At 63.2% G+C, this 109,350-nt stretch carries 123 protein-coding genes, 2 tRNA genes and 1 pseudogene (2 of these 126 running past the window's edge); 68 read left to right on the top strand and 58 right to left on the bottom strand.

All coding sequences use genetic code 11. The features are described from left to right. Together OEW28_RS15290 and OEW28_RS15285 are read right to left on the bottom strand one after the other, a co-directional pair. Positions 1-148: the 5' portion of an ABC transporter substrate-binding protein gene (locus OEW28_RS15290; protein ID WP_263735662.1), read on the bottom strand. The gene continues 1,106 nt to the left of window position 1, outside the view; only the first 148 of its 1,254 coding nucleotides appear in the window; the start codon lies at positions 146-148; its stop codon lies beyond the left edge, outside the window. Next, the gene (locus OEW28_RS15285; protein WP_263735661.1) at positions 148-1,080 is read right to left on the bottom strand and encodes an N-acetylmuramic acid 6-phosphate etherase; all 933 of its coding nucleotides are present in this window, start codon (positions 1,078-1,080) and stop codon (positions 148-150) included. Before OEW28_RS15285 ends, OEW28_RS15290 begins: the two co-directional genes overlap by 1 nt. Positions 1,081-1,236: 156 nt before the next feature. Between OEW28_RS15285 and OEW28_RS15280 the strand changes: the two genes are divergently transcribed. The 9 genes from OEW28_RS15280 (at position 1,237) to OEW28_RS15240 (ending at position 9,006) form a co-directional block, all read left to right on the top strand. Next, entirely contained in the window at positions 1,237-2,109 is an 873-nt protein-coding gene (locus tag OEW28_RS15280; protein WP_263735660.1) for a glucosamine kinase nucleotide-binding domain-containing protein, read from the top strand. Further along, the gene (locus OEW28_RS15275; protein ID WP_263735659.1) at positions 2,106-2,870 is read left to right on the top strand and encodes a GntR family transcriptional regulator; all 765 of its coding nucleotides are present in this window, start codon (positions 2,106-2,108) and stop codon (positions 2,868-2,870) included. The genes OEW28_RS15280 and OEW28_RS15275 overlap by 4 nt, the downstream gene beginning before the upstream one ends. After that, positions 2,867-3,892, top strand: a complete 1,026-nt coding sequence (locus OEW28_RS15270) for an SIS domain-containing protein (protein ID WP_263735658.1) — start codon at positions 2,867-2,869, stop codon at positions 3,890-3,892. Before OEW28_RS15275 ends, OEW28_RS15270 begins: the two co-directional genes overlap by 4 nt. Next, positions 3,889-5,058, top strand: a complete 1,170-nt coding sequence (gene nagA, locus OEW28_RS15265; protein ID WP_263735657.1) for an N-acetylglucosamine-6-phosphate deacetylase — start codon at positions 3,889-3,891, stop codon at positions 5,056-5,058. Before OEW28_RS15270 ends, nagA begins: the two co-directional genes overlap by 4 nt. Positions 5,059-5,195: 137 nt before the next feature. Further along, the gene (rpe, locus tag OEW28_RS15260; protein WP_263735656.1) at positions 5,196-5,888 is read left to right on the top strand and encodes a ribulose-phosphate 3-epimerase; all 693 of its coding nucleotides are present in this window, start codon (positions 5,196-5,198) and stop codon (positions 5,886-5,888) included. 10 nt (positions 5,889-5,898) lie between these two features. Next, the gene (locus tag OEW28_RS15255) at positions 5,899-6,450 is read left to right on the top strand and encodes a thioredoxin family protein (RefSeq protein ID WP_263735655.1); all 552 of its coding nucleotides are present in this window, start codon (positions 5,899-5,901) and stop codon (positions 6,448-6,450) included. A 5-nt stretch (positions 6,451-6,455) separates the two neighbouring features. After that, complete coding sequence (gene gph, locus OEW28_RS15250) at positions 6,456-7,109, top strand: phosphoglycolate phosphatase (protein ID WP_412174809.1); 654 nt, start codon at positions 6,456-6,458, stop codon at positions 7,107-7,109. Positions 7,110-7,171: 62 nt separating this feature from the next. Beyond that, the gene (locus tag OEW28_RS15245) at positions 7,172-8,059 is read left to right on the top strand and encodes an MBL fold metallo-hydrolase (RefSeq protein ID WP_263735653.1); all 888 of its coding nucleotides are present in this window, start codon (positions 7,172-7,174) and stop codon (positions 8,057-8,059) included. Between the two features lie 191 nt (positions 8,060-8,250). After that, entirely contained in the window at positions 8,251-9,006 is a 756-nt protein-coding gene (locus OEW28_RS15240; RefSeq protein ID WP_263735652.1) for a LuxR family transcriptional regulator, read from the top strand. Positions 9,007-9,102: 96 nt separating this feature from the next. Here OEW28_RS15240 and tsf read toward each other — a convergent pair whose 3' ends face one another. Then, positions 9,103-10,011, bottom strand: coding sequence for a translation elongation factor Ts (gene tsf / locus OEW28_RS15235; protein WP_263735651.1), 909 nt, complete (start codon positions 10,009-10,011; stop codon positions 9,103-9,105). Between the two features lie 95 nt (positions 10,012-10,106). Further along, a complete protein-coding gene (rpsB, locus tag OEW28_RS15230) occupies positions 10,107-10,871 on the bottom strand; it encodes a 30S ribosomal protein S2 (protein ID WP_263735650.1) in 765 nt (254 codons plus the stop codon). Positions 10,872-11,079: 208 nt separating this feature from the next. Here rpsB and OEW28_RS15225 point away from each other — a divergent pair, with 208 nt between their 5' ends. The 3 genes from OEW28_RS15225 to OEW28_RS15215 are packed head-to-tail and all read left to right on the top strand — an operon-like array spanning position 11,080 to position 13,745. Beyond that, positions 11,080-11,973: a PfkB family carbohydrate kinase gene (locus tag OEW28_RS15225; protein ID WP_263735649.1), complete on the top strand. Its 894-nt coding sequence runs from the start codon at positions 11,080-11,082 to the stop codon at positions 11,971-11,973. Then, positions 11,970-12,887, top strand: coding sequence for a pseudouridine-5'-phosphate glycosidase (locus OEW28_RS15220; RefSeq protein ID WP_263735648.1), 918 nt, complete (start codon positions 11,970-11,972; stop codon positions 12,885-12,887). The genes OEW28_RS15225 and OEW28_RS15220 overlap by 4 nt, the downstream gene beginning before the upstream one ends. 57 nt (positions 12,888-12,944) lie before the next feature. Further along, positions 12,945-13,745: a DUF502 domain-containing protein gene (locus OEW28_RS15215; RefSeq protein ID WP_263735646.1), complete on the top strand. Its 801-nt coding sequence runs from the start codon at positions 12,945-12,947 to the stop codon at positions 13,743-13,745. On the opposite strand, the gene OEW28_RS15210 is transcribed toward OEW28_RS15215, so the two are convergent. Next, a complete protein-coding gene (locus tag OEW28_RS15210) occupies positions 13,746-14,519 on the bottom strand; it encodes a 3-hydroxybutyrate dehydrogenase (protein ID WP_263735645.1) in 774 nt (257 codons plus the stop codon). It lies immediately after the preceding gene. 284 nt (positions 14,520-14,803) lie between these two features. Between OEW28_RS15210 and OEW28_RS15205 the strand changes: the two genes are divergently transcribed. The 3 genes from OEW28_RS15205 (at position 14,804) to OEW28_RS15195 (ending at position 17,270) form a co-directional block, all read left to right on the top strand. Further along, positions 14,804-16,618: an extracellular solute-binding protein gene (locus tag OEW28_RS15205; protein WP_412174805.1), complete on the top strand. Its 1,815-nt coding sequence runs from the start codon at positions 14,804-14,806 to the stop codon at positions 16,616-16,618. Between the two features lie 4 nt (positions 16,619-16,622). Further along, on the top strand, positions 16,623-16,736 hold the full coding sequence (locus OEW28_RS15200) for an entericidin EcnA/B family protein (RefSeq protein ID WP_263735643.1): 114 nt from the start codon (positions 16,623-16,625) through the stop codon (positions 16,734-16,736). 219 nt (positions 16,737-16,955) lie between these two features. Continuing rightward, entirely contained in the window at positions 16,956-17,270 is a 315-nt protein-coding gene (locus OEW28_RS15195) for a hypothetical protein (RefSeq protein ID WP_263735642.1), read from the top strand. On the opposite strand, the gene OEW28_RS15190 is transcribed toward OEW28_RS15195, so the two are convergent. Continuing rightward, on the bottom strand, positions 17,267-17,896 hold the full coding sequence (locus OEW28_RS15190) for a helix-turn-helix domain-containing protein (protein ID WP_263735641.1): 630 nt from the start codon (positions 17,894-17,896) through the stop codon (positions 17,267-17,269). The genes OEW28_RS15195 and OEW28_RS15190 overlap by 4 nt on opposite strands. A gap of 98 nt (positions 17,897-17,994) precedes the next feature. Here OEW28_RS15190 and OEW28_RS15185 point away from each other — a divergent pair, with 98 nt between their 5' ends. The 3 genes from OEW28_RS15185 to OEW28_RS15175 are packed head-to-tail and all read left to right on the top strand — an operon-like array spanning position 17,995 to position 21,367. Beyond that, positions 17,995-19,506 carry a class I adenylate-forming enzyme family protein gene (locus tag OEW28_RS15185; RefSeq protein WP_263735640.1) on the top strand — a complete coding sequence of 504 codons (1,512 nt, stop codon included), beginning with the start codon at positions 17,995-17,997 and terminating at the stop codon, positions 19,504-19,506. Further along, positions 19,503-20,150 (top strand): DsbA family oxidoreductase, encoded by a 648-nt coding sequence (locus tag OEW28_RS15180; RefSeq protein WP_263735639.1) that lies wholly within the window; start codon positions 19,503-19,505, stop codon positions 20,148-20,150. The genes OEW28_RS15185 and OEW28_RS15180 overlap by 4 nt, the downstream gene beginning before the upstream one ends. After that, the gene (locus tag OEW28_RS15175) at positions 20,147-21,367 is read left to right on the top strand and encodes a multidrug effflux MFS transporter (RefSeq protein WP_412174804.1); all 1,221 of its coding nucleotides are present in this window, start codon (positions 20,147-20,149) and stop codon (positions 21,365-21,367) included. The genes OEW28_RS15180 and OEW28_RS15175 overlap by 4 nt, the downstream gene beginning before the upstream one ends. Here the strand turns inward: OEW28_RS15175 and mfd are convergent. Both mfd and OEW28_RS15165 read right to left on the bottom strand, forming a co-directional pair. Then, on the bottom strand, positions 21,364-24,840 hold the full coding sequence (mfd, locus tag OEW28_RS15170; RefSeq protein WP_263735638.1) for a transcription-repair coupling factor: 3,477 nt from the start codon (positions 24,838-24,840) through the stop codon (positions 21,364-21,366). The genes OEW28_RS15175 and mfd overlap by 4 nt on opposite strands. Positions 24,841-24,882: 42 nt before the next feature. Then, complete coding sequence (locus OEW28_RS15165; protein WP_263735637.1) at positions 24,883-25,410, bottom strand: component of SufBCD complex; 528 nt, start codon at positions 25,408-25,410, stop codon at positions 24,883-24,885. A 118-nt stretch (positions 25,411-25,528) separates the two neighbouring features. Here OEW28_RS15165 and hemB point away from each other — a divergent pair, with 118 nt between their 5' ends. Both hemB and OEW28_RS15155 read left to right on the top strand, forming a co-directional pair. Then, positions 25,529-26,521: a porphobilinogen synthase gene (gene hemB, locus OEW28_RS15160; protein ID WP_263735636.1), complete on the top strand. Its 993-nt coding sequence runs from the start codon at positions 25,529-25,531 to the stop codon at positions 26,519-26,521. A gap of 170 nt (positions 26,522-26,691) precedes the next feature. Further along, complete coding sequence (locus OEW28_RS15155; RefSeq protein WP_263735635.1) at positions 26,692-27,252, top strand: lipid-binding SYLF domain-containing protein; 561 nt, start codon at positions 26,692-26,694, stop codon at positions 27,250-27,252. Positions 27,253-27,309: 57 nt separating this feature from the next. On the opposite strand, the gene OEW28_RS15150 is transcribed toward OEW28_RS15155, so the two are convergent. After that, positions 27,310-28,182, bottom strand: a complete 873-nt coding sequence (locus OEW28_RS15150) for an NAD(P)-dependent oxidoreductase (protein WP_263735634.1) — start codon at positions 28,180-28,182, stop codon at positions 27,310-27,312. Positions 28,183-28,272: 90 nt separating this feature from the next. Here OEW28_RS15150 and OEW28_RS15145 point away from each other — a divergent pair, with 90 nt between their 5' ends. After that, positions 28,273-30,735: a penicillin acylase family protein gene (locus OEW28_RS15145; RefSeq protein WP_263735633.1), complete on the top strand. Its 2,463-nt coding sequence runs from the start codon at positions 28,273-28,275 to the stop codon at positions 30,733-30,735. 128 nt (positions 30,736-30,863) lie between these two features. Beyond that, positions 30,864-31,145 (top strand): putative quinol monooxygenase, encoded by a 282-nt coding sequence (locus OEW28_RS15140; RefSeq protein ID WP_263735632.1) that lies wholly within the window; start codon positions 30,864-30,866, stop codon positions 31,143-31,145. A gap of 49 nt (positions 31,146-31,194) precedes the next feature. Here OEW28_RS15140 and OEW28_RS15135 read toward each other — a convergent pair whose 3' ends face one another. The 4 genes from OEW28_RS15135 to OEW28_RS15120 form a co-directional block, all read right to left on the bottom strand. Then, positions 31,195-31,794 (bottom strand): lytic transglycosylase domain-containing protein, encoded by a 600-nt coding sequence (locus OEW28_RS15135; RefSeq protein WP_263735631.1) that lies wholly within the window; start codon positions 31,792-31,794, stop codon positions 31,195-31,197. Between the two features lie 40 nt (positions 31,795-31,834). After that, complete coding sequence (locus tag OEW28_RS15130) at positions 31,835-32,371, bottom strand: helix-turn-helix transcriptional regulator (RefSeq protein WP_263735630.1); 537 nt, start codon at positions 32,369-32,371, stop codon at positions 31,835-31,837. 51 nt (positions 32,372-32,422) lie between these two features. After that, complete coding sequence (locus OEW28_RS15125) at positions 32,423-32,941, bottom strand: cytochrome b/b6 domain-containing protein (RefSeq protein ID WP_263735629.1); 519 nt, start codon at positions 32,939-32,941, stop codon at positions 32,423-32,425. Positions 32,942-33,070: 129 nt separating this feature from the next. Beyond that, a complete protein-coding gene (locus tag OEW28_RS15120; protein WP_263735628.1) occupies positions 33,071-33,319 on the bottom strand; it encodes a PepSY domain-containing protein in 249 nt (82 codons plus the stop codon). 227 nt (positions 33,320-33,546) lie between these two features. Between OEW28_RS15120 and ssb the strand changes: the two genes are divergently transcribed. Then, positions 33,547-34,050, top strand: coding sequence for a single-stranded DNA-binding protein (gene ssb / locus OEW28_RS15115; protein ID WP_263735627.1), 504 nt, complete (start codon positions 33,547-33,549; stop codon positions 34,048-34,050). Between the two features lie 117 nt (positions 34,051-34,167). Beyond that, positions 34,168-34,497, top strand: a complete 330-nt coding sequence (locus OEW28_RS15110; protein WP_263735626.1) for a phasin family protein — start codon at positions 34,168-34,170, stop codon at positions 34,495-34,497. 3 nt (positions 34,498-34,500) lie between these two features. Here OEW28_RS15110 and aroB read toward each other — a convergent pair whose 3' ends face one another. Together aroB and OEW28_RS15100 are read right to left on the bottom strand one after the other, a co-directional pair. Then, positions 34,501-35,610: a 3-dehydroquinate synthase gene (gene aroB / locus OEW28_RS15105; RefSeq protein WP_263735625.1), complete on the bottom strand. Its 1,110-nt coding sequence runs from the start codon at positions 35,608-35,610 to the stop codon at positions 34,501-34,503. A gap of 3 nt (positions 35,611-35,613) precedes the next feature. Beyond that, positions 35,614-36,159, bottom strand: a complete 546-nt coding sequence (locus OEW28_RS15100) for a shikimate kinase (protein WP_263735624.1) — start codon at positions 36,157-36,159, stop codon at positions 35,614-35,616. A 153-nt stretch (positions 36,160-36,312) separates the two neighbouring features. Between OEW28_RS15100 and OEW28_RS15095 the strand changes: the two genes are divergently transcribed. The 4 genes from OEW28_RS15095 to OEW28_RS15080 are packed head-to-tail and all read left to right on the top strand — an operon-like array spanning position 36,313 to position 40,268. After that, positions 36,313-36,450: a hypothetical protein gene (locus OEW28_RS15095; protein WP_263735623.1), complete on the top strand. Its 138-nt coding sequence runs from the start codon at positions 36,313-36,315 to the stop codon at positions 36,448-36,450. Continuing rightward, positions 36,437-37,984 carry a hypothetical protein gene (locus tag OEW28_RS15090; RefSeq protein ID WP_263735622.1) on the top strand — a complete coding sequence of 516 codons (1,548 nt, stop codon included), beginning with the start codon at positions 36,437-36,439 and terminating at the stop codon, positions 37,982-37,984. Before OEW28_RS15095 ends, OEW28_RS15090 begins: the two co-directional genes overlap by 14 nt. Before the next feature lie 4 nt (positions 37,985-37,988). Then, entirely contained in the window at positions 37,989-38,915 is a 927-nt protein-coding gene (locus OEW28_RS15085; RefSeq protein ID WP_263735621.1) for a site-specific tyrosine recombinase XerD, read from the top strand. Between the two features lie 48 nt (positions 38,916-38,963). After that, positions 38,964-40,268 carry an HlyC/CorC family transporter gene (locus tag OEW28_RS15080; protein WP_263735620.1) on the top strand — a complete coding sequence of 435 codons (1,305 nt, stop codon included), beginning with the start codon at positions 38,964-38,966 and terminating at the stop codon, positions 40,266-40,268. Here the strand turns inward: OEW28_RS15080 and OEW28_RS15075 are convergent. Then, entirely contained in the window at positions 40,240-40,617 is a 378-nt protein-coding gene (locus OEW28_RS15075; protein WP_263735619.1) for a nuclear transport factor 2 family protein, read from the bottom strand. The two genes, OEW28_RS15080 and OEW28_RS15075, sit on opposite strands and share 29 nt — an antisense overlap. 50 nt (positions 40,618-40,667) lie before the next feature. Further along, positions 40,668-42,218 carry a DUF853 domain-containing protein gene (locus tag OEW28_RS15070; protein WP_263735618.1) on the bottom strand — a complete coding sequence of 517 codons (1,551 nt, stop codon included), beginning with the start codon at positions 42,216-42,218 and terminating at the stop codon, positions 40,668-40,670. 432 nt (positions 42,219-42,650) lie between these two features. On the opposite strand from OEW28_RS15070, the gene OEW28_RS15065 reads away from it, so the two are divergent. Further along, the gene (locus OEW28_RS15065) at positions 42,651-43,283 is read left to right on the top strand and encodes an invasion associated locus B family protein (protein ID WP_263735617.1); all 633 of its coding nucleotides are present in this window, start codon (positions 42,651-42,653) and stop codon (positions 43,281-43,283) included. Positions 43,284-43,338: 55 nt separating this feature from the next. Here OEW28_RS15065 and OEW28_RS15060 read toward each other — a convergent pair whose 3' ends face one another. Genes OEW28_RS15060 through OEW28_RS15045 form a run of 4 tightly spaced genes read right to left on the bottom strand, consistent with a single transcriptional unit; the run spans position 43,339 to position 47,571 of the window. Further along, positions 43,339-44,538, bottom strand: coding sequence for a beta-ketoacyl-[acyl-carrier-protein] synthase family protein (locus OEW28_RS15060; protein WP_263735616.1), 1,200 nt, complete (start codon positions 44,536-44,538; stop codon positions 43,339-43,341). Next, complete coding sequence (locus OEW28_RS15055) at positions 44,535-44,798, bottom strand: acyl carrier protein (protein ID WP_318527557.1); 264 nt, start codon at positions 44,796-44,798, stop codon at positions 44,535-44,537. Before OEW28_RS15055 ends, OEW28_RS15060 begins: the two co-directional genes overlap by 4 nt. Beyond that, positions 44,785-45,918, bottom strand: a complete 1,134-nt coding sequence (lpxD, locus tag OEW28_RS15050) for a UDP-3-O-(3-hydroxymyristoyl)glucosamine N-acyltransferase (protein ID WP_263735614.1) — start codon at positions 45,916-45,918, stop codon at positions 44,785-44,787. The genes OEW28_RS15055 and lpxD overlap by 14 nt, the downstream gene beginning before the upstream one ends. Before the next feature lie 36 nt (positions 45,919-45,954). Beyond that, positions 45,955-47,571, bottom strand: coding sequence for a L,D-transpeptidase family protein (locus OEW28_RS15045; RefSeq protein WP_263735613.1), 1,617 nt, complete (start codon positions 47,569-47,571; stop codon positions 45,955-45,957). A gap of 310 nt (positions 47,572-47,881) precedes the next feature. Here OEW28_RS15045 and OEW28_RS15040 point away from each other — a divergent pair, with 310 nt between their 5' ends. Further along, on the top strand, positions 47,882-48,451 hold the full coding sequence (locus tag OEW28_RS15040; RefSeq protein ID WP_263735612.1) for a YcbK family protein: 570 nt from the start codon (positions 47,882-47,884) through the stop codon (positions 48,449-48,451). A gap of 180 nt (positions 48,452-48,631) precedes the next feature. Here the strand turns inward: OEW28_RS15040 and OEW28_RS15035 are convergent. After that, positions 48,632-48,708, bottom strand: a tRNA-Arg gene (locus OEW28_RS15035). Positions 48,709-48,931: 223 nt separating this feature from the next. Here OEW28_RS15035 and OEW28_RS15030 point away from each other — a divergent pair. After that, positions 48,932-51,121 carry a S8 family peptidase gene (locus tag OEW28_RS15030; RefSeq protein WP_263735611.1) on the top strand — a complete coding sequence of 730 codons (2,190 nt, stop codon included), beginning with the start codon at positions 48,932-48,934 and terminating at the stop codon, positions 51,119-51,121. A gap of 32 nt (positions 51,122-51,153) precedes the next feature. Here the strand turns inward: OEW28_RS15030 and OEW28_RS15025 are convergent, their stop codons facing one another. The 11 genes from OEW28_RS15025 to iscR all read right to left on the bottom strand — a co-directional run bounded on the left by OEW28_RS15025 (position 51,154) and on the right by iscR (position 60,107). Next, complete coding sequence (locus OEW28_RS15025) at positions 51,154-52,374, bottom strand: cysteine desulfurase (RefSeq protein WP_263735610.1); 1,221 nt, start codon at positions 52,372-52,374, stop codon at positions 51,154-51,156. A gap of 3 nt (positions 52,375-52,377) precedes the next feature. Next, on the bottom strand, positions 52,378-52,971 hold the full coding sequence (locus tag OEW28_RS15020) for a Yip1 family protein (RefSeq protein ID WP_263735609.1): 594 nt from the start codon (positions 52,969-52,971) through the stop codon (positions 52,378-52,380). Then, entirely contained in the window at positions 52,968-53,456 is a 489-nt protein-coding gene (locus OEW28_RS15015; protein ID WP_263735608.1) for a YIP1 family protein, read from the bottom strand. The genes OEW28_RS15020 and OEW28_RS15015 overlap by 4 nt, the downstream gene beginning before the upstream one ends. Beyond that, the gene (locus tag OEW28_RS15010) at positions 53,456-54,760 is read right to left on the bottom strand and encodes a SufB/SufD family protein (RefSeq protein WP_263735607.1); all 1,305 of its coding nucleotides are present in this window, start codon (positions 54,758-54,760) and stop codon (positions 53,456-53,458) included. The genes OEW28_RS15015 and OEW28_RS15010 overlap by 1 nt, the downstream gene beginning before the upstream one ends. Beyond that, positions 54,760-55,515, bottom strand: a complete 756-nt coding sequence (gene sufC, locus OEW28_RS15005; RefSeq protein ID WP_263735606.1) for a Fe-S cluster assembly ATPase SufC — start codon at positions 55,513-55,515, stop codon at positions 54,760-54,762. The genes OEW28_RS15010 and sufC overlap by 1 nt, the downstream gene beginning before the upstream one ends. 77 nt (positions 55,516-55,592) lie before the next feature. After that, on the bottom strand, positions 55,593-56,096 hold the full coding sequence (locus tag OEW28_RS15000; RefSeq protein ID WP_263735605.1) for a hypothetical protein: 504 nt from the start codon (positions 56,094-56,096) through the stop codon (positions 55,593-55,595). A 213-nt stretch (positions 56,097-56,309) separates the two neighbouring features. Further along, positions 56,310-56,624, bottom strand: a complete 315-nt coding sequence (locus OEW28_RS14995; RefSeq protein WP_263735604.1) for a heavy metal-binding domain-containing protein — start codon at positions 56,622-56,624, stop codon at positions 56,310-56,312. A gap of 10 nt (positions 56,625-56,634) precedes the next feature. Next, on the bottom strand, positions 56,635-56,955 hold the full coding sequence (locus tag OEW28_RS14990) for a hypothetical protein (protein WP_263735603.1): 321 nt from the start codon (positions 56,953-56,955) through the stop codon (positions 56,635-56,637). Next, positions 56,952-58,484, bottom strand: coding sequence for a Fe-S cluster assembly protein SufB (sufB, locus tag OEW28_RS14985; protein WP_263735602.1), 1,533 nt, complete (start codon positions 58,482-58,484; stop codon positions 56,952-56,954). Before sufB ends, OEW28_RS14990 begins: the two co-directional genes overlap by 4 nt. Before the next feature lie 41 nt (positions 58,485-58,525). Beyond that, entirely contained in the window at positions 58,526-59,596 is a 1,071-nt protein-coding gene (locus OEW28_RS14980) for a cysteine desulfurase family protein (protein WP_263735601.1), read from the bottom strand. A 52-nt stretch (positions 59,597-59,648) separates the two neighbouring features. Further along, complete coding sequence (iscR, locus tag OEW28_RS14975) at positions 59,649-60,107, bottom strand: Fe-S cluster assembly transcriptional regulator IscR (protein ID WP_263735600.1); 459 nt, start codon at positions 60,105-60,107, stop codon at positions 59,649-59,651. 191 nt (positions 60,108-60,298) lie between these two features. Between iscR and OEW28_RS14970 the strand changes: the two genes are divergently transcribed. Next, on the top strand, positions 60,299-60,958 hold the full coding sequence (locus OEW28_RS14970) for an alpha/beta hydrolase (protein WP_263735599.1): 660 nt from the start codon (positions 60,299-60,301) through the stop codon (positions 60,956-60,958). 2 nt (positions 60,959-60,960) lie between these two features. After that, positions 60,961-61,182, top strand: coding sequence for a hypothetical protein (locus tag OEW28_RS14965; protein ID WP_263735598.1), 222 nt, complete (start codon positions 60,961-60,963; stop codon positions 61,180-61,182). Here the strand turns inward: OEW28_RS14965 and OEW28_RS14960 are convergent. Further along, positions 61,179-61,934: a winged helix-turn-helix transcriptional regulator gene (locus OEW28_RS14960; RefSeq protein WP_263735597.1), complete on the bottom strand. Its 756-nt coding sequence runs from the start codon at positions 61,932-61,934 to the stop codon at positions 61,179-61,181. The two genes, OEW28_RS14965 and OEW28_RS14960, sit on opposite strands and share 4 nt — an antisense overlap. A gap of 122 nt (positions 61,935-62,056) precedes the next feature. Here OEW28_RS14960 and OEW28_RS14955 point away from each other — a divergent pair, with 122 nt between their 5' ends. After that, a complete protein-coding gene (locus tag OEW28_RS14955; protein ID WP_263735596.1) occupies positions 62,057-62,272 on the top strand; it encodes a tautomerase family protein in 216 nt (71 codons plus the stop codon). Between the two features lie 81 nt (positions 62,273-62,353). Then, entirely contained in the window at positions 62,354-62,968 is a 615-nt protein-coding gene (locus OEW28_RS14950) for an HD domain-containing protein (protein WP_263735595.1), read from the top strand. Positions 62,969-63,082: 114 nt separating this feature from the next. Here the strand turns inward: OEW28_RS14950 and OEW28_RS14945 are convergent, their stop codons facing one another. Further along, the gene (locus OEW28_RS14945; protein WP_263735594.1) at positions 63,083-64,267 is read right to left on the bottom strand and encodes a M24 family metallopeptidase; all 1,185 of its coding nucleotides are present in this window, start codon (positions 64,265-64,267) and stop codon (positions 63,083-63,085) included. A 367-nt stretch (positions 64,268-64,634) separates the two neighbouring features. Here OEW28_RS14945 and OEW28_RS14940 point away from each other — a divergent pair, with 367 nt between their 5' ends. From OEW28_RS14940 to OEW28_RS14920, 5 genes are all read left to right on the top strand, one after another. After that, positions 64,635-65,099, top strand: a complete 465-nt coding sequence (locus OEW28_RS14940; protein WP_263735774.1) for an SspB family protein — start codon at positions 64,635-64,637, stop codon at positions 65,097-65,099. Positions 65,100-65,166: 67 nt separating this feature from the next. Then, positions 65,167-65,745: a class I SAM-dependent methyltransferase gene (locus OEW28_RS14935; protein ID WP_263735593.1), complete on the top strand. Its 579-nt coding sequence runs from the start codon at positions 65,167-65,169 to the stop codon at positions 65,743-65,745. A gap of 76 nt (positions 65,746-65,821) precedes the next feature. After that, positions 65,822-67,216 carry a class II fumarate hydratase gene (gene fumC, locus OEW28_RS14930; RefSeq protein ID WP_263735592.1) on the top strand — a complete coding sequence of 465 codons (1,395 nt, stop codon included), beginning with the start codon at positions 65,822-65,824 and terminating at the stop codon, positions 67,214-67,216. Continuing rightward, positions 67,216-67,401 (top strand): DUF4169 family protein, encoded by a 186-nt coding sequence (locus OEW28_RS14925; protein ID WP_263735591.1) that lies wholly within the window; start codon positions 67,216-67,218, stop codon positions 67,399-67,401. Before fumC ends, OEW28_RS14925 begins: the two co-directional genes overlap by 1 nt. A gap of 41 nt (positions 67,402-67,442) precedes the next feature. Beyond that, positions 67,443-67,673, top strand: coding sequence for a ribbon-helix-helix domain-containing protein (locus tag OEW28_RS14920; RefSeq protein ID WP_263735590.1), 231 nt, complete (start codon positions 67,443-67,445; stop codon positions 67,671-67,673). On the opposite strand, the gene OEW28_RS14915 is transcribed toward OEW28_RS14920, so the two are convergent. The 4 genes from OEW28_RS14915 to OEW28_RS14900 form a co-directional block, all read right to left on the bottom strand. Beyond that, positions 67,670-67,879, bottom strand: a complete 210-nt coding sequence (locus OEW28_RS14915) for a hypothetical protein (RefSeq protein WP_263735589.1) — start codon at positions 67,877-67,879, stop codon at positions 67,670-67,672. The genes OEW28_RS14920 and OEW28_RS14915 overlap by 4 nt on opposite strands. Positions 67,880-67,960: 81 nt before the next feature. Then, positions 67,961-69,313 carry a cytochrome P450 gene (locus tag OEW28_RS14910; protein WP_263735588.1) on the bottom strand — a complete coding sequence of 451 codons (1,353 nt, stop codon included), beginning with the start codon at positions 69,311-69,313 and terminating at the stop codon, positions 67,961-67,963. Further along, positions 69,310-70,542, bottom strand: coding sequence for a hypothetical protein (locus tag OEW28_RS14905; protein WP_263735587.1), 1,233 nt, complete (start codon positions 70,540-70,542; stop codon positions 69,310-69,312). The genes OEW28_RS14910 and OEW28_RS14905 overlap by 4 nt, the downstream gene beginning before the upstream one ends. Positions 70,543-70,612: 70 nt before the next feature. Beyond that, positions 70,613-71,437: a hypothetical protein gene (locus OEW28_RS14900; RefSeq protein ID WP_263735586.1), complete on the bottom strand. Its 825-nt coding sequence runs from the start codon at positions 71,435-71,437 to the stop codon at positions 70,613-70,615. 244 nt (positions 71,438-71,681) lie between these two features. Here OEW28_RS14900 and OEW28_RS14895 point away from each other — a divergent pair. Further along, positions 71,682-71,771, top strand: a tRNA-Ser gene (locus tag OEW28_RS14895). An 862-nt stretch (positions 71,772-72,633) separates the two neighbouring features. Next, positions 72,634-72,888, top strand: a complete 255-nt coding sequence (gene acpP, locus OEW28_RS14890; protein ID WP_263735585.1) for an acyl carrier protein — start codon at positions 72,634-72,636, stop codon at positions 72,886-72,888. A 159-nt stretch (positions 72,889-73,047) separates the two neighbouring features. Here the strand turns inward: acpP and OEW28_RS14885 are convergent, their stop codons facing one another. Beyond that, positions 73,048-73,350, bottom strand: coding sequence for a hypothetical protein (locus tag OEW28_RS14885; RefSeq protein ID WP_263735584.1), 303 nt, complete (start codon positions 73,348-73,350; stop codon positions 73,048-73,050). Between the two features lie 365 nt (positions 73,351-73,715). On the opposite strand from OEW28_RS14885, the gene OEW28_RS14880 reads away from it, so the two are divergent. Genes OEW28_RS14880 through OEW28_RS14870 form a run of 3 tightly spaced genes read left to right on the top strand, consistent with a single transcriptional unit; the run spans position 73,716 to position 75,696 of the window. Continuing rightward, positions 73,716-75,002 (top strand): site-specific DNA-methyltransferase, encoded by a 1,287-nt coding sequence (locus OEW28_RS14880; protein ID WP_263735583.1) that lies wholly within the window; start codon positions 73,716-73,718, stop codon positions 75,000-75,002. Continuing rightward, entirely contained in the window at positions 74,999-75,157 is a 159-nt protein-coding gene (locus tag OEW28_RS14875; protein WP_263735582.1) for a hypothetical protein, read from the top strand. The genes OEW28_RS14880 and OEW28_RS14875 overlap by 4 nt, the downstream gene beginning before the upstream one ends. Next, positions 75,154-75,696 carry a phage terminase small subunit P27 family gene (locus OEW28_RS14870; protein ID WP_263735581.1) on the top strand — a complete coding sequence of 181 codons (543 nt, stop codon included), beginning with the start codon at positions 75,154-75,156 and terminating at the stop codon, positions 75,694-75,696. Before OEW28_RS14875 ends, OEW28_RS14870 begins: the two co-directional genes overlap by 4 nt. Before the next feature lie 215 nt (positions 75,697-75,911). Here OEW28_RS14870 and OEW28_RS14865 read toward each other — a convergent pair whose 3' ends face one another. After that, positions 75,912-76,181 carry a hypothetical protein gene (locus tag OEW28_RS14865; protein WP_263735580.1) on the bottom strand — a complete coding sequence of 90 codons (270 nt, stop codon included), beginning with the start codon at positions 76,179-76,181 and terminating at the stop codon, positions 75,912-75,914. Between the two features lie 276 nt (positions 76,182-76,457). On the opposite strand from OEW28_RS14865, the gene OEW28_RS14860 reads away from it, so the two are divergent. The 5 genes from OEW28_RS14860 to OEW28_RS14835 all read left to right on the top strand — a co-directional run bounded on the left by OEW28_RS14860 (position 76,458) and on the right by OEW28_RS14835 (position 79,120). After that, positions 76,458-77,147, top strand: coding sequence for a recombinase family protein (locus OEW28_RS14860; RefSeq protein ID WP_263735579.1), 690 nt, complete (start codon positions 76,458-76,460; stop codon positions 77,145-77,147). Further along, the gene (locus OEW28_RS14855; protein ID WP_263735578.1) at positions 77,128-77,652 is read left to right on the top strand and encodes a hypothetical protein; all 525 of its coding nucleotides are present in this window, start codon (positions 77,128-77,130) and stop codon (positions 77,650-77,652) included. The genes OEW28_RS14860 and OEW28_RS14855 overlap by 20 nt, the downstream gene beginning before the upstream one ends. A 19-nt stretch (positions 77,653-77,671) precedes the next feature. Then, positions 77,672-77,884, top strand: coding sequence for a DUF6127 family protein (locus OEW28_RS14850; protein WP_263735577.1), 213 nt, complete (start codon positions 77,672-77,674; stop codon positions 77,882-77,884). 147 nt (positions 77,885-78,031) lie between these two features. Then, positions 78,032-78,706, top strand: coding sequence for a YcbK family protein (locus tag OEW28_RS14845; RefSeq protein WP_263735576.1), 675 nt, complete (start codon positions 78,032-78,034; stop codon positions 78,704-78,706). 186 nt (positions 78,707-78,892) lie between these two features. Continuing rightward, complete coding sequence (locus tag OEW28_RS14835; protein WP_263735575.1) at positions 78,893-79,120, top strand: hypothetical protein; 228 nt, start codon at positions 78,893-78,895, stop codon at positions 79,118-79,120. Positions 79,121-79,365: 245 nt separating this feature from the next. Here OEW28_RS14835 and OEW28_RS14830 read toward each other — a convergent pair whose 3' ends face one another. The 3 genes from OEW28_RS14830 to OEW28_RS14820 all read right to left on the bottom strand — a co-directional run bounded on the left by OEW28_RS14830 (position 79,366) and on the right by OEW28_RS14820 (position 81,400). Further along, complete coding sequence (locus OEW28_RS14830) at positions 79,366-79,914, bottom strand: carboxymuconolactone decarboxylase family protein (protein WP_263735574.1); 549 nt, start codon at positions 79,912-79,914, stop codon at positions 79,366-79,368. 29 nt (positions 79,915-79,943) lie between these two features. Further along, the gene (locus OEW28_RS14825; protein WP_263735573.1) at positions 79,944-80,306 is read right to left on the bottom strand and encodes a hypothetical protein; all 363 of its coding nucleotides are present in this window, start codon (positions 80,304-80,306) and stop codon (positions 79,944-79,946) included. Between the two features lie 137 nt (positions 80,307-80,443). Beyond that, complete coding sequence (locus OEW28_RS14820) at positions 80,444-81,400, bottom strand: AraC family transcriptional regulator (RefSeq protein ID WP_263735572.1); 957 nt, start codon at positions 81,398-81,400, stop codon at positions 80,444-80,446. A 140-nt stretch (positions 81,401-81,540) separates the two neighbouring features. Between OEW28_RS14820 and OEW28_RS14815 the strand changes: the two genes are divergently transcribed. The 5 genes from OEW28_RS14815 to OEW28_RS14795 all read left to right on the top strand — a co-directional run bounded on the left by OEW28_RS14815 (position 81,541) and on the right by OEW28_RS14795 (position 84,554). Further along, a complete protein-coding gene (locus tag OEW28_RS14815; RefSeq protein ID WP_263735571.1) occupies positions 81,541-82,068 on the top strand; it encodes a DUF4142 domain-containing protein in 528 nt (175 codons plus the stop codon). Next, entirely contained in the window at positions 82,056-82,424 is a 369-nt protein-coding gene (locus OEW28_RS14810) for a cupredoxin domain-containing protein (RefSeq protein WP_263735570.1), read from the top strand. Before OEW28_RS14815 ends, OEW28_RS14810 begins: the two co-directional genes overlap by 13 nt. Positions 82,425-82,496: 72 nt before the next feature. Beyond that, entirely contained in the window at positions 82,497-83,189 is a 693-nt protein-coding gene (locus tag OEW28_RS14805; protein ID WP_263735569.1) for a glutathione S-transferase family protein, read from the top strand. Continuing rightward, positions 83,186-83,713, top strand: coding sequence for a GNAT family N-acetyltransferase (locus OEW28_RS14800; RefSeq protein WP_263735568.1), 528 nt, complete (start codon positions 83,186-83,188; stop codon positions 83,711-83,713). Before OEW28_RS14805 ends, OEW28_RS14800 begins: the two co-directional genes overlap by 4 nt. Before the next feature lie 136 nt (positions 83,714-83,849). Further along, positions 83,850-84,554: an IS6 family transposase gene (locus tag OEW28_RS14795; RefSeq protein WP_263735773.1), complete on the top strand. Its 705-nt coding sequence runs from the start codon at positions 83,850-83,852 to the stop codon at positions 84,552-84,554. A 135-nt stretch (positions 84,555-84,689) separates the two neighbouring features. On the opposite strand, the gene OEW28_RS14790 is transcribed toward OEW28_RS14795, so the two are convergent. From OEW28_RS14790 to OEW28_RS14780, 3 genes are all read right to left on the bottom strand, one after another. Continuing rightward, positions 84,690-85,139 carry an ester cyclase gene (locus OEW28_RS14790; RefSeq protein ID WP_263735567.1) on the bottom strand — a complete coding sequence of 150 codons (450 nt, stop codon included), beginning with the start codon at positions 85,137-85,139 and terminating at the stop codon, positions 84,690-84,692. A gap of 85 nt (positions 85,140-85,224) precedes the next feature. Then, positions 85,225-85,458, bottom strand: coding sequence for a DUF1127 domain-containing protein (locus OEW28_RS14785; protein ID WP_263735566.1), 234 nt, complete (start codon positions 85,456-85,458; stop codon positions 85,225-85,227). Positions 85,459-85,484: 26 nt separating this feature from the next. Continuing rightward, positions 85,485-86,291, bottom strand: coding sequence for an MBL fold metallo-hydrolase (locus OEW28_RS14780; RefSeq protein ID WP_263735565.1), 807 nt, complete (start codon positions 86,289-86,291; stop codon positions 85,485-85,487). Here OEW28_RS14780 and OEW28_RS14775 point away from each other — a divergent pair. Further along, positions 86,265-87,008, top strand: a complete 744-nt coding sequence (locus OEW28_RS14775) for a TetR/AcrR family transcriptional regulator (RefSeq protein WP_263735564.1) — start codon at positions 86,265-86,267, stop codon at positions 87,006-87,008. The genes OEW28_RS14780 and OEW28_RS14775 overlap by 27 nt on opposite strands. Here the strand turns inward: OEW28_RS14775 and OEW28_RS14770 are convergent. Both OEW28_RS14770 and OEW28_RS14765 read right to left on the bottom strand, forming a co-directional pair. Next, positions 86,960-87,937: a PhzF family phenazine biosynthesis protein gene (locus OEW28_RS14770; protein ID WP_263735563.1), complete on the bottom strand. Its 978-nt coding sequence runs from the start codon at positions 87,935-87,937 to the stop codon at positions 86,960-86,962. The two genes, OEW28_RS14775 and OEW28_RS14770, sit on opposite strands and share 49 nt — an antisense overlap. A gap of 50 nt (positions 87,938-87,987) precedes the next feature. Further along, a complete protein-coding gene (locus tag OEW28_RS14765; protein ID WP_263735562.1) occupies positions 87,988-88,203 on the bottom strand; it encodes a hypothetical protein in 216 nt (71 codons plus the stop codon). A 324-nt stretch (positions 88,204-88,527) separates the two neighbouring features. On the opposite strand from OEW28_RS14765, the gene OEW28_RS14760 reads away from it, so the two are divergent. Beyond that, positions 88,528-89,457, top strand: coding sequence for a LysR substrate-binding domain-containing protein (locus OEW28_RS14760; RefSeq protein WP_318527555.1), 930 nt, complete (start codon positions 88,528-88,530; stop codon positions 89,455-89,457). A 112-nt stretch (positions 89,458-89,569) separates the two neighbouring features. Further along, entirely contained in the window at positions 89,570-90,058 is a 489-nt protein-coding gene (locus OEW28_RS18910) for a cupin domain-containing protein (RefSeq protein WP_412174803.1), read from the top strand. Here the strand turns inward: OEW28_RS18910 and OEW28_RS14755 are convergent. Further along, positions 90,006-90,209 (bottom strand): annotated as a pseudogene (locus OEW28_RS14755) (transposase); the annotation flags it as partial. The gene OEW28_RS18910 and the pseudogene OEW28_RS14755 overlap by 53 nt on opposite strands. A 295-nt stretch (positions 90,210-90,504) precedes the next feature. Then, entirely contained in the window at positions 90,505-90,627 is a 123-nt protein-coding gene (locus tag OEW28_RS14750) for a hypothetical protein (RefSeq protein ID WP_263735561.1), read from the bottom strand. A 406-nt stretch (positions 90,628-91,033) separates the two neighbouring features. Between OEW28_RS14750 and OEW28_RS14745 the strand changes: the two genes are divergently transcribed. Continuing rightward, entirely contained in the window at positions 91,034-92,944 is a 1,911-nt protein-coding gene (locus OEW28_RS14745) for a BTAD domain-containing putative transcriptional regulator (protein WP_263735560.1), read from the top strand. A gap of 872 nt (positions 92,945-93,816) precedes the next feature. On the opposite strand, the gene OEW28_RS14740 is transcribed toward OEW28_RS14745, so the two are convergent. From OEW28_RS14740 to OEW28_RS14730, 3 genes are all read right to left on the bottom strand, one after another. Continuing rightward, positions 93,817-94,152: a chaperone modulator CbpM gene (locus tag OEW28_RS14740; RefSeq protein ID WP_263735559.1), complete on the bottom strand. Its 336-nt coding sequence runs from the start codon at positions 94,150-94,152 to the stop codon at positions 93,817-93,819. Further along, positions 94,149-95,081 (bottom strand): DnaJ C-terminal domain-containing protein, encoded by a 933-nt coding sequence (locus tag OEW28_RS14735; protein ID WP_263735558.1) that lies wholly within the window; start codon positions 95,079-95,081, stop codon positions 94,149-94,151. The genes OEW28_RS14740 and OEW28_RS14735 overlap by 4 nt, the downstream gene beginning before the upstream one ends. 113 nt (positions 95,082-95,194) lie before the next feature. Further along, the gene (locus OEW28_RS14730) at positions 95,195-95,545 is read right to left on the bottom strand and encodes a hypothetical protein (protein WP_263735557.1); all 351 of its coding nucleotides are present in this window, start codon (positions 95,543-95,545) and stop codon (positions 95,195-95,197) included. Positions 95,546-95,668: 123 nt separating this feature from the next. Here OEW28_RS14730 and ppsA point away from each other — a divergent pair, with 123 nt between their 5' ends. The 7 genes from ppsA to OEW28_RS14695 all read left to right on the top strand — a co-directional run bounded on the left by ppsA (position 95,669) and on the right by OEW28_RS14695 (position 103,588). Next, positions 95,669-98,053 carry a phosphoenolpyruvate synthase gene (gene ppsA / locus OEW28_RS14725; protein ID WP_263735556.1) on the top strand — a complete coding sequence of 795 codons (2,385 nt, stop codon included), beginning with the start codon at positions 95,669-95,671 and terminating at the stop codon, positions 98,051-98,053. A 334-nt stretch (positions 98,054-98,387) separates the two neighbouring features. Then, positions 98,388-98,678: a hypothetical protein gene (locus OEW28_RS14720; protein WP_263735555.1), complete on the top strand. Its 291-nt coding sequence runs from the start codon at positions 98,388-98,390 to the stop codon at positions 98,676-98,678. 146 nt (positions 98,679-98,824) lie between these two features. Further along, positions 98,825-99,316 (top strand): Lrp/AsnC family transcriptional regulator, encoded by a 492-nt coding sequence (locus tag OEW28_RS14715; protein ID WP_263735554.1) that lies wholly within the window; start codon positions 98,825-98,827, stop codon positions 99,314-99,316. 183 nt (positions 99,317-99,499) lie between these two features. After that, a complete protein-coding gene (locus tag OEW28_RS14710) occupies positions 99,500-100,642 on the top strand; it encodes a glycine cleavage T C-terminal barrel domain-containing protein (protein WP_263735553.1) in 1,143 nt (380 codons plus the stop codon). 30 nt (positions 100,643-100,672) lie between these two features. Next, on the top strand, positions 100,673-101,122 hold the full coding sequence (locus tag OEW28_RS14705; protein ID WP_263735552.1) for an OsmC family protein: 450 nt from the start codon (positions 100,673-100,675) through the stop codon (positions 101,120-101,122). Positions 101,123-101,144: 22 nt separating this feature from the next. Continuing rightward, positions 101,145-101,945 carry an enoyl-CoA hydratase gene (locus tag OEW28_RS14700; protein ID WP_263735551.1) on the top strand — a complete coding sequence of 267 codons (801 nt, stop codon included), beginning with the start codon at positions 101,145-101,147 and terminating at the stop codon, positions 101,943-101,945. Between the two features lie 5 nt (positions 101,946-101,950). Next, positions 101,951-103,588 (top strand): acyl-CoA synthetase, encoded by a 1,638-nt coding sequence (locus OEW28_RS14695; protein WP_263735771.1) that lies wholly within the window; start codon positions 101,951-101,953, stop codon positions 103,586-103,588. 160 nt (positions 103,589-103,748) lie between these two features. Here OEW28_RS14695 and OEW28_RS14690 read toward each other — a convergent pair whose 3' ends face one another. From OEW28_RS14690 to OEW28_RS14675, 4 genes are read right to left on the bottom strand one after another with little or no spacing between them, the layout of a single operon-like run. Further along, entirely contained in the window at positions 103,749-104,720 is a 972-nt protein-coding gene (locus OEW28_RS14690; RefSeq protein WP_263735550.1) for a 2-hydroxyacid dehydrogenase, read from the bottom strand. A gap of 13 nt (positions 104,721-104,733) precedes the next feature. Next, the gene (gene sucD / locus OEW28_RS14685) at positions 104,734-105,627 is read right to left on the bottom strand and encodes a succinate--CoA ligase subunit alpha (protein WP_263735549.1); all 894 of its coding nucleotides are present in this window, start codon (positions 105,625-105,627) and stop codon (positions 104,734-104,736) included. Further along, entirely contained in the window at positions 105,627-106,823 is a 1,197-nt protein-coding gene (locus OEW28_RS14680; protein ID WP_263735548.1) for a malate--CoA ligase subunit beta, read from the bottom strand. The genes sucD and OEW28_RS14680 overlap by 1 nt, the downstream gene beginning before the upstream one ends. 19 nt (positions 106,824-106,842) lie before the next feature. Next, the gene (locus OEW28_RS14675; RefSeq protein WP_263735547.1) at positions 106,843-108,090 is read right to left on the bottom strand and encodes an aminotransferase class V-fold PLP-dependent enzyme; all 1,248 of its coding nucleotides are present in this window, start codon (positions 108,088-108,090) and stop codon (positions 106,843-106,845) included. Positions 108,091-108,383: 293 nt separating this feature from the next. Between OEW28_RS14675 and OEW28_RS14670 the strand changes: the two genes are divergently transcribed. Both OEW28_RS14670 and OEW28_RS14665 read left to right on the top strand, forming a co-directional pair. Beyond that, a complete protein-coding gene (locus OEW28_RS14670) occupies positions 108,384-108,962 on the top strand; it encodes a response regulator transcription factor (RefSeq protein ID WP_263735546.1) in 579 nt (192 codons plus the stop codon). Positions 108,963-109,085: 123 nt separating this feature from the next. Next, positions 109,086-109,350, top strand: the 5' end (the start) of a protein-coding gene (locus OEW28_RS14665) for an HpcH/HpaI aldolase/citrate lyase family protein (RefSeq protein WP_263735770.1). It continues 713 nt past the right edge of the window; 265 of the gene's 978 nt are visible here — the first part of the coding sequence; its start codon is at positions 109,086-109,088; its stop codon lies off the right edge, out of view.

The raw sequence follows: 109,350 nt of genomic DNA, 5'->3' as shown, positions 1-109,350 counted from the left end.
CCTCGAAGGCGGGAATGATCTGGTCCTGCCAGATCGACAGGTCGTCGTTGCGCCAGCTCTCGATCGTCAGCGTCACGTCCTGGGCCGCGGCGCCGGTCCCCAGCAAGGCTGTTGTCAGCATCAGGCCGGCAAGTGTTCTTCTGGTCATCATCCTCTCCCTTTGTTGGTCGTGTCAGGTCGGGTGTTCCGGCCGGGGCTGTTGATGTGCGCAAGCGCGGCGCGGAGGTTCTGGTTGCTTTCGCGAAGGGCATGCGCCGCTGCATCGGGGGACATTCCGCGGGCGATCAGGACGGCGGGCTTCGCGGCACCATCCGCGGCGGCAAGCGCCATCTCGGCCGCGTCTGCGCCGCATCCCGCGATCCGCGCCACGATGCCGCGTGCCCGTCCGCGCAGTTTTGCGTTGTCGGCGACAAGGCCAACCATCATGCCGTCGTAAATCTGCCCCAGGCGGATGCCCATCAGAGTCGACATCAAGTTCAGCGCCACCTTCTGCGCCGTACCCGCACCCATGCGGGTGGATCCGGCGATCACCTCGGGCGGCGTCGCGAGGCAGATGGAAACGTCTGCCAGATCGAAGATCGGAGCGTTTTCGTTGTTCGCGATCGCGATGACGCTGGCGCCCCCCGCGCGGGCGGCTTTCGCGACCGCCAGCGCGTAGGGCGTGCTACCCGACGCAGCGACCGCAACCACGACATCACCGCGTCGGATCAAGCCTGCTTCGCGCTCGGCAGAGGCGGCATCATCTTCAGAACTGCCGGGCATTCTGGAGTCACGGGGCAGGCCGCCCGCCATCAGGATCTCGATCCTGTCTGGGTCGATGCCAAAGGTTGCAGGCAACTCAAGAGCATCCGCCATCGCCATCAGTCCGGACGACCCCGCGCCGGCATACACGATGCGCCCGTCGCCACGCAGCGCGTCCGCCATCAACCCAGCACCAACTTCAATCGCGGGGAACGCGTGCGCGACCACAGAAAGGGCCTCTGATTGCCCCGAAAGCAGGCGCGTCAGCGCCTCGACCCCGGAACAGGTGTCGAGGCCCGTCGCGTCCGGATGCAGGTCCTCGGTGCGTGGCAGCGCCATTCGAATCCTCCTGTCACGAATACGATACCTATATAATACCTTTTGTCCAGAATTTTTGTCGTACGCAGAGAAATCACGACAGATTTAGGGATTTCCGCAATCCGGAAGCCCGTTTTTCACTTTCATAAACTCAATAGGTATTATATAGGTATCTTCATGACTATGAGCCCCAACCTGTACATCGGCATCGATGGCGGCGGCACATCAAGCCGCGCCGTGCTGGTTGATGGCGACCGGCGGATCGAGGTGCGCGGTGGACCGGCGAACGCCATGCGCTTCGACGCCGCCATGCGCGCCGTCAATGCGCTGATTGCCGATCTGGCGGGGCGTGCGGGGCTTGATCCTGGCGAACTGGTCCACGCCCTGGCGCATGTCGGGTTGGCCGGAGTGATGACGCCAGAGATGTCAGCGCGCGTGGCTGCGGCATTGCCCCTGCGCGACGCGGTGGTCACCGATGATCAGCCCACCGCCATAGCCGGTGCGCTTGGGTCGCGCTGGGGGGCGGTCGCGGCGATCGGCACAGGATCCTTCGTGGGGCGTCAGTCCGGCGCAGGGATCCGCGTTCTGGGCGGTTGGGGCCTGCCCATCGGAGACCAGGCTTCAGGCGCCCGTCTTGGCCGGCGACTGCTTGAGGAGTTGATGCTGGCGGTCGACGGGCTTCGCCCGCATTCCGACCTGACGCGGGATCTTCTTTCCGAGCACGAGAACAGCGCAGCCAATGTCGTGCTGTTTTCGACCGGGGCAAGCGCTGCGGACTTTGCGACCCTCGCACCGCGCATCGTCGCCTCGGCCTTGGCGGGTGATACGGTGGGCGCGTCCTTGATGCGGGAAGGCGCGGACTATATCCGCGCATGCCTGACCACCCTTGACCATCGCCACGACGAACCGCTTTGCCTGATGGGCGGCCTTGGCCCCGCCTATGCGGATTGGCTTGGGGCCGATCTCTCGGCCAGGGTAAAGGCGCCTTTGGGAACATCGCTTGACGGCGCGCTGGCGCTTGCCAGGCGGCGAGGGGAGGGCGGGGCATGACCATCGCCGAATACCTGGACCCCAAGCGCTGGCTAAGCCCCACGGGCGGACCGCTTTACGTTCAGTTGCGCAAAAGGATCGAAGCCGGCGTAACCGAAGGTATCCTGCCGCCGGACACGCCATTGCCGCCGGAAAGGGAAATCGCGGCGCTGACGGAACTGTCGCGTGTCACCGTCCGCAAGGCGATCGCAGAGCTTGTGGACAAGGGCCTTGTCGTGCAACGGCAAGGGTCGGGGTCCTCGATCGCGCCGGGCCGACCGCGTGTCCAACAGTCACTGTCCCGCCTGACATCCTTTACCGAGGACATGGCCCGGCGCGGGCTTGGATCGGCCTCTCACTGGCTTGAGCGGGGCCTTTTCCTGCCGTCGCCCGATGAGGTGCTGACACTGGGACTGGGATCTGACGACCAGGTCGCGCGGCTGGCGCGTCTGCGGTTGGCGGACGGTCGACCGATGGCGGTTGAGCGCGCCTCGCTTCCCCCTGACATCCTGCCGAACCCGCTGGCTGTCAGTCATTCACTTTACGAAGTGCTGGCGCAGGCGGGGGTTCGACCCGTTCGCGCCATCCAGAAGATCTCCGCCGTTAACCTGACCGAAGCCGACGCCGCCCTTCTGGGCCTGCCGGCCGGCGCCGCCGGTCTGCGGATCGAGCGGATATCCTATCTGCCGGAGGGCCGGGTGGCAGAGTTCACCCGTTCGCTATATCGCGGCGACGCCTACGATTTTGTCGCCGAACTTCGCATCCCGGAGCAAGGCGCATGACCACAAGCCAGATGCAGCGCGAGCTGTTGGAGATCCCCGAAGCGGTGGCGCGGCTCTTGGACAAGGGCGGTCCCGCGATCCGTGCCACGGCCAAATCCGCGCGCGACCTTGATCCGGCCTATATCGCGACGATTGCGCGCGGGTCCTCGGATCACGCCTGCACCTACCTTAAATATGCTGCCGAACTGACGCTTGGGCTTCCCGTCGCCTCGCTTGGTCCTTCGATCGCCTCGATCTATGGCGCGCGCCTGAAGCTTGGGGGGGCGCTATGCCTGTCGGTTTCGCAATCCGGGAAAAGCCCCGACATCGTGCAGCTGACCAGCGCCGCGCGCCAGGCGGGGGCGCTTACGGTGGCGGTGACGAACAACCTCAGTTCCCCCCTGTGCGAGGCCGCGGAGGCGATACTGGACATTCACGCAGGAGCCGAGCTTTCCGTCGCGGCGACGAAGACCTTCGTCACTTCGGCCGTCGCGGGTCTGGCGATGATCGCTGAATGGGCCGGCGACGCGCGTCTGCGCGCCGCGATTGCCAACCTTCCCGCGCAGCTTGACGCTGCGGCGCGCACCGACTGGTCGCCGCTGGCCGAGGTGATGCGCGAAGCCGGCTCACTTTACACGATCGGGCGCGGGCCATCCTTCGCGATTTCCGGCGAGGCGGCGCTTAAATTCAAGGAAACCTGCCAGATCCACGCCGAAAGCTATTCATCGGCCGAAGTTCTGCATGGTCCGGTGTCGATCGTGGGTGCGGACTTCCCTGTGCTGGCCCTGACCGCCGCCGACGCGGCGCAAGAAAGCGTGGTAGAGGTCGCGGACGCGTTGGCGGGGAAGGGCGCACGCGTCTTCGCAACTTCGGACCGCGCACGAAAGGCGACGCCGCTTCCGTTTGTTCGTACCGATCACCCGCTGACAGACCCGATCGCGCTGATCGTCAGCTTCTACGCCATGGTTGAACAGGTGGCACGTTCGCGTGGCGTCAATCCGGACACGCCACGCCATCTGAACAAGGTGACCCAGACGCTATGACGACGATCGCATACACGGCCGCGCGCATCTTCGACGGAGAGCATCTTGGCCCCGGCGCCTTGATCGTCCAGGACGGCCACGTCGTCGGGATCGCACCGGCCGCCCCCTGCGATGCCAAACACGTCGACCTGGGGCAGGGCACGATCGCCCCCGGCTTCGTCGATCTTCAACTGAATGGCGGTGACGGCGTGATGCTGAACGATGCGCCGACGGTTGAAACCCTTGAGCGCATGGGCAAGGCGCATGGCGGTCTTGGCGCCACCACGATCTTCCCGACACTGATCACGGACACGCCCGAGAAGACCCGAGCCGCTGTCAAGGCGACCGAGGCCGCGGTGGCGGCGGCTGTGCCAGGGATCGCTGGACTTCATCTGGAAGGGCCGCACCTTTCGATTGCGCGCAAGGGTGCGCACGACCCACGCCTGATCCGCCCGATGGAGGGCGCAGATGTAGGCTTCCTTGCCGATGCCGCGCGTCGATTGCCGCGTCTTATGGTGACGGTCGCACCCGAGTCCGTGAAACCGGAACAGATCAGGGCGCTTTGCGCGGCGGGCATCATCGTGTCTTTGGGCCACACGGACGCGGACTATGACACCTGTCTGGTGGCGGTCGGGGCAGGGGCTAGGGTGGCAACGCACCTGTTCAACGCCATGAGCCAGCTTGGCAGCCGCAATCCGGGCCTTGTCGGAGCCGCACTGGATTGCGGCGGGCTAAGCGCGGGATTGATCGCTGATGGCATTCATGCGCATCCGGCAGTCATCCGTGCGGCATTGGCGGCCAAGCGAGGTCCGGGGCAGATCTTCCTGGTCTCGGACGCGATGGCGACCGCAGGATCCGGGATCGTTCGATTCACGCTCAACGGTCGGCAGATCCTGCGCAATGACGGCCGGCTGACGCTTGAGGACGGAACGCTTGCCGGTGCCGACCTGGATCTCGCCGGCGCGCTCAGGGTCATGACACGCGATGTCGGTTTGCCGCTGGATCGCGCACTGGCGATGGCGACCTCGGTTCCGGCGGGCGTTGCCGGACTGCATGACCGATGCGGGCATCTGTCGCCGGGACGCTCAGCGGATTTCGTGTTCCTTGATCAGGGCCTGCATCTTGCCGGAGTATGGCGCAGAGGAGTTCGGCTGGACCTTGCGCCAGCGGCAGGGGCAACTGCTTGACAGCCAGATGTGTGCATCCGGTTATCCGATAATCGGTATTATGTAAACCAAGGGAAGCCAGACGAACTAAACATCGCTGGACCGTTGCGGTCTACACGGTTACACGTCTTGCGCCCACCCTCAGCCTCGGAGATCGCATGCCCTTCGACCGCACCATAAAGATCGCTCCATCGATCCTGTCCGCAGATTTCGCGAACTTCGGCCAGGAAATCCGCGCCATCGAAGCCCAAGGCGCCGACTGGGTTCATGTGGATGTCATGGATGGACATTTCGTGCCGAACCTGACGTTCGGGCCCGCCATGTGCAAGGCGATCCGGCCGCATATCAAGACTGTCATGGACGTGCACCTGATGATCGCGCCAGTCGACCCCTACATAAATGCCTTTGCCGAGGCCGGTGCGGACGTGATCACAGCGCATGTCGAGGCTGGGCCCCACATTCACCGCACGCTACAAGCCATTCGCGCAACAGGAAAAAAATCGGGCCTTGCTCTGAACCCTGGTACGCCGGCAGCAGCGGCGGCTGACCTGCTGGATATGGTGGACGTGATCTGCGTGATGACGGTGAACCCCGGATTCGGCGGACAAAAATTCATTCATTCTCAATTGGATAAGATCCGTTCCTTTCGCAAGATGATCGGCGATCGCCCCATCCACATCGAGATCGACGGTGGTATCACATCCGAAACCGCGCCGCTGGTCACCGCCGCGGGCGCGGACGTGCTTGTCGCGGGTTCGGGCGTGTTTTCGGGCGGTTCGGTCGACAAACCGGAAGTCTACGGCCAGAATATAGCCGCCATCCGCGCCGCGGCGACCGCCGCGCAAGCCTGAGGAGAAGATCATGGCCGTCAGCCCTCCCGTCTGCAATTTCGGCTGGAAAGCACCGGACTTCACCCTGCCCGGAACCGACGGGCGGAATTGGTCGCTGAAGGACATAGCCGGCCCGAAGGGTGCGCTGATCATGTTCATCTGCAACCATTGCCCCTATGTCCGTTCCGTTCTTGACCGGATCCTGCGCGACGCTCGTGAGCTTCAGTCACTTGGCATCGGCGTGGCAGCGATATGCGCGAACGACGCGACCGCCTACCCCGACGACAGTTTCGCAAACATGCGCGCGCTGGCGGACTCCGAAGGATTTACGTTTCCCTATCTTCACGACGAAACGCAGGACGTGGCGCGGGCCTATGACGCCGCCTGCACGCCTGATTTCTTTGGCTTCAACGCGGCCGGTGAACTGCAGTATCGCGGCCGGCTTGATGCCTCGGGCCGGCAGGCCGCGTCCCCGGATGCCCGGCGTGAACTGTTCGAAGCCATGAAGCTTGTGGCAGAAACCGGCGAGGGGCCGCGGGAACAGGTCGCCTCGATGGGGTGCTCTATCAAATGGCGGACCTGACCGCCCTGCCCTCGGTCATTTTCGATCTGGATGGCACGCTGCTGGACTCCGTGCCGGACATCCAGGCGGCTGTGAACCGGATGTTGGCCGAAGAAGGGCTGGCGCCACTTTCGCGGTCAACGGTTCAAGGGTTCGTCGGGAACGGCCTGCCGGTTCTGGTTGCGCGTGTGATGAAGGAATGCGGCATCGACGAAAGTCGCCACGCCGAGCTGGCCGCGCGTGTCAGCGCCGATTATTCAGCCCACGCCGCGGTCGAAACCGTCGTCTTTCCCGGCGTGATCGAGGCCCTTGAAACTCTTCGGAACAAGGGGCATCGGCTGGGAATCTGCACGAACAAGCCCAACGGCGCCACAAATGCCGTTCTTAGGTCGCTTGACCTGCTTGACCGGTTTGATGCCATCATAGCTGGCGACAGCCTGCCCCAGAAGAAGCCTGCGCCGGAGCCTTTGCTTGCCGCCCGCGACGCCCTGGGCACCAAAGCGATATTTGTCGGCGACAGCGAGGTTGACGCGGCAACGGCCCAGGCAGCCGGCATGGCATTCGTGCTCTACACCGAAGGCTATCTGCGCGTTCCGAAGGATGAAATCAGCTTTGCCGCAGAGTTTTTCCATTTCGACGAACTGCCGGCTATCATTCAGGATCTGTCGGCCGGGCGTTAACATATTCGATTGTTGAAATATAAAGGCCCGATACCTACCTTGCGTCAAAAGGAGCTATCCAGATGAGCGCAGACGCGACCCCCCGCAAGACGTGCGATGTAACCGCCTTCTTCGACGAGGCCACAAACACGGTGTCCCTGGTGGTGCGTGATCCCGGCAGCAAGACCTGTGCGATCATAGATTCCGTCCTGGACTTTGATTACGCCGCGGGACGGACGGACACGACTTCGGCGGACCGGATCATCGACCATGTCCGTTCGTCAGGGCTGGAAGCAAGTTGGATTCTTGAAACCCACGTCCATGCCGATCACCTTTCGGCCGCGCCCTACATTCAGGAAAGGCTGGGCGGCAAGATCGGCATCGGGGCGAACATCACCGTCGTGCAGGATACCTTTGGCAAGATATTCAACGAAGGGACCGAATTCCAACGTGACGGCAGCCAGTTCGACCGGCTGTTCGAGGACGGAGACACCTTTGAAATCGGATCGCTGAAGGCGCGCGTCATGCACACGCCGGGGCATACGCCCGCCTGCCTGACCTATGTGATCGAGGATTGCGCCTTTGTCGGCGACACGCTGTTCATGCCAGACTTCGGCACGGCCCGCTGTGACTTTCCAGGCGGGTCGGCAAGCGATCTTTACAACTCAATCCAGCGCATTCTGGCCTTGCCGGACGATACCCGGCTTTTCGTCGGTCATGACTACAAGGCACCCGATCGGGACGACTATGCCTGGGAAACCACTGTAGGAGAGCAGAAGGCCCTGAACGTCCATGTCGGTGCGGGAAAGCCGATCGAGGACTTCGTGGCCATGCGGACCGCGCGGGACAAGACGCTTGGCATGCCGCGTCTGATCATTCCGTCTTTGCAGGTAAACATGCGCGCTGGACAGATGCCCAAACCCGAGGACAACCAGACGGTTTATCTGAAGGTTCCGATTAACAAGCTGTAACCAAAAATGCGCCAATTTTTCTCTTGTTAAAGGATTGATCTTATTTCGGAAATATTATTAGCGTAACCGGGCGTGCCGCGCCGACCGGGACGCATTTTGCCGAGTTCGAAGCAGGATCTTTGCGCGTTGGACAGTATCGATCTCTCGATCTTCGTTTTGGCTACATCCGAGCCGGGCGTCTGAGCATTCTAATGGTCCAGTTCATCGAGCACGCGACAACCATATTGAACGCCCGGACCATCGACGAAACCTGGGCGACACTTGTCAAAAGCATGTCCAATTTCGGCGTGGACGGTTTGCTGTACGGCATCACCCGCGCCCGCACCGCCAATTCGCTGGGATTGGAGGACGAATTCCTGGTCCTGTCCAATCACCCCAAGGACTATCTGGACGCGTTCGTGCATTCCGGCCTGTTCGTTCACGGCCCCATGGTGCAATGGGCACTGGCGAACGAAGGCGTGGCATCCTGGCGCCTGATCGGAGAGCGGGTGCAAGCGGGTGGCCTTAGTGAAGCCGAGGCCAAGGTGCTTGAGCTGAACCGAAGATACGGGCTGCTGGCGGGCTACTCGATCAGCTTCCGCGATGCGTCGATCAAGACAAAAGGGGCCATCGGCCTGTGCGCACGCCACCGCGACCAGGACCACATGGACGGGATCTGGTCCAAACACGGCCAGAAGATCGAGTTCCTGTGCCGGCTTGCCCATTTGAAGCTCAATGCCCTGCCCTTCAAGTCGCCACGTCAGCCCCTGACACCCCGCCAGCGGGAGGTTCTGGAGTGGGTCGGCGATGGCAAGAGCATTCAGGACATATCGGTCCTGCTTGGCGTCACGCCCGCCACCGTCGACAAGCACTTGCGACTGGCAAGAGAGGCGCTTTCCGCGCAGACAACCGCGCAAGCGCTGCTTAAGGCGTCGTTGCTGAACCAGATATTCATGTATCGCGGCTAGCAGGAAGCACTCTGCTTCGCGACTGCCAGCCATTGGCTTGCAGCACGAAAAAAACGGCCGGACAAGCCGGCCGCCTTTGAGGATCAGATGCGCGGATCAGGCGCCGCGGGTCTTGGCGACCTCGGCCGCGAAATCCTCTTCCTTCTTCTCGATGCCCTCGCCGACGGCGACACGGGCGAAGCCGGTGATCTCGACCCCGGCCTCTTTCGCGGCCTGTTCGACCGTGACGTCGGGGTTGATCACGAACTGCTGACCCAGCAGCGTGTTCTCGGCCATGAATTTCTTCATGCGGCCCGGGATGATGTTGTTGTGGATCACGGCATCCGGCTTCGGCTTGGACGAAGAAGCGTTTTCTTCCAGAGCCTTGGCGGTCTGCACCTGCAGTTCACGCTCGACCAGATCGGCGTCCAGCGTCGCTTCGGACAGCGACAGCGGCGAGGTCGCGGCAATGTGCATTGCGAACTGCTTGCCGATTTCCCGCGCCTTTTCCGACGGGCCCTTCACGGCGACCAGAACGCCGATCTTGCCCATGCCCTCGGCCGCTGCCGAGTGGACATAAGACACCACGTTGTCGCCTTCGAGCAGGTGCATCCGGCGCAGCGTCATGTTTTCACCGATGCGGGCGATCGCGTCGGTGATGACGTCCTCGACCGGCTTGCCATTCAGATGCGTGGCCTTCAGCACTTCAAGAGTGTCGCCGGTCTGCAGCGCCAGTTCGGTGATGTCGCGCACCATCTGCTGGAAGTCGGCGTTCTTAGCGACGAAGTCGGTCTCCGAGTTGATCTCGATCGCGACACCGCGGCCATCCTTGACGGCGACACCGATCAGGCCCTCGGCCGCGACGCGGTCGGCTTTCTTGGCGGCTTTGGCAAGGCCCTTGGTGCGCAGCCAGTCAACGGCGGCTTCCATGTCACCGTTGGTTTCGGTCAGTGCCTTCTTGGCATCCATCATGCCTGCGCCGGTCGATTCGCGCAGTTCCTTCACCATCTGAGCGGTGATCGCCATGGTGGCTCTCCTTCGTGTTTATCCAATGGGTCAGGCGGGGAATATCCCCGCCCGATGAAAGAGGTGTGACAGGGGCCCAACGCCCCTGCCCCGGCTCAGGCTTCGGCGTCTTCGGCCGCTTCCTCGGCGGGCGCTTCGGAAAGCGCGCCAAGGTCGATGCCTGCCGCGCCCATTTGGGCGGACATGCCGTCAAGCGCCGCGCGGCTGACGAGATCGCAGTAAAGTGCGATCGCGCGCGATGCGTCGTCGTTGCCCGGGATCACGTAATCAACGCCCTTGGGCGAGCAGTTGGTGTCGACGATCGCGACAACCGGAATGCCCAGCTTCTGCGCCTCGAGGATGGCCAGGTCTTCCTTGTTCACGTCGATGACGAACAGCAGGTCCGGCAGGCCGCCCATTTCACGGATGCCGCCAAGCGAGGCTTGCAGTTTGGCCTGCTCGCGCTCCATGCCAAGGCGCTCTTTCTTGGTCAGGCCTTCGGCGCCCGAAACCATGACTTCGTCGATGTGCTTGAGGCGGGCGATCGACTGGGAAACGGTTTTCCAGTTGGTCAGCGTGCCACCGAGCCAGCGGTGGTTCATGTAGTACTGCGCGCACTTTTCAGCGGCCTCGGCCACGGCCTTGGAGGCCTGGCGCTTGGTGCCGACGAACAGGATGCGACCGCCCTTCGCGACGGTTTCGCGGATGACGTTCAGCGCGGCGTCAAGCATCGGAACCGTCTGCGTCAGGTCGATGATGTGGATGCCGTTGCGGTCGCCATAGATATACTCGGCCATGCGCGGGTTCCAGCGCTGCGTCTGGTGGCCGTAGTGAACGCCAGCTTCAAGAAGCTGACGCATGGAAAATTCGGGAAGCGCCATGCCTTTTTCCTTTCCGGTTTGCGCCTGAGCGAGGTGATTTCAGGGTTTCCCCCAACCGGTGGACCTTTGGGAATGTCTCCCCCATCGGCCCGCACCTCGCCTGTGAAGTGGCGCGCGTATAGGCCGAAACGAACATGCGTGCAAGGGGTGACCGCCCAAAGCGCGCACAGAGCTTGCCCCGGCTCCGGTTTCCCGTCAAATCAACGGAATGACAAGTGCGCCCGACATCCTGTGCATCGGATCGGTCCTTTGGGACATCATCGGCCGGACGCCCGTGCACATGGCGGCGGGCGCCGACGTGCCGGGCCGCATCACGCGGCTTCCGGGGGGTGTGGCGATGAACATTGCCATGACACTGGCCCGCTTCGGCCTGCGCCCCGCCCTCCTTACCGCGATCGGCCGCGACGCGGAGGGTGATGCCCTGATCGCCGAGGCGGCGCGGCTGGGGCTGGACTGCGGCCATGTCTATCGGTCCGATGACTTGCCGACCGATCGCTACATGGCGATCGAGGGGGCGAACGGGCTGATCGCGGCGATCGCCGATGCCCATTCGCTTGAGGCGGCGGGGGACAAGATCCTGCGCCCGCTTCTGGACGGCGCGCTTGGCCGTCCCGGCGCCTACTGGCGGGGACCCGTCGCGCTGGATGGCAACCTGACGCTTTCGCTGCTGGCCGACATCGCGGCGTCCACGGCCTTTCACGAGGCCGATCTGCGGATCGCGCCGGCTTCGCCGGGCAAGGCCGAGCGTCTTGTGCCGCTTCTGCCCCTGACAAACGCGACGATCTACGTGAACCTGGAAGAGGCCGGGATTATCTGCCAGCGAAGGTTCGCTTCCGCCGCCGAGGCGGCAAACGGGCTGATCGACCGCGGCGCGCGGCGTGTCCTGGTGACGGACGGCGCGCGCCGGGCTGCCGATGGGGCCCCGAATGGCATCGTTCAGGCAGATCCGCCGCCGGTGCTTGTGACCCGCGTCACCGGCGCGGGCGACACCTTCATGGCGGCCCATATCGCCGCGGAACGCCGCGGACGGAACCGCGAACAGGCGCTGGCGGAAGCGCTCGACGCCGCAGCGCTTCATGTATCAGGAGACATCGGATCGTGACCAACCTGCCGCTCAGCCTTTCGCCCGAAGTCGCCAAGGCGCGCGAGGACGGCGCCCCCATCGTGGCGCTGGAATCCACCATCATCACGCACGGAATGCCCTATCCGCGGAACCTGGAAACCGCGCGCCGGGTCGAAGCCGAGGTCCGCGCGGCGGGCGCCGTGCCCGCGACCATCGCCGTGATGGGCGGGCAAATCCATATCGGCCTGAGCGAAGCGAGGCTGGAAAACCTGGCACAGGCGAAAGACGTGATGAAGCTCAGCCGTGCAGACATCGCGGCCTGCCTCGCCATCGGTCGGACGGGGGCGACGACGGTGGCCGCAACGATGATCGCCGCGCATCTGGCCGGGATCGCCGTCTTCGCCACCGGCGGCATCGGCGGCGTCCATCGTGGCGCCGAAAGCTCCTTCGATATATCGGCGGATCTTACGGAGCTTGCGAATACGCCCGTGACCGTGGTCGCGGCGGGCGCGAAGGCGATCCTGGATCTGCCCAAGACGCTCGAGGTTCTTGAGACGCTGGGCGTGCCCGTCATCGCCTACGGGCAGAACGAGTTCCCTGCCTTCTGGTCACGCAGCTCCGGCCTTGCCGCACCACTCAGGATGGACAGCGCAGCCCAGATCGCAACCGCCCACCGGATGCGCGCGCGCCTTGGCCTTGCCGGCGGTCAGCTCGTAGCGAATCCGATCCCTGAAACCGCCGAGATTCCACGCGAACAGATCATGCCCGTGATCGATGCGGCCCTTGCCGAGGCCGAGGCCCAAAGGGTCGGGGCAAAGGCCGTGACCCCTTTCCTGCTTGCCCGGATATTCGAGCTGACTGAAGGACGCTCGCTTGACGCCAACATTGCCCTGGTTCTGAACAATGCTCGCCTTGCCGCCGCGATCGCGGCCGAATTGAAACGCGGCGAGTGACCCATTGGCATTGGCTTGCCAAGTGCATACATTCCGGCGGCGAACAGGGGGCGCTGAATGGAAACCGGACAGACGGATGACGACCATCCGACACATCATGCGCACCGCCGCCGCGGGCTGATCGCGCGCTTTCGCGCGAACTTCCTGACCGGCCTGGTCGTCATAGCCCCCGTCGGCCTGACATTCTGGCTGATCTGGAAGATCACCGGCTGGATCGACAGCTGGGTGCTTCCCTTCATCCCGCAGCGCTACCAGCCCACGGAACTGGTGCGCGACCTATTCTGCGGCGCTCCCAGGCCGGGCCAGTCACCGGACGACCTGCCGTTCTGGTGCGTGGAAGGCGCGCTGGACCTGCGCGGCATCGGGGTCATCATATTCCTGATCTTCACCGTCTTCGTCGGCTGGATCGCAAAGGGCATCCTTGGCCGGTCGCTGATCGCCTGGGGCGAAAGCATGGTCGATCGCATGCCGGTCGTGCGGTCGATCTATAATGGCGTGAAGCAGGTCGCCGAAACCGTTTTCAACCAGACAGAGTCCAAGTTCGACAAGGCATGCCTGATCGAGTACCCGCGCCAGGGCGTATGGGCGATCGGCTTCGTCTCTACCTCAGCGAAGGGCGAGATCCTGCGGCGCCTGCCCGAGGATGAGGTCATGACGGTGTTCCTGCCGACCACCCCGAACCCGACCTCAGGCTTCCTGCTTTACGTGCCAAAGCGCGACGTCACCTTCCTGGACATGTCGGTCGAGGACGCGGCCAAGCTGGTAATCTCTGCGGGGCTTGTCTATCCCTCGCCAAAGACGCCCAAGCAGCCGGCGGCGACACCCGCCCCCGCCGGACCCGCCAAACCCGCCGGCTGATCAAAGCGCCGTCCAGCCTCCGTCGACCGAAATCGTCGTGCCGGTGATCTGGGCGGCGGCGGATGAACACAGAAAGACCGTCGTGCCGCCGATTTCCTCGACCGTGGCGAACTGGCGCGAAGGCTGGCGCAGCAACATCACGTCCCGGATCACGGTTTCGCGGTCCATGTTGTGAACCTTCATCTGATCGGGGATCTGCGCCTCGACCAGCGGTGTCAGCACATAACCCGGGCAGATCGCGTTGCAGGTGATCCCCTGCCCCGCCGTTTCCAACGCCACCGTCTTCGTCAGGCCGACAACCCCGTGCTTGGCCGCGATGTAGGCCGACTTGAAGGGCGACGCGGTCAACCCGTGCGCAGAGGCGATGTTCACGATCCTGCCCCAGCCGCGGTCCCGCATCCCCGGCAGCGCGGCGGCGGTCGTGTGGAAAGCGGACGAAAGGTTGATCGCAATGATCGCATTCCACTTTTCGACCGGAAACGACTCGATCGGGGACACATGCTGGATACCGGCATTGTTCACCAGTATGTCGCAGCCACCAGCCTTGTGGACCAGGGCTCGGCAATCGTCGCCCAAGGACATGTCCGCCTTGATGTAGCGCGCCTTGACGCCGTGTTCGGCACCGATGCTTTCCGCAAGCTCGTGATCTTCGGAACGATCGGTGAACGAGTTCAGCACGATGTCTGCGCCCTGCCTGGCCAGTTCGATGGCCACACCCAGCCCGATCCCGGAGTTCGAGCCGGTGACAATGGCGGTCTTGCCCGAAAGGTTCATGGTAATCCCCAAATTCGTTGCGCTGCGGCGAGAATAGGTTCTGCACGCGCAAAGAACAGGAAAAAGTTGCCGAAGGCCCGCACCCGTTCGGGCCAAAAAAAAACGCCCGCGCGAAGCGGGCGTTAAGTTATTGAGGCAGGTTTCATACAGGCAAGAAACCTATCGAGCAGTGCGCCCTTTATACGCGGTTCACTGCCACTGTCCAAGCTAAAAGTTTGAAAAGGCTGGAAAGCCAAGTTAGCTTTGGTGCCAATGAAAACGGGCAGTCGAGGATTGTTGCCGAAATGAGATCGGATTTTTTCGCCAGCCTCGCGCGGGCCGTTTTGTCTTTTGCGATTCTGGTCTCGGCGCCCCCCGCGTTCGCTGAGCCCAGCCATGGCATAGCTATGTATGGAAAGCCGGCGCTCCCACCTGATTTTGTGTCGCTCCCCTATGCGAATGCCGATGCGCCCAAGGGCGGAAGGATCGTGTTCGGTGAAGCGGGCGGTTTCGATTCCCTCAATCCCTACATCCTGAAGGGTTCCGCGCCCTGGGGGCTTGGTTTGCACACGATCGAGACCCTTATGGCCCGTTCGATCGACGAACCCTTCACGCTCTACGGCCTCTTGGCCGAATCGGTTGAGACAGATGAATCCCGAAGCTGGGTCGAGTTCACGCTTCGCCCGCATGCGCGCTTCTCGGATGGCAGCCCGGTCACCGTCGAAGACGTGATGTGGAGCTACGAAACCCTTGGCACCGTCGGGCACCCGCGCTACCGCAACGTCTGGGACAAGGTTGCAAGAATGGAGCAGACGGGTGACCGAAAGGTCCGCTTCACCTTCAACACCCAGGACCGAGAGCTGGCGCTTCTGATGGGGATGCGCCCGATCCTTCAAAAGGCACAGTGGGAAGGCAAGGATTTTGCCGAAAGCTCGCTTGAGATTCCGACCGGGTCCGGCCCCTACGTCGTGGCCGACTTCGAGCCCGGCCGCTTCGTCACGTTCCGGCGCAATCCCGACTACTGGGGGGCGGATCTTGGATTCAACCGCGGCCTGAACAACTTCGACGAGATCCGATATGACTACTATGGCGACGGAGACGTGACGTTCCAGGCCTTCACGGCAGGGGAAAGTTCGTCCTTCCGCGAATCCAGCGCTTCCAAGTGGTTGACGTCCTACGATTTTCCGGCGGTGCAGTCCGGTGAGGTGATCAAGGCCGAGATTCCAAATCAGCGGCCTTCCGGGATCACCGGTCTGGTCATGAACACCCGCAATTCCGTCTTTGCCGATTGGCGCGTTCGCGAGGCGATGATCCAGGCGTTCAACTTCGACTTCGTCAACCAGACCATCAACGGCGGCTCGGAGCCGCGCATCACCTCCTACTTCTCGAACTCGCCCCTGGGCATGGATCAGGGTCCCGCCGAGGGCAAGGTCGCCGAGCTGCTGGCCCCCTTCGCAGCCGCCCTGCCACCCGGCACCATCGAAGGATATGCCCTGCCTGAGGGCAACAGGGACCGCGCCGTGGATCGCAAGTCGCTGCGCAAGGCGACGGCACTTTTCGCCGAGGCGGGTTGGACAGTACAGGACGGCGTGATGAAGAATGCCGCCGGCACCCCCTTCACCTTCGAAATCCTTCTTCAATCCGGCGCCACGCAAACAGAGCAGGTCGTGGACATTTATGTTCAGGCCCTGAAGAATCTGGGAATCGTGCCGACCGTGACCTCGGTGGACAGTGCGCAGTACAAGGAACGCACGAACACCTACGCCTTCGACATGGCGTGGTACACGCGGGCCCTATCCCTGAGCCCCGGCAACGAACAGATGCTTTACTGGGGCTCGGCGGGCGTGACTGAACCCGGAACACGCAACTGGATGGGAATGAATTCGCCCGCGGCCGAAGCGATGATCACGTCAATCGTGGAATCCCGCAGCCAAGAGGACTTCGTGGCCGCAACCAAGGCCTTGGACCGCGTCCTGACGGCTGGCCGCTATGTCATCCCTGTCTGGTTCAGCCGCGTTTCGCGCCTGGCCCATGACAGGCATCTTCACTACCCGGAGCGGATACCGCTATATGGCGACTGGCCGGGCTTCCAGCCGGAAACCTGGTGGTATGAGGACTGAGAGCATGAAGAAGCTAATCCTGTTGGCACTCCTGGGCGCACTGGCCGCCTGCAACACGGTCGCGGGCGTCGGCGAAGACGTCTCGTCCGGCGCACGCACGGTTCAGGGCTGGTTCTGACGGCCTTGAGCTTGGTGCGGCCTGGTTGCCGCCGACCCCGCTGATCGGCGTTGCGGATCGGCCACGTATTTTTGTCGATTGGTCTTCGGCGCGGTCTCATGGACTGGGCATTAGACGCACGCGACCTTTGGCCGCTCTTGGCGCCAACCTTCCTGAAACGCTTTTCCCCTTAGGCGTTTGCGTGCAAAATGGTCAGCGAGTAAATGCCGGAGAAGCACAATGAAATGGCACCATGTTCAGGAAAACTGGTTCGCGTTCTTCGATGCGATTCTGGACAAGTGGCCAGATGCGGACGAGGCAGAGCTTGAAGCGATCGACGGTGATCAGCGCGCCTTCATCTCTTACATCGCCGAGCTTACGGAACAAGAGTTTTCCGAGACGCGCGAAGAGGTTCGCGACTGGCTTGTGGGCGAATTGCCGTCCGATGTGGTCATGGACCCGCGCCACGACGACCACTCCATCAAACTGTCGGGAAAGTACCTGCCCGAGGGTGAGGACGAATCGGACGACGATGCGCGCTACGGCGATGATTAGGCCAGGCTTGTGACCCAAAGCACCGTGGCGTCTTCGGGGCTGACCGACACCACATTGTGACCCATGGCCGCGTCGTAATAGGCGCTGTCGCCGCGGCGCAGTTCGACCGGTTCGTAGAATTCGGTGTAAAGCTTCACGATGCCGGTCAGGACGTAGAGGAATTCCTCCCCCTCGTGGCGGACCCAGCCATCGAACTCTTCCAGCTTGCGCGCCCGTATGCGCGCACGGTAGGGCAGCATCTGTTTGCGTGTCAGCGCCCCTGCCAGCAGTTCGTGTTCATAGGTCGTGGTCAGGTGCGCCTGCCCCTCGCCCGACTTGGTCACGGCCATGCGGCCGTTCACCTGCGTTTGCGCCGAAGGCGTAAAAAGCTGCGGGACAGAGATCGCCAATCCTTCGGCCAGCTTCTTCAGCGCCTCGTAGGTGGGCGACATCTGACCGTTCTCGATCTTCGACAGTGTCGACCGTGCAAGGCCGGCCTGGCCCGCGGCCTGTTCCAGCGTCCAGCCGCGCGCCTTGCGCAGGTCGCGCACGCGCTTTCCCAGATCGATGGGCTCAGCGGCGTCCGCTTCCGCCCCGCTTGCGCGTGCGATGCGGATCAGGCGCGTATTGTCGGTCGTTTTCGTCATGGGGCTCTTGATGCTCTGTTCAGCAAGGGTCCGAACTGTGCATTAGCGCGTTTCCGTTGTGCCTTGCAACGCCTCGGCAACGGGCGTAGCGAAGACGCATGCTTTCCCTTGGTGACAGTTCCGGCGGTTTCGCCCTGCCCGCAAGTTTCAACTTGGCCGCGCATGTGCTGTCGCGCGCCGAGCCCCTGGGTGACAAGATAGCGTTGCAGATCCTGCGCCCGGCCGGCGCTGAACGGTGGAGCTACACCCGCCTTGCCGCGGCCGTTCGCGGGGTTGCCACCGGGCTTCTGGACGAGGGCATGGAGCCTGGGGACCGTGTCCTGTTGCGTTTGGGCAATGGGGTCGAGTTTCCGCTGGCCTTTCTTGGCGCCATCGCGGCAGGCATCATTCCCGTCGTCTGCTCAAGTCAGTTGACCCAGCCGGAAATCGAACGGATCGCCGCCAGCATCAAGCCGGGCCTGGCCATCGCGGGCGAAGGCGTAACCCGCCCTTCCGGCCTTCGAACGATCGACGCACGGGCACTGGCGCGGATGGAGGCCCTGCCCTCGTCAGGTTTCGCGATGGCGGACCCGAACCGTCCGGCCTACATCATTTACACCTCCGGCACATCGGGCGTGCCAAGGGCCGTGCTGCACGCCCATCGCGCCATCCTTGCCAGAAAGATGATGTTCCAGGGCTGGTATGGGCTGACCGACGGCGACCGCATCCTTCATGCGGGCGCGATGAACTGGACCTACACGCTTGGAACCGGATTGATGGATCCGTGGACGGCCGGCGCAACCGCGCTTGTTCCCGCGGCAGGCGTGATGCTTGATCAGATCCCTTTGCTCCTCAAGCGGTTCGATGCAACAATTTTCGCTGCAGCTCCGGGTGTTTACCGGCAAATACTGAAGTCTGGCGCGACACTTTCCCTGCCGCGCCTCCGGCATGGCCTGTCCGCCGGGGAGAAACTGCCCGAGACAACACGAACCGCATGGTTGGCCGCGACCGGGACGCCAATCCACGAAGCCTTCGGCATGTCCGAATGTTCGACATTCCTGTCGGGTTCGCCGGATCGGCCCGCGCCCGAGGGGTCCTTGGGCTATCCACAGGCGGGACGCTCCATCGCGATACTGGACGACGCCGGCAATCCGGTCGCGCGCGGAACCGAGGGCACCATCGCCATCCACCGCTCCGATCCGGGCTTGTTCCTGACCTACGCCGACGCCCCGGACGAGGCTTCGTCCCGGTTTCAGGGCGACTGGTTCCTGACGGGCGACCGCGCCGTGATGGGCGGCGATGGCGCGGTGACCTACCTGGGACGTGCCGACGACATGATGAATGCCGGCGGCTTTCGCGTGGCCCCGTCTGAGGTCGAGGCCGTGATGGCCCGTGTTCCCGGTCTGGATGCCTGCGCCGCGATCGAGGCCAGGATAAAGGCCGACGCGACTGTCATCGCGTTGGTACATTCCGGCACCGCTGCCGAAGCGGACCTGGCCGCTGCGGCGGAAAGCGGACTGGCTCGCTACAAGCAACCCCGGCTTTACATCCACAGGGACACCCTGCCGCGCACCAGCACAGGCAAGATAAACCGCCGCGCGCTGCGCGAAGAGTGGGAGGCATCGCATTGATCAAGTTGGATATTCTTTCTGATCCGGTTTGCCCTTGGTGCTATATAGGCAAGGCTCGGCTTGACCGCGCGCTTGAGGCGCGTCCGAGCCATCCCTTCGCCATCGAATGGCATCCCTTCCAGCTGAACCCGGACATGCCGCCGGAGGGCATGGATCGCCGGAAGTACCTTGAGTGGAAGTTCGGCGGGAAGGAAGGCGCGGTGAGCGCCCACGTTCCGATCATGGAGCACGCCGCCGACGCGGGTGTCGAACTGAATCTTGAGAAGATCACGCGCAGCCCCAACACGCTTGACGCCCATCGGCTGATCCACTGGGCCGGCCTTGAGGGCCGACAGACGCCGATGGTGTCGGCCCTGTTCCGCGCCTACTTCCGCGAAGGGCGTGACGTCGGGGATGCAGACACACTTGCGGCCATTGCCGAGAGTGTCGGGCTTGATCGCGCGATGATCGAACGCCTGCTGGCAAGTGACGCCGACCGGGAAGAGATCATGGCGCGCGACGCACACGCCCGCGAAAGGGGAGTCAACGCCGTGCCGACCTTCCTGATCGCCAACACCTATGTCCTCAGCGGCGCGCAGCCCGCCGAAACCTGGATGCAGATCATCGACGAACTTGTCGAGAAGACGAAAGACACCCAGTCATGAGCATTCCCGCAGAAACGCCCTTGATCCGGCGGCGCCTTCCGCTTGCCGAGTTCACCGCGATGATCGCGATGCTGTTCGCAACGATCGCCTTTTCGATCGACGCAATGCTCCCCGCCCTGCCCCAGATCGCGTCCGAGCTTACGCCGGACGCGGTGAACCATGCGCAGCTTATCCTGACGGCTTTCGTTCTGGGCATGGGGATAGGCACAGCCTTCGCCGGTCCGATTTCGGATGCGACAGGGCGCAAGCCCGCGATCATCGGGGGCTTCGCGATCTACATCGGCGGTGCGGTGTTGGCCCACTACGCACCCACGATCGAGCTGTTGCTTGCCGCCCGCGTGATCCAGGGCCTGGGGGCTGCGGGTCCGCGCATCGTCGGGCTTGCACTGGTCCGTGACCTTTACGAAGGGCGCGAGATGGCGCGGGTGACCTCTTTCGCGATGACCATCTTCATGATCGTGCCCGCCGTCGCGCCTTCGATCGGCGCACTGATCATCGGCCTGGCCGGTTGGCGTGCGGTGTTCCTGGCCTTCATCCTGTTCGGCCTGATCGCGGTCAGCTGGGTCGGGACGCGACAGCCCGAGACCCTGCCGCCGGATCACCGCAGGCGGCTGTCCGGGCACAACATCCTGCTGGCCGCGCGCGAGGTTCTGTCAAACCGGGATGTGCGCATCTACACCGTCGTGATGACGCTGGGCTTCGGCCAGATGTTTGCGCTCCTGTCCACCGCGCAGCAGCTTTTCGACGTGACCTACGGACAAGGCGACAACTTTCCGAAATGGTTCGCGCTGATGGCCGGGATCGCGGCGACTGCGTCGGTGCTGAACGCGAAGCTCGTCATGCATGTCGGGATGCGCCGTTTGGCGACAGACGCCTACCTGTGGCAGGCCATTTCCTCGGCCGTCGTGCTTGCGCTGGTGCTGGGCGGGGTCGGAACCGGCAACCTTGGCTTCGCCGTCTTCTTCATCTGGGGATCCAGCGTGTTTTTCATGGCCGGGCTGACGTTCGGAAACCTGAATGCCCTGGCGCTTCAGCGGATGGGTCACATCGCCGGCATGGCCGCTTCGGTCATCTCGGCGATTTCCACGATCTTTGCCGTCGTCATCGCCGGACCGGTCGGCCAGACCTTTGACGGCACCGCCGTTCCCGTCATCACGGGGGTGGTCATCTGTTCCGGCCTTGCCTGGCTTCTGATGCGCCGGACCTTGCCGCACTAGGCGGACGCCGTTGCCCGCTTGGCCTTCGCGGCCTTTTCGGCTGCGACGGCCTTTTCGGCGAGGTCGCGGGCGACGGCAAACGCGCCCTTCACCTTGTCGGCCTCGGACGCCCAGGTTCTGGACAGGATCACCTTGTTGTCCTTGACCTTGGCCTGCCCCTTTTCGGCCTGAAGGAATTCGACCAGTCCGGCGGGATCGGCGAACCTGTCGTTGTGGAATTGCACGGTGATGCCCTTCGGCCCCGCGTCCAGCTTGCCGATGCCAGCCCGCTTGCACATGGCCTTGATGCGGACGACGACAAGCAAGGTGTTCACCTCTTTCGGCAAGTCCCCGAAGCGGTCGATCAGCTCGGCGGCGAAGCCTTCAAGCTCGACCTTGGTGGTCAGGCCCGAAAGACGGCGATAAAGCCCAAGCCGAACATCCAGATCGGGGACGTAGTCCTCCGGGATCAGGACGGGCACGCCAAGGTTGATCTGCGGCGCCCACTGGCCGTCGTCGTCGGGGCCCTGAAGATCGCCCGATTTCAGCTTGGCGATGGTTTCCTCGAGCATCGCCTGGTAGAGTTCGTAGCCGACCTCGCGGATGTGGCCCGACTGTTCCTCGCCCAGAAGATTGCCCGCCCCGCGAAGGTCCAGGTCCTGGCTGGCAAGCGAAAAGCCTGCGCCAAGGCTGTCCAGCGATCCAAGCAGACGCAGCCGTTTTTCGGCGGCGGGGGTCAGCGGCGCGCGCGGCTTCGTGGTGAGATAGGCATAGGCGCGCGTCTTGGACCGCCCCACGCGACCACGGATCTGGTATAGCTGCGACAGGCCGAACATGTCGGCACGATGGACGATCATGGTGTTGGCCGTCGGGATGTCCAGGCCGCTTTCCACGATCGTCGTGGCAAGCAGGACGTCGTACTTGCCGTCGTAGAAGGCGTTCATGCGATCGTCCAGGTCGCCCGCGGCAAGCTGCCCGTGCGCGACGATGTAGCTGACCTCGGGCACATGCGTCTTCAGGAAGTCCTCCACCTCGGGAAGATCCGCGATGCGCGGCACGACGTAGAAGGACTGTCCGCCGCGGAAATGTTCGCGCAGAAGCGCCTCGCGGATCGTGACGGTGTCGAACTCGGACACGTAGGTGCGGATCGCCAGGCGGTCGACGGGCGGCGTGCCGATGATGCTCAGGTCGCGTACACCGGTCAGCGACAGCTGAAGTGTCCTGGGGATCGGCGTTGCGGTCAGCGTCAGCACATGAATTTCGCTGCGCATCTCCTTCAGCCGCTCCTTGTGGCCGACGCCGAAGTGCTGTTCCTCATCGATGACCAGAAGTCCGAGATGGCGGAACTTCACCGACTTTGCCAGCACGGCGTGGGTGCCGATGACGATGTCCACCGTGCCTTCGGCAAGCCCCTGCCGCGTCAGGGCGGCGTCCTTGGCGGACACGAAGCGCGACAGCGGGCGCACGGTGATCGCGGTGCCGCGGAAGCGTTCGGCGAAGGTCTTGTAGTGCTGTCGCGCCAGAAGCGTGGTCGGCGCAATAACCGCGACCTGCACGCCGGACATGGCGGCCGCAAAGGCCGCGCGCATGGCCACCTCGGTCTTGCCGAAACCCACGTCACCGACGATCAGGCGGTCCATCGGGCTTCCCTCGGACAGGTCGCCGACCACCTCTTCGATGGCCGTCAACTGGTCATCGGTTTCCTGGTAGGGGAAGCGCGCGCAGAAGGCATCCCAGTCGTGGTGCGGCGCCTCGAGAATGGGGGCGGTGCGCAGCGCCCGCTCGGCCGCGACCCGCATCAGCCGGTCGGCGATCTGGCGGATGCGTTCTTTCAGCCGGGCCTTCTTGGCCTGCCACGCGCCGCCGCCCAGACGGTCCAGAAGCCCCTCTTCGTGGCCGTAGCGGCTGAGCAGTTCGATATTCTCGACCGGCAGGTAAAGCCGGTCGCCGCCCGCGTATTCAAGCGACACGCATTCATGCGGCGCGCCGAGGGCGGTGATGGTTTCCAGCCCCTTGTAGCGTCCCACGCCGTGTTCGACATGGACGACAAGATCGCCCGGCGACAGCGACTGCGCCTCGGTCAGGAAGTTTTCGGCCCGACGGCGCTTCTTTGCTCCGCGGATCAGCCGGTCGCCTAGGACGTCCTGTTCGGAAATGACCGTCAGACCCTGCGCCTCGAACCCATGTTCCAGCGCCCAGACCGACAGCCATAGGCCGCCCTTGCCCTCGCCCACATCGCGGATGTCGCGGGCGAAGCCGACGCCCGTCACCTGTTCGTCTTCCAGAAGCCCTTTCAGACGCTCACGCGCGCCTTCGGAGTATGAGGAGACGACAACCTGACCCTCCTTCAAACGCGCCTTCAGATGATCCGCCAGCGCCGCGAACAGGCTGACATTCTCAAGCTGGCGCTCGGGGGCGAAATTGCGACCGATGCGACCGCCCATGTCCAGGACACCGGGTCCCGTGGGTTGCGGCAACGCGACCAGCTGCAGCGTCCGATGACCTTCCAGCGCGGATTCCCAGGCGGCATCGTCAAGGTAAAGCAGCTCGGGCGCGCAGGGCTTGTAGACCGAATCCAGCCGGTCGCGCCGCTTCATCGCCTCGACCCGCGTGTCGTATTGATCGGCGATACCTTCCCAGCGGGAAAGCCGCGCGGGCGTCAGCTGATCATCCAGCATGACCGAGGCCTCGGGCAGGTAATCGAACAGCGTTTCCAGCTTTTCGTGAAAGAAAGGAAGCCAGTGTTCCATCCCGGCGTGCTTGCGTCCGGCGCTGACCGCTTCGTAAAGCGGATCATCATTGCCAGCAGCGCCGAATTCGATCCGGTAATTCTGGCGGAACCGCGTGATCGACGGCTCGTCCATTATGACTTCGGACACTGGAGCCAGTTCGACGGTCGAAAGCTTCTCGGTCGTGCGCTGTGTTGCGGCGTCGAAACTGCGCGCGCCGTCAAGGACGTCTCCGAACAGGTCCAGCCTCACGGGACCACCCGCGCCGGGCGGGAAGATGTCGATGATGCCACCCCTGATCGCGTAGTCGCCGGGTTCTGAAACCGTCGGGGTCTGGGAAAATCCCATGCGGACCAGGTAGTCGCGCAACCCTGCCTCGTTAACGCGGGCGCCGACCTTTGCCGTAAAGCAGGCGGACTTTACGATCTCACGCGCCGGAACCCGCTGGGTCGCTGCGTTGAGCGTGGTGAGAAGGATGAACGGTCCGGATAGACCCGCCGCCAGGGTCGCCAGCGTCGCCATGCGCTGCGCCGAAATGTCCGGGTTCGGGGATACCCGATCAAACGGCAGGCAGTCCCAGGCAGGAAAGGTCAGCACCGGCGCTTCCGGCGCGAAGAAGGCAAGCGCCGCGCGCATTGCCTCCATCCGCTTGTCGTCGCGGGCGACATGGACGACCGCCGCGCCCTTCAAAAGCTCGCGCGCGAGAATTCTTGCGTCGTAACCTTCGGGCGCACCCGACAGCGTGATGTGATTTTGCCTGTTCATTCCGCTCACCTATCCCGCTGCGACGCGAAGTCAACCCGCGCGTCAGTAGGGAAGGACCGAGACGTTGACGTTCTGGATCATCCCCCACATCACGGTGACAAAGATCGAAACGACCCCGATCGCCTGAACCGCCATCCGGTGACGGCGCAGCCGCTTTTGCAGCGCCTCTCCGCTGTCGCCTTCTTCAGCGATCAATCGCGCGGTGCGGGTGGTCAGCAGCGCCACGATACCAAGCGGAAAAAGAATCAGGAACAGCGCCTGACAGATCTCTACCGCGTAACCGAAGCCCAGCATTGCCAGGGTCGTGTAGATGGCAGAACCGAACACCAAAAGGACAAGGCCCGCATCCTGGGCGATGTAAAGCACGCGGTTCACGCAATGACGGGTGAATTCCTCAAGCTCGATCTCGGCCCGGCCGCCCAACCGGCGTGCCCGCAGCACCATGTCGAAGGGAATCCCGATGACCCAGTGGCTGGCTTGCGACCAAGTGACGGCCAGCGCGATCCAGTACCAGAGGTTGGAAAAGGAACGAAGGTCGATCACCTCTGAGATCAGTACGGTCCACTGCACGCGCCAAACCCTTGTTCCATGGCCCGGTTCCGATGCTAGCCGCGGACTGCGGCGCTTTCCACCCTTGAGATGCGCGGCGATCCGTGTAACCCGATAAGGCAACAGGAAAGGCACGATCATGATCCCGACCCAAGGCCCCTTCCCCTCCACCCGTTTCCGCCGCCTGCGCCGGACGGGCGCGCTGCGCGATCTGGCTCAGGAAAACCACCTGTCCGCGAAGGATCTGATCTGGCCGATATTCGTGACCGACGTACCTGGCGCCGATGCCCCGGTGGCCTCAATGCCGGGTGTCGAGCGCGTGACGATCGAAGGCGCCGTGCGCGCCGCAGAAGAGGCCACGAGCCTCGGAATCCCCGCGATCTGCCTGTTTCCCTACACGGACGGAAGCCTTCGGACCGACGCCTGCGAAGAAGCGTGGAACCCCGAGAACATCACCAACCGGGCCATCCGCGCGATCAAGGCAGCGGTGCCTGACCTGGCGGTGATGACGGACATCGCGCTCGATCCCTACAACGCGAACGGCCACGACGGGCTGGTGCGAGACGGGATCATCCTGAACGACGAAACCGTCGAGGCGCTAGTCAAGATGGCGCTGGCGCAGGCCGAGGCAGGGGCCGACATCCTGGGACCGTCCGACATGATGGACGGGCGGATCGGAGCGCTGAGGACGGCCCTGGAAGGCGCCGGACATCCGGACGTCGCCATTCTGAGCTATGCGGCAAAATATGCTTCGGCGTTCTACGGACCGTTCCGCGACGCTGTGGGTGCGGGCGGGCGGTTGGTGGGCGACAAGAAGACCTACCAGATGAACCCCGCCAACACCGACGAGGCGGTTCGGCTGGTCGCCCGCGACCTTTCCGAAGGGGCCGACATGGTCATGGTAAAACCGGGAATGCCCTATCTGGATATCTGCCGCCGCGTGAAGGACGCGTTCGGCGCGCCGACCTACGCCTATCAGGTGTCGGGCGAATACGCGATGCTGATGGGGGCGATCGAACGCGGCTGGCTGAAGGACGACGTGATTCTGGAAAGCCTGATGGCCTTCCGGCGCGCCGGATGCGACGGTGTCCTGACCTATTTCGCCCCGCGCGTGGCTCGAATGCTGGGTTGAACAGGCAAGTTTCCGCCGCGACCGGTGCGGGAGGCATGACTTGCAGTCACGAACCCCAACACTTGATGACAAAAGAACAAAAGCACACTATAGCTGGTAGCAGAACGGCCCCAAAGGCCGCCCGGCGCGGGTCAGCCGCGCCCGACGAGGCAACAGAGCGGAGTATGGACATGAGCGGTTTGACGCGACGGAGCGTGGTTCTGTCAGGGGGTGCGGCCTTTGGCCTTGCGGCCTGCGGCAATGGTCTTGGCGCCGACGGGGCAGCGAAACTCGATGCCCGGGTCGACGCGGCTCGCGACTACCTGATGACGACCTATCCAGGGACACGCGACCTGATGGCCAAGGCGGTCGGCGTTCTTTACGTCCCTCTTGTCACCGAGGCTGGCGTGATCACCTTCGGCGGCTCCTACGGTCAGGGCGCGCTGCGGATCAACGGGGCGACGGTCGACTACTATTCCGCCACGCAAGCCAGCGTGGGGCTGCAGATCGGCGCACAGCAGTACGCCCACGCGCTGTTCTTCATGACGCCCGAGGCGCTGAGTGAATTCCGCACCTCACCGGGCTGGGTCGCGGGTGCCAACATGGCTTACGCACTGCCCGATCAGGGTGGATCTCTCGGGGTGGACACCACGACGTCGCTCGCGCCGGTCATAGCTTTGGTCTACGGGCAGTCCGGGTTCATCGCAGGCGCGAAGGTCACGGGCACCAAGTACAACCGCATCATCCCCTGACCAGGACGCGCGGGGCACTGGCCCCGCGCTTTTGCATTCACGGCCGTTGATAAGGGGTCAGCCCAGCTTCCTGAGCCGGGCAATCAGGCTTGACGTGTCCCAGCGGCCGCCACCCATGCCTTGAACGTCCTTGTAGAATTGATCCACAAGCGCCGTGACGGGAAGGGTCGCCCCGATCTCGTCCCCCGTGCGCAGGCAGATGCCAAGGTCCTTGCGCATCCAGTCCACGGCGAAACCGTAGTCGAATTTGCCCTCGTCCATGGTCTTGTGACGGTTGACCATCTGCCAGCTACCAGCGGCACCCTGGCTGATGACATCCACGAGGTCGGGAATATCGAGCCCGGCCTTTTCCGCAAAGTGAAGCCCTTCGGACAGCCCCTGCACGAGCCCGGCGATGCAAATCTGGTTGACCATCTTGGCCAGCTGGCCCGCGCCCGTTTCGCCAAGCCTGCGGCAGACGCGCGAATAGGCGGCGATGACAGGCTCGGCACGGGCATAGTCATCCTCGCGCCCGCCACACATGACCGACAGAACGCCGTTTTCAGCGCCGGCCTGCCCACCCGAAACGGGTGCGTCAACGTAGCCCAGCCCCGCTTCGGCCGCGATGGCGGCAAGCTCGCGCGTGACGGCGGCGGAAACCGTGGTGTGATCGACGAAGATCGCGCCCTTGGCCATGCCAGCGAACGCCCCGTCATCACCAAGACACACCGAGCGAAGGTCATCGTCGTTACCGACGCAGGCCATCACGAAGTCCGCGACCTTGGCCGCCTCGGCCGGGGTTTCGGCCGCGGCTCCGCCGTGCCGCTCGACCCATGCGGCCGCCTTGGCGGGCGTCCTGTTGTAGACGGTCACCGAGTGGCCTTTGGCCTGAAGATGCCCCGCCATGGGAAAACCCATCACTCCAAGGCCAAGAAATGCCACCTTCGCCATGTCTGTCTCCTCTGGTCATTGCGGTCGGGCCGGTTCTGTCCTAGTTAACCGCCCTGCCATGTTCGTCAACCGCCCGCGTCGCAGGTCCGGATGTTCACTGCCTTCAGATGGCTCTTGCGTATCGTCGTCCTGGTCGTTGCCCTGGTGGTGGCGGGCCTGTCGCTGGCCTATTACTTCGCCAGCCGCTCACTGCCCGACTATAACGAGGACTTCGCCCTGGCGGGGCTGGACGGGACGGTCGAAATCGTCCGCGACACCGCCGACGTTCCCCATGTCTTCGCGACGACCGACAGGGACACGTTCTTCGCCTTGGGCTTTGCCCACGCGCAGGACCGGCTTTGGCAAATGACTTTGATGCGGCGCACCGTTCAGGGGCGGCTGTCGGAACTGTTCGGAGAGCGCACGTTAGCGGTGGACACGCTGATGCGGCGGCTGGATCTCTACGGGATCGCGACGCAGTCGGTCGCGGCGCAGGATGAACAGACGCTGTCGGCGCTAAAAGCCTATGCGGACGGCGTCAACGCATGGATCGGCGTCGTGAACGCCGAAGCGAAGGGTCGCGGTGCACCAGAGTTCTTTCTTTTTTCCAACGAGATCGCCTACTGGCAACCCGCAGACTCGATCGCGATCCTCAAGCTGATGGCGCTGCAGGTTTCGAGCCATCTCGAGCGAGAGATTCTGACCGCGCGCCTGTCGCTTTTGTCCGAGGATTGGGTCAGGGACCTGCTGCCCGAGGTGCCGGGTCAGGGGACGGCTGCCCTTCCCCCCTTCGCAAGCCTCTTTCCCACCGTTCCGCGATCCTATGCCGCGCTGGACATTCCCCCGGCCGACCCGTTGTCCCCCTTCCGGCGTGGCGCGTTCGCCGGTGCGTCGAATGCCTGGGCCGCAGCCGCGGCGCGGTCTGCGGCAGGCGCGCCGCTTCTGGCGAATGATCCTCATCTGCCTTTCTCGGCGCCGACCGTCTGGTATCTTGCGCACCTTGAGCTTGGATCCCGCGGCGTCATCGGCGGCACCATTCCCGGCATCCCCGCTATCCTTACAGGGCGAAACGATGTCCTGGGCTGGGGGATAACCTCGTCCTATCTCGATGATCAGGACATACACATCGAGGAACTGAACCCCGGCGACCCGGAGCGTTATCGCACGGCCGAGGGCTGGAAGCCGTTTGTGACGAAGAAGGCGATCATCACGATCAAGGATGCCGCGCCGGTTACCGTGACATTGCGCTGGACGGACAATGGCCCGGTGCTTCCCGCGTCGCACTACGACCTTGGCTCGGTAACGCCGCAGGGCTATGTCGCATCCCTGTCCTGGAGCGCGCTTGATCCGGCAGACCGTTCGATCGGCGCGGCAATCCGCATCATGCGGGCGACCAACGTGGCCGAGGCCATCGAGGCGGGCAGTGATTATGTGGCGCCGTCCCAGAACCTTACGCTTGCGGGTCCGGACGGCGTAGGGATCGTGCTGATCGGCAGGATGCCCAAGCGTGATCCCGCGCATCAGACGCAGGGGCGCATGCCCTCGCCCGCCTGGATCGCAGAGAACCGATGGCAGGGATTTTTCCCCTATTCCGAAAACCCGCGCTTCGTTAATCCCGAGGGCGGGATCGTCGGCAACACGAACAACAAGATCGTGGATCGCCCGTTTCCGCAGAATGTCAGCCACTACTGGGGCGACAGTCAACGCGTTCAGCGCTGGATGCGGCTCATGCAGGAACGGGAAGTGCACAGCCGCGAAAGCTTCATGGCGGCCCAGCTTGACACGACTTCCCCGGCGGCACGCTCGTTGTTGCCGCTGGTCGCGGCGAACCTTTGGTTCACGGGCGACGCCGCGCCAGAGGGTACGCCCGAACGAATGCGGCAAAGGGCGCTGGACCTGCTGGCCAACTGGGATGGCGAGATGAACGAGCATCTGCCAGAGCCATTGATCTATGCCGCCTGGATGCGCGCACTTCAGTTCCGCCTGATCCGCGATGAACTTGGCCCGCTGGCCGATGAATTCAATCACCTTGAGCCGCTTTTCATCGAGCGCGTCTTCCGCGACGTCGATGGCGCCGGGCGTTGGTGCGACGTGCTGCGTTCGGCGCCCGTCGAAACCTGCGATGAAATCGCGCGCCAGGCGTTGGATGACGCCTTGGTGGAACTTTCGGCGCGCTTCGGCTCCAGTGTCGAAAGCTGGCGCTGGGGTGAGGCGCATCAGGCGACACACGACCACTCGGTGCTGGGCAAGCTCCCGATCCTGAAGTGGTTTGTCAACATTCGCCAGTCGACATCGGGCGGGGACAACACGCTGCTGCGCGGCAGGACCGCTGGTACGGAACCGGAGCCCTATCTGAACGTGCATGGCGCAGGCTATCGGGGGGTCTACGATTTCGCCGATCCCGACAGTTCGGTCTTCATCCTGTCGACGGGGCAATCGGGCCATCCTCTCAGCCGTCACTACGATGACCTGTCTGAACTTTGGCGGCGCGGGGAATATATACCGATGTCCCTTGACCCGGAACTCGCGCGCGCGGCTGCGACGGGCATCACGAGGCTTACGCCCGAACCCTAGCGCAATTGGCCGGAAAGTGCCCCTTCAGTGGCAGTTTTTCGTGGAAATGGTGCGAAATCTTTCGCAATAAGGTCGCAGGCAGTGATCGCGCTGGCTGCAGGACCCGACCCTTTGCAAAGGCCCCCACCGTGTCCAATGTCATCCTGACCGGGTTCCTGGTCTGTCGATCGCTGGAAGAGGCCGACCGCGTGTCGCATCTTTTGCCTGACCACATCCGGCTGACGCGGGCCGAGCCCGGATGCCTGAGCTTCGAGGTCTTCCGATCGATGGCCGATCCCTTGCGCTTTGCCGTGCGGGAGGTCTTTCGCGACCGCGCGGCCTTCAAGGCGCATCAGGTCAGGGTGCAGTGTTCGATCTGGGGCCGCGCCACACGGTGCATCCCCCGCGATTACAGGATCGAGGGCGCCTGAGCGGCGCCAAGCCAAAATGTCGGATGCCGGCAACCCGCAGCGACAAATCTCAGCTGCCCAGGATACCTTTCACATAGCCTTGCGTTTCCGCATAGGGTGGGACGCCGCCGTGTTTGGCCACCGCCTCGGGCCCGGCGTTGTAGGCGGCTAGCGCCAGGCGCCAATCCCCGAACCGATCGTACATCATCCGAAGATAGCGTGCGCCGCCTTCCAGGTTCTGATCAGGGTTCGACGCATCCACACCCAGGTTCCGGGCCGTGTCCGGCATCAACTGCGCAAGCCCCCGCGCTCCCTTGTGTGAAACGGCCGACGGGTTCCATCCGGACTCACGCTGCACGAGCCGCAGGAAAAGATCGACCGGCACACCGTGCCTTTGCGCGGCGGCCTTGGCCGTTTCCAGATAAAGCCCCCGGTAGCGTCCGGAGTAGCCCGGTATGGTCACCGCGTTTGGCGCCACGGCCGCGGGAAGAACCTTGGCAGAGGCAGAATATTGCGTGGCAAGACGCGTATCCAGCAGCATCGCCTGCTGTTTGAAAAGCGCGGTCCGAGAGCTTTTCTTGGTGTTCGAGAATGTCAGACCTTCCGCCAAGCCAGCGGCCGGCAAGGCAATCACGACAACAGCCGAAGCAACAGCCATCAATCGACGCATTGGTCCCTCATCCCTGCATCCGGCGGCGACTATACAGATTTTAACCGTTCATTCCAGATTTTTGCACGCCGCTCGTTGCGGCATCTACGCGCGGGGATTGCTGTGTATGCAGGGTTCCGCGCATCAGGTCCTCGATCAAAAGGCTGACAAGCTGCGACCTGCCTGCCACGCCGGCCTTCCGATAGATCGCGTTGAGATGTGTCTTGACCGTCGCCTCGGCCGAACCACGCATCTGCGCAACCTCGGCGATCGAAAACCCCTTGATGGTAAAGGCCGCTACATCCGCCTCGGATGCCGTCAGTCCCCAGTCGCGAAAGTAGCTTTCCATCAGATCGTGCAGCGCACCAGAGGCTGCGGACAAAGCGCGCTCGGCATGCGCCTGGCGCCGCAGGAGACCGGCAAGAAACACCCCCTCCACCGCCGCGCCTGCCAGCAGGGCCAGGTTCGCGATCAGCTCCAGAGAGGTGTGCACCAGGCTGAAACCAGGCTGCTGATACTCCATGATATCGTCGGCGATATCCGTGAGGAAGAATATCCCGCAGAACCCCTGAAGCACGATCAGCGCGATCAAAGCCACGCTGATCGTTCTGGTCCTTGCCGGCAAGATTGACATTCCGTCCCCCAGCCCTCAGGGCATTTCCTTGTAACCGGTCACCATGGACTTCGGTAGGTTGATCCCCAGCCTGCGGCTTTCATAGATCGCGCCAGCAATATGCAAAATTACGGAAATCTCTGCCCAGGTCACCAGAATCTCGTGCAGTTCCTCAACCCATCCAACCCCGAAAAAGGCGTCGGTCGTCATCATGTATCCGCTGACGCAGATCGCGATAAGCGACAAGAGGAGATTGTAGATCATCCAGGCACCAAGCGGAGAGTGGCCGACATGGGCATGATTGCGCCCCGCAGCCATGTCGGAAAGCTGGCCAACCGCCGCACCTACCGATGGCGGGAAGTCCGCAAATCTTGCATGCCTGCTTCCAACCAGCCCCCAGATCAGACGCAAACAGACCAGCGCAAGAATCGCGTATCCGGTCCATTCATGCAGCTTGCCTTCGGCGTCGTCGAAAAGGGCGTTCGCGGCAAAGCCGCCTGCGATCGACCAATGAAAGACCCTGACGACAGGATCCCAAACCCGTACCTTGCTCATTTCCCCGCTCTCCCGAGGTGATGTTACGCCGAGGACAAACGCGTCATCGGATCCATTGGCGCGTGTTCCCACGCGCGGATTTCACATGGCAAGCGGGGCACCGCGGATGCGGCGCCCCTGCCCCGCCGATCAGCTGTCGCTTTTCGATTTGACGACTTCAAAGGCGTCGTTGAGATAAAGTTCGTACTTCTTGCCGTCCTTGAGTGCGTAGACTTCGAAGTATCCGTCCTCGGTGTCGATCCGGCGCACTTCGTATCCCTCGGCGGTCAGCTGCTCGGTGATCTTGGCTTGCGTCGCCTCGTCGATCTCGCCCGATGCGTGTGCGGGCAACGAAAGGGCGGTGGCGGCGAGGAAGGTCGCTACGACAAGTTTCTTCATGATCTTCTCCTGTAAGCGGGCCGGCATCGCGCCGTGCCCTGCCGCCCAGATGCCCGGCTTTACGTCCATCGGGAATTGAACCAGAGTTGGAAGTGGCAGCCAAAACCACCTCTGCAACCGAAGTTTGACGGCGGGAATGCGCCGACGCCCTGCAGGTTTTTGCTCTTTTGAAACGGAATCCGGGTGCCTATACCGTCTGGTAACCAGAATCTTTCGGAGGACGTTTCATGGCAGGCTCGGTCAACAAGGTCATTCTTATCGGGAACCTCGGGCGCGACCCCGAAGTGCGGTCCTTCCCGAATGGCGGCAAGGTCTGCAACCTGCGCATCGCGACTTCGGAAAACTGGCGTGATCGCAACACGGGCGAACGCAAGGAGCGGACCGAATGGCATTCGGTCGCGATCTTTTCCGAGCCCCTGGCAAAGATCGCCGAGCAGTATCTGCGCAAGGGGTCCAAGGTCTATATCGAGGGCCAGCTTGAAACCCGCAAATGGCAGGATCAGTCCGGCCAGGACCGCTACACGACCGAGATCGTACTGCGCCCCTACCGTGGTGAACTGACCCTGCTGGATGGTCGCGATGGCGGCGGCGGAAGCCAGGGCGGCAACGACGACGGCTATGGCAGCTCTGATCGTGGTTACGGCGGCGGTTCCGGCGGCAGCTATGGCGGCGGCAGCAGTGGCGGTGGCGGCGGCAGCCGTTCCGATCTGGACGATGAAATCCCGTTCTGATCAGCTTCCTCGGCGCGGATTTCGCCGAGCGATACCCCGGTTCTGACTAGAATCAAGGCGCGCCCTTCCCGGGCGCGCTATTCTTTTCAGATCAAAGGGTAGAAACAGGGGCATCAGATGACATCGAAGCCAAAGACACCCGGGGCCAAGGGGGCTGCGGGGCTCGGGGCGTTTCCGACAATCCCGGGAGCGTGGTTTTCCAACGAGGCCGTGGAACGCTGGGGCGATATCGGGGCCGAGTTCATGGAATTTCTGTCGGCGCGCATCCATGAGGACGTGAAGACGCAGCAGGCCATCTTGCACTGCAAGGACCCGGCTGAGTTGCGCAAGATCCAGGAAGATTTCCTGCAAACCGCAGTCGATCAGTATGCGGCGCAGGCCGGTCGGATGACCGAGCTCACCAACGCCTTCCTGGCGTCCATGATGCTGCCACCCGTCGACGATTAGGGCCTAGCGCCGCGACAGCGCGTCCTCTAGCAGGCCCCGCACCGTGTCGGTGTCGACGTCGCTTGCGACGAAGGCGTCTCCGACTCCGCGCGCCAGGATGAAGCGCAGCTTGCCGTCCACGACTTTCTTGTCCTGCGCCATGAGGGCAAGCAGCCCGTCGGCACCCGGCAGATCGCCCGGAATGTCCGACAGGTCGCATTTCATGCCCATCGCCTTCAGATGCGCGCACACCCGGCTGGGCGCTTCTTGCGAACACAGGCCAAGGCGCTGCGACAACTCGAACGCCAGCGCACAGCCGATCGCCACGCCCTCTCCGTGAAGGAGGCGGCCGGTATAACCGGTCGCGGACTCAAGAGCGTGGCAGAAAGTGTGCCCAAGGTTCAGGAGCGCGCGATCACCTTCCTCGGTCTCGTCACGCTCGACGATGCGGGCCTTCATCTCGACAGATCGGCGAACGGCATATTGGCGCGCGCCCGCGTCGCCGGCGGCCATCGCGGGCGCGTTGGTCTCCAGCCAGTCAAAGAATGCGGCATCGCCCAGAAGGCCGTATTTGACGACCTCGCCATAGCCCGCAAGGAAATCACGGGCAGGTAGTGTATTCAGTACATCGATATCGGCAAGCACAAGAGATGGCTGATGGAAAGCGCCGATCAGGTTCTTGCCGTGAACCGAGTTGATGCCGGTCTTGCCGCCGACCGAACTGTCGACCTGCGACAGCAGTGTGGTCGGGATCTGGACGAAGCGGACGCCGCGCCGCAGAACAGCCGCAGCGAACCCTGCAAGGTCGCCGATCACCCCACCGCCAAGCGCGATCACGATGTCGCGCCGCTCGACCTTTTCGGCCAGCAGCCAGTCGACGGCGCGCGAAAACTGGGGCCAGCCTTTGGTCGACTCGCCCGCGGGAAGCGCAAGTGCCGTCATCTCGATATCGCCAAGCCCTTGCCGCAGCCCCTCCAGATGACGGCCGGCCACGGTTTCGTCGGTCAGCACCGCGACACGTCTGCGCTTGAGCAGCGGCGCGATTTCTTGTCCCGCCCGCGACAGAAGCCCCGGTCCGATCCTCACGTCATAGGCGCGCGCGCCCAGATCCACCCTCACGGTGTCGATCGTCATGTCTCAGGTCCTTTCCAGGATGTCGCCGTGTTCGAGAAGCGCCTGAACGACCTTCTGCGTCATCTCTTCAACCGAATAGTTGGTCCTGGCCTCGACCGTCACTTCGGCTTGCGAATAGGCGGGCGTGCGCGTCTCAAGCAAGCCCCGCAGGGTTTCCCTCGGGTTCTCGGTCCGCAAGAGCGGCCGCGTGTTCTTGTGCCGGACCCTTTGCCACAGAAGGTCAAGGTCAGCCTTGAGCCAGACCGCCACACCAGACCGTGCGATCGCCGCCCGGTTGTCGGGCGACAGAAACGCCCCGCCGCCGGTGGACAGCACGCAGGGCGCGCCCGTCAGCAGCCGCTCAAGCACCTGCGCTTCCTTCTGGCGAAAGAAGGGTTCGCCGTCACGAGCGAAGATTTCCGCCACGGTCATGTTGGCGGCCTTTTCGATCTCGTCGTCCGAATCGACGAAGGGAACACCCAAGGCCCGCGCCAGCGCGGTGCCGATCGCCGTCTTGCCCGCACCCATCATCCCCACGAGCACCACGGTTTTCTTCAGTCTTGTCGTCACTCTTCCGCCCGTCCTTCCGCTGCAGGCGGCAAACCGCCGCCCGTTCAGCGAACTTTGTGCCTTCAATGGCGTGAACTCGCCGGAAAAGCCATATATAATCGCGCGACAAGATCCCGGACACGGGGCGTCAGAGGCAGAACAAAGGCAGGTCGGATGATACGGATACTGAAATTCCTGGCGACGCTCGTGGTGCTCGGATTCGTCGGCATCGTGGGGTATGCCTATCTGGGCGACATGTCCCCGGACCGAGTTGAAGTGCAAGAGCCGGTCGAACTGAATGTCGACGGATAGGGCGTTCATCGGGGCTGCGCTGGCCTTGATCCTTCCGGTTTCCGCCATGGCGGAGGAACCGCTTTCCGCAATAGACTGGTTGTCACGAACCGTTCAGACGCCGCAGCAGAACCCGCGCGCGACGCCCCCGGCCGACGAAAAACCGGTGGCAACCGGGGCTGCGCCCGCCGAGATTATCACGACCACCATCGGCGGACCCAATCCCGATGCGATCGGCATCCTTCCGATCGAAACGACGGGTTTGCCGCGCAACTTGTGGGGCACCAGCGCCAGCGAGGATCTGGCGCGGCTGATCAGGGCGGAACGCATCGACACCCTGCCCGCGATTCAGGCGCTTCTCTATTCGATTCTGCTGGCAGAACTTGACCCACCCGCCGATTCCGACGGGCGAGGTCTTGTCTATCTTGCGCGGATCGACAGGCTTCTGGATCTGGGCGCGCTTGAACCCGCTCTGTCGATGCTCGAAGGCCCCGCGCTGCAGGCGCCAGAGCCGTTTCGGCGCTGGTTCGACGTCGCGCTGCTCACGGGACAAGAGGACCGCGCCTGTGAGGCCATGCGCGAAACGCCCGAGATCGCCCCGACCTTTCCCGCACGCGTGTTCTGCCTTGCGCGTGGCGGCGATTGGAACGCGGCCGCGCTGTCGCTTCGGACGGGTGAGGCCCTGGGCTACGTCACGCCCGAAATGGCAGAGCTTCTGGCGCGGTTCCTGGACCCTGAACTGTTCGAGGGCGAGCCGCCGCTGCCGATCCCCTCTCGCCCCTCGCCGCTGGTCCTGCGGTTGATGGAGGCAATCGGGGAACCGATGTCGACGACCACGCTTCCCGTGGCCTTTGCGCAATCCGACCTTCGCAACAACGCGGGTTGGAAGACACGGCTTGAAGCGGGCGAGCGGCTGGCCCGAACCGGCGCCATCGATCCGAACCGGCTTCTGGGGCTTTACACCGAGCGTCAGGCAGCGGCCTCGGGCGGGGTCTGGGACCGTGTTGAGGCGATCCAGCGCTTTGACACGGCCATGTCCACTGGTGACCCGAACGCCGTTGCCCTGTCCCTTCCCGAGGTCTGGCGGCAGATGGAGCGGACCGAACTGGAGGTGCCCTTCGCAACCATCTACGGCGCCGCGCTACAGGACCTGTCCCTCAGCGGAGCGGCCAGCGCCCTGGCCTTCCGCATCGGGCTGTTGTCACCCGATTATGAAAGCGTGGCCCGCGAACGCGATTCTCTGGGTGGGATCGAGCCTTTCCTGATCGGGACTGCGCGCGGCAACCTTGATGGCATCGCGCCGCCCGATCCGATCGCGGGCGCGATCAAGGCTGCCTTTCTATCCAGCGCGCGTCTGACGGAAAGCTACGCCTCACTTGTGTCCGAGAACCGTGTGGGTGAGGCGATCCTGACGGCCATCGGCGATATCACCGACGGGGCGCGGGGCGATCTGCGTGACGTGACGGCCGGGCTTTATCTGTTGCGACACCTCGGGCTTGAGGCAATCGCGCGCAGGGCGTCGCTTGAACTCATGCTGCTGGAACGCCGGGGCTGATCGGATGGAACGCCGCATCTCGGCCTTTCTCGAGGCGCAGGCAGCCGAAAACGGCGCTGCCAGGAACACGCTTCTGGCCTATGGGCGCGACCTGATGGATTTCGCGGACTGGCTGGCGCATCGCAAGCAAGACTTTGATACCGCGCAGCAGGCAGACATCGAAGCCTACCTGGTGTCTTGCGACGCACAGGGGCTTTCACGGGCCACGCGTGCGCGGCGGCTGTCGGCGATCCGGCAGCTTTTCCGCTTCGGCTACGAAGAGAGTTGGAGATCCGACAATCCGGCGATCCGCATTTCCGGCCCAGGCCGCGCCAATCGCCTTCCAGGCACGCTGAGCACCGACGAGGTCGAAGCGCTGCTGAAAGCCGCGCCTGACCACGGGCGGACCGAGGCCGACCGGCTTCGCAATCTCTGCCTGATCGAAATTCTTTACGCCACCGGAATGCGCGTGACCGAACTCGTGTCGCTTCCGGTCGCGGCGGCGCGCGGCGATCCACGCATGCTGCTTGTTCGCGGCAAGGGCGGAAAGGAACGCATGGTGCCGCTTTCCGCGCCGGCCCGCGCCGCGCTGACTGCCTGGCTGGCGCAACGGGATGCCGACGAGGAAGAGGCCCGCACGTCAAGGCGCACGCCTCCATCCCGTTTTCTGTTTCCTTCCGACAGCGCCGAAGGTCACCTGACCCGACAGGCCTTTCACGCGCTGCTGAAAGACATCGCGGTGCGCGCGGGCGTGTCGCCTGCGCGGGTGTCGCCTCACAAACTGCGCCATGCCTTCGCAACCCATCTTCTGGCCGGGGGCGCGGACCTGCGCGTGATCCAAACCCTGCTGGGTCACGCCGACGTGTCGACGACCGAAATCTATACCCACGTCCTTGACGAGCGTCTGAAGGCTTTGGTGCTGGAACACCATCCTCTGGCGCGTGACGCTTGAACGCCACAGGCACGCACCCCATAAAGGTCGGGCCACACAGGATAAACCATGGACACCGCAACCGCTTTCGATACCGCCTTCTGGCTGACCACCGGCGCCATTGCCGTGCTGCTCATGCTGTCGGCCTTCTTTTCAGGCTCGGAAACCGCACTGACGGCGGCCTCGCGCGGTAAACTGCGCGCGCAGGTCGACCGGGGCAGCAAGGGCGCCGAGGTCGCGCTTCAGTTGACCGAGGACAGCGAACGGCTGATCGGCGCGGTTCTTCTGGGGAACAACGTGGTCAACATCCTGTCGGCCTCGCTTGCCACCGCGCTTCTTACGCGGCTGTTCGGAGACAGCGGCGTGGCGTTGGCCACGCTGGTCATGACCGCCCTGGTTCTGATCTTCGCGGAAGTGCTACCCAAGACCTGGGCAATCACGACCCCGGAATCCGCTGCCTCGCTTGTCGCGCGCCCGATCCGGCTGGTGGTGATCGTCCTGTCGCCGATCGTCACCTTGGTCCGTCTGATCGTGCGGCTGTTCCTGATGATCTTCGGCGTTCGGACGGATCCCGACAGCCACATCTTGTCCCTGCGCGAGGAAATCGCAGGTGCGCTTGCACTTGGCCACTCGGAAGGCGCCGTTCTGAAAGAGGACAGGGACCGGCTTCTTGGCGCGCTTGATCTGTCTGACCGCACGGTCGAAGAAGTCATGCGCCACCGCTCCAAGATCGAGATGATCGACCTCGACGCGGCGCCCGATGCGATCCTGTCGACGGTCCTTGCCTCGCCGCATTCGCGCCTTCCGCTTTACCGAGGCGAACGCGACAACGTGGTTGGCGTCATCCACGCCAAGGACCTGCTGCGCGCAGTTGACAAGGCCCTGCGCAGCAGCGACGGAATGCTTAGCGCCCTTCGCGATCTGGACATCCTTTCGGTTGCGATGAAGCCCTATTTCGTGCCCGAGACGACCCCCCTGGACGAACAGATGCGTGAGTTCCTGAAACGGCGAAGCCATTTCGCGCTTGTGGTCGACGAATATGGCGACTTGCGCGGGTTGATCACGCTTGAGGACATCCTTGAGGAAATCGTGGGTCAGATCGCGGACGAATTCGACATCGACGCCGAACACCCGATCAAGCAAGCCGAGAACGGAGAGATCGTGGTCGACGGAGCAATGACGATCCGCGACCTGAACCGCGCAACCGACTGGTCTCTGCCCGACGAGGAAGCCAACACCATCGCCGGCCTCGTGATCCACGAGGCGCAGATGATCCCGACCGAGGGACAAGTGTTTTCCTTCCATGGCTTCCGCTTCGAGGTCATCAGCCGCAAGGAGAACCGGATCACCCGTCTGAAGATCCGGCCGCTGTAGACGCGTCGACGGGTGTCTGCTGGTGCGACATGAGGCGCCAGCCGCCCTCTTCGCGGATATAGGTTGAGGCGCACAGCATTTCGCGAAGCGGTTCGCTTTCGCGTTCGGCTTCAGCACGGTACGCCAGAACGGCGACATTGCCCCTGATGCTTGCGGTTCGGTCCCTCATCAGCACGGACCGCCAGCGCGGGGCCGAGCCTATGCCATCTGTGATCCTGTCCCCCTGCAAGATCCCCGCGGGATAGGGAAAGACCATGATCGCACCGTCCGCCATCGAGCTGCGAAACGTCTGTGCCCCGCCAAGCCAGAAGGACTCCTCAAGCCGCCAAAGTTCACCTTCCTCGTCCATCGCATCCATCCTCCTGATCGGGAAAACGTCGGACGCGGCGCGGAGTTCCCCTATCGCGACTTGAACAGCGATCCCAGTATCCCGCGCACAAGGGCCCGGCCGGTCCTGGTGCCAAGCTGTCGCGCGACGCTTTTGCCGAACGCCTCAAGCATGGTATCCGACCGCCTGGACGACCTGCTACGCGACGTTGACCGCCCAGTCGTGCGGTCGTCGTAGCGGCGGCGTTCGCGCGCGCGACGCTCTTCTTCCTGCATCCGGGCTTCTTCCTCCTCGGCTTCCGCCGCGGCCTTGGCGGCGGCCTCGGCCCTGGCCGCAAGCCGCTCGAAGGCCGAGTCCCGGTCGATTTCCCGATCGTACTTCGCAGACAGGCCCGACGAGGCAATGACGCCGCGACGCTCGTTCATGGTGATCGGACCAAGCTGGCTGGAGGGTGGCCGGACCAGGGTGCGTTCGACCATGCCAGGCACGCCCTTGGCTTGCAGGAAGGAAGTCACCGCCTCGCCCACGCCGACCTCCTTGATCGCGGTTTCCGTGTCGAAGGCCGGATTGGGCCGATAGTTCTGCGCGGCCCGCCGCAGGTCCTGCTGATCCTTCGCGGTAAAGGCGCGCAGCGCGTGCTGTACGCGATTGCCAAGCTGACCCAACACGTCGTCGGGCACGTCGGCGGGGTTCTGCGTGATGAAGTAGACGCCGACGCCCTTGGACCTGATCAGCCTTGCGACCTGTTCGACCTTGTCGACAAGGGCCTTTGGCGCATCGTCGAACAACAGGTGCGCTTCGTCGAAGAAGAAGACGAACCTGGGCTTGTCCGGATCGCCGACCTCGGGCAGTTCCTCGAACAGTTCGGAAAGCAGCCACAACAGGAATGTCGCGTAAAGCCGCGGCGACGCCATCAGCTTGTCTGCCGCCAGAACGTTGACCTGACCGCGACCATCGAAGTGGACACGCATCATGTCGGCCAGCTCCAGCGCGGGTTCACCGAAGAACCTGGCCGCCCCCTGATTTTCCAGGACCAGCAGCGCACGCTGAATGGCGCCGACCGTCGCGGTGGCAACGTTGCCATACCGCAGCGCCAGATCCCCGGAGTTCTGGCCGATCCAGACAAGCATCGCCCGAAGATCCTTCAGATCCAGCAGCGGCAGACCCTCTTCGTCCGCCACGCGGAAGGCGACATTCAGCACGCCTTCCTGCGCCTCGGTCAGGTCCAGAAGCCGCGCAAGCAGCAGCGGTCCCATTTCGGACACGGTGGTGCGGACGGGGTGGCCCTGTTCGCCGAACAGATCCCAGAAGACGGTCGGATAGGCTTGGTACCGAAGATCGAAACCGATCGTGTCGGAACGTTTCTGGAACGCATCATGCAACTTGTGCGCGGGCGATCCCGATACGGCGAGCCCCGCCAGATCCCCCTTCACGTCGGCCATGAAGACCGGCACGCCCGCCTGCGAAAAACCCTCTGCCAGAATTTGAAGCGTGACGGTCTTGCCGGTGCCAGTAGCGCCGGCGATCAGGCCGTGGCGGTTGGCATAGCGCAACAACAGGTCCTGGGGCGTTCCATAACCTTCGCCTCCACCGCCGACAAAAATCGCTCCCTCGCTTGTCACCTAGTCGCTCCCTTCGCTGCCGCCTGCCGGTTTGACAATACCCGGTTAGACATTCGGTGCCAGTCTGAAACCGCAGCCTGAGACAGAGGTTCGGGGTGACAGGCTTCCCACGTCAAAAGGCTTGCCGCGCCGTCCGCGCGCGGCCTTTTCGATATGCACGAAAGATTTGATCAGACAAGAAGATTAGCTGTTGACGGAGCAAGGGGAAGTTACTAGCGTTCCGGCCAATGACAAGTCGGCCAGTCCGACGGGGAGCAACGAATACGAAAAGGGCCTGCAAGCAGGCCCTTTTCTTATGTCCGGATCACCGCCGAAACAGGTGCCTGAGCGGAAAGCCGCTGGTTTTTTCAAGGGGGCTCGGACCTGCCCCCCTGACACTGCGGAACTTACATGGTAATCCGCCCCAAACCCGTGACCAAACAGGGAAACATCATGACCCAACTGAGCAGAACACTCGCCCTTATTGCGGCCGTCGGCCTTGCCGCACCGCTGTGGGCGCAGACCGATACCACCACGGAAGGCGCCACCACGGAAAGCTCTGCCGCCGAAGGCACGGCCACCGAGGCCACTTCCGGCGTGTCGGTCAGCGAGCGCCCGGCAGTGACCGAGGATGGGGCGGACGGATACCTGGCGTCTGAACACGGCGCATGGCAGATCCGCTGCCTGCACGCCGCCGATGGCTCAGACCCCTGCCAGATGTACCAACTGGTGAAGGACGAAAAGGGCAACAGCGTTGCCGACATGCTGGTCCTGCTTCCCCAAGCCGGAGAAGAGGCCGCAGCGTTCATCCAGATCTCTGCTCCGCTTGCCTCGCTTCTGCCAGCAGGCGTCGCGGTCTCGATCGATGGCGCGGCCACCAAGCGGCTTCCCTACCTCTGGTGCACGCAGCGCGGTTGCGTCACGCGTGCCCAGTTGACCGCGGAAGAGCTTGAGTCGTTCAAGAAGGGCAAGACACTGAGCGCAGTGATGGTGCCCGCCGTTGCCGCCGACAAGCAGGTGACCGCGTCCTTCTCGCTTTCCGGATTCACGGCTGCGTTTGACGCGCTGGCGGAAACCGACAAGTAAGACCTCAGGCATCCAGACGAAGAGAGAACGCCGCCCTATCAGGCGGCGTTTTCCATTAAGCAGCCTTCAACGCAAGTACCGCGTTCAGCCCGCCAAAGGCGAATGCGTTCGAGAGTGCGGCCCCGACGGAAGCCGCGCGCGCCTGGTGGGTGACGATGTCCAGTGCACATTCCGGATCATCGGTCCGATGCCCAGCCGTCGGCGCGATGACACCCTCGCCAAGGGCCAGCAGGACCGCAATCAATTCGACCGCGCCGGCAGCCCCGATCAAGTGGCCATGCAGCGATTTGGTCGAAGAGATCGCGATCCGTTCGGCACCAGATCCGAAGACCTTTCGGATCGCGGAACATTCGCTGCGATCATTGACCATGGTTCCGGTGCCATGGGCGTTGATGTAACCGATATCCGAGCCATTCAGCCCGCCGTCGTCAAGCGCCGCCTGCATCGCGGCCTCGGCCCCGGCCGGGTCGGGCACGACGATGTCGCCCGCATCGGCCGTCATCCCGAAGCCGACCACCTCGGCCAGAACGCGTGCGCCTCGGGCAAGGGCGCGGTCACGCTCTTCCAGCACGAAGACGCCGGCGCCCTCGCCCATCACAAGTCCGTCGCGCGTCGCACAGAACGGGCGGCAGCCGGTGCTGGACAACACGCGCAGCCCTTCCCAAGCCTTTATCCCGCCGAAACTCAGCATCGCCTCGGAACCGCCGGCCAGCATGACGGGCACGGCTCCCGAGCGGACCATATGGAAGGCAAGCCCGATCGCATGGTTCGATGCCGCACATGCAGTCGAGACGGTGAAGGATGGCCCCCGAAGCTCGAAGGCCATCGACAGGTGCGACGTCGCGGCGTTGGCCATCAGACGCGGAACGGTGAACGGATGCACACGCGCGGAACCATCAGCGAATACGGCGCGATAGGCAGCTTCCGACGACGCCACCCCCCCACCTGCGGTTCCCAGAACCACGCCCGCGCCCGGTGCCAAAGCCCCTTCGCCCGCTTGCGCCACGGCTTCCTGTGCGGCGACGAGGGCGAACTGCGCAAAGCGATCGCACAGCGATATCTGCCGGGGCGACAGCCGCGTTTCCGGATCGAAGCCGCGAACCTGGGCGCCGATCCGGACGGACAGGCGTTCAAGGTCGGGAATATCAAGGGCGCCGATCGCGGTGTTGCCGGCGCGCAGCGCCGCAAAGGTTTGGTTCACGGAGAGGCCAAGCGGATTGACCGTCCCCGCGCCCGTAATGACAACTCGCCTCATGCCGCGGCTGGCCGAGCGATCAGCGTCTCGATCCCGGACACGATCCCCGCAACCGTCGACAGATCAAAGGCGCTGTCATCCTGGGGCGTGTTGGCATTGAAGGGGATTGTCACCCCGAAGCGCTCTTCCAGCGCGAAGATCGTCTCTACAAGTCCCAAGCTGTCCAATCCAAGATCGGAAATCAGGGTTTCCGCAGTCATGGAAGCGGCGGGCACCCCGGACTGGGCGGACAGGATCGCGATTACCTCAGCCTTCGTCATCATCGGAATAACTCTCATCGTTCTTGGCAGCGGCACCTTGACGCGATTCCGAAACAATTTCACGAAGCTCGGCAAGCTGATCGTTCATGCGGCCCAGCCGGCGGATGTGCTTCCAATTGGCGATCTGCGATTCCATCTTGATCGCGGGGTATCCCAGCAAGACACGCCCTTTGGGGGCGTTCGACATGATCTTGGTGCCGGCCCCTGCGATCACGTCATCGCCGACAAAGACGTTATCGACGACTCCGGTTTGACCGCCCATGACGACACGATCGCCGATGCGCGCGGACCCGGCAATCCCGGTCTGGCCACACAGCAGGCAGTCACGCCCGACTTCCACGTTGTGGCCAAGGTGCACCTGGTTGTCGAGCTTGGTGCCCGATCCGATTTTCGTTGCGCGGATCGTGCCGCGGTCGATGGTTGCCGTTGCGCCGATCTCGACGTCGTCGCCTATTTCGACATTGCCGATGGAATGAATTCGGGTCCACGATTGCGGTCGGATTTCCCCGCGCTGGCCCAGCGTTTCACGGATCTCTTCGGCGCCTGACTTTTCCGGGGTGACAAAGGAAAATCCGTCGGAGCCTATGACCGCGTTGGGATGGCAGATGAAGCGGTCGCCGATGACCACGCGCGGGCCGATCCACACACCGGACAGTATCAGCGCATCCACCCCGATCACGGTTTCCGCCTCGATCGATACGCGGGCGGCAATGCGGGCGCCACGGCCGATCCTGACGGCGCGCCCGATGGTCACAAAGGGGCCGATTGCCGCGCCCTCGCCGATCCGGGCGCTCGGGTCCACGACCGCCAGCGGGTGGATGCCAGGCGCGATTTCGGGTCCGGGATCGAGGGCCCGCGTGATGCCGGCCATCGCGTAGCGCGGGCGCGCGACGAAGATCGCCGCCTGCAGACCCATTCCAGCCCAGTCCGCACCTTCCCAAAGAACCGCGGCGCGGGCCTTTCCCTTGGACAATCCGGCTGCGTATTTCGGGTCCATCGCCAGCGCCAGATGCTCTGGCCCGGCCATTGCGGGTTCGGCCGCCCCCGCAACAAGCAGCGTTCCATCGCCTTCCAGCCGCGCACCAAGCGCCGCCGCGATTTCAGCAAGAGTCTGGCTCATCCGTCTGGCCTTGTTCCGGAGCGTCTCTCCCCGGATTTAGCCACGAAGGCCCGGCAACTCCACCCCGGCGGCCTCCATTGCGTCGAAAATCTTTGCATCGCGACCATAGATGTCACGACGGTACTCGATCCCGCCCTTTGCCGTCGGCCATGCCGTGAAATAGACCAGGTGCACCGGGACCGGTCGGTCCAGCGGAAGCGTCGATTCACGGCCGGTCTGCAGATAGGACTTGAACAGCCCGACCGGATCCTCGCTTTGCAGCGCCAGCAACGCATAGGCGAAATCGAAGGGGCTACCCAACCGAATGCAGCCATGACTGAAGGCCCGCACCTCGCGCTTGAATAGCGACTTGGAGGGCGTATCGTGCAGGTAGATGTTGTAGGGATTGGGGAACATGAACTTCACGAGCCCAAGCGCATTGTCCCCGGAAGGCGCCTGCGACATTGCAAACGGGAAGTTGGAGGCCGTGAACTGCGTGAAGTCCACCGCTTCGCGATCGACGGCGCGGCCGCGGCGGTCGGTGATGCGCAGATGGCGAACCGCGTTGGGGTCTTTCTGCAGCATCGGCAGGTATTCCTTCGTCGCGATCGATCGCGGCACGTTCCAGGTCGGGTTTACGACCATGAACTCCATCAGGTCAGAGAACTCGGGGCTGCGGCGATCGTACTGGTTCATCCCGACGACCGTAACGGTCTCGAACGTCACCTTGCCGTCATCGACGATCTTTGCCGTGAAATCGGGCAGGTTGACCCAGATGTGGCGCTGACCCAGCGGTATGCCGTTCATCCAGCGCAGACGCTCCATCGCGACCAGAACGGATTCAAGACGCTCTTCTGGCGTGCGGTTCAACTCGGCAACGGTCCCCTCGCCCACGACGCCGTCGGCCTGCAGCCCATTGTCCAGTTGAAACCGCTGCACCGCTTTCTGGAGCGCGCCATCATAGGACTGCGAAGCAGATGCCTGCATGTAGCCCAGGGCAACCAGCTTGTCCCTCAGGGCAGCAACGGACGGACCGGATGCGCCGGGTTCAAGCTTGCCGATACGCAGCTGCCCCCCCCAGCCGCCCTCTGCCATCTCGCGTTCCAGATCCAGTTTTACCTTCATGAGTTGGGCGTACTGCGGAACCTGCGGTGGCAGGGAACGCAGGAAACCGTGGGGTTCGGAAGCCGCGAACTGCTCCAGCATGGCACGAAGGTCGCGCTCGGGCACCGCGCGGACCATGCCCGCATCGACGGATGCCGGCTTGATGAAACCGGTCTGCACCTCATGTGCGTAGGCGAGGAACGCGCGCGACATCGCGACCTCAAGCCTGCCCCGCTGACGCTCTGAACTCAGCCGCTCAAACGACTGGCGCAGATCGTCCACGCCGTAGTTCCGGGCTGGCAAGCCATGATCGGCTGCATGGTCAAGCGCGATGAAAAGAGCCGCGCGCCGCGCCGCATCGGCGCCGGTCGTCCAAAGCGGGGAATAGTCGTGGTCGCGATAGAAGCCGGACAGCACGTCATCGCCGGCCGCCGCTTCGGCCACCGCGTTCTTGAACGGGGTGATCTCTGCCCCTGCGCGGCCGGAATATGCCACGGCGGACATTGCCAGCGCCATCACGGCAAGAACGCGACAAAAGCCCGACATCTGCCAACGAATACTGGAGGTCATGAAATCCCCTAACCCCTTCCAAAGCAACGATACCCAGTTTCCCTGATTTCCCTCGCCAAGTCCATTCCAGCCCTCGATTCCCTGTGCCAAGTTGTCGCGCAATTGCAACGCTTTGGGACAAGCTGAGTTCCGCCTCGCGCGAACGTGATGATCGGCGAAATCTCGCCTAAACACGGATCGCTACAATGGCTGCAACAAATCCGCGATTGGCCTGCGATTCATTCCATGCCATAAAGTTGGCGCACTTGGGGAAGTGACCGAAACTACAAGCCGCGAAAAAAAGCGGCGAAACGCTTGGGGACAGGCACTTATGCACTCAGCTGGATCGACCGGTTTCACGCGCCGTGGACTGCTTACGGCGTTTGCCGCAACGGTAATAACGGCAGCGCCCACGTGCTCGAACGCGTTCGGCTTCCTGAAGGGCGCTGGCGATATCCGCCGCATCAAGATGTATTCCGGCCGCACCGGCGAAAGCCTGGACACGATCTACTGGATCGAAGGTGAATACATTCCCGAGGCGCTGAAAGAGATCAGCCACTTCATGCGCGACTGGCGCAGCAACGACGTCAAGAAGATCGATCCCCGCACCATCGACATCGCGGCCGCTTCTTACCGGCTGCTCGACGTGTCCGAGCCCTACATGCTGCTTTCGGGCTACCGCACGCCCTCGACGAACGCCATGCTTCGGTCCAAGTCCAAGGGCGTTGCCCGCAACTCGTTGCACATGGTTGGCCAGGCGGCGGATCTCCGGTTGCGTTCGCGTTCCGTCGGCCAGATGTACCAGGCCGCAACGGCGTGCAATGCCGGGGGCGTCGGCAAGTATTCCAAGTCGAACTTCGTGCACATGGATTGCGGCCCGATCCGGACCTGGGGCCGGTAAGCCCAGCCAGCGGAGTTACATGAAAAACCGCCCCGCAAGGGGCGGTTTTCATTTTCAGGCACGCGTCAAGCAGACGTCCGCAGATTGTCGGCGCCTGACCACGTGATCACGCAGGATGCCATCACGCAGCGTTAACGTCCGTCAACGCCACGGTATTGAGCACAGTCTTTGTCAAGGAAATGGCGCACCCGACAGGATTCGAACCTGTGACCTCTGCCTTCGGAGGGCAGCACTCTATCCAGCTGAGCTACGGGTGCGCTGGTAGCAGGTCTATAGCCGGGCAATTGGACAGTTTCAACGGCGCAGCGCAACAGCTGCATTCTTTTTCTGCGGCCGTCATTCGAAAAGGCGCATTAACTGGTATTGGCAGCGCGACACAGTCACAGTGCCGATTGCTCTGCTGACAGAAAAATGCCGCAATTGGCTTCGAATGAGTTCTGGCCCAAAACAATGATTCCGAAGATGCCCGCAATAGCTATCATGCCCCGCCTTTCTCATGACCGCACGGCAAAGTCCGTCAGCGCCGCGCGTTGCAGGGGCAATCTGCAACGGGCCTTGCTTGGCGGTTGCGCCTTGCTCGTGCTGGCTTCCTGCGGCGGTAGCGGTGAGGATGGCGGAACGACCGACTATTCCGTCGACACCCCCGTTGGAGCGGATTCCGGGGGCAGCGGAATCCTTGGGTCCTACTACGTATCTACCTTCGCCCCATACGAGGCGCTGGCGGCGCAGCTTCGCAGTTCCGCGCTTTATGCGGTCCAGCAGGTAAGATGGAGCTTCAGCGGCGCGGGAACCAGCTTCGACAGTTTTGCTCCGGCCTCGGCAAGGGTCGAATACGCGCACGCCGCGGGTCTGACCGGAAAGGGACAGGTGATCTCGATCGTCGACGCGGGATTCCTGACGACCCACGAAACCATCGCCGACAGCATCGTCAACACGCAGGGCAACCTGCCGGTGCACAGCCACGGGACCGGGGTCGCATCGGTCGCGGCGGGGTACTCGGACACAATGGTCGGTGTTGCGCCCAACGCGTCTCTTGCCCTGGGCGCCTACGGCACGACCAGTTCGCTTACCAACGCCACCAACGCCGCGCGCAACCTTGGCGCCGTCGTCCAGAACAACTCCTGGGGCTTCGTCGATCCGGTCAATGGCGGGACGCTTTATGTCAGCGCCGACAGCTTTCAGACCGTCTTTGGGACCGGGAATACCTATTCCGCCGCGCTGGAAAGCTATGCGGCCGATGGCGTCGTGGTTTTCGCCGTCTCGAATGACACCTCGGACACGAATTCGGGGCTGATGGAGGCGCTTCCGCTTCTGATGCCACAACTGGAATCGGGGTGGCTTGCTGTCGGCAACGCGGTTCCCGACTTCGATGCGTCCGGCATCAATTCGGTTCAGCTCATCTCATCGGCCTGTCACGAAGCCGCGGCTTGGTGCCTGCTGGCCGATGGAAGCTGGATGTCGGCCTCAGGCACGGCGGATGACGCCTACAGGTTCGCGACCGGATCCTCCTTTGCCGCGCCGCAGGTGTCGGGCGCACTGGCGCTTCTGGCCGAAGCGTTTCCGACGCTGACCCCGCATGACCTGCGGCTCAGGCTGTTGGCCTCGGCAGACAACAGCTTCTTCTCGCCGACCGATTGGCTGGAAATCGAGAGCGGCCTGAAGCACGGATATGACGAAACCTACGGCCACGGCTTTCTGGACATCCGCGCCGCGCTGCTGCCAATCGGCACGCCCCGCGTCACGCTGTCCAACGGGGATGTGGTGATGCTCGATCAGCCCGCGGTCGTCTCGGGTTCGGCTTTCGGCGATGCGGTGACACGCGGCCTTGCGGCCGTCGACATCTCGGCAACCGACAGTCTGAGCGCCGAGTTCCGCACCTCTGGCGCCACGCTGGCCGCAACTGCGGGGCTGCCCGAACTGGGCACCACACGACTGGCCCGGGCCTTTTCCACCGGGCTTGAAACGCGGCGCGTTGCAAGGACAGGCGGCATTTCCGAGCCGTTCGAAGCGCTGCCGGGCCGCACGCTGGCTGCAAGCCTGCCGGGCGATGGCCTTTCGACCTCGGTTCTCGTGCCCGAGGGGGGCGCGGGCGACTATGGGCTCAGCGTGTCGACCGCTCTCTCCAGCGGCTCCTCGCGGCTGGACCTGGGCCTGAAGGTCGCGCGCGATCAGGGCACTGTTCTGGGACTTGGCGACGACAGCGCGGGAAGCGACCTTTTCGCGGTCCAGCTTGCTCTGTCCCAAGATCTGGCGGGCGACGGCTTCCTGTCGCTGACCGGAGAGGTCGGGTTGGCTGATCTTCAGGGGGCTGACATCTTCTCGGGCGTGTCGACGGCAAGCTTCAACAGCCTTGGTGTAGAGGTCGGCACACGCAATGTCGCGGCCAACGGCGACCGCCTGGCCTTCGGTGCGAAACTGCCGATGGCGGTGACCTCGGGCCGCGCGGTAGCCGTCCTGCCCGTAACCCGCGCCGCGGGTTCGACCAGCCACGAAGCGATCGCCATCGACCTGGCGCCCGAGGCGCGGCAGATGGACTTCGCTGTCAGCTACCAGCGGCCCTTTGGTGACAATCTGGAACTCATGCTTGAGTTCGTGCACTCGCAGAACCAGGGGAACCGCGCGAACGCGCAGGACTCCGCGGCGATCGTCGCTCTGACCTGGGCGTTCTGAAGACAGCCGCTTCGGACAAATCCCGCAACGGCTCAGGCGAACAACTCGTGGCAGAACTCAAGCGCGTCGACCAGCCGATCCACTTCCTCGGTCGTGTTGTAAAGTCCGAATGAGGCGCGGCAGGTCGCGCCCACGCCCAGATGTTCCAGCAGCGGCATCGCGCAGTGGGTTCCCGCACGGACCGCGATGCCCTTCTTGTCGAGCACGGTCGAAATGTCATGCGCGTGGGCGGCCCCCTCTAACGTGAAGGAAAAGATCGCCCCCCTGCCCGGCGCGTGCCCCTGAATGTTCAGCCAATTCAGACCCTTGAACCTTGCCACCGCGTAGTCCCGCAGCGTGGTTTCGTGCGCGGCGACATTTTCCATGCCAAGATCCATCAGGTATTCAAGGGCCACGCCCATGCCGATCTGCTGGACGATGCCGGGTGTTCCAGCTTCGAACTTCATCGGCGGCGCGTTGTAGGATACCGCGTCGCGCGACACCTCGCGTATCATGTCGCCGCCACCAAGGAAGGGGCGCATCTCGGCCATGCGCTCCTTCGAAATCCAGATCGCGCCGGAACCGGACGGTCCGTAAAGCTTGTGTCCCGTGATCGCATAGAAGTCGCAGCCGATATCCGGGATCGAGACCGGCCGGTGCACCGCGCCCTGGCTGCCGTCGACCAGCACGGGAACGCCCTTGGCCTTGGCGCCGCGGCAGATCGCGGCCACGTCGACCAGGGTTCCCGTCACGTTAGACATCTGCGTAACCGCAACTAGCCTGGTCCGGGGACCAATCGCAGCGATCACCTTTTCCGGGTCCAGCGACATGTCGGGTTCAGGTTCGACCCACTTCAGCACCACCCCCTGCCGCTCGCGCAGGAAATGCCACGGGACGATGTTGGCGTGATGCTCAAGAACGCTCAGCACAATCTCGTCGCCCGCCTGCAGCCGCGGGGCCGCCCAGCCGTAAGAGACCAGGTTGATGCCCTCGGTCGTGCCGCTGGTAAAGACGATCTCTTCCGGGTCGGGCGCGCCCAGGAACCGCGCGACGATGCCGCGCACGGCCTCGTACTTGTCAGTTGCAAGGTTCGACAGGTAGTGAAGCCCCCGGTGGACGTTTGCGTATTCAAGTTCGTAGGCACGAGTCATCGCGTCGATGACAACCTTCGGCTTTTGTGCCGAGGCGCCATTGTCGAGGTAAACCAGCGGCTTGCCGTTCACTTCCCGAGAAAGGATCGGAAAATCCGCGCGAACGCGCGCTACATCATACATTGTCTAGCTCCCCATACCGGGTGGGAATATGCCAAGCATCGAAAACAGCAGGGCGAAGACGATGGCAAGGAAGACAAGGCTTCCGATGACACCGAAGAAGGCTGCAAGCGCGCTCTTGAACCCATGCAGAACACAGATGAAGTGCGACAGCATCCAGAAAAACAGGCCGACCGATCCGATCGCGATAAGACCGGACAGGACCGGAGCCACGGGAAACAGGATGATCTGAACCACCTGCGGCGCCAAGAGGACACCCTGAATCCAGACAACCATCACAAGAGCGTCCTCGAACACGCCCTTGCCGCCGAAAAGCGTGCCGATCCAGGTCACGGCAAGCGCGAGGATGGACATGCTCAGCGCCTGGATCGGCAAGCCAAGCCAGACGTCGCTCCAGACCCGCTCCCACGGTTGGACCTCGTCAACGGGAACTGTCGCCAACATCAGGTTGGTGAACAGGATCGTCAGCACCGAGACAAGGAACAGCCCAAGCCACCGCGCCTCCATCGGCAGGTCAAGCGCAAGCAGACGTTCCGCCGCGCGGCGCGGTTCCCGGAAGGTCGCCCAAAAAAGATCGGCAAGATTACCGGCCTGCGTCATGCGCGCTCTCCGAACTCCGACTGGGCCAGACCTGCGATCCAGAACCACATGAACAAGACAAACACGACGATCCCAGTGGCAGTCAGTGCCGGGCCGGGGCCGACAAAGGCATCGACCAGCCCCTGGAGAAGGACAAGAGGTGCGATTGCCAGCAGCGCCCAGAACAGCGCAATGCGCGCCCCGAACCAGTCGCCGCGCCCACCTGCCGCTCTTGCGGCCAGCCCGCCAAGCGCGGCCAGGCCGTAGAAGACGGGAAGCAACGCGCCAAGCGCCAGTGCCATCGCCATGACCCGCTGACTGAGCGGCGAGGCCGGATCGACGAAGGCGTCCCGGCTCATCGCCGGGGCTCGCGCCACCAGGAAAAGCACTAGCGCCGCCAGAAGATAGGCCAGCGGTCTTGCCTCATGCCGTTCGCCCGCCAGAAGCCGCGCGACGACACGCCGCGGGCCGCGATAGGTCGCGACGATATCGTCCGTGACAGCCATCATCCACGCCTGCGCGCCAGCCAGCCTTCAAGCCGGGCGACGATGTCGGCAGCGATGTCGGCATCGTCGATCTCGGCGATCGCGTCCGCAAGGAAGGACAGGATCAGAAGCGTCTTGGCATCCTCAATGGGAATCCCGCGCGACCGCAGATAGAACAGCGCCGTTTCGTCGATCGCGCCGGTCGTCGAGCCGTGAGAACACTTCACGTCGTCGGCATAGATTTCCAGCTCCGGCTTGGCCAGGAACTGGCTGTCGTCGTCCAGCAGAAGCGACTGGCTGATCTGATAGCCATCGGTCTTCTGCGCGGCCGGCTTGACAAGGATCTTGCCCTGGAACACGCCCGTCGCGCCGTTCTTCAGTACCTTCTTGAAGACCTGCCGGCTTTCGCAGGCGACAGCGTCATGCGTGACAAAGACGGTGTCGTCGTGGTGATACTTGCCGTCCTTGCCGTCACCAAGCGCGGCACCCGCGACATGCGCGACAGCGTTGTCCCCGACGATTTCGATCACCGCCTCATTACGGGTCAAGGCACCGTTCACGGTCAGGGTGAAGGACTTGAACAGGGCCTCGCGCCCGACACGCGCGAAGACGTGGGTCACGGCGCGGCGGGCGTGGTCCCTGCCCTGCGCGCGGACATGGTGGAAGCGGCCACCTTCGGCCACGTCCACCTCAAGCACCTTGTTGAAACGCGCGGCCGCCGGGCCGGTTTCCAGAAGCGTCAGTTCCGCGCCGGGCTCGACCCGGATGCAGTGGTGCACGATCGCGTCCGAAAAATCACCGCTGTGGTTGTAATAGATGTGCAGTGGCTTCTCGGCCTTGCCGGTCACGCGGATCAGCACGCCATCGGTCGCGGCCGCGGTGTTCAGCGCCGCGAAGGGTCGGGCGACCGGCATCTGGCCGCGCGCTTCCAGAACGCCATAAAGATCCCGTGCCCAGTGAATGTCGGCCCGGTCGGCCTCGGCCAGACGATGGATCTCGACCCCAGCCAGCGCCAGATCGTCGGATGCTTCCGAATCGAAAACGCCGTCGGTGAAAACCAGGCTGACGCGATCCCGATTGGCGAACAGAAGCGGTTCGATCAGCGGCAGCGCCGGCGCCGCAGTCGGCTCATGCGCATTCAGGGCGGTCGGGTCGGTGAACTTCCAGTATTCGTCGCGGCGCACGGGCAATCCCATCGCCCGCAACCGCTTGAGGGCATCCGCCCGGGCAGGTCCGGTGAAGCCACCCTTGGGAAGTTCAAGCGCGGCAATGCGCGCGTCGGTCGCGTCCACCCTGCGGGCGTCCTTTGTCAACAGCGCAGTCATCAGGCAAGCTCCGCCACGATGTCTGCATAGCCGTTCTTCTCGACCTCAAGCGCAAGCTCCGGTCCGCCTGTCTTCACGATCCGGCCGTCCGCCATGATGTGCACGACGTCGGGTTTGATGTGATCAAGCAAGCGCTGGTAGTGCGTGATGACAAGGAAGGCGCGGCTTGGGTCGCGCAGTGCGTTTACGCCCTCGGCCACCAGCTTCATCGCATCGACGTCAAGGCCGGAGTCGGTTTCGTCCAGGATGCACATGCGCGGCTCCAACATCGCCATCTGCAGGATTTCGTTGCGCTTCTTTTCGCCGCCCGAAAAGCCCACGTTGACGGGACGCTTGAGCATCTCGGCATCGATCTTCAGCGTCTTGGCCTTCTCGCGTACGGCCTTGAGGAATTCGCCGGCCGAAAGCTCCTCTTCGCCGCGTGCCTTGCGTTGGGCGTTCACCGCGGTGCGCAGAAACGTCATGTTGCCGACGCCCGGGATTTCGACCGGGTACTGGAACGCAAGGAAAAGGCCGGCGGCGGCGCGTTCCTCCGGCTCCATTTCAAGCAGTTCTTCTCCGTCAAGCGTGGCTCCGCCCTCTGTCACGGCATAGCCATCGCGACCGGACAGCACATAGGACAGGGTCGACTTGCCCGACCCGTTCGGCCCCATGATCGCGTGAACCTTTCCGGCCTCGACCGTCAGGTTCACCCCCTTGAGAATGGGTTTGCCCTCTTCTTCAAGCTCGACGTGCAGGTTCTTGATCTCTAGCATGTTTTCCTCGTCTCAAATGGCAAGGGCGGCCAGCGGGCAACACGCCCGGGCCGCCAGGATTTCGATTTTCGGTGGTGTCAGCCGGTCGGCGTCAGAACATAGTCCGCGCCCTGCGCGGCCATCGTTTGCGCGTATTCCGGCGAAAACATCAGCGCCCAGAACTCGGTCGCATTGGCGGCCACGGCCGCCTCGCCGAAGTACATGATCGCGCAGCCCGTCAGCAGCGCGGGAACCCGGCCCTTTCCGTAAAGGCCGAAGAACGCCATGAAGAAGGCCAGAAGGATCGCGACGATCAACGCGACTCCACGCCCCTGAAGGTCGTAGAACGCTTCCGGCAGGCCTTCGAACTGCGAAAGGTGAAAATACCCCAGCCGTCCGGCCAGCATCGCCAGCGCCCCCAGAAAGACCGCGATCACCAGCACAACGCCATTGCGCGCGGAGTCCCGGTTGCGACGGGCGGCCGGGCCATACTTGTGCTCGAACTTCTTCTGGAACTTGCGACCGATCACGTCCTCGGGCTCGATCTGCTTGCCCTTGTCGATCCGCTTCAGACGTTCGGTGAAAACAGCCCTTTGATCCATCGTCCAGATCTCCTCGCGCGCGCGAAGCGCCTGTATGCGCTTTGGGGTCTAGACGGGATTCGTGGCCGAAATCGGAGCGCAACGATGCGAAATTCGCGACAGTGACGCCATGGAATTGCCACAAAGCCGGACGCGCAGGCACTGCCACGCGCTTCCCTTCAGGGCATTCCACCCCGCAATCTTTCCGCTTCGCTTCAACCCGCCCCATGCGCATCACCCTTCCAGCGCGACCGCCGTGCCGGAGGCCGAAACCATCAGCATGTTGTTGATGACCTCGTAATCCAGATCGACGCCGACGACAGCGTTGGCGCCCATGTTCTCGGCCCGCTCCTCCATCTCGCGCAGCGCGGTTTCGCGCGCCCGCCCAAGCTCCTGTTCGTACGCGGCCGAGCGCCCGCCGACCACATCGCGCACCGCCGCGAAAAGATCGCGGAAGATGTTGGCGCCCAGAATAGCTTCGCCGGTAACGATGCCGTGGTAGGTCTTGATCTTGCGTCCCTCCACGGAGGGGGTTGTGGTGATGATCATGCCTTCGCCCTCATTTTCCGTTCAGGATGACGCCGCTGACGACGCGGCGCACGAAAGGCGCCATTGCGTCCGGGCCAGAGGCGCGGTCCTTCAGGTGGATCGAAATGTCGGGCCGGATCGCGGCTATGATCCCGACAAGATCGCCACGGATGTCGTCGGGCAGGCCCGCACCCATGATAACGCAAGCAATCTCCGGCTCGGTCTCAAGCTGGCGCACGACCTCGCCATGGTCATGCGCGCCCAGCCAGCGGATTGGCAGATCCTCCAACTCGTCGGCAAGATGACCGACGATGCCGGGCAATTTGCCGATCAGAAGGACGACCGGCTTCATCCCACGCTTCCTTCAAGCGAGATCGCCACAAGGCTTTGCGCCTCCATGGCGAATTCCATGGGCAGCGCCTGCAACACCTCGCGGCAGAAGCCGTTCACCACCAGCGCCACAGCCTCTTCCTCGTCCATCCCGCGCGAGCGGCAGTAGAAGAGCTGGTCGTCATCCACCTTCGATGTCGTCGCCTCATGCTCCACGCGGGAGGAGTTGTTTTTGACCTCGATATAGGGAACCGTGTGCGCCCCGCACTTGTCCCCGATCAGAAGGCTGTCGCATTGCGTGTAGTTGCGGCTGTTCTTGGCCTTGGGGTGCATGGACACCAGACCACGATAGGTATTCTGAGCCTTGCCCGCCGAAATCCCTTTCGACACGATGCGCGACCGCGAATTCTTGCCGAGGTGGATCATCTTTGTGCCGGTGTCAGCCTGCTGCATGTTGTTGGCAATGGCGATCGAGTAGAATTCGCCCGACGTGTCATCGCCCCGCAGGATGCAGGACGGATACTTCCAGGTGATAGCCGATCCGGTTTCCACCTGCGTCCACATGACCTTCGCGCGGTCTCCCCGGCAATCGGCACGTTTGGTGACGAAGTTGTAGATGCCGCCCTTGCCTTCCTCGTCGCCCGGGAACCAGTTCTGAACGGTCGAGTATTTGACCTCGGCGTCTTCAAGGATCACGATCTCGACGACGGCGGCGTGCAGCTGCGCCGTGTCGCGCTTGGGCGCGGTGCAGCCCTCAAGGTAGCTCACGTAGCTGCCCTTGTCGGCGATGATCAGCGTCCGTTCGAATTGCCCCGTATTTTCCGCGTTGATGCGGAAATAGGTCGAAAGCTCCATCGGGCAGCGCGTGTTCGGCGGGATGTAAACGAACGACCCGTCCGAAAAGACCGCCGAATTAAGCGTCGCAAAAAAGTTGTCGGACTGCGGCACGACCGAGCCCAGGTACTTCTGCACCAGTTCCGGATGTTCCCGGATCGCTTCGGAGATCGAGCAGAAGATGACGCCCGCCTTCTTCAGCTCATCCTTGAAGGTCGTGCCAAGGCTCACGCTGTCAAAGACCGCGTCCACGGCGACCTTGCGACCCTCGGCAGGAGCCTCGGCACCTTCCACGCCCGCAAGAATCATCTGTTCTTTCAGCGGGATGCCAAGCTTTTCGTAAGTCGCCAGAAGCTTCGGGTCGACATCGTCCAGCGACTTCGGCTTCTCGGCCATGCTCTTTGGCTTGGCGTAGTAATACTGCGACTGGTAGTCGATCTCGGGATAGTTGAGCATGGCCCAACGCGGCTCTTCCATCTCTTTCCAGCGGCGGAAGGCGGCAAGGCGCCATTCGGTCATCCACTCGGGTTCACCGTTCTTGGACGAGATCAGCCGCACGATATCCTCGTTCACGCCGATCGGCGCGAATTCCATTTCGATGTCGGTTTCCCAGCCGTACTTGTAGGCGCCCATGTTCTGGACCGTCTCGACCGTCTCCCGGTCCACGCCCTCGCGGACTTCCAGCGTTTCGGTGGCTTGGTCCTGTGTGGTATCCATGATATTTTCCCGTTCGATTTCCATGTGTTCCGCGCCTTTCTTCAAGCAGCTCTCGCGCGTTGACGCGCGCGTGCCGCGATCCAGGCCTCCGCGAAACGGTCGACCTCATCCATTGTCGTCGTCACCCCGATCGAAACCCGGATCGCCGAGGCGGCCGCGGTTTCGTCATATCCCATCGCCTGCAGCACGCGGCTTGCCCGGACCTTGCCGGACGAACATGCGGACCCAGCCGAAACGGCGAAGCCGGCAAGGTCCATCTGCATGACCTGCGTTTCGCCCTTCCAGCCCGCAGTCACAAGGCAGGTCGTGTTCGGCAACCGCCGCGCGTCTCGGCCCGCAACCACGGTCTCGGGCGAGCTTTCGCAGATCCGCTGCTCCAACCGGTCACGCAGCACCGCAACCTGTTCCCATCTCCCGGCATCCTGGTCCGCCAGAGCCGCCGCCGCGGCTGCGCCGAAACCGGCGATGCCCGCGACATTCTCGGTCCCCGACCGCCGGCCCTTTTCCTGCCCGCCGCCCAAGCTGAGCGGCGTGATGTCCAGGCCATCCCTCACGATCAATGCGCCCACGCCCTTGGGGCCTCCGACCTTGTGCGCCGAAAGGATCGCGAAGTCGGCCCCCGACCACGAAAAGGCAAATGGTATACGGCCCACAGCCTGCACGACATCCAGAAGCAGGAAATCGGCGCGGCGCGCGCCGTATTCCCAACCGTCCGCCCCCTTTGCCCCAGGCTCGGTCACCACGCCCGTCTCACTGTTCGCAAGCCCCATGGCCAGCGTATGCCCGTCCGGCCTTGCCCCGCCCATGCGCCAATGCGCCAACAGGCAATCGTGCGCGGTCGGGTCTACCAAGACATCGTGACCATCGGGCAGGTTTGCAAGTACGGCGGCAGCCTCGGTCGCACCGGACGTGAAAACCACTTCCACCGGGTTGCAGCCGGCCAGCAGTGCGACCTGCTCTCGCGCCTTTTCCACAAGGGCCTTGGCCGCGCGCCCCTCGGCATGAACCGACGACGGGTTGCCGACCGCATCCAACGCCGACAGAACGGCCTCGCGCGCCTCGGGCCTGATCGGCGCGGTAGCGTTCCAGTCCAGGTAGACCCGCCCCGTCATGGCTGCAGCCCCCTTGGCAGGGCACTCAGTCCACCGTGTGTTCGACGCGTGCTCATTCGTCCACCATCTGGAACAACGCGGGTACGGCGGGACAGGGTTTCATCCCGTTCTCGATGACGTCCGACAACCTCGTCTGGTGCAGGAAGACATAGACGTGCGCAGACAGGCTTTCCCATAGCCGGTTGGTCATGGATTGCGCGCGGCTTCCCGACACCCCGCCCGAGGCCCCTGCACCGGTGTGCATGGCGCTGACCGTCTCATCCACCGCCTGCAACACCTCACTGACACGAATGTCCTCGGCAGCGCGCGCCAGTCGATAGCCGCCCCCCGGCCCCCGCACGGATTCGACCAGTCCCGCGCGGCGCAGCTTGACGAAAAGCTGCTCGAGATACGGAAGCGATATGTCCTGCCGTTTCGATATCTCTGACAAAGAGGTCATCTGATCTTCCCGAGCGGTCGCAAGGTCGGCAAGCGCGACCATCGCATAACGACCTTTCGTCGAGAGTTTCATGCATCCACCCCAAGAAGACACCGCAAAGACGTTGACGCCGGACGAATGGGGCCTTAACTCCAATTCACCCGGTTACCGGCCTCACGCCGGTACTTAGAACAATTCTAGGGTGCCTGAGAAAAATCGTCAAGAATGGCTTGGCCGTTTTTGATCAATCGGGTTCCCTCGTTGGAAAGCAGGCGAAGAACGCGATGCCCGAAGTCATTTTCCCCGGCCCCGAGGGCCGCCTGGAAGGACGCTATCACCCGCAGAAATCCCCCGACGCACCGATCGCCATCATCCTGCACCCGCACCCCCAGTTCGGCGGCACGATGAACAACCGCGTGGTGCACCGGCTTCACTATGCCTTCCACGAGATCGGCTTTACTGTCCTGCGCTTCAACTTCCGCGGCGTGGGGCGCAGCCAGGGCGAATACGATCAGGGCATCGGCGAGCTTTCGGATGCGGCCTCGGCGCTTGATTACCTTCAGGCGATGAACCCCAACTCCAAGCACTGCTGGGTCGCGGGCTTTTCCTTCGGCGCCTGGATCGGAATGCAGCTGCTGATGCGGCGGCCCGAGATCACGGGATTCATCTCGGTATCGCCCCCTGCGAACATGTATGACTTTTCGTTCCTTGCCCCCTGCCCGGCTTCCGGCCTGATCATCAACGGCACGGCCGACCGCGTCGCGCCGCCCAAGGACACCGCGTCACTGGTGGGCAAGCTGCGCGAGCAGAAGGGCATCACCATCTCTCACTCCGAGGTCGAGGGCGCCGGCCACTTCTTCGAGAACGAGGAAGAGCACATGACCCCGATGATCCAGACGGTTCAGGACTATGTCGTCCGCCGCCTGAACGAAGGCACGCGCTAAGCATGGGCGTGGTCGAGGATCTGGGCGACGATCTGGCGCGGCAGACGCTAGAAGCAATGGAAGAGATCGGCGATGATCGCTTCTATTACGAGGTCGCAAAGGTCGTCGGCGCCTCCTCTCCGACTCTGCAGGAAGCCTTTCTGACCTCGATGCGGATCAGGCTTGCGGCGGCGCGCGGCCAGAAGTTCTTGGAAGAGACGCTGCGCAGCAAGCGGGGCGGCTAGACGGCCCTCACACGCGCCGCCGCGGCGGGATTGTCCGCGCTGACATTCTGGTCTGTGGCAAAGCAGCTGCGCACCATCCAACGCGTCAGGCTCTGCGCCAAGGCTGCGTCGCCGATCAGCTTTATCCGTCCGGCGCCGATCTCGGTCTCGAAACGGCTATGTCCCATCCAGGCAGATGTGAAGTCCCGCAGGCTTGCCACGATGTAAAGATCGACATCGAACTTCGGACCAATCGAACACAGGTCGGTTTCCTGCCCGGGCCGCATGATGAGCCAGTACTTGGCCGCGCTGCCGTCGTCCCTATCCAGCAGAAACTCGACCACGGTGCGCCTCTGAGGCAATAGCGTGCGCACGATCTTGCGGCGCACGTTCCACATCAGCATCCTGTCGTCCAGCCGATCCAGCGCGACCCTCGAGTCAAGATGCCGATGCGCCCAATGGCCAAGCTCATTGATGATGGGCAAAAGCTCCTGCGACTTGGTGGTCAAAAGGTAATGCGCCTTCTGCGTCCCCGGCACGTCCTCGCGCATGATCAAACCGGCCGCCTCCATCCCGCGCAGGCGTCGGGACAGCAGTGAAGGCGACATGCCCGGAACGCCGCGCTGGATGTCGGCAAAGTTTCTCGACCCCGATCCCATTTCGCAAAGGATCAGCATCGTCCAGCGCGGCTCAAGCAGCTCCGCCGCCATCGCCGTCGGACAGAACAGGTTGTAGCTCTGGTTGGCCATGGCTCCCCCCGGTACACCGGTCATCCTGCGCCTTCAGCACGCCCGCGTCCACTTCAGAAAGTGTAGCAAATACTACAGTCGCTGCACTGGCCGGTTATGAACGCGATCTGCGATGTCGTCCTCACACAACAGCAAAGGAGAATGACATGCCACTGATTGATATCGAAGTGATCCAGGGCGTTTTCAGTGACGAGAAGAAGCGCGCCATGATCTCGAAGGTGACCGATGCAATGGTCTCGGTTGAGGGCGAGGCGATGCGCGGCGTTACTTGGGTGCGCATCAAGGAGGTCAAAAGCGGTGACTGGGCCATCGGCGGCCAACCTCTTAGCGCTGCTGATGTCCTGAAGCTGGCAGCGGAATAGGCCATCCGGAGTCTCGGGGCTCGCCCGGCCGGTCCCGCTCGTCTATCACGGACGGGCGGGACGAGTCGGGGGGCCTTGGAAATGAACGTGAACGCCAAGCACGCGGATGAGCGGCGCCTTGACGCCCAGTTCGCCTTTCTTCTGGAAGCCGACCGCCTGAAACAGGTGATCCGCGCTACGACGCTTGCCGACGGCTCACGGCACGAAAATTCCGGTGAGCACAGCTGGCACCTGGCGCTTTATGCGCTAGCACTGGCGGATCAGGCGGGCCCCGGGGTCAGCATCGACCGAGTGATCCGCATGCTGATCCTGCACGACCTGGTCGAAATCGACGTGGGCGACGTGCCAATCCATTCCGCGAACGGCACCGCGCACGGTTCGGCCCAGGTCACAGCGGCAGAGGCCAAGGCCGCCGATCGGATATTCGGACTTCTGCCGACCGATATTGGCGCCGATCTCCGTGCCTTGTGGGAAGAGTTCGAAGCGGCCGAAACACCCGATGCCGTCTTCGCCAAGGCGCTCGACCGGGTTCAACCCGTGCTGCACAACATCGCCGCCGGCGGTGGCAGCTGGAAAGACTACAACGTCACCTTCGATCAGCTCGACGCCAGGGTGGGCCAAAAGGTCGCGCGCGGCGCGCCGGCGGTCTGGACATATGTCCGCAAGCGCGCCAGGGGTTTCTTCGACCAGCTCTAAGCACCGCCAGCGCCCGGACCGGCCGGGAAGCGGAAGGCTTCGCCCAGTCGCGAAGCATTCAGCGCCAACCAGTGCGCAGCGGAACACCAATTCCGCCGCGCAAATCGATTGCGTCTAGTTCTTGACGAACAGCTTTCGCTCGACCGTACACAAAGGCTGGGCCGGACCGCTTTCCGTGATCACGATGGTCTCGGTCGTTTCCAGCCCCCAGCTTTCCATCCATAGGGCGGGCATGAAATGGAAGGTCATTCCGGGTTCCAGAACGGTTTCATCCTCTGACCGGATCGAGGCCGTGCGCTCGCCCCAGTCGGGCGGATAGGACAACCCGATCGGATACCCCATGCGCCCTTCACGGTGGATGCCGTGTTTCTTCAGGACCGCCATGAAGGCGTTTGCGATGTCACAGGTTCGGTTGCCCGCCCGCGCGGCGTCCAGTCCGGCTTCGATCCCCTCGATCTGGGCCTTTTCGGCGTCCAGCATCTCCCGCGGCGGTGTGCCAAGGAAAACCGTCCGGCAAAGGGGTGCATGGTAGCGGCGATAGCAGCCCGACAGCTCAAAGAAAGTGGCCTCGCCCTCGCGCATCTGCGCGCCGTTCCAGGTCAGATGCGCGGCCGTCGCATCGATACCCGAGGGCGTCAGAGGAACGATCGCTGGATAGTCGCCCCACAGGTCATCCACGCCGGTGATGCCCGCATGGAAAATATCCGCCACAAGGTCGTTCTTGCGCAGACCGGGCTCTGCCCGCTCGATGGCGGTCGTGATGACCTTGTCCGAAATTCTTGCCGCGTTGCGAATGAAGCCGATCTCTTCCTCGGACTTCACCAGCCGCTGCCAGTTCACCAGCGCGGTGGCTTCGACAAGGGTCGCCCCCGGCAGTTCGGCGGCCAGCACCGCGTGCGCCTTGGCCGAATAATAGTAGTTCTCCATCTCGACCCCGATCCGGGACATGTCGAGCCCCAGCCTGCGAATATGGCCGGCAAGGTCCTGCATGGGATGACGGACGGTGGACTGGACGAAATTGTCGGCATAGCCGTGGATGGAATCCGGCTGCATCCAGCAGGTGCGAAGCGCGCCGATGCTGTCCATGTAACGGCCCCACCAGATGGGGTCGCGATCAAGCGTTACCATCACGCCCTGATGGACATAGAAGGACCACCCGTCATAGCCGGTCAGCCAAGCCTGGTTCGAGGGATCGGTGACGAAAAGAAGATCAAGCCCGGCCTTTTCCATCGCGGCACGGGTCTTTGCCAGGCGGCGGGCATATTCGGCCGCGCTGAAGGGGACGTATTTTTCGGACATTCGAGCTAACGCTTTACCTTGGTTCATTTGTGCACAACACTATGTACGGGAAAGATTTTAGGCAATGGGATTTACACGTCCACTTGAGTTTCTGCGCCAGCCCAACGCAGATGTGCACAACGCACCTGAAAACACGTGCTTCTTCCGAGCGACACCAACAGGAACGACGGCGACTGTTCTGTGCAGGCCAAATCCTCCGATTGATCGGGCATGGCCGGCGGGGGTTATTTCGGCGCCCCTTGCCCCGCAAGCGTGGTCGTAGGGCAGAGCCCCGAGCAGGCGTCCTGGGCCCGGCTTTACCGCCCCTTTCCGCTTTTCTTCGGAGCCGAATCCCCTATGCTGGCGGCGAATGACAGGAAGGCCCGACATGATGCGATCCATCGACTACGGTAACCTCATGCATCGTGCCATGCGCGGGCTAATTATCGAGGTCTTGCGTCAGGTCGAAGAAGGTGGCCTTCCGGGCGAACACCACTTCTTCATCACCTTCGATACACGCCATCCCGACGCCGCGCTGGCCGACTGGTTGAAGCAGCGATATCCGGAAGAAATGACGGTGGTCATGCAGCACTGGTTCGACAACCTTCACGTCGACGATGAAGGCTTTGCCGTGACGCTGAACTTCGGCGACCAGCCGGAACCGCTTTACATCCCGTTCGACGCGATCCGCACCTTCGTTGATCCCTCTGTCGAATTTGGACTTCGCTTCGAAGCGCCGGCCGATGACGACGAGGACGAAGAAGAAGATGACGATGGGGGCGACGACGATCCCGCACCCTCGTCGGACCGCCAGGATGCCGAGATCGTCCGGCTGGATCGCTGGCGCAAGTAAGTCGAACGCGAATGACGCCCGGCCTTTTCGGCCGGGCCTTCCCAGGTCCCAAATAGCAGACTTCGCCATGTCGAAGGATCTTTCGCTGTTTCTTGGTCAGCTTCTGCGCAATCCGCGCGAAATCTCGGCGGTAGTGCCTTCGTCGCGCAGCCTTGCCGCAGCCATGGCCGCACCCCTTGCACCGGGCAATGGGCCTGTCGCCGAATTCGGCCCGGGCACCGGCAGGATCACGCGCGAGATCCTGGCGCGCGGCGTTCCGCCCCGTGATCTTGTACTCTACGAGATGAACGGCGCCTTCTGTAACCTTCTGCGGCTGAACTTTCCCGGCGTGAAGGTGCTGAACCGCCCCGCGCAGCAGGCCGCGCTGGATTTCAGGGGAAGCCTGGCGGCGGTGGTCAGCGGCCTGCCGCTTCTGTCGATCCCCGAGCCGGTTCAGCACGACATCCTTTCGGCCGCCTTCACCGCCTTGCGTCCCGGTGGCTGCCTGGTCCAGTTTACCTACGGAACGAAGCCGCCGGTGGCCGAAGAGGTGCGCCAGGCACTTGACATCGTCGCCTGGTCCGGCCGGCGCATCTGGCAAAATCTTCCGCCCGCGCGCGTCTACATCTACCGCCGCAGCGCAGAAATTTCCGTAGTCGCACGCTAACGGTCCGATTTCACATTTGAGACCAAGGCAGAAATCCTCTACTCAGGTCGCGAATTTTCCAGCACGGACCAGCAACATGACCGCGACCCGCACCGAGACCGACAGCTTCGGCCCGCTTGAAGTTCCCAGCGACAAGTACTGGGGGGCGCAGACTCAGCGCTCGATCATGAACTTTCCTATCGGCTGGGAAAAACAGCCCGTCGCGATCGTCAGGGCGCTTGGCGTGATCAAGAAGGCCTGCGCGTTGGTGAACGTCGCCCAAGGGGACATCGATCCGAAACTGGGCGAGGCGATCGCCGCAGCGGCGCAAGAGGTCATCGAGGGAAAGTTCGACGACAACTTCCCCCTGGTCGTCTGGCAGACCGGTTCGGGCACCCAGTCGAACATGAACGCGAATGAGGTCATCTCGAACCGCGCGATCGAGATGCTGGGCGGGGAAAAGGGCTCGAAAAAGCCTGTTCATCCGAACGACCACGTCAATATGGGCCAGTCTTCGAACGACACCTTTCCGACGGCGATGCATGTGGCCATCGGCATGATGGCGCGTGACGTTCTGCTGCCGGGACTGGAAAAACTGCACGGCGCTCTGGCCGCCAAGTCCGAAGAATTCAAGGACATCATCAAGATCGGACGCACGCACACGCAGGATGCGACCCCACTGACGCTGGGCCAGGAGTTCTCGGGCTACGCGAAGCAGGTGGAAAAGGGCATCGCGCGGGTCAAGGCGTGCCTGCCTGACATCTACGAACTGGCGCAGGGCGGCACTGCGGTCGGCACTGGGCTGAACACCAAGGTCGGCTGGGATACCCGCGTGGCCGCGCAAATCGCCGACATAACCGGCCTGCCCTTCGTGACCGCGCCGAACAAGTTCGAAGCTCTGGCGGCCCATGACGCGATGGTCATGTTTTCCGGCGCGCTCAAGACTGTGGCGGCGAGCCTCTTCAAGATCGCGAACGACCTGAGGCTTCTGGGATCGGGTCCGCGCTCGGGCCTGGGCGAGCTGATCCTGCCGGAGAACGAACCCGGTTCCTCGATCATGCCGGGCAAGGTCAACCCGACGCAGGCCGAAGCGCTGACCATGGTTTGCGCCCATGTCATGGGCAACGACGCGGCCATCGGGTTCGCCGGTTCGCAGGGTCATTTCGAACTGAACGTCTACAACCCGATGATGAGCTACAACGTGCTGCAGTCCATGCAACTGCTTGGGGATGCGGCTGGGTCCTTCACCGACAACATGGTCGTGGGCACGCAGGCCAACACCGCGCGCATCGAGAAGCTGATGAAGGAAAGCCTGATGCTGGTGACGGCTCTGGCGCCGACCATCGGCTACGACAACGCCACCAAGGTCGCCAAGACCGCGCACAAGAACGGCACGACGCTGAAGGAAGAGGCGATCGCACTCGGGTTCGTCGACGAAGAGACCTTCGACCGGGTGGTGCGCCCCGAGGACATGATCGGACCGAAGGGCTAATGGGCGAGGTCGTCAACCTTCGCATGGCAAAGAAGCAGGCGGCCCGAAAGGCCGCCCGCGCGAAGGGCGACACCAATGCCGCGAAGTTCGGCCGGACCAAGGCCGAACGCGATCTTCAATCGGCGCAGGCGGAACGGGAACGCACTCGTCTTGATGGCCACAAGCGGGATGGCAAGGACGATTGAGCATCCTTGCCGCCCGGTTCGCCACGACCTAGCATTTCCACATGTCGCGCCCAGTCAAACGCTCCCTTACGCTGCACGGCCACCGAACCTCGGTTTCGCTTGAGGAACCGTTCTGGCGCGCCTTCCGCCGGATTGCAGCCCGGCGCGGCGTGGGCCTGAACGCCTTGGCCGCGGAAATCGACGACGCCCGTGACGGCGACGCGGGCCTGGCGACCGCGATCCGCCTTTTCGTTCTGCAGGACCTGGAGGCGCAATTGGCCGCGCGTTCCTAACCCTCGGGGCCGGCGCGCTTCGCAGAGCTTAGCCAGCATGGCAGCGGGTCGCGCAGATCAGCCGCGAACAGTTCCACAAGCTCGCTTTTCGACAGGCGCCTTGGAACCGACGGTTCAACCGCAGGCGACACGCAGCGACCGGCGGGCACCGCGACACGTATGAAGGCGATCGGTTTTCCCTGCCGGCTATCCTGATCCGAACGCATCGAAAGCCCTCCTCGCTCAAGCGATCAGTAAGATGATTGATGGTGGTGGCGGCAGATGGCAACGTGAAACGCGAAGCATGGTCAATAACGCGTTGAAATGCCCAGGCGTATGCCGTCGCGGGCGCGAACCGTCAGGTGGGCAACCGGAATCGGCGGCGGTCCATCCGGCGTGAACTGAAATCGGCGCAGAAGCATGGCCAGGATCAGCGGCCCCTCGATCATCGCGAAGCCCGCCCCGGTGCAGACGCGCGGCCCCGAGGAAAAGGGCAGATAGGCCGCGCGCGCCGAAGCGCGCCCAGCCTCGGTTTGCCAGCGTTCGGGATCGAATTCGTCTGGCCGATCCCAAAGCCGTTCGTGCCTGTGAACGTGCCAGGGCGAAAGCACGATCTGCGCGCCCTGCCCGATGTCACGGTTGCGGAACTGGTGGGGGCATGAGGCCTGACGCACCATCATAGGCACGGGGGGATAAAGCCTCAGCGCCTCCCGGAAGCAATCACGGATGTACCCTAGCCGCGTGACGTCGGAGAATTCGGGGCGTTCGGGCAGCGATTCAGCCTCTGCGGCTGCCCGGGCCTGCGCCGCCGGGTGCGTCGCAAGCAGATAAAGCGTCCACGCCAGGGCGGATGCCGACGTTTCGTGCCCCGCCAGGAAAAAGATCGCGACCTGGTCGACCATCTCCTCGGTTGAGAATGCCTGCCCCGTAACCGGGTCCCGTGCAGTCATGATCTTGGTCGCCAGATCATCAGGCGCAGCCCCGGCATTGATCGCGGTCATGCGATCAGCCGTCAGCCGTCCGATCAGCGTGCGGATTTCGCGCGCGGCAGCCAGAGTGCGCCGACGGTGAAACCTTGGCACCCATCGCGGCAGCGGCAGGAAGGCCGCGAGGTTCAGAAGCGGCTGGCTGCGCTGATAGTCCCTGAAGCGGGTGAAAACGGAACGAGCAACCTGATGCTCGATCGGGATCGAAAAGAGCGTTCGGAAGATGACGTCAGCCGCGGCGTGGCTCATTTCCTCTTCGATCTCTACCGTCGTTTGGGCGGATTTCAGAAGCCGTGCTGTCGCGGCCTCGGCCGCCTCCAGCATCGACGGATAGGTGTCGCGCAAACGGCCGCCCTCGAACGCCGGATCGATGATGCGGCGCTGACGCTCCCACTCGTCGCCGTTGGTCAGAAAGACAGAGTTGCCCAGAAGCGGCCGAAGACCCTCGGCCACCCGCATTGATTTCGGAAACTGCCTGGGGCTTTCCTTCAGAACCAGCCCGATCAGGTTCGGGTCGTTGCACAGGTAGGACCGGAAGAATGGTGTGCGGAACTCGGCCATCCATGCGCGATAGAGCCTGGCAGGCTGCGCCGAAAGGATGTCCTGGCGGAAAAGCCTCAAATAGCGCCAAAGCGGCACGCGGTCGGGCCGCGCCTGAGGTTTGGGCGGCGTCATGCGGCGTCCCTGAATCTCACGATCGCACGCTCGATCCGACTTTGGGATGCAGCGCGACCGGCAAACCGCGCGGCAAGCGTCAGCGGCCCGGCTGTGATGCGGAAATAGTCGTAATCGCCCGGACGATCAAAGGCGCAGAGATACTGGAAATGCAGCCGAAAGAAGCGCCAGCGTAGTGCCCGCCACCGGTCGGCGCTAAGGGTTTGCGTAAAGGCCGCCGACAGCACGAGTGGCCAGAGCTTGCCAGGCTCAGCCACGCCGACAACCGCCACCGGATCGCACAAGGCGAAGGTGCAGCCGTCACCTGGCGCGGTAACGTCGACCCAAGTCAGCTCATCGCGCTTCGAAAGATAGCGCAAATCGCGCCTGAGCCGCGCTGCCTCCGGCAGCACAGCCACCATCGGCACGACATGGCCGAGCGTCAGAAGCGACAGCGCGGGTCCGCCTGCGGGCACCTTGCCCTCGCGGATCAGATCGGCCAGGACCGAGACTGCAAGGTGCGCACCCGATGAATGGCCAACGACCAGAACCTCTTGCGTAGCCTCGTCGCGCAGCGCCTCGGCAAGTCTGGCCTGAAACGTCCTTAGCCGATGCTCCAGCGACGATGAGTAGGCGCCACGTCCAAGGGCCGAAAACGCGTAGTCGTGCATGAGGTAGTACGCAAAGACGCGGTTGTCCCAGTGCCTGAACACCACGAGCGTGCCGGCGAACACCGCAACCGCCGGAAGCGCCGCGAACGCCTGGGCCCATGGGAAGGCCCAGTCTGCGAGCAAGTGCAATACCGCAAGGTTCGCACCGACTGCCGCCAGCCCCGCCACCGCCGCCTGCAGCAACAACAGCGCAACCGGGTAAAGGGCCGCGATCATCGGCCCCTTCCTGAGGCGCAAGAGGCGAAAGAACGCGCCCCCGGAAAGGTACACCCATGCCGTCCGCAAAGCCTGAACGTAGGTTGCTGGGATGGACCGGCTCATCGAGCCCCGGACGATATCGTCCCATAGCAGAACCTCCAGTTCGGCCATGCTTTCCGCCCCGGATTCGGCAAACCGCGCCTGCCAGCGGTTCGACTGGCCAGGCAAGCCCCTGACATCCAGCGCATAACCCGATACCCGCGCCTGCGCGGCGCCTTCACTGCGATAAAGCTCCCGGTATCGCCGAGGCGGAAAGGGGTCGTAACCGGGGATGTAGAACACCCGCCGCAACCGCACCGCCCTGTCACGCCCTGACTGCATCTCGCCCCGTTTTCGTTCAGAGGATGCTAGCGGCAAATGGCGGCGGAATTAAAGCACGACTGCGCGGGTCTTAAAGATCCTGCCCGACAAGTTGCCGTGCCGCCGCAAGTCCCAGTTGATAGGAAATCTGCGTGAACACGTCATCGAAGGCAGCAAACAGCGCCCGGTTCAGATCCTGGCCGGCGTCGGTTTCATAAAAGTTGATGTAGCGATCCAGTTCTTCGTCCGAAAGGGGCGCGTAGGCAGTCGCCAGATAGGACAGCAACCAGGTCTCGGTTTCCTCTCGGATATCGGGTTCCTGTGTCCAGACCTGCCCCAGAAGCTCGCCCTCATCCAGTCTTTCCGGAAGCGCGCCTCCGGCAGCCAGGCCGCGATAGAAGGCAAGACTGCCATTCAACGCGTTGGCGATGTTGCCTTCCAGAAGATCGGCAGAGGTGATGAAGCGCTGGATCTGGGCAAGCCGCTTGTCATCCGCCGCTGCCATTTCCTCGACGCGGGCCTCTGCCGCGTCTCGAACGGTATCGTCCAGAAAGGCGCGGCGCGCGTCGACCTCAAGCTGGACGATGCGGGCACCCTCCGGACCGGTCAGATAGTTCAGCATCGAAGAGACGCCGTCTTGCGGCAACTCGGTCGCGAACCGCTTGAAGAATGCCTGATAGACCTTTTCCGAATCGTAGATTTCAGCGACCTCTGCCCGCCATCTTGGCCCGCCGCCGCCGGTGAAGAGGTCTTCCTCAAGGTCGTTGCCGTAGGCGATCCCCTCTTCGCGCATGATGTCGAAAAGTTCGGGCAGCGCCAAGGCGTTGGACACCGCCTCGGAGTCCGTCTGCGCCATCGCGGCGCCGGACACCAAGCCCAAAACCATCACTGCGAGTCTCAGAATTCGAAGGAGCATTGGGCTTTCCCATATTCGCCCCTTTGACGTAGTCGCTGCCCGCCCCGCCCTCAAGGCGAAACGGATACCTTACTGGAAAAAACGACAAGGGCGCCAAGAATGGGCCGCGGGCAAGCCCCGGATTCACCAGCGCTGCCGCGCCGAAAACACCAAGGAATCGAAAATCGTCTGGGACCCGCGAAAAACGTATTGCGCTGACCTCAAGGGCCGGATAAACCCCGCCCTCACGACGACCCCCAGACGCGGAGAGGTGCCGGAGTGGTCGAACGGGGCGGTCTCGAAAACCGTTGAGCCTGCAAGGGTTCCGTGGGTTCGAATCCCACCCTCTCCGCCACTCGCCCTTGGAAATCCGTTCTCCGCTCGCTGCATGAGGCAAAATTTCTCGTTGTTTTAGAGGGTTATGCGGGAATGGCTGTTCACCTCGTTGCGCCGCGACTGGCCAAAATCGTTCTCTGCGGGCCGATATTCTCTGAAGCTGATGACTGCGCCGATTTGGTGAGTAGCTTGCAACCCGCTGAAAAGTTGCTGTTTTTCTGGTGGCCAACCTGAACACTTCGATGCCAGTCGCGTTCGGCCGAATGGAACAGAAATCGAACATTCGCTGATCGAAGATCGCTCACATTGTCGGTCGATGTGCCGATTTGGCCGGCGTCGATCCCGGCAAGTTGGGCGGATTCCGGTCATTCGCTGCGAACACGCCACTTTCATTTAAGATCGGAGGAAGCGGACATTCGACCAACTGATTTGTAATCAGTTGGTCCGCAGTTCGGGTCCGTGTTGGGGGCCTACTTAAACACCAGTCAGGTCCCTGTACTGACGACGAAGGGCGCCATTCCAAACAACCAACAAAAATTTTCTCGATGAAATCACCGCGCAAGAATTCCAAGATCGTAAGACACGACACACAGAACTCGTCCAGTGAACGCTAGGCCGGGAATGGCTAGTAGAAAAAATCCGAACAAATACAGGGCAAGAACACACCCAGTTCTACGGGTTCGAGAAGGGCCAGATCAGGCTGAGCTTCGATGCGGGGGCGATGCGCTACGCATCCTTGGGGAGTCGATGAAGCCGCGACCGCGAAAAGCCGCTCACGCGCGACCCGGGGACGGGTTTTTCCTTCGTCCGGCAGCCGCATCGATGCTACCCTCCTGAGGCCGCCCGGCACTGCATGACATGGACAGCCCAGGACCTGCACAATGCCCGATACGGAAATTCAGCTTCGTTTTCTTACCGCCCGGATCCTCGACATCGACGCCGAGAGCATAACGCCCGCGACAAGGTTCGTGGAGGACCTTGGCGTCGGCAGCCTCGAAACGGTCGAGTTGATGATGGCCTTCGAGCACGAGTTGGACATGGAGATCCCGGACGACGTCGTCGAGACCCTGCGAACCTTCGGGGCGGCAGTCAATTACGTCCGCGCCAACCGATATCTCGCAGGGTCGGTCGCCTGAAGTCCGCAAAGGGGCCGAGGTCTTACAGGCGCCATCGCGACGGCAAATGGCACTTTCCCGCCGCGATCCGCGGGGGGGGGGGGGAACGATTGCGCTACTCCCTGATGTTGCCCGGGTTCAGAACCGTCTTTGGTCTGGGCCGGAGGGGCGTCTGGCCGTTCAGGACGACATGATCAGGTACAGGGTGCGACCACTTGAACTCTTCCGGTCCCTGAGACGGCGCCGCGCCTCTTCGAGCTTCCCTCGTGCGACCAGCAAGCGCTGCAACGCCCGGTCGCGGGCGTCGTAGAGCCGCCGCACCCGCGAGCCTGGATCGCCAAGGAAGGCTGTGGGTGGACGTGTCGTGCCGGAAAACCAGGACTTCGTCTCTTGAACCGCCACTGTCCAACGACGGTCAGCGTCCAGGTAAAGCCGATAGGATTTGCTCAGGGCCCTGCGCTGCACGCTCAGATCACGATGCATGACACCACCTCCGCAGAAGGTTCACCGTGTCGAAATTCTACCCGATCCTGACTACGGCTCAAGACCCGGGATTGCGGCATGTCCGCACTCTTGGGCGGGTGCCGTCGGGGCCCCTGCAACAGGTGTGACAGAAGAAACCCATTACTCTTTCACGCGCGCGTGTGAAGGGATTACCTATTTCTTCCGTCGCATCTGTTGCATGTGTCACGCCAGTGGTCTCGCCACTTTTCGCCGCGTCGCGCACTGTCGCCTCCTGTCTCGAAATGTCATTTATTGTCAATCTGTTAGGATATTATCGGTCGCGATATAGTGGCTCCGAGGCAGGCAGCCCCGCAAAATAAGGAACGGGGGGTTCGGAGGGCAGGATGGCGGCAAGGGCGGAGCGGAGGACGGAGAGCGGAGCGTGCATTCCCGGGGATGGACTGGCGGTCGCGTATCGGCCGGTCGCGGATCTCATCCCCTACGCCCGCAATGCCCGCACGCATTCCGAGCCGCAGGTCGCGCTGATTGCGGGCTCGATCCGGGAATACGGGTTCACCAACCCGGTTCTGGACGATGGCGAGAACGGCATCATCGCCGGGCACGGGCGGGTGCTGGCGGCGCGCAAGATCGGCCTCAGCCAGGTGCCGGTGATCGAGCTCGCCCATCTCACCGAGGCACAGAAGCGGGCCTATATCCTCGCCGACAACCGGCTCGCCGAACAGGCGGGATGGGACAGGGAACTGCTGGCCCTGGAAGCAGGCGACCTCGCGGATCTTGGCATCGACCTCGGCTCCCTCGGCTTCGAGGCCGGTGAGATCGACGCGCTCCTGAAGAGTGCCCTCGCCGATCCCCGCGAGGAGGAGATCCCGGAGGTTCCCGCCGAGCCCGTCTCCCGTCCCGGCGATCTCTGGATCCTCGGCCGGCACCGGCTGATCTGCGGGGATGCCACGAACCGGGACACGGTGGCGCGGGTTCTCGACGGGATCACCCCCCATCTTCTCGTCAGCGATCCGCCCTACGGGGTGATGTACGATCCGGGCTGGCGCAATCGCGCGGGCGCCTCGGAGACGAAGCGCGTGGGCAAGGTCCTGAACGACGACCGGGCCGACTGGCGCGAGGCCTGGGCGCTCTTCCCCGGGGATGTTGCCTATGTCTGGCACGGGGCGCTCCATGCCTCGACGGTGGCCGAGAGCCTCGCGGCGACGGGCTTCGATGTGCGGTCGCAGATCATCTGGGCCAAGGAACGGCTGGTCCTCTCCCGGGGGCATTACCACTGGCAGCACGAACCCTGCTGGTACGCGGTCCGCAAAGGGGCGGCAGGGCATTGGAGCGGGGACCGCAAGCAGACCACGCTCTGGCAGATCCCGAGCCGGGACCAGGACGCGGAGACCGTGCATGGCACCCAGAAACCGGTGGAGTGCATGCGCCGGCCAATCCTCAACAACTCCTCGCCCGGACAGGCGATCTACGAGCCCTTCTGCGGCTCGGGGAGCACGCTCATCGCGGCCGAGACCACGGGGCGCGCCTGTCACGCGGTCGAGCTCGATCCGGCCTATGTCGATGTCGCGGTCACCCGCTGGCAGGCCTTCACCGGCAAGGAGGCGGTTCTTGAAGGGGAGGACCGGAGTTTCGCGGAGGTGGCGCAGGAACGCAGGGGAGGACGGCCATGACCCGCCTGCCCCCGATCTGCCGCTGCCTGCCAGGCATTGTGCTCCAGCTTATGCTCTGCCCCGTGGTGGGCCTTGGCGCCCCCGTCTCGGCCTGGCTCACCTGCGCCGGTCTCTGGCGGGCTCGGCTCAACATCGGCCTTGGGAGGCGCAGATGAGGGGCCGCAAACCCAAGCCGACGGCCATCCGCCGTCTCGATGGAAACCCCGGCAAACGGGGCTACAATGCGGCCGAACCGGTGCCGCCCGAGGGGCTGCCGGACTGCCCCCCGCATCTGACCGAGCTTGCGCGCGAAGAGTGGCAGCGCATCGCGGCGACGCTGCATGACATGGGGGTGGTCACGACCGTGGATCGGGCCGCGCTCGCTGCCTATTGCCAGTCCTATGCCCGCTGGGCCGAGGCGGAGGAGAAACTGAAGGAAACCCCGGTGATGCTGAAGACGCCCTCTGGCTATGTCCAGCAGTCGCCCTGGCTCTCCGTCGCCAACAAGCAACTCGAACTGATGGGCCGCTACATGGCCGAGCTCGGCATCACGCCCGCCTCCCGCTCCCGGGTCGCGGCCTATGCGACCGCGCAGGTGGACCGACCCACCGTGATCCGCTTCGTCTTCGAGTCACCGGATGGCACCGTGCGCGATCAGGATGGCAATCTCATCGAGCCTGAAGAGGGCAGCATAAACATCGACGAACGGATCTAGGGGAAGGAGCGCGTTGCTGAGTACCGCTCTCAGGATCCGAGAAGCGCCGACCGGTTCCTTCCATCGTTAGAGAGCCACCAGCGGCCCACTTTGAGCCCTTAGTGGGCTTTGGCAGGTTAAGTGGCCCGTTAGGGTCAGCTAGTCTCGGCGCACTTCACCGGTTACGCACCCGCGGCGCTGAGCCTTATACAACATCTTGGCCCCCGTTCAGAGGCTCAGGCGCCGCCCTCAACCTCTACGTATACTTCGATGGGATCGATCACAGTGTGTTTGGCCTTGCCTTCTGCGGCCTCTGGCGATCCGAGTATCGCCTTCATCTTGTCGAGGTCTACGCCCTCAAAGACAATCGAGACACTGTCTTGATTGGAATGCTTGAATATGCGGTGGCCAGTACAGAAACCGGAGAAGATTTTTGTACGCTCTTCTCCTCCGCCTAACCAGGTCTGCATGTTCCCAACCGCGTGAGTTACGACAACTGTAGTCATGTTGACTCCATGAATTTTTGCCGTGCTTTGGCTGTGCCACGGCGACGTTCAATCTAACAGTCCTGATCGAATATCCCTACAACCTCCTGAAAGTCTGTTTGGTCCCGCTGAGCTGACATCCAGACCATAGATCTGAACGCTCGCGTAGCCCAAATCCACCAAACTGAAAGCGCTACTCGTGCGAGCGCAATGTACCGCTGAATTCACTACGAGACCGTTCAAACCTACGGTACACAACTGCGCAACGAACGTCAGGCAGTTTTGTACACCCCGCCCATGACAGCCCCATCGCCCCGGTTCATCGCCTACGAGCGGGTTTCCACCGCCAGGCAGGGGCAGTCGGGGCTGGGGCTCGAGGCGCAGCGGAACACCATCGAAGCTTTCGCCGCAACGCGTGGGGCCGAGGTCCTGGCCCGCTTCACCGAGGTCGAGAGCGGGCGCAACCCCGATCGGCCGGAACTTGGCAAGGCCATACAACTGGCCCGCCTGACCGGCGCCACGCTCGTCATCGCCAAGCTGGACCGTCTCTCGCGCAATGCCGCTTTCCTGCTCACCCTCCGGGACTCCGGCGTGAAGTTCATCGCTTGTGACATGCCGGAGGCCAACGACCTGACCGTGGGCATCATGGCACTCGTCGCCCAGCAGGAGCGCGAGGCGATTTCTCGGCGGACGAAGGAGGCACTGGCGGTCGCGAAGGCCCGTGGCGTGAAGCTGGGGAACCCGAACGGGGCTGCGGCGCTCCGGCGGGCTGGGAAAGGTGGGGCGGCGCTGCGGGCAGCTGTCTCGGTGAACGCGACGGCCTTTGCGGCGGACTTGGCACCAGTGGTCGCTGAAATCCGGGCAGCGGGGCAAACCTCCCTGAGGCAGATCGCGGCAGAGCTGACGCTGAGGGGGATCAGGACGCGGAGAGGCGGGAAATGGAATGTGGGGAATGTGAAGACGCTGCTTGGCCATCTATTTCGATGACATCCGCCGATGCGGCGGCCGAGGAACGCTCGGCCGGATGGGTCCGATGGCGGGGCAATGCCGACGGACTGGGCAGCTTCACCTATGTGAACCGCCTCTCGCTCGTCACACCAACTACGACAACTATGTCGGTGTGGGGGCCTGGACGAAGATCGGCATCAACAACACCGACTACAACGTGCAGGGCGCCTTCGACGCCGCGAACAACCATTTCGTCGCCTCCGCGGACGGCTTCTACCTCTTCGGCGCGACGCTGCTCTACAAGATCAACGCCAGCGCGACAGCGCGCATGCGCGGGCGGCTGGTGCTGAACGGCACGACCGAAATCCGCGGCTCCTTCGGCGAAATCTCCGCCACCCACGTCTCGCTCGCCACCGCCATCTGGCTGCAGACAATGGTCCCGCTGACTGCGGGCGATACCGTCGAGCTGCAGGGGTATTTCCGGGTCGCGGACGGCTACTTCGCCGCCGACCACACGTCCTTCTGGGGCTGCAAGATCGGCTGAGCGGGGGAAGGAGGATCCGATGACACCACCCCGATCCGAGGGCTTCGTGCGCATGCCCGACGCCGAGTTCGAGGCGATCCTGACGCGGGCGGCGGAGGAAGGCGCGAAGCGCGCGCTGGCCGATGTCGGGCTCGACGGCGACGAGGCCGCGCTCGACATCCGCGATCTGCGCTCTCTCGTCGACTGCATCCGGCTGGTGCCCGCACTGCGATGCAGACCGCCGTCCGCATGATCACCACCGGCGTCATGCTTGCGCTGCTCGCCGGTATCGCCATCAAGCTCAAGATCTTCGGCGGCGGTCCGTAGCCGCGCCCCAACCCCATTCATCAGCCCGCAATGACCCGCCCTCGAGGCGGGTTTTTTGTTTCTGGAGGATCGCATGACCACGACATTCCATCGCCATTGGCGCGACGTGCCTGAGGGCACCTGGCGCTGGCCGAACTTCAGCCCGGCCGAGATCGCCTGCCGGGGCACCGGCAAGCTGCTGATCAACGAACCCGCGCTCGACAAGCTGCAGGCGCTGCGCGACCGGCTGGGCAAGCCGCTAATCGTGCGCTCAGCCTATCGCAGTCCCGAGCACAACCGCGCCGTCGGCGGCGCAACCCGCTCGAAGCACCTCGACGGCGCCGCCTTCGACATCGCCATGACGAACCACGATCCTGTGGCGTTCGAGGCGGCGGCATGGGAGGTCGGGTTTCTCGGCTTCGGTTTCTATCCGCGCTCGGGGTTCATGCATGTCGACCTCGGGCTCGCTCGCCAGTGGGGCGAGCGGTTTCCGGCCCGGGCGACTGCCTTCGCCGAAGAAACGCCGCCAGCGCGCGAAGTGCTGGCCGACAGCCGCACCATGAAGGCGGGAGGGGCGGCCGGTGTGGCGACGCTGGGTGCCGCGGGTGTCGAGGTGGCGCAGAGCGTCCTCGCCGAGACCCAGACCGCGATCCTGCCGCTCGTGCCGTATCTCGACACCCTGCGTTGGGTGTTCATCCTTGTGGCGCTCGGCGGCATCGCGGTCACCATCTATGCTCGCCTCGATGACTGGCGCCGGGGGCGGCGGTGATCGGCGGGCTGCTCACCGGGATCGCCACGCGCCCATGGATGCGGGCGGCGCTGCGCTACGGCGCCATCGTGCTCGCCGTGCTCCTGTTCCTGCTGTCGCTCCGGCGCACTGGAGAGCGAGCGGGACGCCTCGCCGAACGCCTTGAGACAACGGAGAAGGTCAATGATGTCCAAAGCCAGATGCTGGATGCGGCGACTCACCGTCCTCGCGATCGCGACGAGCTTGCTGAGCGGCTGCGCGACGGACGGCTCCGAGACGGGCGGGTTCGGGACCTGCGCACCCGTTGTCGAGTATGGCCGGGAATTCCGGGCGCGGGCGGCCGAGGAACTGGCCCGGCTGCCGGAGGGATCGATGATCGCGGAGATGCTGGCGGACTACGCTGTGATGCGGGATCAGGCGCGGTCGTGCCAATAAAGCAGCGGTCTGAGCACAGCGCGACAGATCCTGAGTGAAACAATAGAGATGCGGGCATCGCTGGGCTAAAGGTGCGGCGGCCTTGTTTCGCTTATCGCTTGCATCTGGCGGGCAGCCTTGGCAGCAACTTGGAAAGTTCACGCCTGAGACGAGCAATATTTGTTTTTGTTGTAGAATTTTTATGAACACGGATGTCCGTAGAGGCGGCGGCCGCGCATCTCGCAGCCGCCGCGTGATGGCACCCCTCAGGCGGCGGCCTTGCCGACCGAGACCACCGGGAAGTCGATGTCGGTGGCAGCGACATGGTTGAGGTAGTTGGTGAAGATGTTCGCCACCACGTTCGCAACCGTCTCGACGATGTCGGCGTCGGTCAGCCCTGAAGCCCGCGCGGCATCGAGGTCCGCGTCCACGACCATCCCCTTCGCGACCACGATGGCGACCGCAAGCTTCAGGATCGCCGCCGTGCGCGGGTCATCAGCTCGTCCGGCGAGGTGCGCCGCCACCGCCTCAGGGGCAACTTTCAGCCCGGCCGAGATCGCGGAATGCGCCGAGGCGCAGTAGTCGCAGGCGTTGGCACCGGCAACGGCCAGCGCGATCGCCTCGCGGGTGCGGGCGTCGAATCCGCCGCGTCCGAGCGCTTCCCCAAGGCCGAGAAGCCCGGTCAGCACCGCGGGCTGGTTGGCGGCGACGCGGTAGAGGTTCGGCACCATGCCGATCTTGCCCTTGATGGCGGTGAAGAGTGCGGTGACCTCGGGGGTGGCGGCGGCGTCGGAGATCTGGGTAATACGAGCCATTGGATATGTCCTTTCGATATGCAGAGGGATCAGGCCGCGACCATCGCGGTTTCGGGTTTTGAGAGTCCGATGACCGCGACGACGGCTGCGCCGTTCAGCCAGTAGTAGGCGGCATCGAGCCCGGAAAAGCCGAGCGCGAAGGGCAGGATCAGGAACAGGAGGCCGACTGCCAGATCGACGGCGAGGTGCAGCTTGCAGGGCAGCACGCGGATCACGCCGAGGTGGTGGTCGGTGAACACGGTCAGCAGGAAGGCCGCGACGCCCACGACCGGCGAGATCGTCAGGGCGAGCGGATTTGAGGTGCCGAGCCCGAGCAGGAACGGCAGTGCGATGAGGGCAAGTGCTACGGGGTAGTCGAGCCAGGCATGGATGGTTTTAGTGACGAAGCGCATGGCGCAGGGTCCTTTTGGTTGGGGGTCAAACGACGAGCGACGCTGTCGTAGCCTCCAACCTAAGGGTATCGCTGCGGACGATGAATTTCAGATAGTCCGCATCGTATTGCAGATCGTCCGAGAGTTCGGACGCATCACTAAGCCGCCTCGTGACGCGCGATGCCGGACTGCCGGAAGGCGGCGGGCGACACGCCGATCTCCTTCTTGAAGACCCGGCTGAACGCGGATTCCGAGGCATAGCCCGAGACTTCGGCCGCCTCGGCCACCGAGAGCCCCTGCGCCGCCAGCGCCTCGCGCGCGATCTGCATCCGCCATGACGTCACATAGGCCATCGGTGTCACGCCGAGCCGATCCGAGAACCGCTCGGCGAAGCCCGTCCGCGACAGCCCCGCCTCGCGGGCGAGGCTGGCGACCGTCCAGTCGGCGGTCGGCGCGCGGTGAAAGGCGGTCAGCGCCCGCGCCAGATGGGGGTCGGCAAAACCGGCCACGCCACAGTCCGTCTCGTGCTCCGCCTCGATATGGGCGCGGATCGCCTGGGCGAAGATCGCTTCGGACATCTTCAGGGCGATCAGATCGCCGCCGAGACGTGCGCCGCCGGCCTCTGCCCCGATGACCTTGAGCGTGGCTTCGAGCCAGGGGCCTGCCTCCTCGCCATAGCCGCGCAGGTGGATGAACGGGGGCAGGCGGTCGAACAGCAGGTGTCGGGACCCTTCGGCGAGCGCGAAGTGCCCGCAGATCAGCTGCGTGTCACGCGGGCTTTCGTCGCCGCCCCAGACCAGCGTCCCATGACCCGGAAACCCGGACCGGGACAGCACGTCGTCCAGCGGCAGGGCCTCGTCGGGTCCGGTGTGACGGCAGCACAGGACATGGGCCGTTCCGTGCGGAATCACGATCAGGTCGCCCTGTGCCAAGTGTACGGGAACCGACACCCCCGCTACACGCACCAGCGCCTCGCCCCGATAGGCAAAGTGGAAACGCGCCACGTCGCGGAAGGCGGGCACGCGAACGCCCCAGGGCTCCGTGAAGCTCGTTCGGAAATAGAGCGTACCACGAAGCGAGAGGCGGGTGAGGATGTCGCTGAGTAGGTCCAACATGGCCAATAGTTTATCAGCAATTTCAGACGCGTCCAGAAGGCTGGACGATCCAGCATAAATTCCGAACTTTCCGGCATTCAAACGCCGGACCATCTCGGGCAAACCGGTGGCGTTGAAACCACCAACCCGGAGACACTCCCATGAAGACCCTGACCCTTGCCCTCGGGCTCGCCCTCGCCACGACCGGCCTCGCGGCTCAGGCGGACGAGCCGATGAACGACCTCGAGATCGCCCACACCGCCTACACCGCAGGCGGGCTCGACATCCGCTATGCACATCTGGCGCTGGCGATTTCCGAGAATGAGGCGGTCCGCGACTTCGCCCAGACGATGATCCGCGACCACACGGCGGTGAACGAGGCGGCCGGCGCGCTGATCTCCGAGCTGAACGTGACACCGCAGGACAACGCGCTGAGTCAGGCCCTCGTCGAGGGCGCGGCGGCCAAGCGCGCCGAATTGATGGCGCTGAGCGGCAACGCCTTCGACTGCGCCTACGCGACGAACGAGTTGGCCTATCATCAGATCGTCAACCAGACCGTCGCCGAAACCTTCATCCCCGCCGTTACGGTGGCGCCGCTGAGGGCGCTGCTCGAGGATGCGCTGGTCACCTTCCGCGCGCATGAGCAGCACGCCGAGCACATGGTCGCGGGGCTGACGTGCGCGGGCTGACGCACCTGACGCGGCGCGGGTTCGGCCGGGGGCTGGGCGCGGCCCTGTCCCTGGCCGGGCTGCCGGGGCTTGTGCGGGCCCATGACGGCACGCACAAGGTCGAGGTAGGCATCGCCCGCTTCGCCTTCGACCCCGAGACGGTCGAAGTTCTGGTCGGCGACAGCGTCACCTGGACCAACACTGATCTTGCGCCGCACACCGCCACTGCCGAGGACGGCGCCTGGGATACCGGGACGCTCGAGCGCGGCGCGAACGGGCGCATCACCTTCGACGCGCCCGGCGACTACCCCTACTACTGTGCCTATCACCCCCACATGAAGGGAATCGTCACCGTCCGGACCCGGTCCGGCGCCTGACGCGCGCGCGGGCCGCCCGCTATCCCCCGCCTCCCCTTGGCGGTCCGCGCGAGATTTTTAGGAGAGAATAGAATGTCCCTGTCCATCACCCTCGTCAGCCACGCGCTGTGTCCTTACGTCCAGCGAATCGCCATCGCGCTTTCCGAAAAGGGTGTGGCGCACGAGCGCGTCACCGTCGATCTGGCGAACAAGCCCGGCTGGTTTCTGGCGCTCTCGCCGCTCGGGCGAACGCCTGTCCTGAGGGTCGGCGAGGCGGCGCTGTTCGAATCCGCCGCGATCTTAGAATTCCTCGAGGAGACGCAGCCGCATCCGCTCTATCCCGCCGATCCGGTCGAGCGCGCGCGGCACCGCGCGTGGATCGGCTTCGCCTCGGAATGCCTGAACGACATCGCCGGGTTTTACACCGTCCCCGATTCCGGGACGCTCGAGCGGAAGGCCGCGGCGCTCCACGCCCGGTTCCGGGTGATGGAAGGCCAGCTTGGCCCCGGCCCCTGGTTCGCCGGAGAGCAATTCAGCCTGGTCGATGCGGTCTTCGCGCCAGTGTTCCGCTACTTCGACACCTTCGACCGGATCGGCGATTTCGGCGTCTTCGATGGCCTGCCGGGGATGGCCGAATGGCGTCGCACACTGGCCGGGAGGCCTTCGGTACGGAACGCGGTCGTGGCGGAGTATCCCGGCAGGCTCGCTGACTTCCTGCGCCGCAAGGACAGCGCGCTGTCGCGGATGATGGAGCCGTCCTGCCTCACGCTCCGGCAATCGGCATGACCGGCGCCGTCCCCGCCCTCCGCTTCGCGCGGCTGACCGAGGTGCCGCTCGGGGACCTCGTCGCGCACATGTCGGATCCGCGCCTGCGCGCGCATATGCCATGGCTGACCGGCAACTGGGGCGAGGCGGAGGCGCGGGCCTTCGTGGCGGCCAAGGAGGCATGCTGGGCACGGGACGGTCTCGGCCACTGGGCCTTCCTGGCCGATGGCCGATATGTCGGCTGGGGCGGCTTTCAGAGGAAAGGTGAGGAATGGGACTTCGGCCTCGTGTTGCGGCCGCAGGATTTCGGGCTTGGCCTGCGGATAACGCGGACCGCTCTTGATTTTGCGCGATCTGACACGCGCATCCCTTTCGTCACCTTCCTCCTGCCGCCCTCGCGCCGCAACCTCGGCGCGCTCTACCGGATGGGTGCGCAGGCCGTTGGGCGTCAGAAGCACTCAGGCACTGCGTTCCTCAAATTCCGCCTCGACACCTCGTCATCACCATCCACCGGATCCAACTGCCGACAAGGGTGGCACTCGTGACGACCCTCGATCATCTTAAGCGCTGGCGGGTGCAGCCGTGGGTGGGGGTGGATTTCGGTGGGGTGCGGGTGATCTCACCGGCAGTGTCAGACAAACTTGGCTTGAGGCGGGTCAGGGCGTTGACGAGCGTTTGTCCATGAGCAAACCCAGCCCTTTCAAGTGGTTCAAGACGAGCCCCGAGATCATTCGCCTGGCGGTAATGATGTACGTCCGATTTCCGCTGTCGCTCCGAAATGTCGAGGACTTGCTCCATGAGCGCGGCGTCGACGTCAGCCATGAGACGGTCCGGTTCTGGTGGCATCGCTTCGGCCCGATGTTCGCGGCCGAGATCCGAAAGCGTCGGATCAAGGGCACGAGTTCGAGCCACTGGCGCTGGCACCTCGACGAGATGTTCGTGAAGATCAACGGTGAGATGCACTACCTCTGGCGGGCGGTCAATCACGAGGGCGAGGTGCTGGAAAGCTTCGTCACCAGGAAGCGCGATAAGAAGGCTGCGTTGAAATTCCTGAGAAAAGCGATGCGAAAGCATGGTCAGCCTGAGGTGATCGTGACCGACCGGCTTCGGTCCTACGGCGCCGCACTCAGGGAGATCGGCGCCGGCGCCCGGCAGGAAACGGGCCGCTGGGAGAACAAAAGGGCGGAGAATTCCCATCTTTCGTTCCGAAGACGGGAGCGGGCGATGCTCCGCTTCCGGCGCGTGCGAAGTCTTCAGAAGTTCGCCGCCGTCCACGCCTCAGTCACGAACCACTTCAACACCAACCGCAACCTCACCTCCCGAGCCATTTTCAAGCAAAACCGTGCCGCCGCTCTCGCCGAATGGCGTCAAATCGGCGCGGCATAAGGACAGTCACACTGTCCTTGGAGAGACCGGTTCGAATCCGTCTGACAGCACCCTTTTCTGCATTCAAACGGCACATGGTCAGTTCCTCTATTCAGGAGCAAGCCCGGCCCATATCGGGTCGAGCTTGCCATTGCGTCAGGCCGCGCGGGCCCGGCCCTTCCCCAGTTGCGAGATCAGCAAAGGTTCATTGATGGTCAGCCAAGTCTCGGCGATCTTGCCGTCCTCCATCCGGTAGAGAGCGATGCCGTCGAAGACGACGCGGGCCCCATCCGGCTGGATGCCCTGGAATTCACCCGAATGGGTCGCCCATATTTCCCAGTGGGCCGAGACGAAATCTTCGGTGGCGATCGTTTTCAGAGTCTCAAAACTCATGTCGCTGAACGACTGCCGGAAGATGCGGAAGAACGCCTTGTAGCTTTCACGGTCGAAAAACTCCTCGTTCGGAAAGCCGGGAAAGCCGTGGCAGGCGATGTGGGGAACGACGGTATCGTCGATCACCGCCACATCGTCGATGTTCGGCGAATGCGTCCCGGCGAGGAAGCGGGCGACGGTCGCCTTGTTGGTTTCAATGATGGGGTTCGTCATGTCATTTCTCCTTGATTGAAGGGTGATTGAAGAGGGGCGGAGCGGTGGTCGGGGCGGGCCTTTCGACCGATGGAAGCGCCGCGCGTCAGCGGAAGCGCGCGAATTCGATGTCCCGGTCGCGGCCATAGCGGACCGCGAGCGGGATATCGCCGCGGTTGATCCCGATGTCCCGCAACAGGTCATCGCTCAGTTCCGCCAGGCGCCGGGTGTCGCGGGCGACGCGCCGTTCTTGCCGGATCCGGGCAAGGATGGCACCGAGCAACGGAAGGGTGCGAGGGCGCGGGGCTGTGCAGCACGGGTTCAAGATCAGGGTATTCATCTCGGTCTCCAGTTCTGAATTCGGGCTCAGGCGAGGATCGCCTCGACCTGGACCGCGGTTTCGGGGGTGACGGCAGCGGTCGTGCCGCGCCCATAGGCGCCGCGCACGATCTCCGTCAGGGTGTCGAGGCGATGTGCGACGGGCAGATGGCCCGAGAGCACATGCGCGGGTTCGAGCGCGTCCAGCGCACGCAGCATCCGGCCGAGCGATCCGCGGTCGATCTGCGCCAGCCATGGTGCATCCACGCTCGACCAGGCGACCAGCCCCTCGCGCAGGCTCTCCTCCGGCACCTCTTCAATCGTATCGACGCTGCCCGGCAGCAGCGCGCCGAAGGCGTCAGCGGCGAAGAGCACGCGGTCGGCCTCGTCGAAGAAGCCCATCGTTTCGGGCGCGTCGTAGTAGGGCGGCTTGACCTGATGCAGGCGGTGTCCGCCGACCTCGAAGACCTCGCCGGGCTCGAGCAGACGCAGCCGCTCAGGATTACCCTTTCCCATCATTCCCATCTTTCCGGCGCCGAGGAAGTTGGTCACGACGCTGGCGTTGGGCGCCAGGGAAAGGATGCGATCGAGATTGCCGATGTGGTCGGCGTCGGTGTGGCTGAGCCAGATCCAGCGTAGGTCGACGAGATCGATTTCGGCGCTCAGGCGATCGACCATTGCATCCGACAGCGCGGCAAGCCCGGTGTCGACGAGAACCGGCTCACGTCCCTTCAGAAGAAACGCGTTGATCGGCAGCGCGCCAAGGCCGGGCACGGGCAGCCAGGAGGGCAGCGCCGTCCAGGCATCGGTGATGTGACGAGCGTCGAGATGGACGGGTTCAGTGATGGGCGTCATGACAAGATTCCACTTTCAGTGAACGTTCGTGTTCTTCCAAATTGGCGGATAGGCGATTCGAAATCCCTTGTCAATCTTTCGATGATCATCCATGTTCACCGAATGACAGAGAAGAAGCGCCCCTACCGCCTGCGCGAGCGCGCCAAGTCTCGGGAAGAGACGCGCCGGAAGATCGTGGAAGCCACGATGCAGCTGCACGAGGAGATCGGACCGCGGGCCACGACGATCAGCGCGATCGCCGAACGCTCGGGCGTGCAGCGGCTGACGGTCTATCGGCACTTTCCCGACGAGAGCGCGGTGTTCCAGGCCTGCACATCGCACTGGCTGTCGCAGAATCCACCACCGGATCCGGCAGGTTGGGCCGACATCGCCGATGCAGGCCAACGTTTCGAGGCGGCCGTCAGGGCATTCTACGGGTATTTCTCGCGTACCCACCGCATGTGGACCGTGTCCCATGAGGACGTCGCGCATGTGCCGGCCTTGCAGGGACCGATGGCAGATTTCGCGGCCTTTCTCGAAGGCGTCGCGGCGGACCTGATTGCGGCGTACGGAACCTGCTCGGACAAGCCTCATATCGCTCCGACCATTCGTCACGCGCTGCGCTTCCAGACCTGGTCCGATCTCGAGGATCAGGGGCTCGACGAGGACGCAAAGGTTGCTTTGGTGTCTCATTGGCTCTGCTGTCCTGAAGAGAAGGCATCTCGGCCACCGGACTGAGTCTTGGGATCGATCCGGAGTGTCCGTACGGCGTGACCCTCACCGCCAGCCATGAGACCGGTTATCCGGTTTCCCTCCACCACCAGATCGACCAGGATTCGGCTGACGCTCGGCGTGGCCATGAAACGACCCTGTTCAATCACGAAATGCGTTCGTCGGTCGCCAAGCACGTCGTGCAGCAGGCAGGCCAGCGGGCCGGCGGCCATGCCCGTCGCGCTCTCCTCGGATATCCCGTATCGGGGGGCGAACATACGCGTCGTGGCGTGTGCGAATCCCGACCCGCTGGTGACGGCGAAGACGTAGAATCCGACGAGATCGAGTGCGTCGCTGATCCGCGCAACCGCCTCCAGATCGGGGACTATCTCGGCAAGGCCATCCGCGTTCGCGACCCCGATCAACAGGAACCGGTTTCCGGTATCGACGACCTGAGGGGCCACACGAGAGTCGAGCAGGTCCGTGGACAGGCCAACAGCAGCCAGAACCTCTGCCGGCGTCACGCCCGTTCCGGCCCAGGCCGGCTGCGTCAGGTAGCGGGGCGCACGCTGCTCCATGAAGATCGCCCCGTGCCGAACCAAAATCCGCCGGGGCCCATCCACGGTCTGCTTGGAGGTAGGTCCGTCGGCGATCCGGCCTTCCGCTTGCATCAGCGCGAAGGCGGCGACCGTGGCGTGGCCGCAATGTGCGATGCGCCGGGTCGGGGTGAAGAAATCGAGTCGCGCCCCTTCGGTCGGGTGACGCGACACGAAGGTCGTCTCCGACAGCCCCGTTTGGGCGGCAATCGACTGCATGTCAGACTCGTCCAGCGCGTCGGCGTCAAGGACGACCCCGGCTGGATTGCCGCCGGTGCCCTCTAACGTAAACGCATTGACGATGTGAACGGGAACCGGTGTTGCTTTGACTTCATTCTGTTTCAACATCGTTGTCTCCATCGCATTTGCAGTTTCCGGCAACCCGGTAGGGCCGGTTCGCGAAAAGAGGGCTATCTGGTCGATCGGGCGACAATGCCGTGCCAGTCCTCGATCACTTCAGGGCGGCCCCGAGCGGAGTGGTCGGGATCATCTGCGAAGACAGAAATCCCCAGCCCCGTGGCCGCAAACAGGGCAAGAATGAGCAGCACCCTGACAAGGTCCGATCGCTGGCTCCCGCCGATGCCGGGGTTGGTCTTTTCGGATAGTTCGTAAGCTTGGCTTTGCATGTGTCTTCCTCCCGGATCGGATGCTTGCCGGTTGCGACGATCAGCGAAGCGTATCCTGCAAAGAGAGCAGGCGGCCCTCCTGCCAGCCCCGAGTCCGGAAAGGCGCTTGCTTCGGTTCGGTGCTCCCGAACCGCTGGTTGGGTTTAGACCCCTGCAAACTTGCCTCCCGTCAGCGCGATGGCATGGACGCTGTTGATGGCCACGTTGAAACCTGTATCCTCTTCATGTCTCAACATCGGCAAGTCCAACTGTAGATAAGGGAAATTTAAGGCATACGAACCCTCGACCAACGCCGGAGGCGTCACTAGTGCATGAGAATGATTCATGAATGACGGCCAGATGGATCCCGCCGCACCGCGGCTCGTTCAGTCATACGGACTGTTGGCGGCCGTGCGTCGTCATGGCAGTTTCGCCGCGGCAGCCCGTGTCCTTGACCTCGATCCCAGCGCCGTCAGCCATCGCATCCGTGCCCTCGAAGCTGAGATCGGGCTGACGCTTTTTGAACGATCGACCAGACGTGTTTCGCCGACACGCGCCGGAACCATACTGTGCGACGCGGCGGTGCGGACAATGGACGAAGCCGACCGCGTACTTTCTGCGGCGCGCGATTTACGGTCGAGCCGGTCCATCCGTCTTTCGGTGCATTCTTCTCTCGCCATGAGATGGCTCCTGCCGAGACTGCCTGCCGCGGCCGCTTCCGGGCTCGACCTGTCGATCGATGTGCGGGAGGAACTGGTCGATTTCGTTGCGGGCGAGGCAGATGCGGGGTTGCGGTTCGGCGTCGGACCCTATCCGGGGCTGCACTCAACACGCCTGGCCGGCTGCATGATTCAACCAGTCGTCGGCGCGGCTCATCCGGCTGCCCGAAGACCGACGGTCGACCCGCTCAAGGATGAGACGCTAACGTTGCTCAGCGACAGCGGCGCCGAGAAATTCCGGACCGGGACGACCTGGAGGGACTACCGGCAACTTCGCGGCGTGCCCGAGGTGTCAGATCACTCCGTCCGAAGCTTTGACCGAGCCGATCTCATGCTTCAGGCGGCGATCGCGGGTCTTGGGGTCGGCCTCGGTCGTAGTCTTCTGATCGAAGACGACATCGGTCGCGGCCTGCTTGTTCCGGTCGGCGCAGCGGTGCGCGTGAAGGCGGCCTACTGGCTGGTGACGAAGCCGGACCTGGCTGCCAATTCCGGTATTCGGTCATTGGAGAAATGGCTGAAGGAGCAGATCCGGCTGACACTTGGACAAAGGACTTGAAAAGTGCTGAACAGGCAAGTCTTCCCTATCCCTTGAAACCGGTTTGCTGTGGAACGGCCTGCGCGGGATATGCAGGATTGGATGACCAGCAGTCATTGGAGCGGCGTTTACCATGATGTGGACGCCGACCAAAGCGGGTCCAGAAACGAGCACGTTGCAACCGAGAACGACCTTCCCGATGAGAGAGTCTCCCGATCAGCACGAGGCTCCGGCGATCGCCAGAGCAGAACCCGCGACCCACTACACTTGGGGCGACGGCTGCGATGGCTGGCGCCTCGTTGAATCCACAAAGCTAAGGGTCCGCGAGGAACGCATTCCGCCCGGCGGCGCCGAACCCCCGCATCTGCATCGGATCGGTCGGCAAACCTGCTACGACCTCTCGGGCACCCTGACGGTCCATCTGCCCGGCGAGACTTGTCGGCTCCGCAATGGGGATCTCCTCTACGTCCCCGCAGGCGTCGCGCATGAGGTCCGCAACGACGCAGACGTCCCCGTGCGCTTCCTCGTGACAACCACTCCTGCAATCGCGGGCGACCGCGAAGAGACGGGATGCCAAAGAGCACCTTCATCGTCAGGCAAGCCTGGATCGCCGCGTCGCTGAAGCTCTGTTGGCGACCGCGTCTCGCGGTCGACGGAGGGATCCATTCCATGTCAGGATCAAACCAGATCGTCAGCGATCCGCGTTGCCGTAGCGCTTCATTGCAAGCCGACCAGTTCGTGGTCTTGTACTTCGTAGGAGCCCAACTGCTCATGCTCACCAGCTATCATGCTGGAGTCATGTAGTGAATCCCTTACCCGATTTGTGCAACAACGCCCCCAAGCGCTGAACGAGGATTGCCGGACCCAGCGCCACTCCGCTTGAGGGCGGTCCCTCGCATCCCCAATGTTTGCCTTGTGATTTTGTTGCGGCCGTCGGGAAAGCTGCGCTGACATCTTCGTCATGCGACCGCATTTCGGCAATTGTGTTCTGGACGATACGCGCCCGGCGCTGATGCGAGACAGTGTGCGGCGACGCTAGAACCTCGGGATTTCGACCTGCCGAACATCCTAGTCCAGAGTGCCGTGAACCTCATGCCCCGCGATGGCATGGTCGTAGCGGTCGGGCAGGTTCGCATCGTAGCCGCTGGCCCGATTTACGGGTGCATCGCTATCGCGTGAAGGGCCGTTCAAGACTGCGGCAAGGCCAGCCGAGATCCAGGAGATACCAAGGTAAGCGACCCGCGAGAGACTTAGTGTTCTTTCCTCTTGCCGTGGATCTAGGCCCACAGAGATGGCTCCCCAGGGTGTCAGGTGCAATCCTGATCGAATATGTTCGATCGCAGGGCGGTCGGCATGTTCAAAGGCGTGTCCTTCCAGCATGATCGTTCCTCCAGGTTGATCGGCCCAGCATGAGGCAGCCGTCGGGAAGGCCGCGGGAACTCTGGGGGAAGGTCGGGGGAAAAGGCCGGACAGAAAGAGGAATTCGACGAGCCACAAGCCAGAATGAGCTAAAATACAATAATGCGGCTGGAGCAGATGAGTGATGCGTGGGACGATTCGTCTATTCGGTGATTTTGCAGCGCTATCAGCTGATCGCATGGATGTTGACGTTCCAGGTCAGAAGGAACGTGCCCTTCTGGCCATTCTCGCAACCGCTGCCGGATCGCCGGTCACTCGCGATCGTCTTGCAGGCTTGCTCTGGAGCGATCGTGCGGACCCACAAGCCAGGGATAGCCTCAAGCACGCACTTGCGAGCCTGAAACGCTCCCTCAACCCGCTTGATCCAGATGTGATTGCTTGGGATCGCACGTCTGCTTGGATGGCCGTTGATCGGGTCGAGGTCGACACCGTCGCCTATGATCGTATCCTTCGGGAACACTTGCCCGAACGCGACTTTCTGGCTCTTTCACTTTACCGCGGGGATTTTCTAGCGGGAATCCGAGTCGCCGATGCGGCATTTCAAGAGTGGCTTCTTGTAGAACGTGCACGCCACGCGAACAGTGCTGAAGATGCTGCGCTGCGCTGTCTGCAACGCGCTGTCGACAACGAGGATCCGTCGACCATTGTGTCCTGCGCCGAAGCTGTTCTGGCCATAAATTCATTTAATGAAGAGGCTTGCAGGGCCCTGATGCGACATTGGAGTTCGCGCGGTGAAACGGCGCGGGCGCTGTCCGTGTTCCACCGGCTGGAAGACGGTCTAAGACGCAATATCGGTGCAAATCCGGAAGTTGCCACAATGGAGCTTGCTGCGACGGTTCGCTTGACGCGGGCACCCGCCTCCACCGCTGAGCCCGTCGCGCCCGGACTTGCGGGCAGACCGGCAGTCGCCGTTCTTCCGTTTCAAAGCGAAAGTGGCGATCCAAACCTCAGCCACCTGTCGCTGGGGATCGCGGAAGACTTAATTGCGTCGTTGGCTCAGTACCGATGGTTTCCTGTTCTTTCGCGAAATGCCGGCGTTGCCGCTGCTAATGAAAGCAGGCCTCTGCCTGAGATCGCCAATTCGTTAGGCGCCAGATACTTGCTGGAGGGTTCCATACGCTTGTCAGGGCAGCGCATTCGGCTCAATGGGCGACTGCTTGATGGCGAAACAGCAGAAACTCTTTGGGCTGGCCGATATGATCGCGACCTTACCGATATTGCAGACCTACAGGATGAACTCGCGCGCCGGGTCGCTGGGGCGATCGAGCCAGAGCTGTTGATCGGAGAGAGCCGTCGAGCCAGGGCGCGACCGCCAGCGACCGGCGATGCCTACGATTTCCACATGCGTGGTGTCTGGCACCACAACCAGCAGGACCGCGCCGAGGATTTTGCGCAGGCCATCGTTTGGCAGCGCCGGGCCATCGAGATCGACCCTGGGTTCGCACGTGCACATATGGTGCTTGCCCGATCGCTGTATGCGCGAAGCCTGCATGGGTACAGTGCCGATACCCACACGGATGCCGCTGAATGTTCCACCGCCGCGAGCCGGGCCGTCGCACTGGATAGTGCCGACGCCTATTCGCACTACGCCATGTGTCTTGCGCACCTCATGGACAGCCGGCCAGCCGAGGCACTGGCAGCGGCGGAACGCGCGATCTCGATCAATCCCAGTTTGGCGCTGGCGTACAATGCCGTCGGATGGTCACGGATCTTCGTTGGTCGCCCCACGGAGGCGATCGAGCCACTGGAGTTTGCGATACGCCTTAGTCCGCGAGATCCGCTGACCTACCTCTTCCTCAGCCGCCTCGCGTTGGCTCATTATCACCTTGGTGACTATGTTTCCGCGCTTCACTTTTCAGAGCAGGCGCTTTCCCTGCGTAAGCGCCACTTCATAGGCGTGATACAACTGGCTGCTCTGGGGCAGCTAAACAGGCTCGATGAGGCAAAAGGGCTGATCCCAGCTTTCGTCGAGTTCGCTCCGGCAGACCCAAACGGGTATTGGAAGATGCTTACGAACTATCGTAGCAGCTCAGACCGAGAGCATCTGCTCGACGGCTTGCAGAGGTTAGGAATAGCGCCAGAAATCTAGCCTGCAAACCCTCGCACCTTCCAAAGCCTTTTGGGGTCCGGCCGCGTTCGGCGCTCGGAGCCTGGACGCCAAGCGCCTTGGCGGCGCGGCTTCAATCAATCCAGAAGCCGGCATGACACCCGGGCCATACACAGGGCGCGGTATCGTGTGCAGTTGCGAAACCTAGACTGAGCGCCGCGAAAGGCGCCTACCGTCCATAGCAATGGAGAAGGTTCGACGTCAGGCCCAGTCCCTCCGCCACACAACTTCATCTGACCGACGCACCTTATCGCTTCAGATGGGCCCTGTTGCACAGATCCGCTGATAATTGGGCTGCCCCTTTTCCCGGACGGAGCCATCCTGATGTCTGAATGACGGGGATGCCGAGCGCAGTGAAGCGGTTGAGACCAGCGACGCGAACCTGGAACTAGGCGACCTGACGGAGGCGGCCCCGCGCGGTCAGCCGCTGGTCAAGCGGTATCACAGGGTGCAACTAGATCTCGACGTGGCAACGGCGCTGGCAGCCGCCAAGAACCGCTTCCCCAAACAAACCAAGGAAGCGCGGCGAAGCGTCGGATATGTGCTCTTCCAAACTCGGATAATCAGGCCGGTGTTTCCGGGTTTCCGACTGTCAGTCATTTATCAGGAACGCCGGCCAGCTCGCTCAGGTTGATCGCAACAGCGCTGGACTTGGCTCATCGGCCTTTGCTGGCCAAACGCTTGCCAAGCGCAATGGCCAGCGCCCGATAAGAAGTCACTTGCAGGCCACGCCGTGCGACCAGCGGGACGTTCTGGGTCCAGCTTAATCTTGCTGCCGTCCATTATCGGAAACGGAACGAATTATGCGACGCTGAGGGGAATAACCCCAGACACCGGCAGTTCATGGTCCCCGTTCAGCGCTTCAGCCGCTCTAGCACCCTCGCGCGGACATGCTCTGCCTCTTCTCCAAGCGCACGCATCAGCGCGACAAGCTCGCTTCGCGTGCCATGAAGCTGATCGACCAGTTCCATGACGATCCCGAGAGCATCGTCATCCAGTTCGAAGTCGTCGCAAAGGTCGCACAGAAGCTCGAGCCGCGCGATGTCCACGCGCCGATAGACGGCCTGCCCACCGGCGTCGGCGGGGCGGATCACCTCGGTTCGGACAAATCGCTGAAGCCGCGCGCGGTCAAGCCGGCCCACGGCTGAAAGCGTTTCCTCTTCTGTCAGGAAGCCAGTCGCGCCGCTCATGCCGTCACCCCCTTCCTTGGATCGTAGCCGTGTGACTTGCGCCATTCCTCCATGAAGCGGGCAAGATCGTCGTCCACTTCCCTGGGCATCGCGACCTTCAGTTCGATCCGCTGATCACCCGTCGTACGGCCCCCTGCCGCAACGCCTCTGCCACGCAGGCGCAGAACCTGGCCGCTCGTGGCACCCTTCGGGATCGTGACCTTCACCGGCCCGTCGATGGTCGGGACTTCGACCTTGGCGCCCAGCACCGCCTCGTCAAGCGTGATCGGCAAGGTCATCAGGATATCATCGCCCGCACGGGAAAACACCGGGTGAGGCTGGATCGAAAGCGTAACATACGCATCCCCTGCCCCGCCGTCGCCATACCCCGGTCCACCCTTGCCACGAAGCCGCAAGGTCTGGCCATCCGAGGCGCCCTTCGGGATCTTGACCTCCAGATCGCTGCCGTCTGGCAGGGTGATCCGCATCGACCCGCCGGTCGCGGCCTCAAGAAACGGCACCTCAAGCGCATAGTGTGCATCCGCGCCGCGCGCGTGAAAATCCCGTCGGCCAAAGCCACCGCCACGGTGCCCAGCCTGCTGGCGCAGAAACTCGGCAAAGATGTCCGCATCGTCGCCATGGGTTTCATAGCGCGGTCCCTGTCGGTAGGGATTGCCCGGCTCTTCGGCGAAGTCGCGGTAATAGGTCCGCTCTCTCCTGCGCTCTTCACCGCTTGCATCGATTTCCCCCCGGTCGAAACGCGCCCTCTTTTCGGGATCCTTGAGCAGATCGAATGCCGCCGCGGCAGCCTTGAAGCGCGCCTCGGCCGCCGCATCCCCGGGATGCAGGTCCGGATGGCTTTCTTTCGCGATCTTCCGGTAGGCCTTCTTGATTTCCTCGACGCTGGCGCTTTTCGCAACACCGAGCACTTGATAAGGGTCGTCGCTCATCGCCTGCTTACCCCGTTTTTGTCCTCTGCTCCCTGATTAGACCGATATCGGGCCCGCATCACAATGGGCGCGGCTTGCCGATGCGATCACGGCGTTCGCGCAGGGCTTGTGGCTCAGGGAGCGAGTGCAAGAACCTTCAACATCGCGACCAGCATGGCATGCGCCATCGTCGGCCCGCTTCCAACCCCCACGAATTCGTCGTTGTCCCGCAACTCCGACTGCCGCAGCGTGCAGCGCCAATGTCCGTTGGGAAACCGCGCCACCCCCTTTACGGAGACAGTCCATCCCGGCCGAAGCTCGTAGATGAGGGCAAGAAGCCGCTCCGACGACTCCAGGTGCGATCTTTCAAGCTGCGGCGCCCCCGTCGATCTGTGAAGTTGCGCGATCGTGCGATCGGCCAGCGCCGCATCAATGGCCAGAGATGCCTCGATGCTGTGAGCAAGGTCGGAAAGTAATTCGTCCATGACCATCCCTCCATCCTGCACCTTGATAGCCCTTGGCGCCCGTCAGTGGATTGACAAGGATCAATGCCGGACATCCTACGCGGCCTAAGCTTTGCGCGGGCCTCGAAAGCAGGAGGGTGCCGCATGCTCACATCGGACGAGGTGGTTTTCCTTGAGAACCTGGGCCGTAGAGACGTCGCCATCGTTGGAGGCAAGAACGCATCCTTGGGAGAGATGGTTCAGCACCTGTCGAATCTGGGCATTTCGGTTCCCCCGGGCTTTGCCACGACTGCCAACGCATTCCGCCGGTTCCTGAAGGGGAACGGGCTGGACCAGTTGATCTCCGAGACGCTTCGGGACCATGAGGCTGAAAGGATATCGCTGAAGGAGGCCGGACAGAAGATCCGCGCGGCTATCGTCGCGGGCGATTGGCCAGACGGCCTTGAGGACGCAATTCGGCGCGCATACCGATCCCTGAGTGAGCGCGCCGGTCAGTCGGAGATCGCCGTCGCGGTGCGTTCAAGCGCGACGGCCGAGGATCTTCCCAACGCAAGTTTCGCCGGCCAGCAGGAAACCTTCCTGAATGTCGTGGGCGAAGACGCGCTTCTATCGGCTTGCCGCAAGTGCTACGCGTCGCTTTATACCGACCGTGCGATCACCTATCGCAAGCTGATGGGTTTCGACGATCAACTGGTCGCCCTTTCCGTTGGCGTGCAGAAGATGGTCCGCTCTGATCTGGGCGGATCGGGCGTCATGTTTTCGATCGACACCGAAACGGGCTTTGACAAGGTCGTGCTGATCAACGCGGCCTGGGGGCTTGGGGAAAACGTCGTCCAGGGCGCGGTCACGCCGGATGAGATCCAGGTCTACAAGCCATTTCTGGAACGCGATGGCCTGGTTCCCATCATCGAGAAGCAGTTGGGATCGAAGGAACTCAAAATGCTTTACGCGCACGGCGAGCACGGTCGCAAGGTCCGCAACGTGCCAACCTCCAAGGCCGAGCGCGCGCGCTTTGTCCTGAGCGATGCCGAGGCGTTGGAGCTTGCCCGGCAGGCCGTGACCATCGAAGGGCACTATGGCGTGCCCATGGACATGGAATGGGCCAAGGATGGCGAAACCGGCAAGCTGTTCATCGTGCAGGCCCGCCCGGAAACAGTTGAGTCTCAGAGAAAGATCGGGGTCTTCGAAAGCTACAGCGTCAAGAAGCACGGTGCCGAACTGGTGAGGGGACTTGCGGTCGGCGAGAAGATTGCCTCGGGGCAGGTCTGCCTTGTCGGCAGCCCGGAAGAGATGAACCGCTTCGTCGACGGGGCCGTCCTTGTGACAGAGTCGACGGACCCGGACTGGGTCCCGATCATGAAGCGCGCGGCCGCGATCGTGACTGATCACGGGGGTAGAACCAGCCACGCGGCGATCGTCAGCCGGGAACTGGGCGTGCCTGCCCTTGTCGGTTGCGCCAATGCGACCGAGCTTCTGCACGATCAGCAGGAGGTCACGGTAAGCTGCGCCGAAGGCGATGTCGGGCATGTCTATGAGGGGATCAGCGAACTGCAGGTGCAGGAATTCGACCTGAAGGACGTTCCCGAGACGCGGACGAAAGTGATGCTCAACATGGCCAATCCCGCGACCGCGGCACGCTGGTGGAGGCTGCCTGCAGACGGCGTGGGACTTGCCCGGATGGAGTTCGTCGTCGCCAACACGGTTCGCGTCCACCCCGAGGCGCTTCTGCATTTCGACGACCTGCGCGACGAATCGGCGCGCGCAGAAATCGATGCCCTTACCAAGGGCTATGAAAACAAGGCCGACTACTTCGTCGATACGCTTTCGCTGGGCCTGGCCCGGATCGCCGCGGTCGCCTACCCCAATCCGATGATCCTGCGGATGAGCGACTTCAAGACCAACGAATATGCCGACCTTCTTGGAGGGGCGCAGTTCGAACCGCATGAAGACAACCCGATGATCGGATGGCGTGGCGCATCGCGATACTATGACCCCGCTTACCGAGACGGGTTTCGCCTTGAATGCCGCGCCGTTCGTCGGCTGCGGGATACCATCGGCTTCGACAATGTCATGGTCATGATCCCGTTCTGCCGCACCCCCGGGGAAGCTGATCGCGTGCTCGAGATCATGCGGGAGGAAGGGCTGGAAAGGGGCGTCAAGGGATTGCAGGTCTATGTCATGTGCGAAATCCCGTCGAACGTCATCAGGGCCGAAGAGTTCGCCAGCAGGTTCGACGGATTTTCGATAGGCTCGAACGATCTGACGCAACTCACCCTTGGGGTCGATCGCGACAGCGACAGGTTGCCACACCTGTTCGACGAACGAGATCCGGCGGTGGAGTGGATGATCCGGACAGTCATTCGAAAGGCCCACGATGCCGGCGCGAAGGTCGGACTGTGCGGACAGGCCCCGTCTAACTACCCGGCGTTCGCACGAGTGCTGGTCGATGCGGGGATAGATTCAATTTCTGTCGTCCCTGACAGTTTTCTGCAGGTGAAGAAGCATGTCGCTCAGGGCGAGGCCGAGTAACTGCCAGGGTGTCAGGATAGGCAACCTTCACTGTCCTGGCCGCAGACATCGTGAAAGAGCGGCAGGCGAACGGGCTTCCACGCAGTTGGGTGAGCGGTGCCAAAGCCTGCCGCGCCGCAGCCAACCAACCTCGCAAAAACTACCGTCATTGCCGCACGTTCTTGCGGCTTGGCGATCGCGCGGCTGGCGGCGCTGTCTTCCCACTACCTCGACGATATTGGCATCGGCCCCGAAATGCGCGACCTGTCGCCCGAGGATGGGACACCTGTCGTCTACGTAAGAACTTGACGCGCGCCTGGACGACGTCCAGCCGATCCGGAGCGGGCACTACTATGTGATCCAGTTCGAGGCGCTTTATCAGCTGCGCCGTTACGAAGAGGCGGCGCAGGCCATGGCGCACGTCGCCCATCCCGACAACAGACAGCGCGTCTGGGCAGCGGGTATAGCCGCTCAGCTTGGCCGTGAGGATGAGGTTAGAAGACAGCTCGACGCCGTCGCTGCGGACGCGCCGGACTGCGATCACCTGGCACTCGCGGACAGGTCGTACCACTGCGAAATGGAAGATTCACGCGAACACATGCTGGAGGGCATTCGCAAGGCGCTTTCGATCTGGCGCGAAGGCTGAAGGGCACCAGTGATGCCGCTGCGACTGTGTCTTGGCTGCCGTCCATGGCCAGTTGGCAACGCCACCCCAGAGAGAGTAGATGTTCGGATGCCCGCGCCGTCGGCCGGGCCTTCCCAAGCGCGGCTATTCACGAAGGCTACGACAGAATGAAACCGACCGACCTGGATGCCGCCGACATCCGCATCCTCAGTGCCCTTCAGCAACACGGCCAACTCAGCAAATCGAAGCTTGCGGAATTGGTCGGGCTGTCCCCCACCCCCTGCTGGGCACGCTTCGCAAAGCTGAAGAAGGCCGGACTGATACGCGGATACCACGCCGACCTTACGCTTGGCAAAATCGTGGACACATCCAAGGTCGTCGTGACCGTTTCACTGAAAAGCCACCGCAAGGCGGATTTCGAGCGTTTTGAGGCGCATATCAACCAGTTGCACGAGGTCACGAGCTGTGTCGCGACCGGCGGCGGAATGGATTACGTGCTGACGGTCGTGACAACCAGCCTGCCCGCCTTTCAGGACCTCATGGAAGAGATGCTGGGCGCAGAGCTGGGGATCGATCGCTACATGACCTACATCGTGACGCGAGAGGTCAAGGCCACTCAACCCAATATCGCCCGCCTGATCGCCGACTCGGCCGATTGATCCGCAGGGGCACCCGTCCGGTCGGGAAAGACCGAATGGTCCTCGCAATCGGACAGATTGGTCCGTTCGGTCTGCTTCGCCCGAATCTTCAGTCCGCTTTCGACTGCCGTTCGCCAGTAGATATTTGCCCAATTCAACACGGTCGCGGGGCTGATGGAGATCCCGCCAGAAAGGGCAATCAGGATGGCAAAGTCAGACGATTTCGGTTTCGGAACCCAGATCCGCAAATCCCCCTATTTCGACGCAACGGTTCGCTGGGGCGCCAAGGCGTTCTCGGTCTACAACCACATGTACATTCCGCGTGACTTCGGCGATCCGGAACAGAACTTCTGGAACCTGATCAACGACGCGATCCTGTGCGACGTGGCCGTGGAGCGCCAGGTCGAGATCACCGGCCCCGATGCCGCGAAATTCGTGCAGACGCTGACCCCGCGCGACCTGTCCAAGATGGCGGTCGGCCAGTGCAAATACGTGTTGATCACCAATGCCCAAGGCGGCATCCTGAACGACCCGATCCTGCTGCGCCTGGCCGAGAACCACTTCTGGATCTCGCTCGCAGACAGCGACATCCTGCTCTGGGCGCAAGGCGTCGCGGTGCATGCCGGCATGGACGTCACGATCCGCGAACCGGACGTGTCGCCGCTGCAGCTGCAAGGCCCGAAATCCGGCGAAGTGATGAAGGCGCTCTTTGGCGACAGCATCATGGACCTGAAATACTACTGGCTGCGTGCGGTCGAGCTGGACGGCATCCCGCTGATCGTGTCGCGCACCGGCTGGTCCAGCGAGCTTGGCTACGAACTTTACCTGCAAGACGGATCGCGCGGCGACGAGCTGTGGGAAAAGATCATGGAGGCGGGCAAACCCTTCGGGTTGAAGCCGGGCCATACCTCCTCGATCCGCCGCATCGAGGGGGGGATGCTCTCCTACCACGCCGACGCCGACATCAACACCAACCCCTACGAGCTGGGGCTTGGCCGTCTGGTGAACCTCGACATCGAGGCCGAGTTCATCGGCAAGGCCGCACTGCGCCGCTTCAAGGAAGAAGGCGTCAGCCGCAAGCAGGTCGGTCTGGTCATCGACGGTGCGCCCCTGAAAGGCCCGAACACCACGTTCTGGACCATCAGCAAGGACGGCGCCCCGATCGGCAGGGTGACTTCGGCGGTCTACTCGCCCCGTCTGAAGCAGAACATCGCATTGGCGATGGTTTCGGCGGACTCCGTCGATGTCGGCGCCGAAGTCGAGGTCGCAACCGCGTCCGGTCCGGCCCGCGCCATGATCGTCGAGCGTCCGTTCTACGATCCGCAGAAAAAGCTCGCCGCAGCCTGATCGCAAACGCCAAGCCAGGAACCTCCAGCCATGTCCGACCTTTCGATCGAACTGCACTGGCACCGCGCCGAGCCCGGCTTTGAGCCCGGCAAGTATTCTGCCGAGCATGTCGTGCGCTACAACAACAACTACGAAGTGCAAGCCGATGCCGCCCCTGACTGGGGCGGCAAAAAGGAAAACACCAATCCGGAACAGGCCCTGGCCTCGGCCCTCTCCAGCTGCCACATGATGACCTTTCTGGCGCTGGCGGCAAAGGCGAACTGGCCGGTTGCCAGCTACCACGATCACGCCGTGGCCCATCTTGGCAAGAACCCCAAGGGTCAGATGTCGGTGACGCGCATCGACTTGCACCCTGTGGTGCGCTTCGACACCGGCTTTTCGATCGACGACAAGACGTTGGAAGAGATGCAGGACCGCGCGCACCGCTACTGCTTCATCGCCAACACGCTGGCCGACAGCGTCGAGATCAACATCCTTTAGGCCCCGCCAAGGGAGGAGCCCCATGCAACACAGCGACATACTGCTTCGTGATCTGGATGGCGACGGCATTCTGCGCCTGACCCTGAACGATGTCCTGCGCCGCAACGCCCTTTCCGAAGCGATGCTGTCGGAACTGGGCGCAGCCTTCGCCGAGGCTGGGGCGAACCCTTCCGTGCGCGTCATCATCCTGGCGGCCGAGGGGCCTGCGTTCTGCGCGGGTCACGACCTGAAGGAAATGACCGCTGGGCGCGCTGCGCCCGATCGCGGCCGGGCCTACTTTACCAAGGTCATGTCGATGTGCTCGGGCGTCATGCAGGCGATCGTGAACTGCCCGAAACCCGTGATCGCAGAGGTCACGGGAATCGCGACGGCAGCCGGCTGCCAGCTGGTCGCAAGCTGCGATCTGGCGGTCGCGGCGGACAGCGCGCAGTTCAGCACGCCCGGGGTCCACATCGGGCTGTTCTGCTCCACCCCGATGGTGGCGCTTTCACGCAACGTCAGCAACAAGCACGCGATGGAGATGCTTCTGACTGGCGACATGACCCCGGCGGCCCGCGCGGCCGAAATCGGGCTGGTCAACCGCGTTGTCCCAGCCGAAGCGCTGCGGGAAGCGACGCTGGAAATGGCGCGCAAGATCGCGTCCAAGTCCAGCATGACGCTCGCGACCGGGAAGCGCGCCTTCTACGCTCAGCGCGAAATGGGCTTGGCCGATGCCTACGATTACGCATCGAACGTCATGGTCGAAAACATGCTGGCCCGCGATGCCGAGGAAGGCATCGGCGCCTTTATCGAAAAACGCGCGCCCCAGTGGCAGGATCAGTGAGGTCAATCGTGCAGAACCCCTACAACACAGATCTGGACCGTAATCCGGCCAACTATCAGCCGCTGACGCCACTGACCTTTCTTGAACGCGCCGCCTGCGTTTTTCCGGAACATACAGCGATCGTGCATGGCGCGCTTCGCCGCAGCTATGCCGAGTTCTATTCCCGGTCGCGGCGCCTTGCCTCGGCCTTGGCCAAGAATGGGATAGGACGTGGCGACACGGTTTCGGTGCTCTTGCCCAACACGCCAGCGATGCTGGAATGCCATTATGGCGTGCCGATGTGCGGTGCGGTCCTGCATTCGATCAACACGAGGCTGGACGCGGCGATCATCGCCTTTCAGCTAGACCACGCGCTGTCGAAAATCGTGATCGTGGACCGGGAGTTCATGCCGCTGATGCAGGAGGCGCTGGCCCTTGCGACGGTCAAGCCCGTCCTGATCCAGTATGACGATCCCGAATTCGACGGAGCTCCAACGCATTACGAAGCCGCCGACTACGAGGTATTCCTGACCCGCGGCAACCCCGACTTCGCCTGGCTGATGCCAGAGGATGAATGGGATGCAATCTCGATCAACTACACTTCCGGGACGACCGGCGACCCGAAAGGCGTGGTTTCGCACCACCGGGGCGCATATCTTCTGGCCCAGGGCAACGCTCTGACGACGTCCATGCAAAAGCACGCGGTCTACTTGTGGACCCTGCCGATGTTTCACTGCAACGGCTGGTGCTTCCCCTGGACCATGTCGGCCATCATCGGAACCCATGTCTGCCTGCGGCAGGTGCGGGCCGAACCGATCTGGAACGCGCTGGCGGATGAAGGCGTGACCCACCTGTGCGGCGCCCCTATCGTGATGTCGCTGATGATCTCGGCACCCGATGCCATCAAGCGCAATCTGGATCACACCGTGCAATTCTTCACCGCCGCCGCGCCGCCTCCGGAAAGCCTGCTGGCCGACATGAAAAGCGCGGGCTTCGACGTGACGCACCTGTACGGGCTGACGGAAACTTACGGTCCGGCGGTCGTCAACGACTGGCATCAAGCCTGGTCCGACCTTCCCCCGGCCAAGCAGGCCACGCTCAAGGCCCGTCAGGGCGTCCGCTATCTGGCGCTGGAGCAGCTTGACGTTCTGGATCCCGAAACGATGCAGCCCGTGCCTCGCGACGGCAAGACGATGGGAGAGGTCATGTTCCGCGGCAACGTCGTGATGAAGGGCTACTTCCGCAATCCCAAGGCGACACGGGACGCGTTTGATGGCGGTTGGTTCCACTCTGGCGATCTGGGCGTGATGCACCCCGACGGGTATGTCCAGTTGAAGGACAGGTCCAAGGACATCATCATCTCGGGCGGTGAGAACATTTCCTCGATCGAGGTCGAGGAAGCGCTCTATCGCCATCCGGCCGTGGCTGTCGCCGCCGTCGTCGCGATGCCCCATGAAAAATGGGGCGAAACGCCCTGCGCATTCGTCGAGCTTGTAAACGGCAAGCAAGTGGACGCGGACGAACTTCGCGCCTGGTGCCGCGACCATCTTGCCCCTTACAAGGTTCCGGGCAAGTTCGTCTTCACGGCCATCCCTCGCACCTCGACCGGGAAGATCCAGAAATTCGTCCTGCGCGAACAGGCGCGGGAGGCCGCCCCGGCTTGACCCTTGCGTATCCTGGACCCGTGGACCCCGGCCTTCATGTTCGGGGTCGCGGGCGACAGGTGGCACAGAGATGAAAAAAGGCATGCTTGGGGGCCAGGCATGCCGAAGTAAGGGAAAGGCGGGCGTTGCGGTCGGAACGCGCGGGCGCCCCGCCCCGCGATCAGGCGACGCGGTCCCTTGGGGTCTTTCCGTCGAAGAAATCGGTCAGGTTCGCCAACACACGAAATCCCATGTCCTCACGCGTTTGGCGCGTGGCCGATCCCAAATGCGGCAGCAGGACGAGGTTGTCGGCGCCGAGCAGCGCATCAGGTACCACGGGTTCGCGTTCAAAGACGTCAAGACCGGCGCCGCCGATGGTGCCGAACCACAGCGCCTGGGCCAGTGCGTGTTCGTCGACGACCTCGCCTCTGGCAGTGTTGATCAGGAACGCGTCCGGCTTCATCAGGTCCAGCCGGCGGGCGTTGATCAGATGCCGGTTGGCCGCACCGCCCGGGCAGTGAAGCGACACGAAATCGCAGCGCGGAAGCAGATCCTCGACCGAGGCGACCTGTTCCGCGTTGTAGCGCGCAAGCACCTCCGGCGCGATGGCGGACCGGTTCTGCACCAGGATCTTCATGCCGAAACCGTGATGCGCCCGCTGCGCCATCGCCTGCCCGATGCGTCCGAACCCGATGATGCCCAGCGTCGCGCCCGAGACCTTGGTGCCGACCAGGTGCGTCGGGCGCCAGCCGGTCCAGCGACCGTCTCGCAGTTCGCGCTCGCCCTCGCCCGCCCTGCGCGCCACCATCAGCATCAGGGTCATGGCGATATCGGCGGTGCATTCGCTAAGCACGTCGGGCGTGTTCGTCACGGCGATCCCACGGGATTTCGCCGCCTCCGTGTCGATGTGGCTGAAGCCCACGCCGTAGTTCGCCAGGATCCTCGTCCGCGTCTGCGGCAGGTCGAAGACCTGCGCAGGCAGCCGGTCGGTGACCGTGGGAAGGACAGCATCGTAGTCGCCAAGCGCACCCCGGATGTCCGAGGCGGTAAGCGGCCGGTCGTCGCGATTGATGCTAAGGTCGAAGACCTCTGCCATCTTCGCTTCGACCGCCGCCGGCCAGCGCCGGGTGACAAGAACTTTGGGCTTTGCCATCTGGCCTTCCCCCCTACGCCGCTGCCTTGCGCATGACGCGCGCCACCGTTTCCCCGATGTCCGAAGGGTTTTCGGCCACAGTCACGCCCGCCGCCGACAGGATCTCGACCTTTTCCGAGGCGCTTTCCCCGAAGGCCGAGATGATCGCGCCCGCGTGGCCCATGGTGCGGCCCTTCGGCGCCGTAAGACCGGCGATGTAGGCGATGACGGGCTTGGTCATGTGGTTCTGGATGTACTCCGCCGCCTCGGCTTCCTGCGGACCCCCGATCTCGCCGATCATGCAGATCACATGCGTTTCCGGGTCGGCTTCGAACCGTTCCAGGATGTCGCGGAAGGACGAACCATTGATCGGGTCGCCGCCGATGCCGACCGAGGTCGAAACGCCGATCCCGCGATCCTTCAGCTGCTGCGCGGCCTCGTAGCCCAGCGTGCCCGAACGCCCGACGATGCCGACGTTGCCGGGCAGGTAGATGTGACCCGGCATGATTCCCAGAAGCGCCTTGCCCGGGCTGATGGTGCCCGCACAGTTGGGGCCCGTCAGCACCATGCGGCGTTCACGCGGATAGCGCATCATGTAGCGCTTGACGCGGATCATGTCCTGCGCCGGGATGCCGTCGGTGATGCACACGCAGTAGCGGATGCCACCGTCGGCCGCTTCCATGATCGAGTCGGCGGCGAACGGAGGCGGCACGAACACAAGGCTCGCGTTCGCCCCGGTCGCGGCGACCGCTTCCTTGACGGTGTCGAAAACGGGCACGCCGTGCACCTTTTCCCCGCCCTTGCCCGGAACCACGCCACCCACGACGTTGGTGCCGTAGCCCAGCATTTCCTTGGTATGGAACTGCGCCATGCGCCCGGTGATGCCCTGGACGATCACCCGGCTTTCGCGGTCAAGAAGAATGCTCATCAGACGGCCCTCATCTTCGTGTTTTGCGCAACATCGTTCTTCCATGCGGTCACCGCGCGTTCGGCAGCCTCGATCAGCGAATTCGCGCGGATGATCGGCAGGCCCGACTTTGCAAGGATCTTCTGACCCTCTTCGACATTGGTTCCGGCAAGACGGACGATCACCGGCACGTCCACCGGATTGGCCTTCAACGCCTGCACCACGCCCTCGGCGACCCAGTCGCAGCGGTTGATGCCGGCGAAGATGTTGACCAGGATCGCCTGCACGTTGTCGTCCGACATCACCAGCCGGAACGCCTTGGCTACCCGTTCGGGCGTCGCCCCGCCGCCAATGTCGAGGAAGTTCGCAGGCTCGCCGCCGGCAAGCTTGATCGTATCCATCGTCGCCATGGCCAGACCCGCACCGTTGACGATGCAGCCGATGTTGCCCGTCAGGCCGATGTAGTTCAGACCTCGGTCAGCAGCGCGCGATTCCCGCGGGTCTTCCTGGCTCTTGTCGCGCAGTTCGGCGATGTGGGGATGGCGGAACACCGCGTTGCCGTCAAAGGTCATCTTGGCGTCCAGCGCCAGCACCCGATCGTCGGCGGTGATCACCAGCGGGTTGATTTCGACCATGGTCGCGTCAAGCTCGGTGAACGCCCGGTAGCAGCCCTGAAGCGTGCGGGTCATCTGCTGCATCAGCTTCGCCGGGATGCCAAGGGCGAACGCGATCTCGCGCGCCTGGAAATCCTGAAGTCCGACAGCGGGTTCCACCGTTGAGCGCACGATCGACTCGGGCCGTTGAGCCGAGATTTCTTCGATCTCCATCCCGCCTTGGGAGGAGGCGACGATCATCACCCGCTGCGACGTGCGGTCCAGCACGAAGCCGAGGTAGATTTCACGGTTGAACGCCACGGCGCCCTCGACATAGACGCGGTAGACGCCTTTGCCTTCCGGCCCGGTCTGGTGCGTGACCAGCTTCTGGCCGAACATGTCGGATGCAGAGTCGAGTATTTCGTGTTCGCTTTCGCAAAGCTTGACGCCACCCGCCTTGCCGCGGCCGCCTGCATGGACCTGGGCCTTGACGATCCAGCGGTCGCCCCCAAGTTCGCGCGCCCGATAGGCAGCCTGTTCGGGGCTGTAGGCCAGGGCGCCTTGCGGAACGGCTACGCCGAACCGCGCCAGTATCTCCTTGGCCTGGTATTCATGGATATCCATCTGGGTTTCCTCCCCCCGGTTATTCTGCCGCGTCGCGGGTCTGGTAATGCTGCTGCAGGCGCGCGCTGATCGCATCCAGATCGACATTCGCGCCGATCTCGTTCATGGCCTCGGCAAAGCGCGTCGCAATCGTGCGCACCGCGCTCTCGGACAGCTGGTTCAGGATCCCGATGCGCACCTGCACGGGTTCCGAAAGCGTCGGCCAGATGCCGAAACCGCGGGCGCGGCAGTTCTGGACAAGTTCCTTTTCACGCCCGGCCAGCGCCTCGGGCAGGTTCAGCACGACAAGGCTGGTCATGTTCGACGTGACCTGACAGCCCATCGCCGTCACCGCGTCGCGCAGCGCAGCCTCATGCCAGCCGTAGTCGCGGGCCTTCTGCGCGCGCCCTTGTTCCAGCGTCAGGCGCAGCGCCTCGTGGAAGGCCGCGACGGCATAGCCCGAATGGGTGCGGTGGTAGACGCCTGCAGCCACGTCCTTGCCATCGACGATGCCCCAGTGACGGGCCTCGAGAATGGGGTTGTGGACGTAGGAATGGCAGCCGTTCGCACGCACTTCGGCGATGTAGCGGTCACTGAAGCTAACCGGCGCGTAGGTAAGCGGCAGGCACAGCACGCCCTTCTGCGGGCAGGAGGCCCAGCCGACAACACCGGGATAATCGTCGATCGAGAAGTCCTCGATGCCCAGCGATGAGACCGCGTCGACCAGACCCATGGCGCCATGGCGTTCGCATGCGTCCGAAAAGCCCTTCACGTCATTGATCCGGCCCGAGCCCGTTTCCCAATGCGCCATGAAGGCCCACTTCGGTTTGTGCTGGGCCAGCGCCTGCTCGACGATTTCGCCGGTGACCGATTGTCCGTGGGGCACGGTCACGATGGTCACCGATGCCGGCTTCGGATCAAGCGCATTGGCGCGCAGTTCCTCGCGGGTCGCGGCCTTTATGCGGATCGTCAGCCCGTCTATGCCTGAAAAAGTCCCGTTGACGAAGGCAACGACAGTATCGCCCGGCAGGATCGCGCCCAGCATGCAGTCCAGACCCGAAAAGCCGGTTCCGCCAACGCCGAAGGTGTAAACGTTCCGCGTGCCCCAGATGTCGCGCAGCATGTGCTTGCACTCGACCATGCCACGAAGCACGTCGGCCTGCATGTGATCGGCCAGTCCGGCACGGGTGAAGGCGCCAAGGACACGGGGATCGGTGTTGCCAGGCCCAGGGCCAGCGGCCAGGGTCTCCGGAATCTCAAGCTGCGGGAAAATCTTCGAAACGTTCATGCCGGGTCTCACTTCTGCCTTGGGGCGTTGCGCCGAAACGCGTCGGCCCATCCTTGCCCAAGAGATATTCAGGCTTGCCGCAACGTCACAACCTGCATTAATCCTGCTTTTGGGTATCTGATTGGGTGGTGAAAATACTACCCATTTGGATTGGAATGCATCGGTATACCGTTATACCTCCTATCCTAACGGGTAGGTTTTGGCGAAAAGGCAAACAATTGCAACAAGTTGATGAAACAGCACCGCCGGTCACTATCGCCCTTGCCGACAGCAATCCGCTGGTTCTGTCGGCGATGTCGGAGATATTTGACCGCGACCCCCGATTCTCACTCGTGGCGACTTCGTCCACGGCCGAGGGCTTTCTGGGCATGGTGATGCGTGTTCCCGTCACGGTCGGCGTGATCGACTGGAATCTGCCCGCCCTGGGCGGCCAGAAACTGTGCGAGGTCCTGCGCGAGCAACCAAGCCCCCCCCGTCTGGTCGTTTACGGCGACGACCCGAAAGGCGAACTCCCCAGGCTTGCCATGCTGGCGGGCGCGGCGGGTTTCGCCGCCCGAAGCGCACCGGTGGACGATTTGCTGCGCACCTGCCTGTCGGTCGCGCAAGGCCAGATGGTCTTCCCGTTCCTCGACATTCGAGCCCTGCAGTCTGACCCGATTCTCAGCCTGACGCGCAAGGAGCGCGCGCTGCTGGAATCGCTGTCGCAGGGGCTGACGAACAAGGATCTGGCCCGCGATTTCGGGATCTCGGCCAACACCGTGAAGTTCCACCTGTCGAACCTTTTCGCGAAGCTTGGCGTTGCCAGCCGGGCGCAGGCGATCGCGTTCTACTACGCGTCGCGGCTGCCCGGTGAGCGCCAGAAACGAAGCTGAAAAACGACATTATAAAGTTTCTTTGCGACACCCATCCGCGCAATAAAATTTCTTGACATGGAAGGATAGTTTCCTCCTTGAATGGCGCCCGTTACCGAAGCCAATCCATCCAAGGACCCGCCCATGAGCTTTCACGTGATCGAGCAGGCCCCTGCCCGGCTGAACCGCAGCGAACTGGCCGTTCCCGGAAGTGCGCCACAAATGTTTGAAAAAGCAGCGCAATCCGAGGCCGATGTGATCTTCCTCGACCTTGAGGACGCGGTCGCTCCGGACGACAAGGCGCAGGCCCGCAAGAACATCATCAAGGCACTGAACGAGATCGACTGGGGCCGCAAAACCATGTCGGTTCGAATCAACGGACTGGACACGCACTACATGTACCGCGATG

It is taken from the genome of Albidovulum marisflavi, from assembly GCF_025751435.1.
Classification (GTDB): Bacteria; Pseudomonadota; Alphaproteobacteria; order Rhodobacterales; family Rhodobacteraceae; genus Albidovulum; species Albidovulum marisflavi.
Note: the sequence above shows the minus strand (reverse complement) of the source record. Positions and strands in the feature narration are given on the sequence as shown.

Coding starts and splice junctions, on each gene's coding strand:
- OEW28_RS14850 (WP_263735577.1), top strand. CDS start 77,672: ATGACACCACCCCGATCCGAGGGCTTCGTGCGCATGCCCGACGCCGAG.
- OEW28_RS14915 (WP_263735589.1), bottom strand. CDS start 67,879: ATGCGTTCGGATCAGGATAGCCGGCAGGGAAAACCGATCGCCTTCATA.
- OEW28_RS14815 (WP_263735571.1), top strand. CDS start 81,541: ATGAAGACCCTGACCCTTGCCCTCGGGCTCGCCCTCGCCACGACCGGC.
- OEW28_RS15025 (WP_263735610.1), bottom strand. CDS start 52,374: ATGTATGATGTAGCGCGCGTTCGCGCGGATTTTCCGATCCTTTCTCGG.
- OEW28_RS14690 (WP_263735550.1), bottom strand. CDS start 104,720: ATGGCAAAGCCCAAAGTTCTTGTCACCCGGCGCTGGCCGGCGGCGGTC.
- OEW28_RS15135 (WP_263735631.1), bottom strand. CDS start 31,794: ATGCGTCGATTGATGGCTGTTGCTTCGGCTGTTGTCGTGATTGCCTTG.
- OEW28_RS14760 (WP_318527555.1), top strand. CDS start 88,528: ATGAATGACGGCCAGATGGATCCCGCCGCACCGCGGCTCGTTCAGTCA.
- ssb (WP_263735627.1), top strand. CDS start 33,547: ATGGCAGGCTCGGTCAACAAGGTCATTCTTATCGGGAACCTCGGGCGC.
- OEW28_RS14945 (WP_263735594.1), bottom strand. CDS start 64,267: ATGTCCGAAAAATACGTCCCCTTCAGCGCGGCCGAATATGCCCGCCGC.
- OEW28_RS14680 (WP_263735548.1), bottom strand. CDS start 106,823: ATGGATATCCATGAATACCAGGCCAAGGAGATACTGGCGCGGTTCGGC.
- OEW28_RS14715 (WP_263735554.1), top strand. CDS start 98,825: ATGAAACCGACCGACCTGGATGCCGCCGACATCCGCATCCTCAGTGCC.
- OEW28_RS14675 (WP_263735547.1), bottom strand. CDS start 108,090: ATGAACGTTTCGAAGATTTTCCCGCAGCTTGAGATTCCGGAGACCCTG.
- OEW28_RS15245 (WP_263735653.1), top strand. CDS start 7,172: ATGAGCGCAGACGCGACCCCCCGCAAGACGTGCGATGTAACCGCCTTC.
- tsf (WP_263735651.1), bottom strand. CDS start 10,011: ATGGCGATCACCGCTCAGATGGTGAAGGAACTGCGCGAATCGACCGGC.
- OEW28_RS14705 (WP_263735552.1), top strand. CDS start 100,673: ATGTCCGACCTTTCGATCGAACTGCACTGGCACCGCGCCGAGCCCGGC.
- OEW28_RS15040 (WP_263735612.1), top strand. CDS start 47,882: ATGCACTCAGCTGGATCGACCGGTTTCACGCGCCGTGGACTGCTTACG.
- OEW28_RS14835 (WP_263735575.1), top strand. CDS start 78,893: ATGCGGCGACTCACCGTCCTCGCGATCGCGACGAGCTTGCTGAGCGGC.
- OEW28_RS15075 (WP_263735619.1), bottom strand. CDS start 40,617: ATGGACGAGGAAGGTGAACTTTGGCGGCTTGAGGAGTCCTTCTGGCTT.
- OEW28_RS15185 (WP_263735640.1), top strand. CDS start 17,995: ATGCTTTCCCTTGGTGACAGTTCCGGCGGTTTCGCCCTGCCCGCAAGT.
- OEW28_RS15085 (WP_263735621.1), top strand. CDS start 37,989: ATGGAACGCCGCATCTCGGCCTTTCTCGAGGCGCAGGCAGCCGAAAAC.
- OEW28_RS14880 (WP_263735583.1), top strand. CDS start 73,716: ATGGCGGCAAGGGCGGAGCGGAGGACGGAGAGCGGAGCGTGCATTCCC.
- OEW28_RS15175 (WP_412174804.1), top strand. CDS start 20,147: ATGAGCATTCCCGCAGAAACGCCCTTGATCCGGCGGCGCCTTCCGCTT.
- fumC (WP_263735592.1), top strand. CDS start 65,822: ATGACCGCGACCCGCACCGAGACCGACAGCTTCGGCCCGCTTGAAGTT.
- OEW28_RS14905 (WP_263735587.1), bottom strand. CDS start 70,542: ATGCAGTCAGGGCGTGACAGGGCGGTGCGGTTGCGGCGGGTGTTCTAC.
- lpxD (WP_263735614.1), bottom strand. CDS start 45,918: ATGAGCCAGACTCTTGCTGAAATCGCGGCGGCGCTTGGTGCGCGGCTG.
- OEW28_RS14830 (WP_263735574.1), bottom strand. CDS start 79,914: ATGGCTCGTATTACCCAGATCTCCGACGCCGCCGCCACCCCCGAGGTC.
- OEW28_RS18910 (WP_412174803.1), top strand. CDS start 89,570: ATGATGTGGACGCCGACCAAAGCGGGTCCAGAAACGAGCACGTTGCAA.
- OEW28_RS15080 (WP_263735620.1), top strand. CDS start 38,964: ATGGACACCGCAACCGCTTTCGATACCGCCTTCTGGCTGACCACCGGC.
- OEW28_RS14745 (WP_263735560.1), top strand. CDS start 91,034: ATGGATGTTGACGTTCCAGGTCAGAAGGAACGTGCCCTTCTGGCCATT.
- acpP (WP_263735585.1), top strand. CDS start 72,634: ATGCCCGATACGGAAATTCAGCTTCGTTTTCTTACCGCCCGGATCCTC.
- OEW28_RS14765 (WP_263735562.1), bottom strand. CDS start 88,203: ATGCAAAGCCAAGCTTACGAACTATCCGAAAAGACCAACCCCGGCATC.
- rpsB (WP_263735650.1), bottom strand. CDS start 10,871: ATGGCGCTTCCCGAATTTTCCATGCGTCAGCTTCTTGAAGCTGGCGTT.
- OEW28_RS15155 (WP_263735635.1), top strand. CDS start 26,692: ATGAGCGGTTTGACGCGACGGAGCGTGGTTCTGTCAGGGGGTGCGGCC.
- OEW28_RS15095 (WP_263735623.1), top strand. CDS start 36,313: ATGATACGGATACTGAAATTCCTGGCGACGCTCGTGGTGCTCGGATTC.
- OEW28_RS14710 (WP_263735553.1), top strand. CDS start 99,500: ATGGCAAAGTCAGACGATTTCGGTTTCGGAACCCAGATCCGCAAATCC.
- OEW28_RS14865 (WP_263735580.1), bottom strand. CDS start 76,181: ATGACTACAGTTGTCGTAACTCACGCGGTTGGGAACATGCAGACCTGG.
- OEW28_RS15215 (WP_263735646.1), top strand. CDS start 12,945: ATGGAAACCGGACAGACGGATGACGACCATCCGACACATCATGCGCAC.
- OEW28_RS14965 (WP_263735598.1), top strand. CDS start 60,961: ATGGGCGTGGTCGAGGATCTGGGCGACGATCTGGCGCGGCAGACGCTA.
- OEW28_RS14800 (WP_263735568.1), top strand. CDS start 83,186: ATGACCGGCGCCGTCCCCGCCCTCCGCTTCGCGCGGCTGACCGAGGTG.
- OEW28_RS15240 (WP_263735652.1), top strand. CDS start 8,251: ATGGTCCAGTTCATCGAGCACGCGACAACCATATTGAACGCCCGGACC.
- OEW28_RS15060 (WP_263735616.1), bottom strand. CDS start 44,538: ATGAGGCGAGTTGTCATTACGGGCGCGGGGACGGTCAATCCGCTTGGC.
- OEW28_RS15090 (WP_263735622.1), top strand. CDS start 36,437: ATGTCGACGGATAGGGCGTTCATCGGGGCTGCGCTGGCCTTGATCCTT.
- OEW28_RS14970 (WP_263735599.1), top strand. CDS start 60,299: ATGCCCGAAGTCATTTTCCCCGGCCCCGAGGGCCGCCTGGAAGGACGC.
- hemB (WP_263735636.1), top strand. CDS start 25,529: ATGATCCCGACCCAAGGCCCCTTCCCCTCCACCCGTTTCCGCCGCCTG.
- OEW28_RS15045 (WP_263735613.1), bottom strand. CDS start 47,571: ATGACCTCCAGTATTCGTTGGCAGATGTCGGGCTTTTGTCGCGTTCTT.
- aroB (WP_263735625.1), bottom strand. CDS start 35,610: ATGACGATCGACACCGTGAGGGTGGATCTGGGCGCGCGCGCCTATGAC.
- OEW28_RS14940 (WP_263735774.1), top strand. CDS start 64,635: ATGATGCGATCCATCGACTACGGTAACCTCATGCATCGTGCCATGCGC.
- OEW28_RS14980 (WP_263735601.1), bottom strand. CDS start 59,596: ATGACGGGGCGGGTCTACCTGGACTGGAACGCTACCGCGCCGATCAGG.
- OEW28_RS15190 (WP_263735641.1), bottom strand. CDS start 17,896: ATGACGAAAACGACCGACAATACGCGCCTGATCCGCATCGCACGCGCA.
- OEW28_RS15020 (WP_263735609.1), bottom strand. CDS start 52,971: ATGACGCAGGCCGGTAATCTTGCCGATCTTTTTTGGGCGACCTTCCGG.
- OEW28_RS14735 (WP_263735558.1), bottom strand. CDS start 95,081: ATGAGCGACGACCCTTATCAAGTGCTCGGTGTTGCGAAAAGCGCCAGC.
- OEW28_RS14785 (WP_263735566.1), bottom strand. CDS start 85,458: ATGAATACCCTGATCTTGAACCCGTGCTGCACAGCCCCGCGCCCTCGC.
- OEW28_RS14960 (WP_263735597.1), bottom strand. CDS start 61,934: ATGACCGGTGTACCGGGGGGAGCCATGGCCAACCAGAGCTACAACCTG.
- OEW28_RS14805 (WP_263735569.1), top strand. CDS start 82,497: ATGTCCCTGTCCATCACCCTCGTCAGCCACGCGCTGTGTCCTTACGTC.
- OEW28_RS15195 (WP_263735642.1), top strand. CDS start 16,956: ATGAAATGGCACCATGTTCAGGAAAACTGGTTCGCGTTCTTCGATGCG.
- OEW28_RS15145 (WP_263735633.1), top strand. CDS start 28,273: ATGTTCACTGCCTTCAGATGGCTCTTGCGTATCGTCGTCCTGGTCGTT.
- OEW28_RS15030 (WP_263735611.1), top strand. CDS start 48,932: ATGCCCCGCCTTTCTCATGACCGCACGGCAAAGTCCGTCAGCGCCGCG.
- OEW28_RS15205 (WP_412174805.1), top strand. CDS start 14,804: ATGAGATCGGATTTTTTCGCCAGCCTCGCGCGGGCCGTTTTGTCTTTT.
- OEW28_RS14780 (WP_263735565.1), bottom strand. CDS start 86,291: ATGACGCCCATCACTGAACCCGTCCATCTCGACGCTCGTCACATCACC.
- OEW28_RS14910 (WP_263735588.1), bottom strand. CDS start 69,313: ATGACGCCGCCCAAACCTCAGGCGCGGCCCGACCGCGTGCCGCTTTGG.
- OEW28_RS15150 (WP_263735634.1), bottom strand. CDS start 28,182: ATGGCGAAGGTGGCATTTCTTGGCCTTGGAGTGATGGGTTTTCCCATG.
- OEW28_RS15055 (WP_318527557.1), bottom strand. CDS start 44,798: ATGACGAAGGCTGAGGTAATCGCGATCCTGTCCGCCCAGTCCGGGGTG.
- OEW28_RS14885 (WP_263735584.1), bottom strand. CDS start 73,350: ATGCATCGTGATCTGAGCGTGCAGCGCAGGGCCCTGAGCAAATCCTAT.
- OEW28_RS14920 (WP_263735590.1), top strand. CDS start 67,443: ATGTCGCGCCCAGTCAAACGCTCCCTTACGCTGCACGGCCACCGAACC.
- OEW28_RS14870 (WP_263735581.1), top strand. CDS start 75,154: ATGAGGGGCCGCAAACCCAAGCCGACGGCCATCCGCCGTCTCGATGGA.
- OEW28_RS15120 (WP_263735628.1), bottom strand. CDS start 33,319: ATGAAGAAACTTGTCGTAGCGACCTTCCTCGCCGCCACCGCCCTTTCG.
- OEW28_RS15125 (WP_263735629.1), bottom strand. CDS start 32,941: ATGAGCAAGGTACGGGTTTGGGATCCTGTCGTCAGGGTCTTTCATTGG.
- OEW28_RS15285 (WP_263735661.1), bottom strand. CDS start 1,080: ATGGCGCTGCCACGCACCGAGGACCTGCATCCGGACGCGACGGGCCTC.
- rpe (WP_263735656.1), top strand. CDS start 5,196: ATGCCCTTCGACCGCACCATAAAGATCGCTCCATCGATCCTGTCCGCA.
- sufB (WP_263735602.1), bottom strand. CDS start 58,484: ATGGATACCACACAGGACCAAGCCACCGAAACGCTGGAAGTCCGCGAG.
- ppsA (WP_263735556.1), top strand. CDS start 95,669: ATGCTCACATCGGACGAGGTGGTTTTCCTTGAGAACCTGGGCCGTAGA.
- OEW28_RS14875 (WP_263735582.1), top strand. CDS start 74,999: ATGACCCGCCTGCCCCCGATCTGCCGCTGCCTGCCAGGCATTGTGCTC.
- OEW28_RS14670 (WP_263735546.1), top strand. CDS start 108,384: ATGTCGGAGATATTTGACCGCGACCCCCGATTCTCACTCGTGGCGACT.
- nagA (WP_263735657.1), top strand. CDS start 3,889: ATGACGACGATCGCATACACGGCCGCGCGCATCTTCGACGGAGAGCAT.
- OEW28_RS15275 (WP_263735659.1), top strand. CDS start 2,106: ATGACCATCGCCGAATACCTGGACCCCAAGCGCTGGCTAAGCCCCACG.
- sufC (WP_263735606.1), bottom strand. CDS start 55,515: ATGCTAGAGATCAAGAACCTGCACGTCGAGCTTGAAGAAGAGGGCAAA.
- OEW28_RS15225 (WP_263735649.1), top strand. CDS start 11,080: ATGACAAGTGCGCCCGACATCCTGTGCATCGGATCGGTCCTTTGGGAC.
- OEW28_RS14995 (WP_263735604.1), bottom strand. CDS start 56,624: ATGATCATCACCACAACCCCCTCCGTGGAGGGACGCAAGATCAAGACC.
- OEW28_RS15200 (WP_263735643.1), top strand. CDS start 16,623: ATGAAGAAGCTAATCCTGTTGGCACTCCTGGGCGCACTGGCCGCCTGC.
- OEW28_RS14740 (WP_263735559.1), bottom strand. CDS start 94,152: ATGAGCGGCGCGACTGGCTTCCTGACAGAAGAGGAAACGCTTTCAGCC.
- OEW28_RS14790 (WP_263735567.1), bottom strand. CDS start 85,139: ATGACGAACCCCATCATTGAAACCAACAAGGCGACCGTCGCCCGCTTC.
- OEW28_RS14900 (WP_263735586.1), bottom strand. CDS start 71,437: ATGCTCCTTCGAATTCTGAGACTCGCAGTGATGGTTTTGGGCTTGGTG.
- OEW28_RS14820 (WP_263735572.1), bottom strand. CDS start 81,400: ATGTTGGACCTACTCAGCGACATCCTCACCCGCCTCTCGCTTCGTGGT.
- OEW28_RS15110 (WP_263735626.1), top strand. CDS start 34,168: ATGACATCGAAGCCAAAGACACCCGGGGCCAAGGGGGCTGCGGGGCTC.
- OEW28_RS14700 (WP_263735551.1), top strand. CDS start 101,145: ATGCAACACAGCGACATACTGCTTCGTGATCTGGATGGCGACGGCATT.
- OEW28_RS14935 (WP_263735593.1), top strand. CDS start 65,167: ATGTCGAAGGATCTTTCGCTGTTTCTTGGTCAGCTTCTGCGCAATCCG.
- OEW28_RS14845 (WP_263735576.1), top strand. CDS start 78,032: ATGACCACGACATTCCATCGCCATTGGCGCGACGTGCCTGAGGGCACC.
- sucD (WP_263735549.1), bottom strand. CDS start 105,627: ATGAGCATTCTTCTTGACCGCGAAAGCCGGGTGATCGTCCAGGGCATC.
- OEW28_RS15015 (WP_263735608.1), bottom strand. CDS start 53,456: ATGGCTGTCACGGACGATATCGTCGCGACCTATCGCGGCCCGCGGCGT.
- OEW28_RS14730 (WP_263735557.1), bottom strand. CDS start 95,545: ATGGACGAATTACTTTCCGACCTTGCTCACAGCATCGAGGCATCTCTG.
- OEW28_RS15280 (WP_263735660.1), top strand. CDS start 1,237: ATGACTATGAGCCCCAACCTGTACATCGGCATCGATGGCGGCGGCACA.
- OEW28_RS14860 (WP_263735579.1), top strand. CDS start 76,458: ATGACAGCCCCATCGCCCCGGTTCATCGCCTACGAGCGGGTTTCCACC.
- OEW28_RS14775 (WP_263735564.1), top strand. CDS start 86,265: ATGGACGGGTTCAGTGATGGGCGTCATGACAAGATTCCACTTTCAGTG.
- OEW28_RS15255 (WP_263735655.1), top strand. CDS start 5,899: ATGGCCGTCAGCCCTCCCGTCTGCAATTTCGGCTGGAAAGCACCGGAC.
- OEW28_RS14990 (WP_263735603.1), bottom strand. CDS start 56,955: ATGAAGCCGGTCGTCCTTCTGATCGGCAAATTGCCCGGCATCGTCGGT.
- OEW28_RS14770 (WP_263735563.1), bottom strand. CDS start 87,937: ATGGAGACAACGATGTTGAAACAGAATGAAGTCAAAGCAACACCGGTT.
- OEW28_RS15010 (WP_263735607.1), bottom strand. CDS start 54,760: ATGACTGCGCTGTTGACAAAGGACGCCCGCAGGGTGGACGCGACCGAC.
- mfd (WP_263735638.1), bottom strand. CDS start 24,840: ATGAACAGGCAAAATCACATCACGCTGTCGGGTGCGCCCGAAGGTTAC.
- OEW28_RS14955 (WP_263735596.1), top strand. CDS start 62,057: ATGCCACTGATTGATATCGAAGTGATCCAGGGCGTTTTCAGTGACGAG.
- OEW28_RS14795 (WP_263735773.1), top strand. CDS start 83,850: ATGAGCAAACCCAGCCCTTTCAAGTGGTTCAAGACGAGCCCCGAGATC.
- OEW28_RS14950 (WP_263735595.1), top strand. CDS start 62,354: ATGAACGTGAACGCCAAGCACGCGGATGAGCGGCGCCTTGACGCCCAG.
- OEW28_RS15270 (WP_263735658.1), top strand. CDS start 2,867: ATGACCACAAGCCAGATGCAGCGCGAGCTGTTGGAGATCCCCGAAGCG.
- iscR (WP_263735600.1), bottom strand. CDS start 60,107: ATGAAACTCTCGACGAAAGGTCGTTATGCGATGGTCGCGCTTGCCGAC.
- OEW28_RS14825 (WP_263735573.1), bottom strand. CDS start 80,306: ATGCGCTTCGTCACTAAAACCATCCATGCCTGGCTCGACTACCCCGTA.
- OEW28_RS14925 (WP_263735591.1), top strand. CDS start 67,216: ATGGGCGAGGTCGTCAACCTTCGCATGGCAAAGAAGCAGGCGGCCCGA.
- OEW28_RS15065 (WP_263735617.1), top strand. CDS start 42,651: ATGACCCAACTGAGCAGAACACTCGCCCTTATTGCGGCCGTCGGCCTT.
- OEW28_RS15210 (WP_263735645.1), bottom strand. CDS start 14,519: ATGAACCTTTCGGGCAAGACCGCCATTGTCACCGGCTCGAACTCCGGG.
- OEW28_RS15000 (WP_263735605.1), bottom strand. CDS start 56,096: ATGGATCAAAGGGCTGTTTTCACCGAACGTCTGAAGCGGATCGACAAG.